The organism is Agrobacterium sp. 10MFCol1.1 (genome assembly GCF_000381165.1).
Lineage (GTDB): Bacteria > Pseudomonadota > Alphaproteobacteria > Rhizobiales > Rhizobiaceae > Agrobacterium > Agrobacterium tumefaciens.
Genome location: NZ_KB906075.1, coordinates 57,223 through 172,038, shown reverse-complemented (window position 1 = coordinate 172,038; position 114,816 = coordinate 57,223). Strand labels below are relative to the sequence as shown.

Below are 114,816 nucleotides of genomic sequence, written 5' to 3'. Positions count from 1 at the left end.
GACGAAGTAGTTGATGGGATGGGGCTTATAGTTTGCAAGCTTCTCCGAATAGGCGTCGAATACGGTCTCATGGATCAGGAAGACGGTGACGGCCTCCTCATACAGCTTCTTTGCCGCCTCGCCGTAAATTGCATACCGCTTGGCAGGTTCGGCCGTCGCATAGGCCGATTTGATCAGCTTGTCGGTGTCTTCGTTGCAATAATGCGAGATATTGTAGCTGCCGCCGCAGGTATAGTCGGCATTTAGGAAGCCGGCCGGTTCGGCAACATCTGTGGCATAACCGCGGGACAGGAGCGCCATGTCGAAATTACCGGACAGCAGATCTGGCTCGATTGCACTGTAATCGGCGACGCGAACATCAACCTTGATGCCGACTTCCTGCAACTGGGCCTGGATAATGGCCGCGACATCCTTCAGTTCCGTTTTTGCCGTATAGGCGAGGAGCGCGATCTTCAGACTGCCTGGCGCTACGCCTGCCTCTTTCAGCAGAGCCTTGGCTTTCTCGACATTATAGGCGGGCTCGACTTCCTTCGCGGCCCATGGCTCTCCCGCTGCGAACGGCAGGGTAGCACCCTTTACCGCGCCTTCATAAATGCTGTCGGCGATACCGGTGGTGTCGATGGCCGCCTGGATCGCCTGACGCACTTTCACATTATTGAAAGGCGCCTTCGCGTTGTTCAGCAGGAGTTCCGTAATGCGCGGCGAAGGAATTGGCGCGACCTTGACGCCGTCGGTGGATTCGATGGTCTTGACCGTCCATGGTGGCACGAGGCGCGAAATCTGCGCTTCGCCGGTTCGGACCTGGGTGGCGCGGGTGTCGGCATCGGGAACGAAGTTGACGCGGCCTCCGGAAAGCTTCGGCATGCCGCCCCAATAATCGTGGTTGGCGGAAAGAAGCATATACTGGCTGGGGTCGACCTCCGTGATCTTGAAAGGTCCGGTGCAGGTCCCGACCGGATCGACTTTCCCGTCCTTATAAGCGGCGGGGGCAAGGATTGACGTGGCAGGGCTCGCCATTTGCGCCGGTAGCATCACCGATGGTTCGATGGTGGTTATCTTCACGCTGTCGTCGCCGCTCGCTTCGACTGAAGCAATCAACTTCGGCGAAAAGGCGCGGGCTGGAACCGGCGCCTTCAGAAGATTGGTCAGCGCATTGACTGCGGTTGCGGCATTGAGCGGCTCGCCATTCTGGAACTTCACACCCTTGCGCAGCTTGAATTCCCAGACCTTAGGGTCCGTCTGCTTCCAGCTTTCGGCAAGACTGGCCTCCAGTTTCATGTCGTAGCCGACCCGCACGAAGCTTTCGAAACAACCCGCGCGTGAGCCGAGATAGGCGTCGTCCGACGCCATTTGCCAACCGGTCTTGACACCGAAATTGTCGTCATAGGTAATCGTATCGGCCTTGGCCGTTTGAACTGAAAACGAAACCACAATGGCGCTTGTCGCCAAAAGTACGTGCTTTATCATTGAATATTCCCCTTTTATTTTTGATGACACCGCTCAAAAGTCAGTCGTCTCAGGAGATTTAAGATTGTCATAAAATAAATCTCGCAAGACATAAGAATATCCTTCGGACGCTCCACGAACATCCGCTTGAATATCACTCATTTTATGTTTTTATACTCGGAATTTAATTCCGATATTAATTCACAAACGCACAATTCATCTGTTTTTACAGAACTAGAAGACTGTAACTGCGCTGCTTCTCAACCCCATTCGCGCCAGTGATGGCAACGAGCGAAATGCTCCCCGGCGACGTCTTCCAGAACCGGTTCCTGTTCGCTGCAAATCTGCGTCGCATATTTGCAGCGGGTGTGAAACTTGCAGCCACTTGGAGGATTGAGCGGGCTTGGCAGATCACCATCCAGAAGCATTTCCGGTGCATATAGTCCGGTTTCATCCAGCATGGACGAGGCAATAAGAGCCTTCGTATAGGGATGCTTAGGCGCCCGGAAAAGCTCCTCCCGGTCGGCGATTTCAACGATCCGCCCGAGATACATAACCGCGATACGGTCGCAGAGATAACGCACCACGCGCAGGTCATGGGAAATCATCAGCACCGTCAAACCGTGACGGCGCTTCATATCCATCAGCAGGTTCAGGATCTGCGTGCGCATGGAGGCGTCGAGCGCCGATGTCGGTTCGTCGCACACAAGAAAACTTGGATTGAGAAGAAGCGCGCGGCCTATGACCACGCGTTGCAACTGCCCGCCGGAGCACTGGCTCGGATAACGGTCATAATACGAGGCATCGAGGCCGACCTCCTCCAGCATCTTGAACACGCGCGCGATGCGTTCTTCGCGCGTGCCGATGCCGTGCTGGGCAAGCGGCGCTTCCATGCTTTGCCCTATGCGCATGCGCGGGTCGAGCGCGGAATAGGGATCCTGGAACACCAGTTGCACGACACGGCGCATGCGCCGCAGCGTCTCGCCCTGCATGTGCAGAATATCGTGGTCTCCGATGCTGACCTCGCCTTTCGTCGCGTTGGTCAACCGCGTTATCAGCCCGGCGACAGTGCTTTTGCCGCAGCCGGATTCGCCAACGAGACCAAGGACCTCACCCTCGCCGATCGTGAGAGAAACATCGTCGACGGATTTGACCACGCGATTGCCGAAACCCGATATCGGATAATATTTGCACAGGTTGTTTGCGACCACATAGGGCTTGATCTTGCCATCCGCCTGAGGCTGGTTCGGTGTTTTCACTGTCGATAGCATCGCAACCCTCCTTCAGCAGACTGTGTGACTGGCATGGCTGCCGGCATGGTCGTCGTCGACCGCCCAGCACCGCGCCTTGCGGCCTTCCGGCAAGGCATTCAGATCCGGCTCCGTTGCCATGCAACGGCCGCCCATGCCGGCCGACTGTGCAAGCGCGCAGCGGGGATGGAAACGGCAACCGCAGGACATGTCATGGGCCTGCGAGCTGGAGCCGGGGATCGTCAGCAGCTGCCCCTCGCTGTCGGTCGTCAGAAGCGAGCAGCTGATGAGCGCCTTGGTATAGGGATGTTGCGGCGCCTTGAGGATTGCCTGCGTCGGCCCCTCCTCGACAATGCGCCCAGCATACATCACCGCAATCCGGTCCGCGAAAGCGGCAACGACCGAGAGGTCATGGGTGATGAGCAGCGTGGCGAGCCGCCGCTTCCGACGCTCATCGTCGAGCAGGCGCAATATTTGTGCCTGGACGGTGACATCGAGTGCCGTCGTCGGTTCATCGGCGATCAGCAGTTGCGGATTGCCGGAGAGTGCCGCAGCAATCATGACGCGCTGCGCCATGCCGCCGGAGAGTTCATGTGCGAAGCATTGCGCCCGCGCCGACGGATCGGGAATTCCAACATCCGAGAGCATGCCGACAACCCGGCCTAGTGCCGCATGCCGGCTCATCTTGCGGTGGACCCACAGTGGCTCGGCGACCTGCGTCCTCACCCGGCTGGTCGGATCGAGCATGGCCTGCGGTTGCTGAAAAAGCATTCCGATATCGGCGCCGCGCAACGCATCAAGCTCGGAGGGCGAGAGCGCGAGAATGTCGCGCCCGGCAAAGGAAATGCGGCCGGAGTTGATTTCCGCGCCGTGCGGCAACAGCCGCATCAGCGACAGAGCCGTCATGCTCTTGCCGGATCCGGATTCGCCGACCAGTGCAACGACCTCTCCGGCATCGACGGAGAGCGTCAGACCGGAGATGACAAACTTGCGGCCATTTGCAGACGGCACCGAAACGTGCAGATCCTCGATTTCCAGAAGCGGTGTCCGTTCCGGGGCGATGGCCGTATTGGCATGCGTGTGTCCTTCGATATTCATAAGAGTTCCCCTTATTATTATTGCATCGGAGGCATGGGCGTATTTTCAGGCGGCTTCAGACGATAATACTCTCCTTGGGGCTATCGTGCCCTGTGTATGTTTGATCGGCGCGGGCGCCGGTCATTGCTCTAACCGCAGGCGTCAATGGCCGTTCGGTTTCCTGGTATCCATGTTCAGGCCGTGGCCGATCCATGTCACGCTCAACGCCGACAGGAAAATCGCCAGACCTGGTGCGATCACGAGAATGGGCATACGTTCCGCATAGGCCTGCGCATCGGCCAACATCAGCGCCCAGTCTGCGGCAGGCGGCTGCACGCCGAGGCCGAGAAACGACAGTCCGCCCACCGTGATCAGCTTGTGGCCGAAGCGCAGGAAGGCAACTGCTGCGATCGGCCAGATCGTGTTGGGAATGACATGCCGGAAAATAATGAAGCGGCGTGTGCATCCAAGCACCTCGGCGGCACGCATATATTCTCGGGAATTGATCGAAAGCGTCAGCCCGCGTGCCAGTCGCGCAAAAGGTGTCCAACCGACGATCGTCAGCGACGCGATCAACGTTCCATATCCCGGGCCGAAGATGGCGACGAGGAAAATGGCGATCACCACGTCAGGGATGGCGATGAGCAGATCCACCACCCGCATCAGGACTTCATCGACAACGCCGCGGCTGCGACCGCTGATGATGCCGATGAATGTTCCAATGGCGACCGACAGAATGACGGTGATGGCGGCAATCGTGACCGTGAAGCGTCCGCCGATAAGCAGCCGGCTCAAGACATCACGCCCGAGATGGTCAGTGCCCAGCCAGTAGGCGGCGCTTGGCGCGTTCAACCGCAGGCGAAGGCTTTGCTGCGCGGGATTATAGGGCGAAATCCACGGCGCGATGACGAGCAGCACGATGATGACGAGAAAAATCGCCGAACCCGCGTAGAACGTCCAGTGCCGCCGGCGGATGAAATCCGTGAACCGGAAAAGTGTCGACGGGCGCTTGGGCAAGGTCATTGGCATGGCGGCTACCGGCGCGCTCGGGAAGTGACTAATGGTCATGTTGACCTCGCATTGCTGGATTGATCAGGACATAGAGGCCATCGGCCAGGGTATTGATCAGGATGGAAAGGGCGACGATGCAGATGAAACCGCCCTGCAGCATGGGGATGTCCCGATTGACCACGGCGTCGTAAAGAAGCCGGCCCATTCCGGGGATGGCGAATATCACCTCCACGACCACCGATCCGCCAAGCAGGCCCGCAAGCCACAGGGCAAAGAAGGTGACGATCGGAAGCGAACCGTTGCGAATGCCGTGGCGCATGACCGTGCCATGCATGCCGAGACCGCGGCTGCGGGCCGCCGTGATGTAAGGCGCGCGCAGAACCTCAGCCATGGCGGCGCGCGTCACCTGCGTGAAATAGGCCAGTGGGCGCAGCGTCAACGTCAAAGCGGGAAGCACCAGCGAGCGCCAGCTATCCCAGCCCGCGGACGGCAACCAGCCGAGATAAAGCGAAAAGACGAGCGCCGACATCGGCGCAAACCAGTATTCCGGCGTGGCAACGAAGGTCTGGATCATCAGCGTTGCGAAATTGTCCAGCCGGCCACCCGGACGCATCGCCGCCAATGTGCCGAGCGGCAGGGCGACGGCGACCGCAATCGCCAGCGCGGTCAGTGCCAATGTCACGGACACGCCGAGAGAGCGCAAAAGCTCACCCGCCACGGGCTGGCTGCTGGTGAAGGAAAAGCCCAGATCACCGCGCAGCGCGCCCGACAGCCATGCGAAATATTGGACGTAAAGCGGCCGGTCGAGCCCGAGGCTTAACCGAAGGGCCTCGACTGCATGCGGATCGAGCGCCGTATCGCGCATGCGCGAAAACAGAATGGTGCGGGCAGGATCGCCACCGGCCATGTAGGGCAAAAGAAACGCGATGACGGAGACGATCATCAGCATAAGGCACAGAATAAGGAAGCGTTGTATTATCTGTATCCACATTGCCTGTTCTCCTTCGCCGAAAATGGCCATTGCACTGCAATTGATGATCGGTCCCCGCCGGGGAAATGCGGTTTATTTCATGAGGCGCGGCAAATCCGTCACCACACCGGACGTGCCCTTCAGCATGCCGGAACGCTTGGGCAGGATCGCCACCGGCGTAAAATCGGGGTCTTCAGATTGGGCAAGATCCTGAATGATCGGGCAATCCGGTTCACCATTGTCAGGGCAATAGGTCGCGATATTTCGCAGCGTGTCGGCCATCTCCCGAAGAGCATGCATCTTGGCCTCGAGATCTACGACATGTTCCATGACGATGCGCTTGACGTCGCAGGATGCACCGCCGGGATCGCGCCACAGGGTCATGAGCTGCCTGATCTTTTCGATCGAGAAACCGAGGTCGCGGCCGCGGCGGATGAAACGCAGCGTCTCCAGATCGTTGGTCGTATAGACCCGATAACCGGATTCCGTGCGGTTTGCGGATTTGATCAGCCCGATCGTCTCGTAGTGGCGGATCATCTTTGCGGAAACACCGGATGCGGTGGCGGCTGTACCAATGTTCATCGATCCTGCTCCTATCTTTCCGGGGTGAAAAACACGTCTGCATGAATGTCGGCGGTGCGGATGCCCCTTGCCAGGAGCTGCGGCACCGTTGCCTCGATCATCGCCGGCGGTCCGGCCAGATAGGCTTTCCAGCCATCGAGATCGTCGAAGTCGTCCGCCACGGCGGAACCGACATAACCGCGGCGCATCTGCGCATGGTATTCATTCGAGAGAACCGGAACGAAGCTCAGATTGCCGTGGCTTACGGCAAGTTCTTCGAAACGGTCGACCATATAGAGGTCACGCTCGGCGCGGGCGCCGAAATAGACATGGATCGGGCGTTGCCGGCCCGTGGTCCGATCAGTGGCGAGCGCTGCCTCTACCACCGCCTTCACCGGCGCCAGCCCCGAACCGCCGGCAATGCCAAGGATCGGTCCGCAATGCTTTTCCCGCAGGTACGAAGACCCGAAGGGACCGACCAGCACGACAGGGTCACCCGCCTTGGCGTTCGCGAAAATATGGCCACTCGTGACGCCGCCTGGGACATGCCGGATATGGAATTCGATCAGGTCCTCATCGATGCGGCTGGCAATGGAATAGTCACGCGGCGAACAGTCCGGATAAAGCAGGCGCACATATTGGCCGGCCTTGAAGGTAAACAGTTCGCGATCGTCGAGCCTGATGCGGATGAGCTTGATATCATGCGTCGCATCCACCGCTTCCGCGATGACGCCATCGAAGCGGCCGGCCGGAATATCGGCAAACTCATCCTCACCGTCGAGCCAGCCGATCGTCACGTCGCTCAACGGCACGGCGCGGCACGCGAGTGTCAGTCCTTCCGCCTTTTCCTCTTCTGTCAACGAAAAGGGCGTATGCTTGAGAAGGTCGATCTCGCCTGAGACGAGGTGCGATTTGCACGCCCCGCACCGGCCCATGCGACAGCCGTGCGGATAGGAAATTCCGGCGGCAAGGGCGGCCTGAAGGACGGTCTCGCCCTGCGCTGCCACAATGCTGCGTCCGATACGTGGCAAATAGACTGTGTTTTCAGGCGTCATAACATCCGCCCCCTATTCTGCCGCTGCGAGTTGCATGCCGGACGATCTGTCAAGCAGCGGCGGGCGGAAGCTTTTGAGACGCAGCGCGTTGGTCAAGACAAACACGCTGGAAAGCGCCATGGCTCCGGCAGCAAGGACAGGCGACAGCAGAACACCGTTGGCAGGATACAATATTCCGGCCGCCACGGGAACGAGCGCGGCATTATAGGCAAAGGCCCAGAACAGGTTCTGGCGGATGTTGCGGATCGTCGCCTTGGACAACGCAATGGCATTCGCGACACCGCGCAAATCGCCAGACATCAACACCACATCGGCGCTTTCTATGGCGACGTCCGTACCCGTGCCGATTGCGAGACCGACATCGGCCGCCGCAAGGGCCGGCGCATCGTTGATGCCATCACCGACGAAGGCCACCCGACGGCCATCGGCCGCAAGTCTTTTAACGGCCTCGACCTTGCCGTCAGGCAGTACTTCCGCCACCACTTCGTCGATACCAAGACGGCGGGCAATGGCTTCGGCCGTGCGGCGGTTATCGCCTGTTATCATCGTGACCTTGAGACCAAGCGCATGCAGCGCTGCTATCGCCTCCGGGGTCGTCGGCTTGATCGGATCGGCAACCGCGATGATGGCGGCCAGCCGGCCATCGACAGCGGCATAAAGCGGCGACTGCCCTTCCCTGCCCAGCCGGTCGGCCTCGTCGGCGAACTTCGCAATGTCGTAACCGAGCTTCACCATGAAGCGGTCGGCGCCCGCCTCGACCTTGCGGCCGTCAACCGTTGCCGCAACGCCGAAACCGGGGGTCGCCTCAAAGCCGGCCGCGTCGGCAAGCGTCAGGCCACCATGTTTTGCCGCCTCGACGATCGCTTCGGCTATGGGATGTTCGGAACGGCTTTCAAGCGAGGCGACAAGGCGCAACACCTCATCCTGATCGAAGCCTTCGGTCGTGGTGAAATGCACCAGTGTCGGCTTGCCGAGCGTCAGCGTGCCGGTCTTGTCGACGGCGATGACATCGGCATCACGCAAAGTCTGGAGAGCATCGCCGCGCCGGAATAGCACACCCATTTCGGCGGCGCGTCCGGTACCGACCATGATCGAGGTCGGGGTGGCAAGACCCATGGCGCAGGGGCAAGCGATGATGAGGACAGCGACGGCGTTAACCAGCGCAAAGGTCAAGGCCGGGTCCGGCCCGAGAATGAACCAGACGATGAAGGTGGCGAGTGCAGCGAGCATGACTGCAGGCACGAACCAGTTGGTCACCTTGTCCACCAGCGCCTGTATCGGCAGTTTGTCGGCCTGCGCTTCCTCGACCATGCGGATGATCTGCGCGATCAGCGTGTCGGCGCCGACCTTCGTGGCGCGGAACGTGAAGGAGCCGTTTCTGTTGACCGTACCGCCCACGACTTCGGACCCAGCCGTCTTGGTCACCGGCACCGGCTCGCCTGTAATCATCGATTCGTCGACATAGGAAGAACCATCAAGCACCAGACCATCGACTGGCACTTTCTCGCCGGGACGGACGACGATGACATCGCCAGTCGCAACATCCTGAAGCGGCACATCGATGGTTTCACCATTGCGCATCACACGGGCCGACTTGGCCTGCAGGCCGACGAGCCGCTTTATCGCCTCGCTGGTGCGGCCCTTGGCGCGCGCCTCGAGGAAACGGCCGAGCAGGATAAGCGTGACGATCACCGCTGCGGCCTCATAATAGACATTGGCCGTGCCTCTCGGCAGGATCTCGGGCACGAAGGTGGCGACGACCGAGAACCCCCAGGCGGCGGCGGTGCCCAGCACCACCAGCGAATTCATATCTGGCGCCAGCCGCAGAAGTGCGGGGATGCCTTTTTTGAAGAACCGCAGGCCCGGCCCGAAGAGGACAAGCGTGGTCAGCGCGAATTGCAGATACCAGCTTTCCCGCATGCCGACGGTTTCCATCACGAAATCATGGATGGCGGGCACCAGATGCGAGCCCATCTCCAGAATGAAGACCGGCAGCGTCAGGGCAACAGCGGTGGCCAGGCTGACTTTCAAACCGCGCAATTCGGCTTCGCGCCGGTCCGGCTCGTCAACCTTGGCCTTGTCAGCGACGATCTCGTTTGCCTTGTAACCGGCTTGGCTGATTGCTTCGGCCAACCTGGCGGCAGAGACGGCATTGCCGGCGACGCGGACGGTGGCCCGCTCTGTTGCGAGATTGACACTCGCGTCGGAGACACCGGAAACGGCCTTCAGCGCCTTTTCGACACGGCCGACGCAGGACGCGCAAGTCATGCCTTCGATATCGAGTTCGATGGTTTTCTCGTCGACGCTATAGCCTGCATTTCGCACGGCATCGACAACGGCCGAAACGTTGGGCGCTCCTGAAAAAGCAATATCGGCGCGCTCCGTCGCAAGATTGACCGAAGCCTTGACGACCCCCGGCACCTTGGCAATAGCCTTCTCGACACGACCGACGCAGGAGGCACATGTCATTCCCTCGATGGCTATCGAATGGTTCGCCTGTATCTGGATTTGTGACATGCGCATGACCTCTTTTTCTCTTTACAAAAAAAAGATAGGGCTTCCCATCGTGGCAAGGTCAATAGGCTCTTTTGGATGATTTTCACGGAGAAATGCCGCGAGCGTGAACAAGCCCATTTTTTAGGCTGACTCATGCATCATGATGCAATCGATTGCCCGGATATCGACTATCCCGGCGCAGAATCCATCCTGAATGCCCGCATGTCGCAGGAAAACGGCAGAGAAATCTTTTAATTGGAGATGGAAATGGTGCGGACGGCGGGACTTGAACCCGCAAGACCAATGGTCGGCAGATTTTAAGTCTGCTGCGTCTACCGATTTCGCCACGTCCGCATTGTCGCACCGCGTGCCATCAGGCCCCGGCGCTACAAAATTGCCTTGTCATTCCTCAGGCGCAGGATCGAACGAGACCCTGACCCCAAGCACCGACAGCGCCACATCTACACAGGCCGCACCGTTTCGGTCAACCGGGCCTTAGCCACACCAGGACTGATTTTTTGCCGAGACCGGATGAGCCAGGCCTTCCCGCACGAGTTGATCGGCAAAGGATACGCCCGAACGTGAAATCCGTTTGCGTTCCATGGCTTGCCCGCCGGCTGTTGCCGACGACGCCACATCGAATGCGCCGGCATTCAGCATATCCCGCAACCGCACCTTGGCAATGAAACCGCGCTGACGCTCTTCCATGCATCGCGCCCGGTCGATCTGCGGGACCTCGATGCCGGCGAGCTGCATTTTCACGCCCTTCATCCAGAAGGTATTGCCATCGGCCACGCAATTGGTGAGACCTGAGCGACCACAAAAGGCAAAGGCGCCGCTTTTTTCTCCCAGCGAGACTTTTTCGACCGAAGGGCGTGTTTCCGGCAGGATAGCGGCAACCTGGCTCTGCTGTGCCGCAGGCGGCATGGCAATCGAGCGTGGCGGCACCGGACCATTGATCGGTGAAACCGGCGATGCGGGGCGGATGGCCGCCACCTTCTCCGGTGCGGCCGTCTCGCGTTTGGCGGCTACGGCGATCTTGGGGGAATTTGTCGTCGTGGATGTTGCCTTCGCGACATGCCGCTGCGGCATAAGACTGTCGCGATGTTCGTAAGCCTGAATGCCACCAGCCACGACGCCCAGCATCAGCACCCAGGGCCAAACGCTGCCGCCGGCCGATTTCTTCGCCGTACGGCGTCGCGTTGTCGGTTTTCGATTGCTCACGATCAGACTCCTTTTTACGGAGCCGCATTATCGGTCAAGAGAGTTTCTGAAAGGTTGGCATTCCAGAGCGCCTTCGCTTTTTCTGAAAATGCTCGAATAGAGTTGTGGATAAACGATCAGCGAACCTGATCAAGCAGCCGCTTGCATTCGAGAAGATCGAACAGCGCCTCCTGCAACAGCGCTTGGTCATCCTTGCCGATGCCAGATTTGCCAACCGATATCTCGGTATCGCTGTTACCGCCACCGAAGCCGAAAAATCGGCCGCTCGGCTTGGCTTTCGGGCGGCCGACGACCTCGTCTCCGTCTGGATCCAGCACGCGCGGTTCGGCAACTTCCTTTTCGCCGCTCGCTGCCATGATGGCTTCCATGGTAGCAAGATCGCCTGACGCGATTGCCGCCACGAAACGGTTTCCGTTGGTTTTCAGAAGTTTCTGCACGCCTTTGATGGTGTAGCCGTGGTCATAAAGAAGATGACGAATGCCCTTGAGGAGATCGATATCATCAGGGCGGTAATAACGGCGGCCCCCACCCCGTTTCATCGGCTTGATCTGCGGAAAGCGCGTTTCCCAGAAACGCAGCACGTGCTGCGGCAGGTTCAGCTCATCCGCCACTTCACTGATCGTCCGAAACGCGTCGGGGCTTTTGTCCAAACTTCCACTCCCATCCGGACCTTGAGCGCCATGCACCCACCCGGACACTGAACAAGAACGCTTTTCACCAGCCGATACCGTGCATCATGTATTGCGAAAAATCGAACCCGATCCTCGCACCGATGCCCGTGGCGGCAAGATACCATTTATCTAAAATTGATTATGATGTGAGTCGACCAGATTTCAACGGCTTGCACGTCGAAATTCAAGCATGTTCACAAGAAGAATGGGGATAAAGGCTTGCCATGCGGCAAAAAACCCGCGTTACAGCCGGCTTACGCCCCGGCTTTCTGACCCTTTTGCTTGGTCTTGCGAGCCGTATGCGCCTTCAGGATTCGCTGTTTCAGCACGTTTGACGCCTTGAAGGTCATGACGCGGCGTGGCGAAATCGGAACTTCCTCACCCGTTTTCGGGTTGCGGCCGATACGCTCGTTCTTTTCCCTGATCTGAAATGTCGCGAAGGACGAGAGCTTGACGACCTCGCCGCGCGTGATCGCATTACAAATCTCGTCGATGATCGTTTCGACCAGTTCGGCGGATTCGGTGCGGGACAGCCCGACTTTACGAAACACAGATTCTGCAAGATCTGCGCGTGTCACTGTCTTCCCGGCCATTTTTCCCCACAAACCGTGTCTGAATTTTTCTCTAGGAGCCGCCGAGATTATTTCCCTTGTGGCGACCGGTCAAGGGATTGTTCCAGATTCATTTGAGGCTTTCGGCAATCAGTGCAATGGCTTAGAGCGACTGACGCGGTTTTGCCGCACGCGGGGGTCGCTTCAGCGCGTTTGAACGGGGTACTGCCGCAAAAATCACAACCGATTTTGTGCCAGCACCCCGGTAAACGCTAAAATTTGCCGTTACCAGCGCAGCAGCACTGCGCCCCAGGTGAAACCGCCGCCCATGGCTTCCAGCATGACCAGATCGCCTTTCTTGATGCGTCCGTCACTGGCCGCAACGGCAAGCGCCAGCGGAATGGATGCGGCCGACGTATTGCCGTGTTTATCGACGGTGATGACGACTTTTTCCGGATCGATATTGAGCTTTTTTGCCGATCCGTCGATGATGCGCTTGTTGGCCTGATGCGGGACGAGCCAGTCGAGATCATCAGCCGTCGTGCCTGTCGCCTCGAAAGCCTGTTCGATGACGTCGGTGATCATGCCGACAGCGTGCTTGAACACTTCCCGGCCTTCCATGCGCAGATGGCCGACCGTGCCGGTCGTGGAAGGTCCACCATCGACGTAAAGCTTGTCCTTGTGCGAACCGTCGGAGCGCAGCTGCGAGGTGAGGATGCCACGATCGCTGGAAGTACCTTCGCCTTCGCCTGCCTCGATTACGAGTGCGCCTGCACCATCACCGAACAGAACGCAAGTGGTGCGGTCCTTCCAGTCGAGAATGCGCGAGAATGTTTCGGCGCCGATCACCAGCACGCGCTTTGCCATGCCGCCGCGAATGTAAAGATCGGCGGTGGCCACGGCATAGACGAAGCCGGAGCAGACGGCCTGCATGTCGAAGGCGAAACCGTGGGTCATGCCGAGACGGTTCTGGATGTTTACCGCCGTTGCCGGAAATGTATTGTCCGGTGTCGAGGTTGCCAGAATGATGAGGTCGATGTCATCGGGCGTCAGGCCGGCATTGTCGAGCGCCGCACGCGCCGCAGCCTCGCCGAGCGAAGCGGTGGTCTCACCTTCTCCCGCTATGTAGCGCTGACGAATGCCCGTGCGCTGCACGATCCATTCATCGGAAGTCTCCACGACCCCTTCGATTTCACTATTGGTCATGACACGCTTCGGAAGCGCTGCCCCGAAACCACGTACGATAGAGCGGATCATTCCCTTATTCCTCGTCAGCCACGAGAGCTTCGGGCGCCGGGGGCGGAAGCCGTCTTGCGTGGTAAATCTTCAGATCGTTTTCAATTTTTGCCGTAAGACCGTTATGGACCATGTCGTAGCCGACATCGACCGCGGAGGCAAAACCGATGGCGTCCGTGCCGCCATGGCTTTTGATGACAATGCCGTTCAGGCCGAGAAACACGCCGCCATTGACCTTGCGCGGGTCCATTTTTTCTCGCAGCACATCGAAAGCGCTTTTCGCGAGAATATAACCGATCTTGGCAAAGAAGCTGCGGGAGATCGCCTCACGCAGAAGCGTGGTGATCTGGCGCGCCGTGCCTTCGGCGGCTTTGAGCGCAATGTTGCCGGTGAAACCTTCGGTCACCACCACATCCACCGTGCCCTTGCCAATGTCGTCACCCTCGACGAAACCGCGGTAATCGATGGTGCCTAGATCGGCCTCGCGGATCAGCCGTCCGGCTTCACGGACCTCTTCCTGACCCTTCACCTCCTCGACGCCGACATTCAGCAAACCGACGGTCGGACGGTCGATATCGAAAAGCGCACGCGCCATGGCGCCGCCCATCAGGGCAAAATCGAGCAATTGCTGGGAATCGGCGCCAATCGTGGCACCAACATCGAGCACGATGCTTTCGCCTTTCAGCGTCGGCCATATGCCGGCGATGGCCGGGCGTTCCACCCGCGCCATGGTGCGCAAACAGAATTTGGCCATGGCCATCAGCGCGCCGGTATTGCCGGCGGATACGACGACGTCCGCTTCACCGAGCTTCACGGCCTCGATGGCGCGCCACATGCTGGAGACATAGCGGCCACGACGAAGCGCCTGACTTGGCTTTTCGTCCATGGCGACCGAGATTTCACAATCGTGAAAGACCGATTTTTCCCGAAGTGCGGGATATTGTGCCAGAATGGGGTCGCACTTGCTTTTCTGCCCGTAGAGCAGAAAAGTCACATCGTTGTGCCGTTCAAGCGCCTTGGCGGCACCGGGTATGGCAACATCAGGGCCGAAATCGCCACCCATGACGTCAATCGCTATTCTGATCACTCGTCCCTTATCCTTTTTGCCGCCACTCAAGCGGATTTTGCGCGAAAATACCTGTTCCGGCCTGTGTTACAATAAAATTATTTCAGCCCGGCGGCGCATTCAGTCTTTTTTCCAGTCTTTCAACACGGCGAAAGGCGACGGACGCTTTTCTTCTTCAGGCTCATTTTCGGTCGTATCGGTAAATTCGATATCCGATTTGCGCGGATAGGGATCGATCGCAAGGGCTGCGAATTCCGCAACAGTCGCGCCAACATCAATGCTGTCGCCGGTGAACTGGTCGGGAATGTCAGGGCCATTGGGATCGAGTACGATCTCCCCTTCCTCATTGGTGACCATCCTCGCCAGCTTCGATCCTTCCGGAACGAAAATATGCTCGACGCTCTCGTCGATCTTGCTGGAAACCGGCTCCAGCGTCACGACGCAAGACTGGGTCACGGCCGCATGCACCTCGCCCTTGATCTTCACGCCATCCCTCTTCCAGCGGGTAACCTGCAGTTCCGCCTTCAGATATTCGACGGAAACCACATCCCAGAATTTCGCCAGCGCCTTCAGTTCCTCGGCATTGGCTTCAAGACCAATCCTCACCGGATTGGCGGAAATATGGCCTACCTTTACGGGGTAGGAAAAAGGCAGATCGTCATTTGCGGCGTGTCGCGCGTTCATCGTAAACCTCATAGTCCAGGCAAAGGCAGCTTCAGGCTTCCGGTTGCTATCGTTTCTTCGGAGCCTGCGGAAAGGGTGGAAGACGCCTCCATCATCCAGTCCGCAAGCCCGTCCAGTTCCGGTGCCTTCTCATCTGTCTGGGGGTATATATTGCGCCGGAGCGCTGCGGCAAGGGCAACGGGGTCGGATGCATCCAGCGCCGCCGCATAGGATTCGAGCCGCCCGTAGAACATACCGGCAAATTTCTTCATGCGCTTCGGCACGCCCTGGTCGCCAATGCCGAGCTCACGGATGGAATGGTCGATATCCTGAAAAAAGGCGTCGACGATCTCCTGGGCGATTTCCTGCCCGCTCACACCGGAGGATTTGGTGCGGCGGAAATAGAGAATCATGATGATCGACAGCATCTCGAAGCGGCCCATCACCGTGTCCGGAACGCCGAGATCAAGATAAAAAGCGGGCGTGCGGGCCGCAGCCGTCAGGATCGCATATTGCCGGTCTACTATGGCGCGGTTGTTGTTTTTCTGTCTGAACAGCCCGAATATCATCGTTTTTTTCCGAACGGGGCTGGTGAATTCGCTCACCCGCCTATCGCACTTGTTGCATGATCGCCAAAGCTGGTTTACCGAAGCATCCACGAATTGCAATGCTGTCGCGGTCACGTTCGTCTTTCGGCTGAAACAGTCTAAGAGACCGGAAGAGTTTCCAAAGGCCGTGAAAGCGTTGAATTTGGGGGGTGATCGGGATTTTCCGTCCCCGGATTGACACAATCATGTGCACAGACACTGTGCACCACGCAATGCCGGAAGGTGCCATTCATGATCGCAGTCGGGGAAAAGCAGTTGAGCAAGCAGAAATCCGCAAGTCACGGCAAAATTCTGGGCAAGACCGCCATCGCAATCGTCGTCGCGTCCACCCTGCTTTCCGCCTGCACCAGCACCACCGATGTGTTCCACAACGGCTACGTCATGGACGAGCAGTCGCTTCAGCTGATCCCGGAAGGTTCCAGCCGCGAGCAGGTTCTGCTGACCATGGGCACGCCCTCCACCACGGCGACGTTCGGCAACGAGGTTTTCTATTACATCTCGCAGAAGCGTGTGCGCCGCGCCGCTTTCATGAAGCCGACGTTGGTCGAACAGAACATTCTCGCGATCTATTTCAACAAGGACGGCGTAATCGAGCGTAAGGCCAATTACGCGCTGCAGGACGGCAAGGTCTTCGACACGATTTCGCGTACCACCCCGACAGGCGGCAAGGATCTCACCTTCCTGCAGCAGCTGCTGTCCGGCGGCACCTCGGGCGCCAACATCGCCAAGAGCATTCTTGGCCAGGGCGGCAACACCCCCTGATCGTTGAAGAACGGCAAAATCAAAGGCCCGGGGATCGCTCCCCGGGCCTTTTTCATTCGTCGGAACCTCAGCCTTCAGTGGGCGAGAACCGCCAATAGCAGCAGCGCCACGATATTGGTGATCTTGATAGCCGGGTTGACGGCCGGACCGGCGGTATCCTTGTAGGGATCGCCCACCGTATCGCCCGTAACCGACGCCTTGTGGGCGTCCGAACCCTTGACGTGGCGCACGCCGTCCTTGTCAATGAAGCCATCCTCGAAGCTTTTCTTGGCGTTATCCCACGCACCACCACCGGAGGTCATGGAAATCGCCACGAACAGGCCGTTGATGATGACGCCAAGCAGCGATGCACCGAGTGCGGCAAAGGCAGAGGCCTTGGAACCTGAGATAAGCAGCACGCCGAAATAAACGACGAGCGGCGCCAGAACCGGCAACAGCGACGGAATGATCATCTCCTTGATCGCCGCCTTGGTCAAAAGATCGACCGCCCTGCCGTAGTCCGGTTTTTCCGTTCCTGCCATGATGCCAGGCTTTTCGCGGAACTGGCGGCGAACTTCCTCGACGATAGAGCTTGCCGCCTTGCCCACCGCCGTCATGGCGATGCCGCCAAAGAGATACGGAATGAGGCCGCCGAACAGCAGACCGGCAACGACGTAGGGATTGGCAAGGCTGAAGGATATTTCGCCGATATCCTTGAAGTAAGGATAGGTATCGCCATTGGCAGCGAAATAGGACAGGTCGTTGGAATAGGCGGCAAACAGCACCAGCGCGCCGAGACCGGCAGAACCGATGGCATAGCCCTTCGTGACGGCCTTGGTGGTGTTGCCGACGGCATCCAGCGCGTCGGTCGCCTTACGTACATCCGGGTCGAGACCGGCCATTTCGGCAATGCCGCCGGCATTGTCAGTCACCGGACCGAAGGCGTCGAGCGCCACGATCATGCCCGCCAGACCAAGCATGGCGGTGACCGCGATGCCGGTACCGAAAAGGCCACCGAGCTGGTAGGTGCCAATGATGCCGCCGACGATGACAAGCGCCGGCAGCGCCGTAGATTCCAGCGAGACTGCAAGACCCTGGATGACGTTGGTGCCGTGGCCCGTGACCGAAGCCTGCGCGATGGAATTGACCGGGCGTTTGTTGGTGCCGGTATAATATTCGGTGATGACGACGATCAGCGCTGTTACCACAAGGCCGACCAGCCCGCACAGGAAGAGGTTTGTGCCGGTAATTTCCATTCCGGCAACCGTGCCGATGGTACCCCAGCCCACGGTCGCGTAAGTTGCCACGGCAAGCCCCGCAATCGAGAAGACGCCGGTGGCAATCAGCCCCTTATAGAGCGCACCCATGATGGAGTTGTTGGTGCCGAGCTTGACGAAGAAGGTGCCGGCAATCGAGGTCAGGATGCAGGCGCCGCAAATGGCCAGCGGATAGACCATCGCGCTTTCCAGTATCGGCGTTCCGGCAAAGAAGATCGCCGCAAGCACCATGGTTGCGACCACCGAGACGACATAGGTCTCGAAAAGGTCGGCCGCCATTCCGGCGCAATCGCCGACATTGTCGCCGACATTATCTGCGATGGTTGCAGGGTTGCGGGGGTCGTCCTCGGGAATGCCTGCTTCGACCTTGCCGACGAGATCGCCACCGACATCTGCACCCTTGGTGAAGATGCCACCGCCGAGACGGGCGAAGATGGAGATAAGCGAAGCGCCGAAACCGAGCGACACCAGCGCGTCAATCACCTCACGCGATCCGGGCGCATGGCCGAGCACCGAGGTGAGGATGAAATAATAGATGGACACGCCAAGCAGCGCGAGGCCCGCTACCAGCATACCGGTGATGGCGCCCGACTTGAACGCGATGTCGAGACCGGCGGCAAGGCTGTGGGATGCGGCTTGTGCGGTGCGCAGATTGGCACGGACGGAGACATGCATGCCGATGAAACCGGCAGCACCCGAAAGCACGGCGCCGATGATGAACCCGATGGCCGCGAGAGCCGACAGCAGATACCAGGCGAGAACGGCGACGATCAATCCGACGATGGCGATGGTGAGATATTGACGGGTGAGATAAGCCTGCGCACCTTCACGGATAAAACCTGCTATTTCACGCATACGCTCGTTGCCCTGATCGGCAGCGAGAACGCTCCTGGTCGTCCATGCCGCGTAAACCACGGACAGGACCCCACATAAAATCACTATGGGTATTACGGTCATGCGCACTTACCTCCCAAAAGGCCGGGTCTCACTCCCTCCCCGGCGTGGCGAACCATGTGCAAGGACAGGAGCGATCAAATGCGCGGCCTGTCCTGTCGTGGCCATTCTTCCCCTCCCAAGGAAAAATGACCTGCGCGGCAAGATTGCGTTGGCGAAAGGCGTGGCGTCAAGCCCACAAATTTGCCTGAAACATGAAAGGGGTAGAGATCGAAGGCGATCTTACGCGGCGTTTCTGCGCGGGGTCAGCAACAGCGACGCCACCAGCACGAGGCATAGGCCCGCAACCGGCCAGATAACGAGGTTCATGACCGACCAGCCCCAGGCCGTAAACACCTTGCCGGAAGAGAAGGACGACAGCGCTACCGTGCCGAACAGCACGATATCGTGAAAGCCCTGTACCTTGTCGGCCTCATGCGGGCGGTAGCTGGAGGTGATGATGGCGGTGGCGCCGATGAAGCCGAAGTTCCAGCCGAGACCGAGGAGAATGAGCGCCGCCCAGAAGTTCCACAATTCGATGCCCATATGGGCGACGATGGCGCAGGCCATCAGCACGACGAGACCGGCTGCAACGATTTTTTCCGCGCCGAATCGCGCGATCAACATACCGGTGAAGAAACTTGGGCCGAACATGGCGAGAACGTGCCACTGGATGCCGAGCGTCGCAAGTTCGGTGGGAAACCCGCAGCCGACCACCATGGCGAGCGGCGCGCCGGTCATCATGAAGGTCATCAACGCATAGGAACCGATGCCGCAGACCATGCCGGTGACAAACCGGTGCGTACGCACGATTTCCGACAAAGGCCGTGCCGCCTGCGCGTGGATAGAGGCGGCCTTCGGGTCCGGCAATTTCAGGAATGCCAGAATGGCAATCGCGATGATGCCGAGCGGCACCAGCGCGATGAAAGCACCCGCGAAGGTGACCGGTGCGAAGACATCCTTGCCGAAAATGGCAAGCTGCGGCCCGATGATCGCCGAGACGATGCCACCCGCCAATATCCAGGAAATGGCTTTCGGCTTGTAGAAAGAGGGGGATGCGTCGGCAGCAGCGAAGCGGATTTTCTGCGTGAAGCCGCCGGAAATGCCGATCAGCAGCAGGCCGATCGCAAACAGCCAGAAGTCGGAGCGCAAGAGTGCCACGGCAGCAATGCCGCCGCCGATGGAGCACATCAGCGCGCCGACCATGAAGCCCGCCTTGCGGCCGAGAAAACGCGATGCTGCGGCAACGCAGATGGCGCCCAGCGCCACGCCGATGTTGAAACCGGTAAGCGGCGCCGTTGCCAGCGACTTGTCAGCCCCGAGCAACTGGTAACCGGCAAGCGCGCCGACCGAGAAGCTCATAGGTGCTGCCGAGCCCATAATCGCCTGTGCGGCGGTCAGAAGGAAGACGTTGCGCTTCGCCTCGTCCAGTTGAACTTCAAGTCCGGGGACGGAAACGGCGCTCATATCTTCCTCACCTAACGTATTTTAGCGTTTTGCCTCGCCGCGTACCTGCTTGGCAATGCGGTCCAGAACCGCGTTCACCAGCTTCGGCTCGTCGTGCTCGAAGAAAGCACGGGCGATTTCGACATATTCCGTAACGATGACGGCGACCGGCACGTCCTTGCGCTCCAGAATCTCAAAAGCGCCGGCACGCAAGATAGCGCGAACGGTGGCATCAAGACGCGACAGCGGCCAGTCTTCCAGAAGTGCGGAGCGCACCAGTGGGTCGATCTTTGTCTGATCGCGGACGACGCCGGACACGATGGAACGGAACCAGGAAGGATCGGCCTTCAGATAGGTATCGCCATCGACTTCCTGACCGAGACGATGTGCCTCGTATTCCGCCACGACTTCCATCACGCCGGTGCCGCCGACATCCATCTGATAAAGTGCCTGCACGGCCGCGAGGCGCGCAGCGCCACGCTGGTTGGCGGGCTTTACCGAAGGCTGGCGCGGTTCGCCGCCATTTTCAACATCCGACATGCGTTCAGCCACCCAGTTTTTTCTTGAGCTCGATCATCGTCAACGCCGCGCGGGCCGCAAAACCGCCCTTATCCTTGTCAGAGCGGCGAACACGTGCCCATGCCTGATCGTCGTTTTCGACGGTGAGGATGCCGTTGCCGATGGCCAGCGATTCGCTGACGGCGAGATCCATCAGGGCGCGGGAGGATTCGTTGGAAACGATGTCGAAGTGGTAGGTCTCGCCACGAATGACCATGCCGAGCGCTACGAAACCATCATATTCAGTGCCTTCGTTGTCGCCGCCATCCAGCGCCATGGCAATGGCAGCGGGGATTTCGAGCGCGCCGGGAACGGTGATGACGTCATAGGTTGCGCCAGCCTCATCCAGCGCGAACTTCGCACCTTCGAGAAGAGCGTCTGCCATATCGTCGTAAAAGCGTGCTTCCACGATAAGAAGATGGGGTTTGGACATGGGATTTTCCTGAAAAGGTTCGGGCCGGATCATACCGGCTTTTGCGGCGGTCAAACCACGGCTGGCCGTTTTTGGCAAGTAATTTCATGTGTCACCCGCGCAAGAGGCCCCGTTTACCAGACAATTGCGCAGGTTTTCGCCTTATCCGGCGAGGCTTACGAAAATCAGGTTTTCTGGAAAGCCAGATGCACGCCAAGCCCCATCAGCACCGTTCCCGCAGTGCGACGGGCAAGCACCTGCACCCTGCTGGAGCGCTTGAGCCGCCCGACCATCGCGCCCGCCAGAAGCACGCCAACGAGATCGGCGGAGGAAAAGATGAAATTGACGGCAATACCGAGGATCAGCAATTGCAGCCAGATCGGAAAGGCCGCCGCCGGATCAACGAATTGCGGCAGAAACGCCAGAAAGAACAGCGCCGTCTTCGGATTGAGCACGTCGACGATGATGCTGTCGATGAAGGCACGCCTTGCCGATTTCGGTTCGATGGTCAGATTGACGGTCTCACCTTCAAGCTTGCTGCGCAGCATCGAGAAGCCGAGCCAGATGAGATACAGCGCGCCACACAGCTTCACGGCCAGATAAAGCCACGGCACCGCCTGGAACAGCACCGAAAGCCCCGCCGCAGAGGCGACGATATGGAAATAGCAGCCGACATGGATGCCAAGCACCGCCATCAGCCCGGCAAAACGGCCGCGCGCCATGGTCTGCGCCGCCGCATAAAGCATGGCCGGGCCGGGAATATAGGCAAACAGGGCGGTGGTGATGAAAAAGGCTGTCAGCAGTTCGAAAGACGGCATGTCGTAATCCCCCTACCCCGTTTGGGCCTAAAGACGTCTTTATAGTGTTTGCGCGTCAATCGAAAGCGGAGTGCGGGACAACAACTGATCTGTCGCGATGGCGGAGGACTGTAAAGTCTATCCGGCATTCTGGCCTTGAGAGGTAATCCAGTCAACGCGCGTCTGCGCGACGGCAAGAGTCTTTTCAGCCCAAGGATTTGGGCTGGCTGGATACCGGCTCAAGGCCGGGAGTGTATTTCAGCACAATAGATGCCGAACGGTGTTACGCCGAGGGGAACTCCGCAAGCCTTGCGGCATATCGCGCCATGGTGTCGACTTCGAAATTGACGAAATCACCCGGTTGGCGCTCACCCCATGTGGTGACTGTGAGCGTATGGCGGATCAGGAGCACGTCGAAATCCGTTCCGTCGACCGCATTGACGGTCAGAGAAGTGCCATCGAGTGCAATGGAACCCTTGGGCGCCACGAATTTCGCCAGATGGTCGGGCGCGCGCAGGCGGATACGGACCGCCTCACCTTCCGGCTCGACAGACAGAATCTCCGCCTTGCCATCGACATGGCCGGAAACGATGTGACCGCCAAGCTCGTCGCCAATCTTCAGGGCGCGCTCCAGATTGACGTGCGTGCCCTTCTGCCAGCCCGCAATCGTCGTCAGGCGCAATGCCTCTTCCCAGGCTTCGACCTCGTACCAGCGCTCGTTGCTGCCGTCTTCGGGCAGTTTGGTCACCGTCAGGCAGACGCCGCCATGGGAGATCGATGCGCCCATATCGATGGTCTTGGGATCGTAATTGGTCGCCACCCGCAGACGAATGCCTTCCGCCAGAGCTTCCAGCTCGGACACGGTTCCAACATCGGTAACAATTCCGGTAAACATCAAAGCGGCCTTTCATAATCGAAGCAGCGATCCGGCCCGTAGGCGGTTTCGCTGACCAAAACATAATCGCCCGGAATATCGGCACGGCTGAGCGGCGTTTCAATCCCGCCTTCACCAACCACGACCGGGCTTTCAAACAGCATGATACGGTCCACGAGATCGGCTTCAAGGAACGATTTTGCGGCAAAAGCGCCGCCTTCGACCAGAAGTTCCGACATGCCGCGTTCAGCGAGAATGTGAAGGAGGTTCTCGAGGGTTGGTGCTTCAAGGATTTCGACGCCTGCGTCGGTCAGTTGTTGGCGGCGGTGGTCGGGGCTAACCCCCTCTGCCCTGCCGGGCACCTCCCCCTCACGAGGGGAGATCGATAGGGCAGCATTTTTTCCGACACCAAAGGTGGGCGAATGAGTAACGGATTCAAGATCTGAACGAGTCGGTCGCGGCGAGTCGATCTCCCCCCTTGAGGGGGAGATGCCCGGCAGGGCAGAGGGGGGTAGCGCAGCAACGACAACCGGCAAGCCCCTCGCCGTCTTCACCAGCTTAGACGTCAACGGTAGTTCAAACTTGCGATCAAGCACGATTCGGACCGGAGAACGATCTTCGAGACCTGCAATTCGAACGGTCAGTTCCGGATCGTCCGCTATCGCGGTGCGGATGCCCACGAGGATGCAATCGCAGCGCGCTCTCAGTTCATGCACGGCGTGCCTGGCCTGCGGACCGGTGATCGCTACCTGCCCCTCCCCTTGTCTGCCGATCATGCCATCGGCAGAAATGGCAAGCTTCAGAATCACATGTGGGCGTTTTTTAACCTGGCGTGTGAGGTAACCCGCAAGCGCTCTCTTACCCTCATCCCGCAACAGGCCGGTTTCCACGACAATGCCGGCATCCCGTAAAATCGTATAGCCGCGCCCCGAAACACGCTCATCGGGATCGTCGACGGCAACCACCACGCGGGCGACGCCGAATTCCACCAGCGCATTGGCGCAGGGCGGCGTATTGCCCCAGTGCGAGCAGGGTTCGAGGGTGACATAGGCTGTTGCGCCGCGCGCCGCTTCGCCGGCGATTTCCAGCGCCTGGCGTTCGGCATGGGGGCGGCCGCCAATGGCCGTCACCGCTTCGGCGATGATTTTTCCGTCCTTGACGAGAACGCAACCGACGGATGGATTGGTCTCGGTTTGACCCTGATGGCGCAGGGAAACCTCGATTGCCCGGGCCATGAATTTTTCGTCATCGGCGCGGCTCGTCACGTCTATGCTCCGGCGTCTGTATCTCGGGCGATCTTGGCGTTGATTTCGGCAATCACGTTCTCGAAATCCTCGGCATGGCTGAAATCGCGATAGACCGAGGCGTAGCGCACGAACGCCACGTCATCGAGGCTCTTCAGCGCTTCAAGCACCTGGAGGCCGATTTCTTCCGAGGGGATTTCCGTCTCGCCGGAACTTTCCAGACGGCGGGCGATGCCGGATACGGCCCGCTCGATCCGGTCCCGGTCAACCGGGCGTTTGCGTAGCGCGATCTCGAAGGATCGCACCAGCTTTTCCCGGTCGAAGGGCAGCTTGCGGCCGCTTTTCTTGATGACCATCAGCTCGCGCAGTTGCACGCGCTCATAGGTCGTGAAGCGGCCGCCGCAATCGGGGCAGATGCGCCGCCGGCGGATGGAGGTGTTATCCTCCGCCGGACGCGAGTCCTTGACCTGTGTGTCTTCGGAACCGCAAAATGGGCAGCGCATCTCTCTACGTCCTTACATGTACGGATACATCGGGAAACGGTCAGTCAGGCCGACAACCTTTTCGCGCACCGCAGCTTCAACGGCAGCGTTGCCCTCATCCGAATTGGCGACCTTCAGACCATCGAGAACCTCGACGATCAGCTTGCCGATTTCGCGGAATTCCGCTTCCTTGAAACCGCGCGTCGTGCCGGCCGGCGTGCCGAGACGCACACCCGAGGTGACGAAAGGCTTTTCCGGATCGAAAGGAATGCCGTTCTTGTTGCAGGTGACGTAGGCGCGACCGAGAGCTGCTTCAGCACGCTTGCCGGTGGCGTTCTTCTTGCGAAGGTCAACCAGCATCAGGTGGTTGTCGGTGCCGCCGGAGACGACATCAAGACCACCTTCGATCAGCGTTTCGGCAAGCGCCTTGGCGTTCTTGACGACCTGTGCGGCGTAATCCTTGAATTCCGGCTGCAAAGCTTCACCGAAGGCAACTGCCTTTGCGGCGATGACGTGCATCAGCGGACCGCCCTGCAGGCCGGGGAAAACGGCGGAGTTGAACTTCTTGGCCAGATCCTCGTCATTGGTGAGGATCATGCCGCCACGCGGGCCGCGCAGCGACTTGTGCGTCGTCGTGGTGGCAACGTGGCAATGCGGGAACGGCGACGGATGCTGGCCACCGGCAACAAGACCAGCGATGTGGGCCATATCGACCATCAGATAGGCGCCGACTTCATCGGCGATCTCGCGGAAGCGCTTCCAGTCCCAGATACGGGAATAGGCGGTGCCGCCGGCAAGGATAAGCTTCGGCCGGGTTTCCTTGGCCTTGCGCTCTACCTCGTCCATGTCGAGCAGGTTGTCGCCTTCGCGCACACCGTAAGACACGACGTTGAACCACTTGCCGGACATGTTGACCGGCGAACCGTGCGTCAGATGGCCTCCGGAGTTCAGGTCGAGACCCATGAAGGTGTCGCCCGGCTGGAGCAGCGCGAGGAACACGGCCTGGTTCATCTGCGAACCGGAATTTGGCTGGACGTTGGCGAAGTTGACGCCGAACAGCTTCTTGGCGCGCTCGATTGCAAGCTCTTCAGCAATGTCTACGAACTGGCAGCCGCCGTAATAACGCTTGCCCGGATAACCTTCGGCATATTTGTTGGTCATGATCGAACCCTGCGCTTCAAGCACAGCGCGGGAAACGATGTTTTCCGAGGCGATCAGTTCGATCTCGTGGCGCTGGCGACCCAGTTCCTTCTCGATCGCGCCGAAAATATCCGGATCGACTTCGGCAAGCGGACGGGAGAAGAAAGCATCTTTGTTCGACATGGTGAAGGCTCCTGAAACAGTAATGCGATGGCGTCTTAGCGCCCTGCCCGAACAAGAGCAATACGGGCAGCGAGATTTGCCCGTCAAACTGCGACGTTGCGACAAAAAACGGCAGCTGTTTTTTCAAAACCAGCAGCGAAAATGAAAAAAGCCACACCCGACGGGGTGCGGCCTTTCACTTAAATATAAAAACCTGATGGCAGCGCCGGATCAGTTGCGCGGCAACAGGTCGTCGTCGACAGGTCCAGCCGGCTGTTCGATGCCGGTGGTGGTGTTGAGCGCCAGTTCGGCGTTGCCGTCCTTTTCATAGATGTCGTCGCGGAACTGCACCACGCCGTCCTTCGCCGACCATGCGGTGATGTAGACGAAATAGACAGGCACTTCCTGCGCCAGCTTGATCGGTGTGTTGACGCGGGTGGCGATGACGCGTTCCATTTCCTGACGCGACCAGCCGGGCGTGTCGCGCAGCAGCCAGCTTGTGAGGTCGCGCACGTTCTGTACGCGCACGCAGCCGGACGATTCGAACCGCATCAGCTTGTTGAACAGACCCTGCTGCGGCGTGTCGTGCATATATTCGTTGTTCGGATTGTGGAAGTTGATCTTCGTCGAGGACATGGCGTTGATCTTGCCGGGGTCCTGGCGGAACATCAGGTTCGGTGCCTTTGGCGCAAACCAGTCGACCGCCGTCGGCGAAACTTCCTGCCCCTTGCCGTCGATGAGGCGGATGTTGTTCCGCTCCAGATAGGTCGGGTCCCTCTGCATCAGCGGCACGATGTCCTTTTCGACGATCGAGCGCGGCGCTGTCCAGTAAGGGTTGAGGATGACTTCGTAAATCTTGGAATTGATGACGTGCGTCGGGCGGCTGGCGCGACCGACGACGGCGGTGTTGCGCAGGACGACGCGCTCATTCTCAACCGCCTCGATGGCAGCGGCCGGAATGTTCACCATCAGGTGACGCTGGCCGAGATCGCCGGACATGGACTGAATGCGCACGAGGTTGGTCTGCAACTGGGCCAGACGGATCTGGGCCGAAACATTGAGCGCCTTGGTCGTGTATTCGCCGCTGACACCATCGGCGGGAAGGCCGTGGCGGGCCTGGAAGCGCTTCAACGCACCATCGACGTAAGAGTCGAAGGCGCTGGAAATGCCAGCTTCGCGCGGCAGGTCGCCGGAGACCATCAGTCGCTGGCGAAGCGCCTGAACGGAAGGATCGGAAACGCCGATCTGGAGACGCTGCTGGGTGACGGGCACGTCCGGCCAGCCGCCATTCTGCACGATCTGCTGATATTGCATGATCGCCTGCTGCATGTAGACAGGCGCTTCCCGTCCGAGAACCGGGTTGTTGGAAACGACACCAACGGCGGAACGCGACGAATTCGCGTCGAACTGGTCATCCCAGTTGCCGCGGCGCGATGAGCCCATGAGATCGTTGAGCGCATTCTGCGCCAGGGCGGGCGCGGCAAGCGCGGCAACACCAACGGAAACAGCCGAGCGCAGAAGCGCACGGCGCGATACGGATTCGGAAACGGATTTTTTTGTCATTCTACCTACCAGCCACTCTCTTCGGCATTCTCAACAATGCCTAAATCAATATGATTAACAAACACGTACAACGTGTCTGCCGGCCGGTAATGCTCAATACCCATGGTCTGGGCGCTATTGTCTGGCAGAACAGTCGGGACTTGCCACGACAGCAGGAGAAACCGCCGGCTCCTTCACCTTTGCGGGTCCCATATCAATATGGCCAATTCGTGTCACGGACCTTTTCTCACGAAGCTGTGTATGCCTGCAAAACAGGGCGAAAGCGCACCTGAGAGACCGGGCTTGACACGCACAGGTGAACGGCGCCTCCAACACGAATCCGCAAGCCGGAGGCAAACCGATGCCCCCGGCGCTAACAGTGAAACCGCCGCGGAATTAGAGACGATAAGCGATCGAGTCGTTCCAGAAGCGATCGAGGCGCTGCAGCAGCTTGTTCATTTCGGAGAACTCGCCGGTGCCGATGCCGCCGACCTTTTCGATCGAGCCGACGTGGCGCTCGTAGAGGTGAGCAACCGTTTCGGCGATTTCCTGGCCTTTTTCAGTCAGGCTGATGCGGACCGAGCGGCGGTCGACACGCGAGCGCTGGTGGTTGATGAGACCGAGGTCTACCAGCTTCTTGACGTTGTAGGAGACGTTCGATCCGAGGTAATAACCACGCGAACGAAGCTCGCCGGCCGTCAGTTCGGAATTGCCGATGTTGAACAGAAGGAGCGCCTGAACGGCGTTGACATCATCGCGACCCTGACGATCGAACTCGTCCTTGATGACATCGAGGAGGCGGCGGTGGAGACGTTCCACCAGGTGCAGCGACTCCATGTAGAGCGAACGGATGGTATCTTCATGTGCGTCGGCAACAACGGCCTGCGGCTTTGCTTTGCTATTGATCATGACTGCCTCACTGTTTTGTTTGGCGGTGTGTTTGTTTGTCTCCCGCCTTGAGTGAGAACCTAATCAATGCGCATAAAATTCTACTTAAAAGCTACGATTAACAAATGCTTACCTGCATTTTCCCAAGTGGGTCAAACTTGTGGCGAAGCGGGACTGGCTTATAACCATGCATTATAAATCAAAGACTTAGCAATAAAATTCGACCGAAAACCAGGCTGAATTGCTTTATTCTTATGGTAAATCAATTCTTGCGCGCTCTTCATTCTGGCGCTGATCGAGCCAAAAAGCGACCAGGAATAGTATATAAATGGTTGCCACGAGACCGTGCATGACGGGTACAAGCGTGTTGGCGCCGAAGATATATGGCCACACCTTATACATGGCGATCTGGGTGCCGGCACCCAAGACCCACATGACCGCCCCCCAGGAGGCGCCGAGCCAGAGACCAAGCGCTGCCACCGGGAAAATCACCGCAAGCGCACTACCCGCCACTCGCCATGGCAGGTTAAGCATATCGAACCGCCCATGCCCGCCGAGAGAATATCCCGTCAGCATCGCCCAATATTGCAGGCCGAACCAGAAACAGGAAACCGCGACCAGCCTCATGAAGACCAGAAAGAGGATTTCCGTCAGCGGACGTTTCGGCAGAGGTTGAGAATCAGGTTCCATGGCCGGAAGATACGGTTTCGACGGGCGGGCGACCAGCCCATATTGAATTCGGCGGCTTGCCTTGTCAAAGCACCCTCGCCCACCGGGGAAGTCCAGGGGGAAACATTGTCGCATTCGCACGGCGCTTGCTTCGTGTTATGCAGCTTTCCTGACTTGGGTGGGATACGAAGGACATTCTTACATGCAGGACAAAACGCATCTGGTCGACGCGATCACCGGCCATCGCCGCATGCGCCGCAATCGCAAGGCCGACTGGACTCGCCGTCTGGTTCAGGAAAGCCGCCTGACCGTCGATGATCTCATCTGGCCGGTCTTCATCGTACCGGGCAGCAATATCCTCGATCCCATACCGGCGATGCCCGGCGTAAACCGCATGAGCGTCGACAAGCTGGTCGAAGCGGCGAAGGAAGCCGCCGATCTCGGCATTCCGGCGATTGCGACCTTCCCGAATATCGAGATGGACTTGCGCGACGAGACCGGCTCGAATGCGCTCGAGGCCAACAACCTCATCAATCAGGCGACCATCGCGGTCAAAAAAGCGGTTCCGAATATCGGCATGATCACCGATGTTGCGCTCGATCCCTTCACCAGCCATGGGCATGACGGCATTCTGCGCGGCGATGAAATCGTCAATGACGAGACCGTGGATCAGGTCGTTCGTGCTGCAATCCTTCAGGCCGATGCCGGTTCGGACATTATTTCTCCGTCCGAGATGATGGATGGCCGCATTGGCGCCATCCGCCGCGGCCTGGATGCGGCCGGGCACCAGAACGTCGGCATCATGGCCTATGCCACAAAATTCTCCTCCGGCTATTACGGTCCGTATCGCGAGGCCATTTCGACGGCCGGACTGCTGAAGGGGGACAAGAACAGCTATTACATCAGCCCCGCCAACGGCATGGAGGCAATCCGCGACGCAGCGCTTGACGTGGAAGAAGGTGCTGACATGCTGATGGTCAAACCAGGCTTGCCCTATCTCGACATCTGTTGGCGGCTGAAAGAGAATTTCGGGCTGCCCACATTCGCCTATCAGGTGTCCGGTGAATATACCCAGATCAAGGCAGCGGCCATGCATGGCTGGATCGACGGCGAGCGCGTGATGATGGAAACGCTTCTCTGTTTCAAGCGTGCGGGCTGCGATGGCATTCTGAGCTATTTCGCAGTGGAAGCCGCACGCAAACTCGCGAAGGGCTGACAGCCGACGCTTATTGTATTCGGTCGTTTTCTTCCCATATTGTTTGCTGACACGGAATGCTGCCTGACGAAAAGCGCGTTTCGAGCTGTCATGTCTTCTCAGGAGAAAACGACCGATGAACCTCGACCAGAACCCTACCTATGTCGCACCGGACGACTGGCGCGCCTATAGCGGCGTCCTGAGCCGACGCATCTTCGCTTTCCTGATCGATTACGCGATCGTTCTCCTGCTGTGCATTCCAGCCGCCGTGATCGTCTTCTTTCTCGGCGTGATTACGCTGGGTCTCGGCTTCTTCCTCTATCCGGCCTTGTTCGTCATCGTCGCGGTGCTTTATTTCGGCGTAACGCTCAGCGGCCCGTCGCAGGCCTCACCCGGCATGCGGGCGATGGGCATCGCAATGGCGCGCATGGACGGACGACGAATCGATTTCCTTTTGGCCACCGTGCACATTGCGCTTTTCTGGATCATCAACTCGGTTTTGACGCCGCTTATCCTGCTTGCAGGCCTGTTTACGGAGCGCTCTCGCCTCGTTCACGACTTCCTGCTCGGCACCGTCATGGTCAGAACCTACTGATATAAGGGAAAGCCACGAAAACGTGGCTTGCATATCAGGCAAATAGCGCATGGTGCAGTTGACGTTTTCCGTCATTTTGCCATTCTGTGACATTATGCATGTCGCTTGAAGCGTCGCCGCACCCCGTGAAATCGCGGCGCGCTTTCACAACAGACGCAGGAGGCGATCACGGTTCGATGAACACGCAGGCGACGCCCTCTCCCCAATTCTATCTTACGGCACCGGCCACCTGCCCCTACTTGCCGAACCAGATGGAGCGGAAGGTTTTCACGCATCTGGTCGGCCCGCGTGCGTCGGAAATGAACGACCTTCTGACCCAGGGCGGCTTCAGGCGTTCACAGAACATCGCCTATCGCCCGGCGTGCGAAACCTGTCGAGCTTGCGTTTCCGTGCGCATCCTTGCCGAACAGTTCCAGCCGACGAAATCGATGCGGCGCGTTCTCTCCATCAACAAGGATGTCGTCGCCACCGTTCATGCCGCTGAGCCATCCACCGAACAGTTCTCACTGTTTCGCCGCTATCTCGACCATCGGCACCAGTCAGGCGGCATGTCCGACATGTCGGCGCTCGACTATGCTATCATGATCGAAGACACGCACGTGAACACCCGCATCATCGAATACCGTGTGCGAGAGCCCGGCTCCGGCATCGATTCCAGCAAACGAGGTGAACTTCTCGCCGTAGCGCTGAGCGATGTGATGAGCGACGGGCTGTCGATGGTCTATTCCTTCTTCAACCCCGATCTAGAAAAGCGCTCGCTCGGCACTTTCATGATCATGGATCACATCACCCGCACACGCGCGCTCGGCCTGCCGCACGTCTATCTTGGCTACTGGGTCGATGGTTCTGAAAAGATGGGCTACAAGACGCGCTACCACCCGCAGGAGCACCTGACACCGCGTGGGTGGGAGGTTTATGTGCCTGCGGTAGAAGAATAGTTCGCCAGGTCCTGAAACAGTGACCATGGAAGACGTCCCGATTAATCGCTCGGGGCGTCGACGTCTTTTAGCTTTTACCCGCCAAATTTCCCGCTACGCGGAAAGCCCTTCGGTACGGTGCGGCCAACGGTGGCGCGGTCTGCCAGCCATTCGCGCAATTCCTCACCGACCTTGCTGAAGAGGCGCCCGGCCGTGTCGGACCAGCTCAAGCCGTCTGCGAGCGCGAAACATTTCACATCAACGACGCCGCCGTCCTTGTAGCGTTGCAGGCGCACGCCCTTGCCGCGTGACATTTCCGGCACCTGCGACAGCGGGAAGGCAAGCAGCTTGCGGTTTTCGCCAACGACGGCGACATGGTCGCCCGTAACAGGTACGGCGAGCTTGGCTTCGTCAGGCATGGCGACATTCATGATCTGCTTGCCCTTGCGGGTATTTGCGACCATTTCGCTTTCGGCCACGATGAAGCCGTTGCCGCCAGTCGAGACGAGCAGAAGCTTGCGCGACGGATCGTGAACGAAGGCCGTCAGGATGTCCTGATCGTTCTCCATATCGACCATGATGCGGATCGGCTCGCCGTGACCACGCCCGCCGGGCAGCTTGTCGGCGCCGAGCGTGTAGGCCTTGCCACCGGTGGTCAGCAGAAGCAACTTGTCGGTCGTCTGCGCCGGGAAGGCGAGCTTCGGGCCATCGCCCTCCTTGAAGGTCAGAGCCGACGTATCGGACATATGCCCCTTCAGTGCCCTGATCCACCCCTTCTGCGAGATGACGATGGTGACCGGTTCCTTCTCGATCATCGCCTGCTGGATGGCCTCGATGTCGGCATCCGGCGCATCCGCAAACTGCGTGCGGCGACGGCCGATCTCCGTTGCCTTGGCATATTTCTTTTTGACCTCGCCGATTTCCCAGGCGACGGTCTGCCACTGCTTTTCATCGGAGGCAAGCAGCCCCTCGATTTCAGCCTTCTCGCTGCTGAGTTCGTCGAACTCCTTGCGGATTTCGAATTCCTCAAGCTTGCGCAGATTGCGCAGACGCATGTTGAGGATGGCTTCGGCCTGATTATCGGTGAGCGACCACTTGGCCATCATCACCTGTTTCGGCTCGTCCTCCTCGCGGATAATACGGATCACCTCATCGAGATTGAGATAGGCGACCAGCAGGCCGCCCAGAATCTCGAGCCTGCGATCGATGGCCGCGAGACGATGGCGGGAACGGCGGACCAGCACGTCCTTGCGGTGTGCCAGCCATTCGCTCAGCACCTCGTTCAGCGCCATGACCTTCGGCACCCTGCCAAGCGACAGTACGTTCATGTTGAGCGGCAGGCGGCTTTCAAGGTCGGACAGACGGAACAGCGATTCCATCAGCAGCGTCGCGTCGACAGTGCGGTTTTTCGGAACCAGCACGATACGCACGTCTTCGGCCGATTCGTCGCGAACATCCTCAAGCAGCGGCAGTTTGCGGGCGAGCAGCAGCTCGGCGATCTTTTCGATCAGCCGCGATTTCTGCACCTGGAACGGGATTTCGGTGATGACGATCTGATAGCCGCCACGTCCGAGGTCTTCCGTTTCCCATTTGGCGCGCACGCGGAAACCACCGCGCCCGGTCTTATAGGCTTCGAGAATATTCTCGCGGCTTTCGATGATCACGCCGCCGGTCGGCAGGTCGGGGCCGGGAATGAATTCCACCAGCTTTTCAACCGTCGCATCCGGATGCTTGATGAGATGCAGAGCTGCGTCGCACAGTTCATGGGCGTTATGCGGCGGGATGGACGTCGCCATGCCGACGGCAATGCCGGAGGCACCGTTGGCAAGCAGATTGGGGAACGCGCCCGGGAGGACGACCGGCTCCTCATCTTCCTCATTATAGGTAGCACGGAAGTCAACCGCGTCCTCGCCGATGCCTTCGAGCAGCAGCGCTGCCACATCGGTCATGCGTGCTTCGGTATAACGATAGGCGGCGGCGCCGTCGCCATCGATATTGCCGAAATTGCCCTGCCCGTCCACGATCGGATAACGCTGCGAGAAATCCTGCGCGAGACGGACCAGCGCATCATAGACCGACTGGTCGCCATGCGGATGGAACTTACCGATAACGTCACCGACGATACGGGCGCATTTCTTGAAAGCCGAGTTGGGGCGGATGCCCATTTCGCTCATGGCGTGGATGATGCGGCGGTGAACCGGCTTCAGTCCATCGCGCACATCCGGCAGCGCACGATGCATGATCGTGGACAAGGCGTAAGCGAGGTAGCGCTCTTCAAGCGCCGCCTTCAAATCGACCGGATGAATGTTATCGTCTCCGCCTGACGGAGGTACAAGATTTTTTCCCATGGTGCTTGACTAGCGGAAATGCCGATTCCCGGCAAGGAATTCGGGGGTCTCGGCTGTGGACGAAACGACGCCTTTTGTGAGGATTTTTATTAACTGCGTTGCGAATGCCGCAATGCCGCCGTCATACGAATCGATCTAAATCCTGTAGACCTTTGAATAATCGCGAATATAAATGTCACCATTCACATTTAGAACACGGTGCACATCCGCACATTGAGGGAAGAAACACTATGAGACTGAAATCCACCCGGCAGATTCTTTTCGCAAGTGCCGCGCTTCTCGCGCTTTCCGCACCGGCATTCGCACTGGATGGCAACGACGTTCTGAAAAAGATCAATGCCGCCTACGCCGCGCAAGGCGGTGAAATTGCCGCCGGATCCGTCGCCGTCAACGGCGACACGGTGACGCTAAACGGCGTGACCTTTAATGCGGCTGCCGATCCGGCCAAAAAAATTCCGGTCGGCAACGTCACCCTTGAAGGCGTCGAGGAAAACAACGGCGGCTACAAGATCAAGAACGCGCGTTTCGACAATGTCGATTACAAGCAGGAAAACGTGGAGATCAAGGCCAACGACATCTACATGTCGGGTCTCACCATCCCTGCCGATGCGACGACGGGCACGATTGATGCGCTGATGTTCTACGACGAGGCGCATAGCGGTCCGATTTCCGTTTCCATCGACGGCAAGCAGGCTTTCTCGCTCGAGGAAAGCAGCGCAACGATGTCCGTCAGCGACGACAAGGCCTCGATCGGCTTCGATCTCGACGCATCCGGCTTCAAGGCCGATCTCAGCGAAGTCAACGATCCGGCCACGAAGGACGCAATTGAAAAGCTCAATCTGCAGGCCCTTTCCGGCAACATGACCATGAGCGGAAGCTGGGAAGTCGCCTCCGGCACCGTAGACGTCGAGGAATATGCCATCGACCTCGACAAGGTCGGCCGTCTCAACATGTCGTTCGGTTTTTCCGGTTACACACTCGCCTTCATCAAATCGATGCAGGAGACGGTGAAGGCGCAGGCTGCAAATCCGAACAAGGAACAGGCGGAACAGGCAGCGGGCCTTGCCATGCTCGGCCTGATGCAGCAGCTTTCCTTCGTTAATGCCGAAATCAGCTTCGAAGATGCCAGCATCACCAAGCGCGCCATCGACTACGCTGCAAGCCAGCAGGGTATGACCAGCGATCAGCTTTCCCAGACCATCAAGGGCATGGCGCCCATCATGATGGCTTCGCTCAACGTTCCGGAATTGCAGAACATGGTGTCGGCTGCGATCAACGCCTATATCGATAATCCGAAGAGCTTCTCTATCTCGGCCGAACCGGAAAAGCCGGTTCCCTTCCCGATGATCATGGGCGCCGCCATGGGCGCGCCGAACACCCTGCCGACAATGCTCGGCGTCACGGTGACGGCAAACGAATAGCACAACAAAAAGCCCCGGTTCCGCCGGGGCTTTTTACTTCTGGTCAGTGGATTGAGGCTGTCGCTCCACCCTGCTTGTCGTGCAGGGCGAAACGGTCGATCATATGGGCGCTCGCTTCGTTGACGCCGATCACCTCGACCGTCTTGCCGGTCTTGCGGAATTTCAGCACGACCTTGTCCAGCGCACCGACAGCCGAAATATCCCACAGATGCGCCTGTGTGACGTCGATGGTGACCGTTTCCACGTCTTCGGCAAAATCGAAGGCGGCAATGAAGCTTTCCGTCGAGGCGAAGAAAATCTGCCCATCGACGCGGTAGATGCGGTGCCGACCATCCGCGACAAGCTCTGGACGAACGTGGAAGAGTTTTGAAACCTTCCCAGCGAAAAACACGCCGGAGAGAAGCACACCTGCGAGCACGCCTTTTGCGAGATCATGGGTCGCCAGCACGGTCCCGACCGTTACCAGCATGACGATGCTGGAAGACGGTGGATTGCGGCTGAGATCGAGAATCGAACGCCACGAGAAGGTGCCGATCGAAACCATGATCATGACAGCCACAAGAGCGGCCATTGGAATGATGCGGACAAGATCATCCAGCACCAGAATGAGGAACAGCAGGAAGGCGCCCGCCACAAAGGTGGAGAGCCTGCCCCTGCCGCCGGATCTGACGTTGATGACCGACTGGCCGATCATGGCGCAGCCGCCCATGCCGCCGATCAGCGCGGAGGCGATGTTGCCTGTCCCCTGGCCGATGCATTCCCGGCTCTTGTTGCTGCCGGTATCTGTCATGTCGTCGACGATCTGTGCCGTCAGCAGGGATTCCAGGAGACCGACGGCAGCCAGCGCTGCGGAATACGGAAAGATGATCTGCAGCGTTTCGAAAGTCAGCGGCACCTGTGGCAGGGCGAAGACCGGCAGCGTCGAGGGCAGCTCGCCGAGATTGCCGACGGTGCGGATATCCATGCCGAAAAACACCGCCACGCAGGTCAAAACGACGATGGCGACCAGCGGCGACGGGATGATTTTCGTGACCAGCGGGAAGAGATAGATGATCGCAAGACCAGCCGCGATCATGACGTAGGTTGCGATAGGCACGCCTATCAGCTCGGGCAATTGCGCCATGAAGATCAGGATCGCCAGTGCATTGACGAAGCCGGTCATGACTGAGCGAGAGACGAAGCGCATCACCCGCCCGAGCTTTGCAAAGCCCGCAGCGATCTGCAGCACACCCATGAGGATGGTCGCAGCAAAGAGATATTGCAGGCCGTGTTCCTTCACCAGCGTCACCATCAGGACGGCTGTGGCGGCGGTTGCCGCGGAAATCATGCCCGGACGGCCACCGGTGAAGGCGCAGACGCAGGCAATGGCGAAAGAAGCAAACAACCCCACCTTCGGATCGACGCCGGCGATGACGGAAAAGCCGATTGCTTCGGGAATGAGCGCGAGTGCGACGACGATGCCGGAAAGCACATCGCCGCGAATATTGGAAAACCACTCACGTCTGTAAGTCTGAAATCTGTTCATTTGATTTTTTCGCAAAGTATGACGCACCGGCCGGAAACATGTCCGGTAGATTGAAAAAGAATGTCGGTGCTTTGCGTTGTCTGGCGGATCGGCGGCCAGAAGAGCCACCCGGAATTTCACCGGGTCCGTGGTGAATGCTCCACCTATAGACGGCAAAAAAGCGGGCAGCAAGTTACCTGCCCGCCTTTCGATGCTGGCGATGCGCCTTACGAGGCTTCGCTGCGACCAATATTGGTGTTGTGCTGGGTTGGGCCGGTTCCCGACCAGTCGACCCTGCGGGTTGCGAACATGGTGGCAGCAATGGCGATGAAAGATATCAACGCGCCGGCCAGTAGCGCATATTCATCCTCATTCAGAACCAGATACATGACCCCATAAGCCACCGCCAGAACCGTAAACAGGGCTATCCCGTTCTGACGGCTATCGGTTGCGCTTCCGAGATAGGAGGAGATCAGGAGCGCTGTCAGAAGCGACGCCGCAGCGTAGGCGATGGTGAAGCCCGTATGTTCCGCAAGTGCGAGCAGCAGCACGTAGAAAACGATCAGCGCCAGCCCCGTCAGCACGTACTGGATCCAGTGCACGCTGCTGCCGCCCCTCAGTTCGACGATGAAGACGGCCAGGAACACCAGAGAGATGAAGCCTATCGAATATTTGAGTGTCCGGGCGATGATCTGGTAGAATTTCACGGGCTCGACGAGGTTGATCCTCATCAGGCTGTCGGTCAGCGGCAGGCGCGAACTCTCGACCACGCGGTCTATGCCCCTTGCGAGATAGGGGATTGTCCAGTTGGCCGTGAAATCCGAGGCTGTGACGGTCTTTTCCTCCGGCAGGAACAGGCCTTCAAAGCCGGGATGCGGCCAGTTGGCCTTGGCCGCCAAACTGGTGGTCTGGCCGGCGGGCGCGACGGCAAAGCTGCCGGAACCATTCAGGGAGAAGGCTATATCGAAATCGAAGCCTTTCTCGACAAGGCCTCTTTCGATCGATCTGTGCACGCCGGCATCGGACCTGATGGACATGTCCTGCGCACCCGTGCGGGGCGCTATGACAGAGATATCACGCATGCCGGGATCGAACGGCAATACGGAACCGCCATCGATCCTGACACCGGCGCTCGAGCGAATGCCGGTCATATCCTGTATGCTGAGAACGAGAATGGCGCTGTCGAGGCGGGGCGTGCCGGAGAAGCGGGCGATATCCTGAAGGATGCCGGCACCGAACCGGCCTTTGAGGACAAGGTCGCCATTATAGACCGGCAGGCTGTAGATCGACAGCCGCTTCTCCTCGGTCTTCAGATCGGCCGTGACATCAAGCGTTTCCGGCATGACCAGCGCCCATTCGGTCGTGCGATCGACGATGCTCTGGCCGTTCACCTCGCGGCGTCTTTCCACTTCGAAAGGCACGGCGAGATAAGGGCCGTTTACCACCTGATCGCCACCCCAGCCGCTGGCGATACGGCCCGAAACATCCTCGGCCCGCGAGGCGCGCTCTTCCGTCAGCGCCCAGACGAGAAGCAGCGGTACGAGCAGAACCATCGATATGAAACCGATCATCAGAAACTTGGCGCCCGGTGAGCGCAGGCTGACGGCGAAGCCGTTGCGAGGCGGGGCTGGCGGCATCTGCCCACCGGCCGGGGCGAGGTCTTTTTCCGATTCATGTGCCATTCTGAAATCCTTATAAATATGATCGCGCCGCAACCCCAAGCGAAGTTCGGCCGGCGCTGCCCCAAGTTTAAAATCCCCGATAGTCTTTGCGTCCCCAAAATGAGCGCAAAACTATACTGGGATCGGATTCCGGCTGATTACGTTCGGAATTCCGTTAAACTCGCGGTAAAATTGTGACTTTCCCACGTTCGTTGCAGAAACAGAAAGGGCCGGCGTCGCCGCCAGCCCTTTTGTTCAAAACCCGTGGCGGTTGAGATCAGTCCTTCTTGGACGGAACCACGCGCAGCGCCAGCTCGCGAAGCTGGGTCGGCGTTGCCGGGGACGGCGCGTTCATCAGCAGGTCCTGTGCCTGCTGGTTCATCGGGAACAGCGTGATTTCGCGCAGGTTCTTCGCACCAACCAGAAGCATGACCACGCGGTCGATACCGAAGGCGCAACCGCCATGCGGAGGCGCACCGTACTGGAAGGCGCGGTAGAGACCGCCGAAGCGCTCTTCCACGTCGCTCTGCGACAGGCCGACCTTTTCGAAAGCCTTGACCATCAGCTCGGGCGACTGGTTACGGATAGAGCCGGAGGCGATTTCGAAGCCGTTGCAGACCGCGTCATACTGGAAAGCCTTGATGGAGAGCGGATCCTGTCCTTCCAGCGCTTCCATGCCACCCTGCGGCATGGAGAATGGGTTGTGGGCGAAATCGATCTTCTTTTCTTCGTCGTTGTATTCGAAGAAGGGGAAATCGACGATCCAGCACATTTCGAAACGGTCGCGGTCAATCAGGTTCAGCTCGTCGGCGGCACGGGTGCGCGCCTCGCCGGCAAACTTGTAGAACTTGGCGGGATCGCCCGCGACGAAGAAGCAGGCGTCGCCCGCCTCAAGGCCAAGCTGCTGGCGCAGCGCCTCGGTGCGTTCCTCGCCGATGTTCTTGGCAAGCGGACCGGAGCCGGCAACCTTGCCTTCTTCTTCCTTCCAGAAGATGTAGCCGAGGCCCGGCTGGCCCTGGCTCTGCGCCCAGGCGTTCATGCGATCGCAGAATGCACGCGACCCACCGGTCTTGGCCGGGATAGCCCAAACCTGCACCTTGGGGTTGGAGGCGATCATGTTAGCGAAAACCTTGAAGCCCGAGCCATCGAAATGTTCGGTCACGGCTTCCATGACAATCGGGTTGCGCAGGTCCGGCTTGTCGGAGCCGTATTTACGGATCGATTCGTCATAGGGAATGCGCGGCCATTCTTTCGTCACCGGCTTGCCTTCGGCAAACTGTTCGAAAACGGCCGTCATCATCGGCTCCATCGTGGTCCAGACGTCTTCCTGGGTCACGAAGCTCATTTCGACGTCGAGCTGGTAGAATTCGCCCGGCAGACGGTCTGCACGCGGGTCTTCATCGCGGAAGCATGGAGCGATCTGGAAGTAGCGGTCGAAACCGGCCACCATCAGAAGCTGCTTGTACTGCTGCGGGGCCTGCGGCAGCGCGAAGAACTGGCCTTCGTGGATGCGCGAGGGAACGAGGAAGTCGCGCGCGCCTTCCGGCGAGGATGCGGTGAGGATCGGCGTCGTATATTCGGCAAAGCCCAGATCGCCCATACCCTTGCGCATGGAGGAGATGATCTGCGTGCGCTTGACGATGTTCTTGTGCAGGGTTTCGCGGCGCAGGTCGAGGAAGCGATACTTCAGGCGAACATCTTCGGGATATTCAGGCTCACCGAAGACCGGCAGCGGCAGTTCCTTGGCAACGCCCAGAACCTCGATCTCCTGCGCATAAAGCTCGATCTCGCCAGTGGCCATGCCCTTGTTGATGGTGTCTTCGGACCGCGCCTTGACGAGACCGTCAATGCGGATCACCCATTCACCGCGCACCGTCTCGGCAACCTTGAAGGCCGGGCTATCGGGGTCGGCCACGACCTGGGTAATGCCGTAGTGGTCGCGAAGGTCGATAAAGAGAACGCCGCCATGATCTCGCACGCGATGAACCCAACCGGAAAGGCGAACGGTTTCGCCGACGTCGGACTTGCGGAGAGCGGCACAGGTGTGGCTGCGGTAACGATGCATTTTAATATCCTGGAGCGTGTCGTGGGCCAGATGGGCGGCACTGTCGAAATTTGCCGGAAAAGCGCATGACCAGCCCGATTTGTCAAGGCAAAGCACAACAATGTCGCGTTCAGCCTGTCCTTTCGCGCACCTTCGCTTTAGATAGTGCTTATTCAGCCCGCCAAACCGAGTCGGCCCGCAATGAGCCAGATCAGACCTCTTATCCCGCTTCTCGTCACCGCCGGCATTCTGATTGGCGGCAACGGTCTGCAGGGAACCTATATCGCGCTGCGGGGCCTGTCCGAAGGGTTTTCGGCCAGCACCATCGGCCTCATCAGCGCCGCCTACAGCATCGGATTCGCGCTCGGCTGCATTTCGGTGACGCGCCTTCTGCGCAAGATTGGCCATATCCGCACCTTCGCCACCATGGCGGCGGTCGCATCGGCCGCCTCGATCGCCATGCCGCTTGTCCTTCATCCCTTGTTCTGGATGTTGATGCGCTTCGTCATCGGTATTGCGGTCGCCTGCCTTTTCGCCGCGATCGAAAGCTGGATCAATGCGCAGGTGACGAATTCCAACCGTGCGCGCACGCTGTCCATCTATCGTTTCGTCGATCTCGGTTCCGTGACGCTCGCCCAATATATCATTCCCGTCGCCGGCATTGACGGGCCTGTGGTGTTTTCGCTGATCGCCATGGCGCTCACGCTGTCGCTGGTGCCGATCTCGATTGCCGACAAATCCAACCCCGCGCCGCCGAAACAGATCCCGTTCAATCTTTTCGCGGTGTGGCGCATCTCACCGCTTGCCGTCGTCGGCTGCGTGGCTGTCGGCCTCAGCATGGCGGCGTTTCGCAACATCGGGCCAATCTATGCCGAACAGATCGGCCTTTCCGTCACCGCCATCGCCACCTTCATGAGTGCGGGCATCATCGGCGGCGTGGTCTTGCAATATCCGCTCGGCGTCTATTCAGACCGTTACGACCGCCGCATCATCATTCTCGCCACCACGGCGTGCTCCGTGATTGTCGGTCTGTTTCTCGCCCTGTTCGCCGGCTCGGACGAATGGAGCAACATCATCGGCGTCTTCGTGTTCGGCGCCTTTGCCCTGCCGCTCTATTCACTGAGTTCCGCCCATGGCAACGACCATGCCAAAGAGGGCGAACATGCGATGGTGTCTGCCGGGCTGCTGTTCTTCTGGTCGGTGGGTGCAACCGTCGGGCCGCTGCTCGCCTCCGTCCTGATCGACCAGTTCGGTCCGAAAGCGCTGTTCAGCTACACGGCCGCGATCCAGATCGTTTTCATCGCCTACACCATATACCGGCTACGGGTGCGCGAGGGAGTACCCGTTGAGGAGCGGAACTGGCGGTTCCGCCCGCTTTTGCGCACCTCGGCCTATTTTCAGAAGCTGGCCGCCCCTGCACCACCCAAAAACGACGGGCCGACGCCAAAACCACCTGAGAAAAACGATCCTTGAGCCTTCAAAAGCGGGCTTTGTATTGACATGCGCCCGGCAAAGGGAAAGTAAGACGGATAATTTTCACGAGTGGCCATTTGCAATGATTGAAACGACTGCCGCCCTCGCCGAAGCCTGCACGGAACTGGCGAAATCGGAATTCATTACCATCGACACCGAGTTTCTGCGTGAGACGACCTTCTGGCCCGAGCTTTGTCTCGTGCAGATGGCGAGCCCTACCCTTGAGGTACTGGTCGACCCGCTCGCCAAGGGTCTCGACCTTACGCCGCTGTTCGAACTCATGGCCAATCCCGATGTCGTGAAGGTTTTCCATGCGGCGCGTCAGGATATCGAAATCATCTATCATCTTGGCGGGCTTATTCCGCACCCGATCTTCGATACGCAGGTCGCGGCCATGGTCTGCGGTTTCGGCGATTCGATCTCTTACGACCAGCTGGTCCAGAGGATCAAGAATGTGCAGATCGACAAATCCTCACGCTTCACGGACTGGAGCCGCCGCCCGCTGACGGAAAAGCAGCTGGATTATGCGCTGGCCGACGTCACCCATCTGCGCGATGTCTATCTGGCGCTCAAGGCGCAGCTGGAGCGTGAAGGCCGCTCGCTTTGGCTGACCGAAGAGATGGACATTCTGGAATCGCGCGAAACCTATGACATGCATCCCGACGATGCCTGGCTGCGGTTGAAATCGCGCCTGCGCAAGCCGACTGAACTCGCCATCCTCAAATTTGTCGCCGCATGGCGTGAACGTGAGGCGCGGTCGCGCAACGTGCCGCGCTCACGCGTGCTGAAAGACGATGCGATCTTCGAAATTGCCCAACAGCAGCCGAAGGACACCGAGGCGCTGTCGCGGCTTCGCACCATCCCGAAGGGCTGGGAGCGCTCTTCCTCCGGCACGGCCATCATCGAGACCGTGAATGCGGCGCTGGCACTTCCGAAAGAGGAAATGCCGAAGGCGCCCCGTCACAGCCACGCACCGGAAGGCTCCGGCGCTGCCGTGGAGCTGTTGAAAGTTCTCCTGAAGCTGACGGCAGACAAGCACGGCGTCGCAGCAAAGGTCATCGCCAACAGCGAAGATCTGGACAAGATCGCTTCCGAGGGCGAGGCTGCCACCGTGGCAGCGCTGACCGGCTGGCGGCGCGAACTGTTTGGCGATGTGGCGCTGAAGCTCATCAATGGCGAAGTAGCATTGCGTTTCGCCGGCAAGAAGGTCGAGGCGGTTGATGTGGCGGTGAGCGAGGCCTGATCGCCCGCGCCTCGCGCAGTTTTGCACATTGTCCGGACGCGAAAGCGCTTCTGCTTTTACCGGACCTGCGCCAACCCAAATTTTGCCCGCATCGCGGTCCATCTCTTTGCAAATGGTCTCGCTTTGAGGGTATTTCCATGAAACCTGCCCGTGCTCTGCTGTTGGCCGCATCTATCGCGGCCGCAGGCATTTTCCCTACTCTTTCATCCACGTCAGCGCGCGCCGATGACGGCAAGGTCGATCTTCAGGGCGAATGGACGACCGATTGCCTTGAGATCGGCAAGAACGACCGTCACGGCATCGTCACGCGCATCACCATACGCGGTGGCCGCATGCATGCTGTCTCACAGATTTACGCCCGCAGCAGCTGCCAGCAGCCCACGGTGCAGGTGCGTTACGAAGGCACGCTGGATGGTGGCCTGAAGGACAACGACAGCATGCTCTTTGCCCATACCGTCATCTCGATCGCCATGACACCCAACGACCCCGAGGTTGTCGAGCATTATAATGGTGACCCGAAGGGTACCGGCTGCGGGTTGACTGGCTGGAAAGAGAATATTCCCTTCGATGTCGATGGCCGGACCTGCGCGGCCATCACCTTTGCCGCAAAGGGAGAAACCCTGTTCGACCGGGCATGGATAGACGGCAACCGGCTGCGTTTTGCCGCCTTCCCCGTCACATGGTCGAACCGCTCGCCGGACGACCGTCCGCAATCGCCGCTTGAAACGGTCTATTACAGAACCTCCTATTAAGTAGTAGAGCCGGGTGCACAGCCCTTTTGCGGCAACGGGGCAACAGCCTTTCCAATCCTTCATGTGACCTTACCGAATGGTCACTTTTTGCAGCGCATTTTCCACATTAATGTCGCATATGACTTGAACAGAAGCTTCGCCTGACGGGGGCACGACGCTTCCCTTCCCCGAGATCAAGAACCGACATGAGAAAATTGCTGCCCATTCTGGATTACGTGGTGCTCTTCGTTGCCGTGGCCGGCAGCGGCGTGGCCTACGCGTTTCTGGAATATGGCGGCGGCGCGCTCATTGGCGCCACCTATGCGCTGTTCGCCTGTGCGCCCATCCTCGCCTTCGAGCGTGGTTACGTGCTGCCCGGTCTGTCGCGGCAGGTTAGCGCATTGCCGACACCGGCCTATATTGCCGTCGGCCTCATCATCTATGCCGTCCTCGTCTTCTGTGGCTTCGGGCTTGGCGGTACCATTCTGTGGGTTAGCGGCATATTTCCCGGCACTTGGAAACGGGCGGTGCATGCCGAGGTGCAGACACTGATCTTCACCCTCATCGTCTGCGGCATCATCGTTTTCATCATGCGCGTGCGCGAACTGCTGGGCCGTGACATCTTCATCGATCTCATCCTTGGGCGCTATCGCCGTCCAGTCAGCGAAGACCGCGTCTTCATCTTCATCGACCTCGTCGGCTCCACTTCGTTTGCCGAAACCCATGGCGACCTCAAGGCGCAGGAGTTTCTGGGCGAAATCTTCGCGAGCTACGCAGCCCCCGTCAGAAGACATGGCGGCGTCATTGACGACTACATCGGCGACGCGGCCATCATCACCTGGCCCTATCACATGGCGATAAGGCGGGCAGCCTGCGTGCGCTGTGTTTTCGATATCCAGGCGACCATCGAGGACAAGCGCGACATGTGGCTCGCCCGTTTCGGCGAAGTGCCGCGCCTTCGCTTTGCGATTCATGGCGGGCCGGTCATAACAGCCGAAATCGGCGTCGATCACCACAAGATCACCTATTTTGGCGACACGGTGAACACCACTTCGCGGCTCGAATCACTGAGCAAGATGCTCGGCCATCCCGTGCTGATTTCTGCCGATCTCGCCCATCAGCTGGTGCTACCCAAAGGTGTGCGCAGCGAATATCTCGGCGAACATGCTGTCAAGGGACGTGGGCAGACGCTCGGCGTGTGTACGCTCAGCCAATATCAGGCCCCAGCCGCCTGAAAAAACCCTGAAAACAAACGGGTGGCTTCGTTTTCCGAGGCCGCCCGTCATCAAAATTCATCAAAGCTTCAAACTGCAATCACCTGCCTGTCATGTGGCGCCCCTATCGCCTCAGTCCTGTCTTCAACAGGCATTGAGGGGTCTCCACCATGAAGCATATTCTTTTCGCACCTTTCGCCGTTCTTGCGCTCGCAACCGCATCCCATGCAGAGCAGGAGTTTCCGGCAAAGCTGGTCTCGCACGCCATTCTGCCCGCCAACACCATCATCGCAGCACCTGCCGATGCGCCGGAATACCTCAAGACATCCGCCAAGTTCACGACGGCCGACCGCAAGCGCGCCGAGGGTCTCGGCACCGTGCCCGGCAAGGATGGCGTTCGCCCGACCGGCCTCTCCATGCCGTTTAACGGCCAGGCCATGCAGGGCTTTTCCGGCATCAAGGCCATGGCGGACGGCAGCTTCTGGAGCCTTTCCGACAATGGTTTCGGCTCGAAGCTCAACTCCAGCGACGCCATGCTGATGCTCCACCACATCAAATTCGACTGGGATGCCGGCAAGGTCAACGCGCTGGAGACGGTGTTCCTTTCCGACCCGGACAAGAAAGCTCCCTTCCCCATCGTCATGGAAGGTTCGACCAAACGTTACCTGACGGGCGCCGACTTCGACGTCGAATCCATTCAGCCCGTTGCCGACGGCTTCTGGGTAGGCGAAGAGTTCGGTCCCTACATCCTGAAATTCACCCGCGACGGCAAGCTGACCGACGTCATCGCCACCAAGGCCGGCGATATCGAGGTGAAGTCCCCGGATCATCCGACCCTGGCACTACCCGGCAACCCCACGCAGAAAATGCCCGCTTTCAACCTGAAACGATCAGGTGGTTATGAAGGCATGGCGCTCTCCAAGGACGGCTCGAAGCTCTACGGCCTTCTCGAAGGCCCGCTATACACCGCCGAAGGTCAGGTCGAAAAGACCGAAGACGGCTCAACCGCCCTTCGCATCATCGAGCTCGATACCGCCAAGAAGGAATGGACAGGCCGCACCTGGCTCTACCCGCTGGCGCAAGGTGGCGAAGCCATCGGCGATTTCAACGTGCTGGACGAGAGCACCGCGCTGGTCATCGAGCGTGACAATGGCGCCGGCACCGCCGACAAAGCCTGCGCCGACCCGAAAAAGCCGGACGTAAACTGCTTTGCCGTACCTTCCAAGGTCAAGCGCATCTACAAGATCGAATTCAACGACGCCAATGCCGGCAAGGCGGCGCGCAAGATCGGCTATATCGATCTGCTGAAGATCTCCGATCCTGATAACAGGAAGCGTCAGGGCGGCGGCAACGGTTTCTACGACATGCCGTTCGTGACCATCGAGAATGTCGACCGTGTCGACGCCACCCATATTATCGTCGGCAACGACAACAACCTGCCCTTCTCGGCCGGTCGTGCGCTGGACAAGGCCGACGACAACGAGTTCGCCCTGCTGGAAGTCAAGGACCTTCTCGACGCGAAGTGAGGAAAGGGGTGCCGGAATACGTTCCGGCACCGTCAGCGCATCGGCGCAATCTCAACTGAACGGAGCGTTCCTGCGGCCTGAAAAAGGAAGCGAGGCGCTCCGTTACTGTACCGACCCAACCTGACCCGGAACCCGATTCCGAAACAGGAAAGACCCGTCATGCAGGACAATGCCGAACGACTGTATTACGCCCTGAGGAAAAGCTGGTCACTCGAAACCAGCAGCCTGTGGTCGAGAGAAAACCCAGCCAGGGGGCAAGGCGGCGTTACAGCTCTTGTGGTGCAGGATATTTTCGGTGGCGACCTCGCCAAAACCGTCGTTAGCGGCGCCGACCATTTCTACAATATCGTCAACGGCACCCGCTGGGATTTCACCTTCACCCAGTTCGATATTCCGGTCGGTTACGAGGACAGGCCCGCCACCCGCACGGAGGCGATGGCAAGGGCCACGCCCCTGCAATATGCCTATCTCAGCGCCTGTATCAGGAAGGCGCTGGGGCACGGTTGAATAATAACGGCTTGTAGCGAGGCGACCGGTTTGTCTCGTCGACAAACCGATTTCGGTCTGTCGTGTTTTTCGTTTGCGGTTTAAAATCCACAACTTCAGCTTCTCCTCTCAAAGCAGACACAATCCATGGCATAGTACCGCAGGTAAACGAGGTGTGCCGAGAGAAGAGTTGTGCGATGAGTGAGAGCTGCCCGGTCCTGACGCCCGCCGAACGGCAGGTTCAGGATATATTGCAACGGACAGAATCGGCGATGGTGTCCACTATTTTCGCAGCGCTTGAGCGTGCAAGCAAACAAGCTGCTGACGAACTCCAGTCAATCGGGTCTGAAATACAGCCACCGCCTCATGACTATTTTGCCGCTGTCGCACACCAGCAGCTTTTCCTGCTGCTATGCGGAGCCGACCTGGAAACATTCGAGGGCGGAGATCCCGAAGTCGCGCGTCACATCATTCAGAATGCCCAAAACATATCCGACCATTACTGGAAGTAAAAAAGCTGCGACTGCGGATGGTTCCGGCGGCTGACGGCGCTGTGTGAAGCCAGATTTCGTTCCACGCAAAGCGCGCACACGATCAGCATTTCAAAGGGATATCTGGCCTAATCGGCTTGCCTTCGCAATTTCACGTCATATGCCCTTCATAGTCGCCGGTTACGCAGGCCGAAATCCGGAGACAGGCATGCACTCAACCGCACAACTCAATCGCCCCAAGCTCGCAGAGACAGTTATCCATTCGACGGCAAGCATAAGGGACTCGAACATAGGTAGCTGCTGCGAAATTTTGGCCGATACCTCTCTGCACAACGTCGAACTCGGGAATTACTCCTACCTCGGACCCCGTTGTATTGTCGGTGATGCGACAATCGGGAAATTCTGCGCTATTGCCGCGGACGTCAGGATTGGCGCACCGAACCATCCAATGGACCGACCGTCCATGCACCGTTTCAGCTACTGCCCGGAATATTACGCTACAGAGGCGGTGCGCGACGACGCTTTTTTCGATCGCCGCAAGGAGGATCGCGCCGTCATCGGTCACGATGTCTGGATCGGTCACGGGGTCATCGTGCTGCCGGGCGTGAAGGTTGGAGACGGCGCCGTGCTCGCAGCAGGCGCGGTCGTCACCAAGGACGTGCCGCCCTACACCATCGTCGGCGGTGTTCCCGCGAAGATCATTCGCGAGCGGTTTTCGCAAACCGTGGCGGGGAAGCTTGCCAAAATCGCCTGGTGGGACTGGCCCTTCGAGACGATCATGGCGCGGCTAGCCGACTTTCAATCAAGCGATATCGACGCCTTTTGTCAGCGCTGGTCATAGTATAGCTCCACAACTGTCTGCGGTGCCAAATGGCCGGCGTCTGCCCGTTACTCGAACACAAACGCCAACCGCTTGCCCGTCAGTTTCGCCAGTTGCTGCAGGCGTCCGTCCAGACGCTCGCCGGCAAAATCGCAATAGGCGTGTGGTACGACGAATTCCAGATCCAGATCCGGATTGGTGGATTTGCGGAATTTCAGGTGATCGACGACACCGGGCATGGAGGCTGAGAAGAGGTAAACGACGCGCAGCAGGCCGCCGAGCAACTTGCCGAGTTCCAGCAAGCGGTCACCCGCCATGGCGGCGAGCGGCTGTGTGGTGCCGTTGTCGTTCAACCCTTCGAAGCGGTAATAATTGGCAAGCGCAATATAGGCGCGGCCCGGATGGGTGATCGCCACGAAGGAGGAGTGGGCGATGATGTTGAGCGCCTGCAGACCGCGATAGTCCGGATGTGCACGCCAGCTGATGTCTGCCAGAAGGCAGGCCGCCTGCCGGTAACGGCTTTCCTCTTCCGTCTCCTCGATGCCGAAGACCGGAAAGGTGCGGCCGCTCCAGTCGGCCAGTTCGCGCGCATGTTCGGGCGAACGGGCACGCAGAATGGCAAGCTCGTCGGCCGTGACCAGCAGCGGGTCGGTATCCCGCTCCGCTTCCGTCAGCAGCGAATAAAGATAACCTTCGCGCACGCCCTGCGCCGAGAAGGCGATCGTTGCCGGCTTCATCGCCTTTAGAACTTCACGCATGGCGATGGCGCCGAACGGCAGAAGCGAACGGCGGTTCTTGGAGACCGCCTGCCAGGCCGGGTCCTTGCTGTCCCTGGAGACGATGACTTCTTCCAGAAAATTCAGCATTTCCGCCAGCGGCAATTCATATCCCTGCATCATGTGCAGCGGATAACCTGTGATCTCCATGTGCAGCTTGGCGATGTTTCGCCACGTGCCGCCCACGGCATAAAAGGTACGCCCCTCGCCGGCCGCCAGCAGCTTTGCGAAGGATTTGACGTGCTTGCGGGCAATGGTCGTCGCCTTCTCCAGCGAGCCATCCGATTGCTCCGACAACCGAAGGCCGCCGAGCGGCAGGGTGATGCCCTCGCCGCAGTTCTTGCCCTTGATGTCGATGAGTTCCAGCGAACCGCCGCCCAGGTCGCCTGCAATGCCATCCGGGTCGTGGAAACCGCTGATCACGCCATAGGCGGAATAAAGCGCTTCCTTTTCGCCGGACAGGACCTCGATCTCGCAACCAAGTATGGCTTCGGCTTCGCGGATGAAATCCGGGCCGTTTTCCGCTTCACGCGCTGCCGCTGTCGCCAGCACGTAGAGTTGCTGCGCCTGCGCCTGTTCGGAAAGCGCATGGAAGCGACGCAGTGCCATCAAAGCCCGGCTAACGCCTTCCTCATGCATCCGGCCCGTGAGGGCCAGTCCCTTGCCGAGACCGCAAAGGACCTTTTCGTTGAACAGCACGGCGGGCGCGCGGGAAAGACCTTCATATACGACGAGACGAACGGAGTTCGAACCAATATCTATGACGGAAACGGGGGCAAGGCCGGTCAGCCGCCCCTGTGCTTCTGATCGAGTCATTCAGCCTGTTTCTTGCGGGAAGAAATCAACCCGGCAATCAATTTGGGCGCACTTGATTTCAGGGCTTCACCACGTCCGGAAAGGCTGGGATTGGTCATGAAATAGTGCTGCGCGTTGAACGGTTCTTCGCCTTTACGCACCTCGATGCGCCTCGACGTTCCGTCCGCAAGTATCTCGTAGCTCTGCTGGTTGTCAATGAGATTGCCCAGCATAATCTGTGAAAGAACCTGCTCGTGCACGGTAGGGTTGGTGAGCGGCACCAGCGTTTCAACGCGGCGATCAAGGTTGCGCGGCATCATGTCGGCGGAGCCGATATAGACCAGCGCCTTGTCGGACGGCAGGCCGAAACCATTGCCGAAGCAGAAGATTCGGCTGTGCTCGAGGAAGCGGCCGACAATCGATTTGACGCGGATATTGTCCGACAGACCCGCAACCTGTGGGCGCAGGCAGCAGATGCCGCGCACGACGAGATCGATCTCCACGCCAGCCGCACTGGCGCGGTAAAGCGTATCGATAATCTCGGGATCGACCAGCGAGTTCATCTTCATCCAGATCGCCGCCGGCGCACCGCGCTTGGCGTGCTCGATCTCTTCGTTGATGTGCTTCACGATGCGCGCACGCAGCGTATAGGGCGAAATGGCGAGCTTCATGCCCTCTTCCGGTTCGCCGTAACCCGTGATGAAGTTGAAGATATTCGCCATGTCGTGGGCGATCTTCGGGTTGCAGGTGAAGAAGGACAGGTCGGTATAGATCTTGGCCGTGATCGGGTGGTAGTTGCCGGTGCCGAGGTGGCAATAGGTTCTGAGCTTGCCGTCCTCGCGGCGCACCACCATCGACATCTTGGCATGCGTCTTGAGTTCGATGAAGCCGAACACCACCTGCACGCCGGCCCGCTCCAGATCGCGCGCCCAGCGGATGTTCGCCTCTTCGTCGAAACGCGCCTTCAATTCGACCAGCGCGGTAACGGATTTGCCGGCTTCCGCCGCGTCGATCAGCGCGCGAACGATCGGGCTGTCGTTGGAGGTGCGGTAAAGCGTCTGCTTGATGGCGAGCACTTCGGGGTCGCGCGCAGCCTGCAACAGGAACTGCACAACCACGTCAAAGCTTTCATAGGGGTGGTGAACCACCATATCCTTTTCGCGGATGGCGGCAAGGCAATCGCCGGCATGTTCACGCACGCGCTCGGGGAAACGGGCGTTGTAAGGCTCGAACTTCAAGTCGTCGCGCGGTGCGCGCACGATTTCCGAGATGGTGTTGAGCGCGAGCAAGCCGGGCAGAACGGCAACGCGATTATCAGGCACGCCAAGCTCGTGCACCACGAACTGGCGGAGCGACTGCGGCATTTCGCTGTCGGTCTCAATGCGGATAACCGAACCGCGGCGGCGGCGCTTCAGCGCGCTTTCGAAGAAGCGGACCAGATCTTCCGCCTCTTCCTCCACCTCGATATCGCTGTCACGGATGATGCGGAACGTGCCGAATCCACGGACTGTATAGCCCGGATAAAGACGGTGAATGAACAGGCCGACCACATCTTCTAGCGTGATGTAGCGGATGGCGTTTTTCTCATCCGGCAAACGAACGAAGCGGTCGAGCGCCGTCGGAAGACGCAACAGCGCTGTCATCGGCTCGCGGCCGTTGACGCTGTCGAGCTGCAGGCCCATCGAGAAACCGAGGTTCGGAATGAAGGGGAACGGGTGCGCAGGGTCGATGGACAGCGGCGTCAGCACCGGGAAAATACGTTCCTCGAACTCGGTGCCCAGCCAGGTACGATCCGCTTCGGAAAGTGCGGCAGGCCGCACGATGAAGATTTCTTCCTTGGCGAGATATTGCTGCAGAACCGCAAGCGAAGCCTGCTGCTCCATCTGCAGGTTGTCGATTTCCTTCAAAATGTCTTCCAGCTGCTCGGCCGGTGTCTTGCCGTCAGGTGTCTTGACCGTAATCTTCTGGCGCACCTGGCCTTCGAGGCCGGCGACGCGGACCATGAAGAATTCATCGAGGTTGGCGGCGGAGATGGACAGAAAACGCAGCCGCTCCAACAGCGGATGATCCGTGTTCAGCGTTTCTTCCAGAACACGCCGATTGAACTGGAGCCAGGAGAATTCGCGGTTGATGAAGCGCGCGGGGCTGTCCCAGAGGTTCTCGCCCTCGGTCATCGGCTGAACCTTGTTGAAGTCGTCCTGCACAATAGCGTCCATGTCCTGTACCATCCCCTGACTTTCCGTCCCGTGATCCTGCTGCATCCCGCGATCGTCCCTCTTGCCCGTATAACAGTTTGACGACGGAACTGTGACAGTCAATCGACCTCCAGCCCGCTACCCCTTGTCCCTTCGCCCATCGCGTTGAGGACTTCCGCCGCCAAGGGACGGGTTATCCTTGTTCCACGCGAGAGCGCCAGCCTGTCGATACGGTCCACAATCGTCTGCGCCGTATCGAGTGAACGCTCCATTCTGTTGACGATGTAGCCTATGAGTTTGTCATCCATATAAAGCTGCCGGTCGGCGAAGAGTTTCACCAGAACCTGTGCCAGAAGACCCTCGTCGGGCTCGCCTGTCTCCACCACAGTCACGGCTTTCAGGCGTGAGCGCAGGTCCGGCAAGGTCACCGGCCATGCGGCCGGCCATTGCCGGCTGGTCATCAAAAGCGTGGTGCCATGCTGGCGCACGCTATTGATGACATGGAAAAGTTCGGTGTCGTCAAAACCGCGGCGATCGGCATCCTCGAACAGAACCGCTCCGGTTTCGGCAAGACGCGCAGCGCCAACACCGGCTTGCGGGTGAATATCCTGCGCGCTGCTGATATTTTTCCAGATATTGGCGAGATGCGATTTTCCCGAACCCGGAGGCCCGGCCAGCACCACCACGGGCGAAGGCCAGTTCGGCCATTCATCCACAAGGCTGACGGCAGCCTTGAGCGAGTCGGACACGAGAAGATCGTCCCTTCCGGAAGCGGACTGGTGTGAGAATGCGAGCGGCAGCTGCTCGGCCTTCGACCGGGCGTTGTCGTTTTTGATTTGGTCAGTCATCGTTAGCCCTGAGAGTCAACCTTGCCGGAGGACGTTTCCTGTTCTTCCCAGGGAAGGTTGGCGGCGTGCCCATGGTAAAGATCGCTTTCAAGATATCGCGACAATGCAAAGCGGACAAGCACGCCAACGGCTGCCGCCGCCGGCACGGCGACCAGAAGGCCGACGAAACCGAAAAGCGCACCGAAGGCGAACAATGCGAACATCAGCCATACCGGATGCAGGCCGACGCTGCTGCCGACGAGCTTCGGCTGCAGGATGTTGCCTTCGATGAACTGGCCGGAAAAGAACACGGCAAGTGTCAGAAATACATAGATATAATCAGGCCAGAACTGCACGATGGCGACGCCGACGGCAAGGATGAGGCCGACCATCGAACCAATATAGGGAATGAAGCTGATAAGGCCGGAGAAAAGGCCGATCAGCAGGCCGAAATTCAGGCCCACCAACGACAGGCCGACAGCGTAATAAACGCCAAGGATGAGGCAGAGCGACCCCTGCCCGCGCACGAAGCCGGCAATCGTCCTGTCCATGTCGCGTGCGATCTGGCGGACCGTATGCACGTAGTCGCGCGGTATCCAGCTATCGACCTTGTCTATCATCCGGTCCCAGTCAAGCAGCAGGTAGAAGGCGACGACGGGTGTGACGACCAGCAGCGACATGACATCGACCAGCGATTTGCCGGAATTCCAGATCTGCGTCAGCAGGGTGCCGATGAAGCCCGCGCCTTCGGTCAGCAGCTTGGAAAAATTCTCCTTCACTGCATTGATCTGGTTGCTCACCCAGTCAGGCAGCAGATTGGCGTCCGCACCGGCGATCAACTGCTGCAGGGACGAGATATATTGCGGGATGCGCGTGATGAATTCGGATGCCTGGGCGGCAATCAGCGGAATGATGATAATGAGCGACAGCGCGAAAATCAGCACGAAGGTGACGAGGATAACGACGGTGGCCATCAACCGGCTCAGGCCTCGGCGCTCCAGCCAGTCGGCAACCGGATCGAGAAAATAGGCAAGTGCCATGCCCGCCACGAAAGGCAGGAGGATGGAGCTGAAGACCATCAGGAAAAAGATAAAGACGGCAAGCACGCCAATCCAGAAAAAAACCTGCCGGCGCAGGCTCGTACCGCTCACATGGGGTTGCATCCGTTCATCCTCTTGTCGCCGTGCCGTCATTGCCCATGATGGAGATAGGATGCGCATATGCACATGGTCAAGGCCGGTGGTCCGGCAGCGATAGACACGGCGGTTGCCAGGTCTGTGCAACGACGACGGGTTTTCAAGTCTGCGCTGCGCATATCGCCGTCGAGAGGCCCGAGGCACACAAAACGTCAAACCGTCGCAAAGCCGTTAAAAACCGGAGCTTTTGCCACTCAAACCCTTGCATCAGGCCCCGTCCCGTGCGAATGGCGACGCCAAAGGAACCAGCGGAGACGAGAGCGATGAGCCAGTCGGGCAAGAACGGTCTTACCTATAGTGACGCAGGTGTGGATATCGACGCCGGCAACCTGATGGTCGAAAAGATCAAACCGGCGGTGCGCTCGACGCGGCGTCCCGGCGCGGATGGCGAAATCGGCGGCTTCGGCGGCCTGTTCGATCTGAAGGCCGCAGGCTTTAACGATCCGGTTCTGGTGGCCGCCAATGACGGCGTCGGCACCAAGTTGAAGATCGCCATCGACGCGAATTTCCATGACACCGTCGGCATCGATCTCGTTGCCATGTGCGTCAACGATCTCGTCGTGCAGGGCGCAGAACCACTGTTCTTCCTCGACTATTTCGCGACCGGCAAGCTCGACCCGGATCAGGGCGCTGCCATCGTTTCCGGCATTGCAGCCGGCTGCCGCGAATCCGGCTGTGCGCTGATCGGTGGTGAAACCGCTGAAATGCCCGGCATGTATTCCGATGGCGACTACGATCTCGCGGGCTTTGCCGTGGGTGCTGCCGAACGTGGCCAGCTTCTGCCCGCCGGCGATATTTCCGAAGGCGACGTCATTCTCGGGCTTTCGTCCTCCGGCGTTCATTCCAACGGTTTTTCGCTGGTGCGCAAGATCGTTTCGATCTCCGGCCTTGACTGGGACGCCCCGGCACCCTTCGCAGATGGCAAGAAGCTTGGCGAAGCGCTGCTGACGCCGACGCGCATCTATGTAAAGCCGCTTTTGAAGGCAATCCGCGAGACCGGCGCGCTGAAGGCGCTGGCGCATATTACCGGCGGCGGCTTCCCGGAAAATATTCCGCGCGTTCTGCCCAAGCATCTCGCCGCCGAGATCGATCTCGACGCGATCGAGGTTCCGGCTGTGTTCTCGTGGCTTGCAAAAACCGGTGGCGTTGAAGCCAAAGAAATGCTGCGCACGTTCAACTGCGGTGTCGGCATGATCGCGGTCGTTTCGGCTGAAAATGCCGCCAAGGTCACCGATGCTCTGACGGCGGAAGGCGAGACCGTGTTCCCGCTCGGCCGCATGGTCGCCCGCGAAGAGGGTGCGCACGGCACGATCTACAAGGGCGCCCTCAGCCTATGATGAGTGCCGCCTCTCGATCTGGCCGCGCACGTGTCGTCGTTTTCATTTCCGGCAGCGGCTCCAACATGGTGTCGCTTGCCAAGGCCTGTCAGGAGACGGATTTTCCGGCTGAGATCGCCTGTGTAATTTCGGACAAGGCGTCGGCAGGCGGGCTGGAAAAGGCACAGGCGTTCGGTATTCCCACGCTCGTTTTCGAGCGCAAGACCTATGCCAGCAAAGCCGAGCATGAGGGCGCCATTCTGGCCGCACTTGGCGAGATTGCGCCTGATATCATCTGTCTTGCCGGTTACATGCGGCTGATCTCCGGGGATTTCATCGCCCCCTATGAAGGCCGCATTATCAATATCCACCCTTCCCTGCTGCCGCTTTTCCCCGGCCTGCACACCCACCAGCGCGCCATCGACAGCGGCATGAAGATTTCCGGCTGCACCGTACACTTTGTAACCGAAGGCATGGACGAAGGCCCGACGATCGCGCAGGGCGCGGTGCCGGTTCTTTCCGACGACACGGCCGAGACGCTGGCGGCGCGGATACTCACCGTCGAGCATCAGCTTTATCCACTTGCCCTGAAGCAGCTTGCGGAAGGCAAGGTGCGGATGGAAGGTGGGAAAGCCATTTCCAGCGGCGACGCAAGTAAATCTGAGTATTACAGCCTGATTTCTGCTTACTGATAAATATTTCACTAAAGTACAAAGATACTTAAAGTGGTATTTCCTCTAAAATAAACCGAACGTTTACCATAATCACCTTTAATGCCCGCAACGGTCCCGCATTTTGGAGCCCTCCGGTCATTCAGGAGCGATTATGCTAATTTCGAAGTTTTCCCTGCCGCTTTCGGCCGTTTTACTGGTGGGTACGAGCCTGCCGCTCGCCGCCGAGCAAAGCGGCATCACCGCTTCGCTCGATGCCGGTGTTCTAAACATCAAGGCCACAGAGACCTTTTACAACGGAAGCCACAAAAACAGTCAACTCGACTGGAAAACAACAAATGCCATGGCCTTGCGCGGATCGCTCGGACTTGAGCTGTCACCCGAGTGGCGCATAAAAACGGAAGGTCGAATCGGCTTTGCTGGCGATGGCTACATGACCGACTACGATTGGCTGCCTCCTTATTACAGGGATACATCGAAAACTGGATGGAGCGACCGCTCACAGCACGGCGACACTCGCCTCGACCACTACCTGACCGGAAGCATCGAACTCAACAGAACACTGCTGGAAGACCCGCTGCATCACCTCAGTGCCGGTATCGGCTTTCGCTATACCGACGTGCAGTGGTCCGCCTATGGCGGTGACTACATCTACAGTTGGAGAGGATTTCGCAATAATGTCGGTGAGTTCAACAATAGCGAAAAAGCCATCACCTACCGGCAGCAAATCCCCGTATTTTACGGCAATGTGACCGGTGGGCGCAAATTCGGGAACTGGTCGCTGAATGCCGGCCTCGAAGGCGGCGCAATGATCTATGCGAAAGCCACGGACGATCACTGGATGCGTTCGATCCGCTTCACCGACAAATTCCATGTTGGCGGCATGTTCGGAGCAAAAGCTGGCATCGCCTTTGCCCTGACTGAGAATGCCTCCCTCTACTTGGATGGCGCATACGAATATACGAGCTTCGGTCGCGGTGACAAAACCCTCACACCGACTGGCGGAACTACCGGCCTGTTTTATAAAGATACGGCGGGCGGCGATATGCAGTCGCTTTTCGTTGGGGCCGGCGTAAAGGGCAGATTCTGAGTTGACGGTTTCCGGTTGAGGCGGGAGAAGATGTTATTATCGCACGCAGAACGAAGCTGTGGCATGCCTCGTAAAAGCGAGCGATCCTCAATCTCGTCGACAGCTCATCTCTGCGATGCGGACAAAACGGTCGCAACGAAAAAAGACAACTCCGGATGAGGTCAAGGCGTGGAAAGAAGAAGGCCGCAAGTAATGGCCTTTGTCGTTGACGGCTCGGTAGTCGCGGCTTAGTTCCTGCCTGACGAGGACGGCACAATCGCCGATCACGTCTCTATCATCCGCCTGGCACAAAACATGCGCTTCCCGCCTATGATGCTGCCTACCTCTCGCTTGCGATTTCGCACAATGTGCCTTTAGCAACACATGACAGGAAGCTTGCGGCTGCGGCAAAGCTGGAAAACGTTGCGCTCGCTTAAGGTTTGCGTAGAGCCGCGCGGTTCAACATCGCCCACTGCAACAAAATAATCGTCTTGGAATCGGTGATTTCGCCGGACGCGATCATCGCGAAGGCTTCGTCGAGGCCGTAGGTCAGAACCTCCAGATCCTCGCCTTCGGTTTCCAGACCACCGCCGCTGCCAGCCTGCACGTCGAGATCGATGCGGGCGACGAACAGGCTGACTTTTTCGGTGAGCGTTCCCGGGCTGGCATACATGTCGAACAGGTATTCGACCTTTTCCACCCCGTAGCCAGATTCTTCCATCGCCTCGCGGCGAATGGCGTCGGCGGCGTTGTCGTCATCGAGGAGCCCCGCTGGCACTTCGATCATGAAGCTTGGATCGCCGTTCACGAAGACGGCAGGGCGGAACTGGCGCACCATCACCACGCTGTCGCGTTTGGCATCGTATAGAAGGATGGCGGCGGCGCTGCCGTGATCGTGGACTTCCCTGATGATGCGGATTGTCTTGCCATCCGGCATGCGCTGGTCGAAAATGAGCTTCTGCATATGCACGAAGCCCTTCCACACCGTTTCCTTTTCCACCAGCCGGACCCTGCCGGAATCAGTGTCGGCCGGAACGTTTTTCGCTTGCGTCTGTGTCACCGGATATTCCCTTGCCTGTCGCGGAAGTGTTCAGCTTGGCCCTGTTGCGGTGCAATATCAAGCCTTTCAGGCTTCCTCGTCGCGGTGGAGCCACACCTTATTGTCGTGGAAAGCCGCGCCGCCATAGGGGGCGACGGCATCGGCGCCCGTCAGAACATTGATACCCTCGCCGTCCAGATGCGCCTTGTTGGGCCACAACCCTTCGGCAACCAGAACGCCGGGCCTCGCACCCTCCACGATTTTCGCGTGAAGACGCACTTCGCCGCGGCCATTGCCGATACGCACGATGTCGCCATCGGCTATACCGTTGCGGGTGGCGTCCTCGGAACAGATCATCACTTCCGGACGGCCTTCCTTCTGCACGGAGGTTTTCGTTTCCGCGAAGGTGGAGTTGAGGAAGTTGCGCGCTGGCGATGTCGCCAGTCGGAAAGGATGCTCTCCGTCGGCGGTTTCGATGACATCTACCTGATCCGGGAATTTCGGAAATTGCGCAACCGGCCCCATCACGCCGATGTTTTTCGGCGGTTTGTTTGGAGACGGCCCTGTCGCCCATTCGGGGCTGAAACGGAATTTTCCGTCACCATAACCAAAGCCCTCGAGATAATGCGCCACCTCGAAAGAGGGCTGCGCATCGATCCATTTTTCTTCCGCCAACGTATCGAAATCGCCCCAGCCGCTGACTTTCAGCATATGATCGACATGGTCGCGGGCTGAAAGACCGAAGCCCGGCATATGGTCAATACCAAGACGTTTCGCCAGTTCTTCAATGACGAAGAGATTGGTGCGCACGGTTTCCGGCGGCTCCACCAGCTTGGGGCCAAGCAGAATGTGGTTCTGGCCACCGGCGCGGTAGATGTCGTCATGTTCAAGGAACATGGTGGCCGGCAGCACGATATCGGCCAACTCGGCCGTCTCCGTCATGAATTGCTCATGCACGGCAACAAAAAGATCGTCGCGCAGGAAACCCTGTTTCACCAGCCGTTGTTCGGGTGCGACATTGACGGGGTTGGTGTTCTGGATGAGCAGCGCCGTCACCGGGCCACCATGTCGCAGCGCTTCCGCATCCCCCGTCAGCACGCGGCCGATCTGCGACTGGTCGAGCTGGCGCACGTTGGGGTCGGCATAGGCTGTGCCCATCAGTTCCGCCTTGTTGAGCCGGAAGATATCGCCGTTATTGTGGAAGGCGCCGCCGCCTTCATATTGCCAGGAGCCAAGAACGGTGGCGATAGAAAGAGCCGCGTGCATGGCGACCGCGCCGTTGCGCTGGCGGGCGAAACCATAACCGAGCCGGAAGAACGTCTTTTTCGTCGTGCCCACGAGCCTTGCGAAATCCTCGATTTCCTCCACGGAAAGACCGGTGATTTCGGACGCCCATTGCGGCGTCTTCGATTTCAGATGCTCTTCAAGTCCCGCCGGATCGTCAGCGAAGCGCGCCATGTAATCGCGGTCGGCATAACCATCGCGGAAGGCAATGTGCATGATGGCGCAGGCCAGCGCCGCATCGGTGCCGGGACGCAGGACGATGCGCATATCGGCCTGTTTCATGGTCGGATTGTCATAGATATCGACGACGACGATCTTCGCGCCACGTTCCTTGCGGGCTTTTACCGCATGGGTCATGACGTTGACCTGCGTGGCGACAGCATTCGTGCCCCAGATGACAACGACATCGGCCTTGCCGATTTCGCGCGGATCGGGCCCGCGCAGCGCGCCTGTACCCATCACATAACCCGTCCAGGCCATGTTGGTGCAGATCGATCCGAAAAAGCCGGAATATTTCTTGGCGTGACGCAGGCGCTCGATGGAATCGCGCTGAACCTGTCCCATGGTTCCGGCATAGAAATAAGGCCAGATGGCTTCGGCGCCGTGCTTTGCCTCGGCTTTGACGAAGGCGTCAGCAACCTCGTCCAGTGCCGCTTCCCAGGATATCTCCTGCCAGTCGCCGGCACCCTTCGCACCCTTGCGGCGCTTCGGGGTCAAAAGACGGCCGGGATGATAGATACGCTCTGAGTAACGCGCCACCTTGGCGCAGATTACGCCGGCAGTATATGTATTGGTATTGGCGCCGCGGACGCGGCCGATGCGGCCATCGGCATTGATGTCCACTTCCAGCGCGCAGGCGCTCGGACAGTCGTGCGGACAGACCGTGTGGCCGATGCGCGTGGCACTTTCGGCTTTCGGGGCGGCGTTTTTAGCGGAAATCGGGGTCGCAAGGTTCATGTCTTTTCTATATTGCATCAGCGACGCGGCAAAAAGGCCGAAGTGACGTCCATCAAGAATATTCATCATCCCCATCGGGAAGCGAGACACATCCCATGAACTATCGCCACATCTACCACGCCGGCAATTTCGCGGATGTTCTCAAACACGCCGTTCTCGCCCGTCTCGTCCGTTACCTGCAGAACAAGGACAAGGCGTTTCGGGTGCTGGATACTCATGCCGGCATCGGCCTCTACGATCTGTCATCGGAAGAGGCGCAGAAGACAGGCGAATGGCAGACCGGCATCGGCAAGCTGATGGACGCCGATCTGCCGGCCCCTGTCGCCGAATTGCTGGAACCCTATCTTTCCACCGTGAGAGAGCTTAACCCCGAAGGCGGCATGCAGTTCTACCCCGGCTCGCCGAAGCTCGCGCGCATGCTGTTCCGCCCGCAGGACAGGCTTTCGGCCATGGAACTGCACCCGGACGACGCACGCGCGCTGGCGCGTCTGTTCGAGGGAGATTATCAAGTTCGGGTGACGGAGCTCGATGGCTGGCTGTCGCTTGGCGCGCATCTGCCGCCGAAGGAAAAACGCGGCCTCATCCTCGTCGATCCGCCTTTCGAGCTTGAAAATGAATATCAGCGGCTGGCGGATGGGTTGAACAAGGCATATCGGCGTTTCTCCACCGGCACCTATTGCCTGTGGTATCCGCTCAAAAAAGGCGCACCGATCAAGGATTTCCACGAGCGGCTGCAATCCTTCGACATACCGAAGATGCTGTGCGCGGAACTTTCCGTGAAAAGCGACCGGCTGGAAGGCTTGAGCGGCTCAGGCCTCATCGTCGTCAACCCGCCCTACACGCTGAAGGACGAGCTGCACACGCTGCTGCCATTCCTGAAGACGGTGATGGCGCAGGACAGATACGCCTCGCACCGCGCCTTCTGGCTGCGCGGCGAGGAAAAGCCGGAAGAGGATTGAGGGCTTACCTCACCCCTTCCGCGCCTGTGCAAGCTGCGATCGCTCAAAGAACAGGATCACGAAAAGCGCCATGATGAACGGGATGATGAGGTAGAACAGCCGGAACACCAGCAGCGCCGCAATCACGTCAGCCGGGTTCATATCAGGCAGGCCGGTGACGAACACCAGCTCCAGCACGCCAAGCCCGCCCGGCGCGTGCGAGATGAGCGCCGCTGAAAAGGAAATCAGGAAAATCCCGAGAATGATCATGAAACCGGGATTTCCGGCTTCCGGCAGCGCGAAATAGATGATGCCTGCGGCTCCGATCAGTTCGATCGGACCGATGACAAGCTGTTGCGCCACCAGTTTCGGCACGGGATATGGCAGAAAAAACGAACCGATTTTCAGCGGCCGCAACTTCAAAAGACTGCCGAGCACATAAAGTGCGACGATGGCGAGCAGCAGGACGCCGGTTGTCGTTGATGCTTCCACGGGCAGGATCCCGGTAAATCGCTCGGTAATGTCCGGTTCGTAGACCAGCACCAGACCGATGAGCATGATCGTTCCGATGATGAAAGTGAAGGAACAAAGGCCGACAAGAATGCCGACTTCGGCAGCGCTCAACCCTTTGGACGTATAGGCCCGGTATCGGACGACGGCACCGGAAAACACGGATGCCCCGACATTGTGGGAAAGCGCGTAGGTGGTGAAGGAGGTGAGCGTGATGAAGAACCAGTTTACCTTCCGGCCGAGGTGCTGGAGAGCGATGCGGTCGTAACCTGCAAGGGCGGCATAGGCGACAAGCGTCGACAGGCCGGAGCACACCCAGTCCCGCGCGCGAATGGCCGTGAGGCTTTCCCATAGATCATCGAGTGAAAGACCGCGCAGCTCGTGATAGAGCAGCCAGGCCGAAAAACCGATCGTTGCCAGACCAATGACGGGCCAGATGTATTTCTTCAATGTCATGCGGTCATGCCCGCCTATTTCCCCCAGCTTCACCCCAACCCGATTTCCGCACTCCGCAGAAGATTCGTTCGACTCTATTCGTTATGCGGCGAAGCTTTCAACCTTTTTGCCCGTTTGCCTCGTTCACAAATTTATGTAAGACCGCTTTGTCGTCTGCGGGCGATACGAGGTCGTCCATTTTCCGGAGAACGTGCACGAAATGAAGCGTTATGCCGGTTTCATCGCCCTCGGTCTTCTGTCGCTTGCGGCCCTTTGGTTTTCGCGGGAAAACCCGGCCCCGACCGGTTCTGCAAGCAACCGGCAGACCCAATCCCAAACGCAGCCCGCCGGCAATTCCAGGCCCGAAACATCCCAGCCGGAAATTGCCCGACGAGACACGGGCAAAAACCCTGTGCCCGCCGGAACAGGCTTCGATTTTTATGTGCTTTCGCTCTCCTGGTCGCCGGCGTTCTGCGCCAGCTCCGAAGGTTCCGGCAATCGCCAGCAATGCGGCAGCAACAGGCGGTACGGTTTCGTCGTACACGGGCTTTGGCCGCAAAACGAAACCGGATACCCCGAATTCTGCACGAGCAGCGAGCCGGACCGTGTGCCCGACGCAATCGGCCGCACGATGTTCGACATCATGCCCTCCATGGGCCTGATCGGCCACCAGTGGCGCAAGCACGGCGCCTGCTCCGGCCTTTCGCAAAAGGATTATTTTTCGGCAACACGAACCGCCTTCGAGGCGGTCAAGCTGCCGGAGACGATTGCCTCGGGCGCTAAAGGCGCCACCCTTTCCGCCGAAGCCATCGAAACCGCCTTCACCGACGCCAACCCCGGCATGTCGAAACGCGGCGTCTCGATCAGCTGCGACGGGAAACGCCTTGAGGAAGTCCGTATCTGCCTCAACAAGGACATGACATTCCGCGATTGCCCTGAGCTTGACCGCAAGGGCTGCCGCGTCAGCGCTACCGAAATCGTCCCCATTCGCTAATACCCACACATCAACATACGTCAGGACCCGGCTATGGAACTGCTTTACTCCGTCACTTCCCCCTACTCCGCCAAGGTGCGCATGGCCGCCCGCCATCTAGGCATCGACATTACCAACGTCGCCGTCGACACCAATGCCGAGCCCGCGACGCTGGTTGACAACAATCCGCTCGGCAAAATTCCGGTCCTGCTTCTGGACGATGGCGGCTCGGTCTATGACAGCGTCGCGATCATGCACTATCTAGACCGCCTTTCGGGCGGCAAGCTCTACCCGAAAAAGAACGGCAAGCGCACCGAAGCGGAAATTCTGGAAGCGCTCTGCGACGGCATCATGGATTGCCTGCTGGCCATCGTTTACGAGCGCCGTTCCCGCCCGGAGGACAGAGTTCACCAGCCATGGATCGACAAGCAGTGGAAAAAGGCGGTGAAGGGTCTGGATCATCTCAACGCCAACCTGCCGAAAACCGGCAAGAAGCTGCATGGCGGACATTTCGCCCTTGCGGCGTTGATCGGTTATCTCGATCTGCGTTTTGCAGGTGAATGGGCAGAAGGGCACGAGGCGCTGGCGCAATGGCCGGAAACATTCGGCAAGCGTTTCGAAGCCTATAAGGACATGAGGGCTGCCGCCTGACGCCAATGTGAGCGCCATGCCTGGCCTGATCGCCGGGCATGGATGCTGTAGCTGATGGCAAAAACGAAAAAGCCGGGGCGTAAACCCCGGCTTTTCTTTACCGATCCTTGAAGGATCAGAACTTGACGCCGATACCGGCCTTGACGGAGTGGTCGTCGAAGCCGCGCGAGAACGCGCCGGAGTCCAGGCTGTAGTCCTTCTTCTGGTAGTCGCTGTAGCGATATTCCAGACGGGCAGTGATGTTGTCCGTAACCATGGCTTCAACGCCGGCGCCAACGGTGTAGCCGAGGGCGGTTGCGCTGTCCTTGGAGGTCGCGTCACGTACCTTGTTGTCGGAGGCTGCGAGACCAGCCGTACCGTACAGCAGGAACGGGTTCATGTCGTAACCGACGCGAGCACGCAGCGAGCCGTTGACGCCCTGCTTGCCTTCGACGGCGTTGCCACCAACCGTACCAGCGGAACCGCGCTCGCGGCCGAGGTTAACGTCTGCTTCGGCACCGTAAACGATCTGGCCGTTCTGCATGTTGTAACCGCCGTAGATGCCGCCGCCGGCACCCTTGGCGTCACGGCCGTCGTTGCTGGAGCTGAAACGGCCCCAATCGTAGTTGGCGGTACCACCGAGGTAAGCGCCGGTCCAGTTCTTGACGGGAGCGGGCTGGTCGTAGGCTACCGGTGCCTGCGGCACGTCGTTTACGGCGTCAGCGGCGTGAGCAGCCGAGAAACCGGCGGCTGCAATGGTCGAAGCCATAATGGTTGCTACGAAAATACGCATGTTATTCTCCTTTCAGGACCGCGCCGTACTCAAAACATTGTTTTTAGACGCGGTAAATTCGTCGGGTTAATCGCCCCTCTGAAAATTGAATTTGATGGGAGAATGCGGAGATCAAAGAGCCAAAATGTGAATTGTTTGGGGCAGACACGTGACTAGAATTAGACGTTGCCTAATTGCCACAAGGGTTTTATTAACCCTACCGGAAACTTAATTTCCAATATATCGAATTTAAACTTAGTTATATTCAAATTAAATTTAAATTACATTACCAATAAAAATCCACACAATTCTTTTACGGCCCACGGACAGCTTGCGATTTGCGATTATATCCAGCAAATAGGGCGTGTATGAGCAAATGCAGGTCCGCTGTGAAAGAAAATATACCGAAGACAGTCTTGATAACGGGTGCCGCCCGGCGGCTCGGGCGGGCGATCGCCACGGATTTGGCCTCGCATGGCTTTGCGATTGCCGTCCACGCCAATGCCTCTATGGGGCAAGCCGAGGAATTCGCTAACGAAATAAGGCAAAAAGGCGGCAAGGCCGTTGCCGTTCAGGCGGATCTGACACAATCATCGCCAACAATGGCGCTTGTCGAACAGGCATCTTCGGCGCTCGGCCCGATAGGCGTCGTCGTCAACAATGCATCCATTTTTCTGGACGATTCGGCAGAAACGCCCGATCCGGCAATCTTCGACGCGCATTTTTCCGTGCATGTGCGGGCGCCTTCCCTCATCGCGGCCGCCTTCGTTCAGCAATTGCCTCAGGATAAATCCGGACTGATCGTCAACATCATCGATCAGCGCGTACTTGCGCTTACGCCGCGTTTTTACTCCTATACGCTTTCGAAATCGGCCCTTTGGACAGCCACACGGACGATGGCGCAGAGTTTTGCGCCGCGGGTGCGCGTCAACGCCATCGGGCCGGGTCCCTCCTTCAAAAGCGAAAGACAGGCGCCGGAGGACTTTCAGGCGCAGATCGACGGCCTTATATTAAAGCGCGGTCCGGAACCCGACGAGTTCGGGCGGACGATTCGCTTTCTTTTTGATACGCCGTCGATCACCGGACAAATGATCGCGCTCGATGGCGGCCAGCATCTTGGCTGGGAAACCCCTGATGTGGCGGAGATACCTGAATGAACGGAAAGAAGCTGCCTGACGGCGGTATTCTCTTCGATGAAACCGATGACGAAGACGACGATGCAAACCTTGCCGCGACAGACGCGGCCGAGGCACCGCGCGACGTTGCCGGCATGGACTGGAATGCCGGCTGGAAAAACGAATCCGGCCTGAAGGGCATGGATCTGATCGGCGAATTCGTCAAACACCTGCCGAACTCGCCGGGTGTCTACCGCATGTTCAACGAGGCGAACGACGTTCTTTACGTCGGCAAGGCGCGCTCGCTGAAGAAGCGCGTCGGCAACTATGCCCAGGGTCGCGTGCATTCCAACCGCATTGCGCAAATGGTGCGGCTGACCGCCCATATGGAATTCGTGACCACCCGCACGGAAACCGAGGCGCTTCTCCTGGAAGCTAACCTCATCAAACGCTTGCGGCCGCGCTTTAACGTGCTTTTGCGCGACGACAAGTCATTTCCCTATATCCTGATCACAGCCGACAATCGTGCACCGGCGATTTTCAAGCACCGGGGTGCGCGGGCGCGTAAGGGCGACTACTTCGGACCCTTCGCCTCTGCCGGAGCCGTTGGACGCACGATCAATTCACTGCAACGCGCGTTCTTGATCCGCACCTGCACCGACAGCGTTTTCGAAACCCGCACGCGTCCCTGTCTTCTTTACCAGATCAAGCGCTGTTCCGGCCCCTGCACACATGAGGTGAGCGATGAGGGGTATGCGGAACTCGTCAAGGAAGCCAAGGATTTCCTGTCCGGCAAGAGCCAGAGCGTCAAGACCGCGATTGCCCGGCAGATGAACGAGGCGGCCGAGGATCTCGACTTCGAGCGCGCCGCCGTCTATCGCGACCGGCTGGCAGCGCTCTCGCACGTCCAGAGCCATCAGGGCATCAATCCGGCCGGCATCGAGGAGGCGGATGTTTTCGCCATCCATCACGAGGGCGGCATATCCTGCATCCAGGTGTTCTTTTTCCGCACCGGCCAGAACTGGGGCAACCGCGCTTATTTCCCGAAGGCCGACCCGTCCCTGCCCGGCTCGGAAATCCTCAATGCGTTCCTGGCGCAATTTTACGACGACAAGCCGGTGCCGAAACAGATCCTGCTTTCCGAAACGGTAGAGGAACAGGAATTGCTGGCCGCTGCTCTTGGCGAAAAAGCCGGACACAAGGTCACGATCAGCGTGCCGCAGCGCGGCGAGAAGAAGGACATCACCGACCATGTTCTTGCCAATGCCCGCGAGGCGCATGGCCGCAAGCTGGCGGAAACCTCGTCTCAGGCGCGGTTGTTGAAGGGGTTCGCGGAAACCTTCAACCTTCCTTACGTGCCGCGCCGGATCGAGATTTACGACAACTCGCACATCATGGGCACCAATGCCGTGGGCGGCATGGTGGTGGCGGGGCCGGAAGGCTTCGTGAAAAACCAGTATCGCAAGTTCAACATCAAATCGACCGATATCACTCCCGGTGACGACTTCGGCATGATGCGTGAGGTCATGACCCGCCGCTTCTCGCGCCTGTTGAAGGAAGAGGGCAAGCCCGACCGCGCGCAGACGCTGACGCCCACACCCGAGGAAGCCGCGGACATGCCCTTCCCCGCCTGGCCGGACGTTATCCTGATCGATGGTGGTCAGGGACAGATGACGGCGGTGCGTGCCATCCTCGATGAGCTCGACATTCGCGACAGCGTGATTGCCATCGGCGTCGCCAAGGGTGTGGACCGCGAGGCGGGCCGCGAGCGCTTCTTTGCGGATGGCCGCAGCGATTTTTCCCTGCCGCCGCGCGATCCCGTGCTTTACTTCATCCAGCGCATGCGCGACGAGGCCCACCGTTTTGCCATCGGCTCACACCGGGCGCGACGCAAGAAGGAAATGGTGCGCAATCCGCTGGACGAAATTTCGGGGATCGGCCCAGGACGCAAGCGCTCGCTGTTGCAGCATTTCGGTACGGCCAAGGCGGTTTCACGCGCAGGCCTCAACGATCTGATGAATGTCACCGGCATTTCAGAAGCCGTAGCGCGGCAAATCTACAATCACTTCCATGAGAGCAGTGGCGATTGAAGGCGCACTGTCGCAACGAACTGCTAAAAAAACATAATAACGTGTTGACCCTATGCGTCAGGGGCGGCATCAAGGCAGCTTATCCAGACTGACAGGTTTCCCATGGCTTCGCGCGCATACAGCATTCCCAACCTCCTCACCTATGCCCGCATTCTGGCGGTTCCCGTCATCGTTTTGTGTTTTTACATCGAAGGAAAGCTGGAAAGCTCGGATTTTGCGCGCTGGACGGCACTTTGGCTGTTCATCGTCGCCTCGTTGACCGATTTTCTGGATGGTTATCTGGCGCGTATCTGGAATCAGACCTCCAATATCGGCCGCATGCTGGACCCGATCGCCGACAAGCTGCTGGTCGCCTCGGTGCTGCTTTTGATGGCAGCGGACGGCACGATTGCCGGCTGGTCGCTGTGGGCCGCTATCACCATTCTCTGCCGCGAAATTCTGGTCTCGGGCCTGCGTGAATATCTGGCGGCGCTGAAGGTCAGCGTTCCCGTCACCCGCATCGCGAAGTGGAAGACCACCATCCAGATGGTGGCCATCGCCTTTCTTCTTGCCGGTCCCGCGGGAGACAAGGTTCTGCCCTACACGACCGAGATGGGAATTACGCTTCTCTGGCTTGCAGCAGCGCTCACCATGTACACCGGCTACGACTACTTCAAGGCGGGTCTCAAGCACATCGTGGACGAAGAATGATGGCGCGGATCGTTTATTTCGCCTGGGTTCGCGAAAAGATCGGCACGGCGGAGGAGGAGCTGGATATCCCCTCCTCCGTTACCACGGCCGGTGAGCTGATCGCCTATCTCTCAACCCTTGGTGAAAACTACGAAGCCGCCTTCGAATTTCCGGATGTGATCCGCGTTGCGGTCAATCAGGAACATGTCGAACATGACGAAAGCATTGCGGGTGCGCGCGAGATCGGCATTTTCCCACCCATGACGGGGGGATAACCGGATGCAGCCGACGGTCCGCGTGCAGGCACAGGATTTCGACGCTGCGGAAGAAACCCGCAGGCTGACGGAAGGCGACAAGAGCATCGGCGCGGTGGTGGCCTTCACCGGGCTTTGTCGCGATGATGGCGGCACGCTCGCGGCGCTGGAACTCGAGCATTATCCCGGCATGGCCGAAGCGGAAATGACCCGTATCGCGCAACTCGCCATCGAACGCTTCGACCTCCTCGGCCTCACCGCCATTCATCGCCATGGCAAGATCGCCACCGGCGAGAATATCGTCCTCGTCATTGCCGCTTCCCGGCACCGGCAGGCCGCTTTTGACGGTGCAAATTTCGTGATGGACTACCTCAAGACGTCCGCCCCGTTCTGGAAAAAGGAACATGGCAAGGATGGCACGAAGGGCGACTGGGTTGCCGCAAAGACGACCGACGACACGGCCAAGGACAAATGGCGGTAACGCTTTGTGTTTTCCCGCACTTCCGGACGGAAACCGGACGCCACCCCTCCTGGAAATGCTCTAGGGCGCTTCCACCCTGCTGCGCATGACGATCAGCCAGCCCACCAGAAGTGCCAGAACCGCCGCATCCCGCCAGACAACCGGGCCGTAACCGACCCATAGCGTTTCCGCGAACCCGACGGCAGCAGCCCCGAGCGCGCAGACGAGCGGGCTTGCATAACCGCCCGCTGCCGAAATCAGCACGACCTTCAGGCCGAACACCAGACCGGCACCGAAATCCATGGTGCCGTAATAAAACGTGGCGAGGACGCCGGCGATGGCGGCAAGCAGACCCGCTGCACAGTAGGACAGCAGGAACACCCTGCCTGCATTTACCCCGCACAGTGACGCGGCGAAAGCATCGTCCGACACCGCCTTCCAGCGTCTGCCAAAGCCGGAACGCTGGAGGTAGAAAGTGCCTGTGAGAACGAGCAGGCAGAAGACAGCCGTGTTCAGCATCTGCATCGACGTCAGGGTGACGGCGAAGCTTCCATCGGCCCAGAATCGCACCGGTTCCGACAAAAGCGGCGGTAGCCATAATTGCCGCGTGCCGGCGGCAAGTCTGGCACTTTCGGTGAGCGCGATCAGCACGCCAATGGAGGCGACCGTCACCGCATTGGGGGAGGCTTTCGCCAGGGGCCGCATCACCGCCCTGCCGATGAAAGCCGCCGCCCACAGACCGCCAAAAAGACCGGCCCCTGCCCCAAGCGCTAGTGTTGCAGGCAAGATCAGCCACAGCCGGTTCCAGCCAAAATCGGCAAACAGCAGACAGGTCTGACCGGCGAAAGCGAAAATCGCGCCATAGGTGACATCGGCCCGTTTCGTGACCGAAAAGGCGATCGCATAGCCGAACGCCAGAACCGCATAAAGCGAGGCGACCGGTACGGCATTCAGCAATTGTTGCAGGAAATAAGCCAATCCGTCCTCCCCATCGCATTATAACTGTTAAAATCCATTTTGATAGTTATAATGTCGCCATGACATTTCGCTGGACAGAACATCGTTTCGCAGGCGGCGCATTGGCCCTCGATGTCGCCAATAGCGTCATCCTGCGCGCGGACGCGGCAAAATCGGTCGACCGTTTTGCCGCCCCCGAACAGATCGCCACTTTTGCCGAGGCGTCGACTCGACTCGGAGCGGAGCGCGACAGGTTTCCCGCACTCATCGCGCCCGAAGCGGACATGAGGCAGGTATTTCTCGATCTTCGCGAGGCGATCGACGATTATTTCCGCTCTTCGATAACGAATGGCGACGATGACGACGGCCGGCTGGCAGGGCTTCTCTTCGCTTGCGGCACGGCACTAAGGTTGTTTCCTCTGCGAGAGAGCCTTGCCAATGCGACCGCCCATTCAGCTCTGTCGCTGCTTGCGGCGGAGACGCGGAAACGGCTGCGGATTTGCGGCAATTGCGGTTGGCTTTTCATCGACCGCAGCAAGAACAGAAGCCGCATCTGGTGCGACATGACGGTGTGCGGCAACCGGCAGAAAGCCAGCCGGCATTATCACCGCAAGAAGGAAGCGCAGGCATGAAAGGAATAACCATTCCGTTGCTGGCGATCACTATGGTGCTCGGTCTTTCCGGTTGTCAGCGGGACGAGCCGCGCGATGTCGCGAAGGTTTCCGGCCGCATGTTCGTCTTCAACTACCGTGTGGCGATTGCCACCTACCTCGTGACCTTGCAGCGCATCGCCCCCATCCGCGACGGCAGCACACTGGAAGCGACCTTCGAAAATCCCCGCGGCGGCACCGAGCTGACGACCAGGGAGAAGATTTTCCCGGCAGATGAAAAGATCGCCGTTCAAAGTCCGCCGGTCGAATGCGTCAAGCAGGACCGCCCCTACAAGGTCACGATCCGCATCAAAGGGCCGGAAGGCGATGTACTGCAGACGATAGAGACCACCATCCGCTCCGACACCGACCAGTCGCTCCTTCCCGCCAAACCGCTGACGGTAGGGCCGCTCTACACACCCAATCCGGACGTGTTCAAAGCGGACGGCACGACGGATATGCGTCCTGTCGAGGGGTGTCCGGCGTCGTGACGATCGTCGGAGGAGACGAAGCGAAAATTGAACCTCCCCTCATTCCTGTGCTTGTCACAGGAATCTAGCCAGCACACGTCCTTGGGCTGGACAGACTCTTTCGCCGCGCGGACGCGCGTCGGCTGGATTCCTGTGACAAGCACAGGAATGAGGGGGGCGGATGCTCGGCACAGGAAACAATCTACCTGCAAATAATACAAAAAAACGGAGCCTTTCGGCTCCGTTTCATCGAGTCTTTTCAGCGGCTTCATGCCATCGCCTGAGATGGCGATTCAAGCCGTTGATATTTTGAATCAGCCGACGATTTCGGTTTCGGCGAACCAGTAGGCGATTTCCTGTGCGGCGGTTTCAGGAGCGTCCGAACCGTGAACAGAGTTTTCGCCGATGGAAAGCGCGAAGCTCTTGCGGATGGTGCCTTCAGCAGCCTGGGCCGGGTTGGTTGCGCCCATGATTTCGCGGTTCTTGAGGATAGCGTTTTCGCCTTCCAGAACCTGAACGATGGTCGGGCCGGAGGTCATGCCTTCAACCAGTTCGCCGAAGAAGGGACGCTCTTTGTGAACGGCGTAGAAGCCTTCGGCTTCGCGCTTGCTCATCCAGACGCGCTTGGAGGCGACGATGCGCAGACCGTTGTCTTCAAATACCTTGGTGATCGCGCCAGTCAGGTTACGCTTGGTTGCGTCCGGCTTGATCATCGAAAATGTGCGTTCAATCGCCATGTGTCCGTTTCCTTTTCCTATAGAGAAAGTGGGCGGTCTTTACCCGCCCAAAGGCCCGAAAACAAGGGGGATCAACCACATTGCGACGATGGCTGCAGACATTTCACGCCGCTGTCACACTGCGGCCTCTGGCGTCGTGGAGGTCTAGGCAGCCTTCGAACCAGTCACGGACGGGGTCGTTTTCGGAAAACAGATCCGCTCCGGTGGTAATCCTTGCCCATTGCAGCGCACCGAAAACAATGTAATCCGCAAACAGCGGCGATGAGCCGCCGATGAAAGGCTGGAAGCCCAGCATGCGGCGGATCGGCGCCAGGAGCGCTGGGAAGGCCGCGATTTCCACCTCACGGTTCGCCACCACATCCTCGAGCGTCCGGCCGAGCGCCTTCGTCCTGCTGTCGCGGAAATAAAGGCGGTCAGGCTCATCAAGCATATTGTGGATATCGAGCACGGCAATGCGGGTGATGGCCGGGTGCAGCACCGTCTGCGACCAGCTTTCAACGAAACGCGCCATCGCCTTGCCGCCTTCCCCGTTAAACAGCGACGGCCGCTCCGGATAGGCCTCATCCAGATAAAGGGCGATCTCGAAACTGTCGCTCACCAGCTGGTCGCCATCACGAAGGATCGGCACGGTCCTCGAAAAACCGTCCTCCACCGTCGGGATGACCGTGAAGGGCAAGGGACGCTCCTCGAACTCCAGCCCCTTATGCGCCAGCGAAAGCACGGTTTTCCAGCAATGGGGAGAGAACGGCCGTGCGCTATCGCTTCCGCAAAGTGAATATAAGGTTCTGGAGGTCGTCATAGGCTGCACCCTCTTCTGCTACATCGATGATGCGATATAAAAACGACCGCCGCCTGAAATCAAATCAGGATTTGTCATACTACTGATCAAAAACCGCATCCGGCGCTCAACCGTCCCCTCCACGAGAATTGGGGTCTCACCGCAATGAAAACCTCGTCAGGTTTAGCCTATTTTAAACCGTTGCTTGTAAGAATAATCGTGTTCAACAATCGGTTATCACCGGTGCATTCATAATTTATTGGTATTGGGGCTGTCAGTGACGTCAACGGCGGGCGATAAAAAACGCGAGAAGGCAAGGAACGGTCTCGTCTTTACAAAAATCGCTCAGTTCATCGACAAGATGAATATTGCACCGCTGCCGCGAAACTACGAACTGATCTACGAAATATTGTCGGGGCATAACCCGGCGATGGGACGTGATATTCTCGCCCTTGGCAACGCGCCGCAACAGCATGAAATCGATATTGTCGGCCAGAGACACAATCTGCCGGGTTTTTCGAAGATCGAGGCCGAGCAGATGGCAGCGACGGCCTTCGAGACGCTGAAGCAGATTTCCGCGCGGCTGGAAGCCGGCCTGCAACGCACCGAAACATTCATTGCCAGTCTTTCCGGGCAAGATCACTCCGAGCTGCCTGCAACGGAGCGGCTTGCGCAATTGATGGGCGATATTCACGAGGAACAAACGAGTCTCCGGCATTTCGTTTCCATGGGGCTGATGAAAATCCGCGAGGTTGAGAAAAGCAGGACCGATCTTCAGGCGAATTCCCTGCGTGATGCCTTGACGGCGCTTCCCAACCGGGCGGCTTTCCTCGAGAAGCTCGGCGACCTGTTTTCGGGCGCTCAGGTGGCATCAGCCACATCGCTTGTGCTGCTCAACATCGACCATTTCCGCGAAATCAACGGCAAATACGGCCCCACCGCCGGCAACAAGGCGCTGCGCCGGCTGGCAGCGCTTTTCCGCAAGACGATCAAGAAGGACGATTTCGTAGCCCGCATCGGCGGAAACGAGTTCGCTTTTCTGTTCGCCGACGTCTCGCAAAATACAGCTGAAGCAATTGCAGAGCGGTTGCGGCAGAACGTCGAGGCGCTGCGTTTCGTCACCAGTGAGGGCGACGGCGAGCATCTGACCGTCTCGATCGGCGTTGCGGCAGTGGACTGCACCGCGACATCAGCCGAATTTTTCAGCCATGCCGAGCTCGCCCTGCTGTCCGCACGCTGCGGCACGCGCAATTGCGTCATAGGCTACTCCCGGGACGTGGCTCAACGCAGCCGCAGCAGCTATCTGGCGCAGCTCGGCTGTTGAAGCTGCATATCTGATCTGGTGTGGCGCGCGCGCTCTTGCCTTGGCCACGCAGTTCGGCCAAAACGGCGCCATGATTACGATTACCGATCTCTCCGCCCGCATCGCCGGGCGCCTGCTTCTCGACCACGCCAGCGTGACGCTTCCGGCTGGAGTGAAGGTGGGCCTCGTTGGCCGCAACGGCGCCGGCAAATCCACTCTTTTCCGGGTCATCACCGGTGACTTTTCAGCGGAAAGCGGTTCGGTAACGATCCCGAAACTGGCGCGCATCGGCCAGGTTGCGCAGGAAGCGCCGGGAACGGAAGAATCGCTGATTTCCATCGTGCTTTCCGCCGACAAGGAGCGCAGCGCGCTGCTGGCCGAGGCGGAAACCGCAACAGACCCGCACCGGATCGCGGAAATTCAGGTGCGGTTGGTCGATATCGACGCGCATTCGGCCGAAGCCCGTGCGTCCAGCATTCTTGCCGGTCTTGGCTTCGATCACGAGGCGCAGCTTCGCCCCGCCTCTTCGTTCTCCGGCGGCTGGCGCATGCGCGTGGCGCTCGCGTCCGTGCTGTTTGCCGAACCCGACCTCCTGCTGCTCGACGAGCCGACCAACTATCTCGACCTTGAAGGCACGCTCTGGCTGGAAGACTATATCCGGCGTTATCCGCATACCGTCATCATCATCAGCCACGACCGCGATCTGCTGAACAATGCCGTCAATTCCATCGTGCATCTGGACCAGAAGAAACTGACCTTCTATCGCGGCGGATACGACCAGTTCGAGCGCCAGAAAGCCGAAGCAGACGAATTGCAGATGAAGGCGAAGGTGAAAAACGACGCCGCGCGCAAACATCTGCAAAGCTTCATCGACCGTTTTCGCGCCAAGGCCACCAAGGCGCGCCAGGCGCAAAGCCGTATCAAGGCGCTGGAGCGCATGGGCACCGTCGCCGCCGTGATCGAGGACCACGTCCAGCCGATCACGTTCCCGGAGCCGGAAAAGCAGCCCGCCTCACCCATCGTCGCCATCAATGGCGGTGCCGTGGGTTACGAGCCGGGCAAATCCATCCTGAAGCAGCTCAATCTCCGCATCGATAATGACGACCGCATCGCTCTGCTCGGTTCCAACGGCAACGGCAAATCGACCTTTGCGAAATTCATCTCCGGCAGGCTTGCGCCGCAAGCGGGCGATCTTCGCATCGCCCCCGGCCTGAAGATCGGCTTCTTTGCGCAGCATCAGCTGGACGATCTCGTGCCGGACCAGACACCGGTCGAACATGTGCGCAAGCTGATGCCGCTGGCGTCTGAAGCGCAGGTGCGGGCGCGGGTTGCGCAGATGGGACTTGCGACGGAGAAGATGGCGACGGCGGCGAAAGACCTGTCCGGCGGTGAAAAGGCCCGGCTGCTGATGGGACTTGCGGCCTTCCATGCGCCAAATCTGCTCATCCTCGACGAACCGACCAACCATCTCGACATCGACAGTCGCCGGGCGCTTATCGAGGCGCTGAACGACTATAACGGCGCAGTCATCCTCATCTCGCACGATCGGCATCTCATCGAGGCAACTGTCGACCGCCTGTGGCTGGTGGCCGACGGCACGGTGAAGACCTTTGAAGGTGACATGGAGGAATATCGCGACCTCGTCGTCTCTTCCGGAAAAAAGAAGGAAGAGAAGACAGAAGCCGCCGCCGACCAGACATCGAAAGCCGACCAGCGCAAGGCCAACGCCGAAAAACGCGCCCAGCTTGCGCCGCTGAAAAAAAAGATCAATGAAATCGAATCTTTGACGGCGAAGCTTGAGAAAGTGATTCAGTCGCTCGACAAGGAACTGGCGGACCCTGCTTTGTACGAAAAGGCACCTGCCAAGGCCGCGCAGAAAGTCAAAGAGCGTGGCGAAGCCGCGAGCAAGCTTTCAGACGCCGAGGAGCAGTGGCTGATGCTTTCGAGCGAATATGAGGATGCAATGACGCAGTGATGCGTCATGATGCTGGTGCGAAAATCTAAGCGCACTCCCTGCGAGGCTGTAGCCGCTCGAGCGGCACGGCCGGCGAATAAAGATAGCCCTGACCGAAACGGATTCCCATCTGCATGAGCAGCCTGCTCTGCTCTTCCGTTTCTATACCTTCCGTCACCAGCGTGGCGCCGTAACGTTCGGCGCTTTCGAAGGCGAGCGCGATGGCCTCCCGGAACCGCGACTGTTCAAGCCGGGACGTCATCCAGTGATCGATCTTGACCTCCTCGAAGGGGAACCGCGCAAGCAGGGTGAGTGCCGCATAACCGGTGCCAAAATCATCGAGCGCCAGCCGCACGCCCGCTTCGCTCAGCCTGTCGAAATTCTGCTGCACGATGTCGATGGCCGGTATCCTGCTCATCTCCGTCACTTCGATCGACAGACGGTGCGCCGGGACCCCCATCTCGTTCAAAAAGGCCACAACCCGCTCTCCGAAGCCCGCAGTGGCAAAAGACGATGCGGAAATGTTCACCGCCAGATGAAAGTCCGGGTCGAGGCCCCGCAGGTCGATGAGGTCGCGGACGACGGCTTCGATCGTCGACCATTCAAACTCCACCAGCAGCCGGTGACGCTCGGCAATCTCCAGTACATAATAGGGCGAAAGCGGCTGTCCGCACGCATCCACCGCCCGTAAAAGAGCCTCCGCGCCAATCATGCGGCGATTGTGCATTTCGAATTTCGGCTGATAAAATATCGGCGGCTTGCCGGATCTGATCCAGTTGACCAGCATCTGGCGCACCCCCTCGTCGCGCGTGGCTTTATCGGCAAAGGAGAAGGGGAATATCTGAACCGGATTTTCGCTTCCTCGCAGCGCAAGACTAAGCTGCCGGAGGAAGGAAGCCACGTTCTGCCGGGAAAGCTTATCCAGATTAGCGGCACCGATTTTCAGATGCGGCACCGGTTCTGGATCCGCAGACCGTGAAAATGTACTTAACCCGTCGTGGAGACGCATTATCAGCCTTGTGCTTTCCGACTTCTCGAGCGAAATCCCCGACATGACGACTGCAAGCGTGGTATCGCCGAACATGAAGCTGCGCGGTGCATTGGAACTCGACAGCAGACCGTTGTCATCGTTGCAGATTTCCTGTGCCAGCCTCGGCCAGAAAAGATCGCCCCAATCCTCGCCCTGGCAGGCGGCGACATCGGCCATATTGACGGTTTCTATGAGAAGGAGAGCGTGCGGAACGGCCGGCTCCTGCCGCATCACGGCTTCGATATGGTCTTTGAGGGCGCGCCTGTTTGGAAGGCCCGTCAACGAATCCGTCCGCGCCGCAGCATCGCGTTTCCTTGCCTCTTCACGCGCCCGCGCCTCGCTGCGCAGCAACAGAAACAGACAGGCGATCATCGGCAACCCAACCAACGAGCCGAAGATGCGCCGTCCGACGTTACTGAGAAAAACGTCCTGATTTATCATGCTGAGACTATAGGTCACGCAAACAGCGAACAACGCCGCGAAAATCCTGACCGCGAATACGCCGAAGACCTCGCGGACGCCGAGTTCAGTGAGACTGCGCCTGCGCATCCAGCCATACATTGCCATCCCGAAAGCCGAGATGATGCTCATATCCAGAAAAGCGGCCCCAAAGAGTGCCGGACCACCAAACAAAAATCGCCCTGCGGAGACGAGTGCCAGGCTTATCAAGCCGCCTTGCCAGGACCCCAACACGCCAGCCAGGAACAGCAGGTCAGAGCGGATATAGGGCTTGGAAGGCAGCTTGATGAACTCGGATACCAGTAGCGTCAGCAAGAAACCGGTAACCCCGAAGATGATGCCGTAGTAGATCTTATAACGAGCGTCATCGAGAGCGATGTTTCGCTGCAGAAGGATCAGCACCGACACCATGCCGACAAGGGCCGCAGCCTGGAGCAGCAGAAACGGCAACTCGGCGGCTGACGCGGCCGCCTGGGCGGCGATCAATTCCATCATCTCTGCATGTCCCCCGGTCATTACTATTCTTTTGCCGTGGTTCCGGCGTTTGACCTTCACAAATCCCGCGTTTATGCAGGAAAATCAGTACATATAGCCAATCGCTCCACACGACCTGTCGCTCCACCGCGGGCTGCCCCCGGCCAAATCGCCGGACAGGTGCCAACAGCAAGCGACTGACAAGACACGAGTTCGAGTACCTCCTCACCGCCGGCGTCGCACAATGCCGAGCAGGAAAATCAAGAAACGAAGCGAAGCGCCAACCAACAACCAAACGAAAAAACCATCGAGACAGTCTAACTAACGAATTTTATGTCGACACTAAAGAACTTAGCGTAGATAAATACGCAAAAATTACGCTGTACTTATTTAGCTGACAATTGCCTTCATTTAAATAATTACAAAATCCATATAAATATGTATTTTAAATACTGACTATAATACATTTAATAATGAAATTGAAATTGATTTGCATATAAAATATACATTAATATTTCGGAACTTAACTTCGAGTTCGAATTTTAAAAGCATTAAGTTATAAAAATCAATACTTTTAAATTTGAAACAATATTTTCGCATTTCAAATATTAGGCAACATAAAATATGCATACCGATTTTTGCCATGCCGTTACGCACCGAAAAAAGACGAGACCTGCAAGGACGATCGCCTTGCTCCTTTGATCGTTTCTGTTAAAAAACTCGTAAAGTCACACTTTATCCCACGCATCATACAAATGGGTCCCACTTCATGTCAGCCACCAAGCTTGCCATCGTCGGCGTCGGCAAAATCGTTCGCGACCAGCACCTTCCCGCCATCGCAGGCAATCCGGATTTTGAATTGATCTGCACGGCCAGCCGCCACGGTACCGTGGATGGCGTCGCTTCTTACGGCACCATCGAGACCATGCTGGAGGCCGTCGAGGATATCGAGGCCGTATCGCTCTGCATGCCGCCGCAGTACCGTTACGAGGCTGCATATGCGGCGCTGAATGCCGGCAAGCACGTTTTCCTCGAAAAGCCGCCGGGCGCAACGCTTTCGGAAGTTCAGGATCTCGTTCGTCTTGCGGATTCGAAGGGTCTTTCGCTATTTGCAAGCTGGCACTCGCGTTATGCGCCGGGCGTTGAAGCTGCAAAGGCGTTTCTCGCCTCGACAAAAATCGACAGCGTGCATGTCATCTGGAAAGAGGATGTGCGCCACTGGCACCCCAATCAGGCATGGATCTGGCAGGCGGGCGGTCTCGGTGTGTTCGATCCCGGCATCAATGCGCTGTCGATCATCACCCACATCCTGCCCCGCGCGCTGTTCCTGACCAAGGCAACGCTTGAGTTCCCGGAAAACCGCGACGCGCCCATCGCTGCCGAGCTGCATTTTTCCGATGTTACGAAAATGCCCGTGCGCGCCGAGTTCGACTGGCGCCAGACCGGCAAACAGAGCTGGGATATCGTTGCCGAAACGGCGGCCGGGCAGATGGTGCTTTCGGAAGGCGGCGCGAAGCTCTCCATCAATGGCGAGCAGGCGGTGTCGGAACCTGAGCGGGAATATCCGGCGCTCTACGAGCGTTTTGCAGAAATCATCAAGGCCGGACGCTCTGATGTCGATCTTGCGCCATTGACTCATGTGGCCGATGCCTTCCTGCTCGGCCGCCACAAATTCGTGGATTCCTTCTACGACTGAGGAGCCGAAAGGCTTTTGGAAGCCTTCCGGAAGACAGGTGCATCAAAGGGCGCGGCTGACGAAACGGTCGCGCCCTGACTTTTTTGCCTGATACAGTGCCTCGTCAACGCTGCGCAAAAGCGTGGCGCGGTCAGCACCGGCCTGAGGGGCGATGGCGCCGCCAATGCTGAGACGCGCACCGACCGCCTGCCCGTCAACATCAAAGGGTTCACGGAAGGCTGCCAGAAGCCTGTCTGCCAGTCCGTTCATCACCTCAGACCTGCTGGGACGGGGTATGAAAATGGCGAATTCGTCGCCCCCCATGCGCACCACCGTATCTTCGCTGCGGATCGAATTGCGAATGCGGTCGGCGGCGGCGGTCAGTACCCGGTCACCCGCCGGGTGACCGAACGTGTCATTGATCGCCTTGAAACCGTCCAGATCGAGATAGAGCACGCCGAAGGCCTCGTTCTCACGCAGAGCCGCGCCAAGCTGGCCATCGACAATCGCCTCCAGCGCCTTGCGATTGTAAAAGCCGGTCAACGGATCAGTCATCACCGCATCCCGCAAGTCACGCTCCGCCAGACTCATTGTGAAATTGGCCTTCTGTAGACGCAGGAGTGCGGCCGCCAGCAGCGCAAAGTGCTTCAGATTGTCAATTTCGCTTTGAGAGAATTTTCTCGGCACCGTATCGACAAGGCAAAAGGCGCCGACCACAAGACCCGGTTCCAGCTCGATCGGCGCGCCAGCATAGGAACGCAATCCGGGACCGCCCTTCACATAGGACATGAAGCGGAAATCCGGATGCTGGGTCAGATCGGAAATGACCACGACATCCTGACTGGCAATTACTCGGTTGCAGATCGACAGATCGCGCGGGCATTCCGAAAGTTGCATTCCCGCCTGTTCGGCAATATGGAGCCAGTCCTCGTCGACGATATGGACGGCCGCACGCGGGACGTCAAAGACGCCCTGCCCCAATCGAGACAGCACTTCCAGTTCCGGCATCTCGGCATTCTTGACGGACATGATTGACCGCACCGCGACCAGACGCTCTATTTCCCCGTCGGGCCGTGAAATCGCCTGTCCCATGATGATGTCCTTCTGCTGTTTCGTCTGTGGCAGCCGCCACCGTCCGTCACCTGTCGGCCGGATCAGACAGCTGTGTCTGATTCGGCTCATAATGCGAAAACCGGCAGGCAGCGCCACATGCGAATTTTTGCCAGTCTTTTTGTGTGGGAAACTGTGATCAGGCCTTCTTCTGCCAGCGGCCTTCCGGCGATTGCTGCCAATAGGTCAGCGCATGACCTTCGGTCTTCAGCCTTTTCCAGTGGTTCCGCGCCATTTCCAGCTGGTAGGCATCATATCCGTCGAACATGAACACTATCCGCTCATAGCCCTCCACCGCCGGCGGTTCGGCACCGTCGACGAGAAACCGCACACTCGCCTCGTTACCGTTCGCATTCGACGCCGTCAAAAGAATTGGCTGGTTTTGCGGCGCGGCAGAGCTATCCGTTGCGTGCGGCAGAAAACTGTCGTCACGAAAGGTCCACAGATGCGTGTCGAGGAAATCGCGGCGCTCCTCGTCCACCGTCTGGATCGCGACCTTCCAGCCGCGTTCCAGCGATTTTTCGAGCAAGGGCGGCAATGCATCCTCCAGCTTCGATTCCGTCAGATGGTAGAACAGGATTTCAGTCATCTGCGGACTTGCAGCTCCGGTCGCATCAATCTTCGTAGTGGGCGCGAACGAGTTCGTTCAGCAACCGCACACCGTAGCCGGATCCCCAGGACTGGTTGATCTCGGTCAACGGCGAACCCATGGCGGTGCCGGCGATATCGAGATGCGCCCAGGGTGTTTCGCCCACGAAACGCTTCAGGAACTGAGCGGCGGTGACAGAGCCCGCCAGACGGCCGGAGCTGTTCTTCATGTCGGCGAATTTGGAATCAATAATCTTGTCGTAATCCTTGCCCAGCGGCATGCGCCACAGCTTTTCCGCCGTAACATCGCCCGCCTGCGAAAGACGTGCAGCCAACTCGTCATCATTCGAGAAAAGGCCAGCCTGAAGATTGCCGAGTGCAACCGTGATCGCTCCCGTCAAGGTGGCGAGGTTGATCATGAATTTCGGGTTGAAACGCTCCTTGGTGTACCAAAGCGCATCGGCGAGAACCAGCCGGCCTTCGGCGTCGGTATTGATAATCTCGATGGTCTGGCCGGACATGGAGGCGACGATATCGCCGGGACGCTGGGCGTTACCATCAGGCATGTTCTCCACCAGACCGATGACGCCGATCACATTGGCTTTCGCCTTGCGGGCCGCGAGCGTGTGCATGAGGCCGGTCACGGCGGCAGCGCCACCCATGTCGCCCTTCATGTCTTCCATGTTAAGGCCGGGCTTCAGCGAGATACCGCCGGTATCGAACACAACGCCCTTGCCGACGAAGGCGATAGGCTCATCCTTCTTGGAGCCCCCGTTCCACTGCATGACCGCAAGCCGGGGCGGACGCGCCGAACCCTGCGCCACACCGAGAAGCGCGTTCATGCCAAGCTTCTTCAGCTCCTTCTCGCCGAGAATTTCGACCTCGACACCGAGCTTCTTTAACTCTTCCGCCTTTTCAGCGAACTCGACAGGACCAAGAACATTCGGCGGCAGGTTGACGAGATCACGCGCCAGGACAACGCCGCCCGCGACGGCCTCCGACACGGCAAAGGCCTTTTCCGCCTCCTCATGGACTGCCGTCACGATGACGATTTCTACTTTCTTCGGCGACTTCTCATCATCGGATTTCTTCTTGGTCTTATAGGCATCGAAGCTATAGGCACGCAGCAGCAGGCCAAGCGCAAAATCCGCAGCCGCCTGCGCACCGACATCGACGCCCGGGGCATCTAGATAGACGGCAACCTTGTCCGCCTTCCTGAAATTGGCGGCAGCGGTGCCGCCGGCACGCAACCAGTCATGGGCGACAAGTTTCGCCGGCTTGCCGAGGCCAATGACGAGAAGCCGGTCGGCGCCCGAACCCTGCGGCGCAATCACGTCGAGTGTCGTCATCGACTTTGCGGAAAAGCCTGAAATCTTTGCCGCCCGTTCAAGCACGCCGCCCGGATCGGCTTCCGATGCGCCGGCAGCTGCCTGCGCCTCACCCGAGGCTTGCAGCACAACGGCAAGGGTATTTTCAAGCGAGGCGGAATTGGCGAAAGAAATATCGAATTTGGCGGACATGTTTTCCTGCTCTTCGTGGATAACTTGCGTGTGCGCCCGATCATGGCCTTTTCGGCCCCCGGCGCAACCCTGCATTTTTAAAGGCTCACATTCTTTAAAGGCCGACATTCGCTAAAGGAAAGGCATTTTTGTGGAATGGCCGATCGCGTCATGAAACCGACAGCTTGTTCCACAAAAAGACACAGGCGGTGGAAAAATCATCGTGCAAAACATATTTGTGAGCGTGCCGGAATAGCCAATTGCAAACGATGCGATTAGATAGGCGGAAATCCGGCGAGCGATCGCGCAGAAAAACAATGTCGACAAGGGCAGTATGAAGCTTCTCGAGAACTATATCCTGCGACGGACAACGCAGATGTTTCTGGTCGCGCTGCTGCCGGTGCTGGCCATCATCTGGACCATCCAGGTTCTCCAGAGAATCAACCTCGTCACCGATACCGGCCAGTCGATGGGCTCCTTCATGGCGCTGGCGACGATGATCCTGCCGACGCTGATTCCCGTCGTGTTGCCTTTCGCCCTCGTCATCGGCATCACCCAGACGTTCACGGCGATGAACAACGATTCCGAGCTCGCCATCATCGATGCGGCCGGATCGTCGCGCTCTGTGATGTTTCGCCCGGTTATCATTCTGGCTGCCGTTCTAAGTGCGCTTTCCTTCACCATCACCAACTTCATCGAGCCGCCTGCCCGAAATTCGGCCAGGCAGATGGTGGCGGCTGCCTATGCCGACCTCCTCTCGTCGGTGATCGAGGAAAAGACCTTCCGCGCTGTTCAGGACGGCCTCTATGTGCAGATCGCCCAGCGTCAGGGCCGTATCCTCAAGGGCCTGTTCGTCGCCGACCGCCGCGATCCGAATTTCGATCTTATCTATTACGCCAAGGAAGGCATGATCGATGAAAGCGGCACGTCGCTGACGATGCGCGACGGCGAAGTCCAGCAGAAAACACCTGATGGCAAGGTCTCCATCGTCAAGTTCCTGTCCTATGCCTTTGACCTTTCGACCATGTCGGAAAAGCAGACTTCCGAACCGTCGCTTTCTCCGGGCGATGCGAGCCTCGGTTTCCTTCTCTCGCCAGACGAGGACAACGCGAGTTACAAGCGGTCTCCCGAAAGCTTCCGCAGTGAGTTGCACAAGCGCCTGTCGGACTGGATGTTCGCCTTCGCCTTCGCACTGATATCGCTGGTCATAGCCGCTGATGCGCGCTCGCATCGTGAAGCGCGGATGCATCCGATGGTCGCTGCGCTGGTGACGGCCTTCATGCTGCGCTGGCTCGGTTTTTACGTCACCAACCAGGTCAAGCAGAGCGCGGCCTTCATTCCGCTGGTCTATGCCGTGCCGGGCCTCAGCGGCGCCGCCGCCGCCTTTATTCTCATCACGGGTCGCAAGCCGAGAATGCCGAAGATCATCGCGGATACGGCCAGCCGTCTGCGCCGTCTTTTCTCCAGCCGGCTGGCGCGAAGCTCGGGGAGCGGTAACGCATGATTTTCAGCACCCTCGCCCGGTATTTCCTCAAACGGTATCTGATCACGGCCATCTGGTTCCTGCTCGGCGTATCGGCAATTATCTATCTTGCCGATTTCAGCGAAACGGCGCGGCGCATGTCCAGCGTGCCAGGCTATTCTGTTCCAGGCGCACTTGGCCTCACCGCGCTTCGCCTGCCGCTGATCCTGCAGCAGACTATTCCCTTCATCGCGCTCTTCGTCGGCATGACGACGCTGATCTCGCTCAACCGGCGTTACGAGCTCGTCGTCACGCGTGCGGCAGGCGTCTCCGCCTGGCAATTCATCCTTCCTTTTGTCCTTGGTGCGGTCTTTCTTGGAATCCTGTCCGTCCTCGTCCTCAACCCTATCGCCGCCTGGGGGCAAAACCAGTCGCTGTCGATGGAAGCGGGCTGGCGTAACGAAGGCAGCGGCGGCCGCCAGCAGGACATCATTCCCTGGATGCGCCAGTCGAGCGGCGGCCAGGATACGATCATCGGCGCCAAGAGCTTCGAAGACAACGGGACCATGCTTCTCGACGTGGTTCTGATACACCTCGACAAGGCCGGCAACATCGTCTCCCGGCAGGACGCGAAGTCGGCAAAGTTGGAAGATGGTTACTGGCTTCTTAACGGCGTCGCGGAAACCCGTGCGGGACATGTGCCAGTTCGGCAAGAGAGTACGCGGATCAGTACCAATCTGAGACGGGAATTCGTTCAGGAACGTATGACGCAGACGGAAACCGTTGCTTTCTTTGATCTTTCTCACAAGATCGAAGTTGCAAAGTCTTTTGGACTGTCGTCGAAAGCGCTTGAGACGCAGTATCATTTCCTGCTATCGACGCCCCTGCTTCTGGTTGCGATGACCTTGATCGCCGCGACAGTTTCATTAAAGTTCAGCCGCTTCGCCCAGTCGCGCTCCGTGATTCTGGGTGGAATCGTTTCCGGCTTCGTGCTTTATGTAGTAACCGTGCTCGTAAGGGCATTCGGGAGTGGTGGCGTTGTCCCTCCCACCGTCGCGGTCTGGGTTCCAGTCATCGTGGCGTTGGCTTTGGGGGCAACCATTCTGCTTCATCAGGAGGACGGCTAGTGGCGGTATATGACCGCGGGAATATCAGGCGGCTTTGGACGGCCCTTCTGACAGGTGCCGCTGTGTGCGCATATTTGGCATCCAGCCCGGTCGCTTTCGGCCAGGGTGGTTTGCTTGCGCCCGGAAGCCAAGACGATTCGAAACTCCTGCTTACGGCAAATGAACTGACTTATAATCGCGATTCCCAGCGTGTCATCGCAAAGGGTGTGGTTCGTATGCATTATTCGGGCTACCGTATGGTGGCCCAGCAAGTGGAATATAATCAGCAGACGGGCCGCGTGATTGCGCACGGCAACATCGAGCTGATCGAGCCCGGCGGCAACAAGATCTATGCCGACGAGATGGATGTCACTGACGATTTCGGTCAGGGCTTCGTCAATGCGCTTCGCGTCGAGACCCCGGACAATACCCGCATCGCGGGTGAAAGTGCCGAACGGCTCGAAGGCGACCGCATGGTCCTCAATAACGGCGTCTATACCGCCTGTTTGCCCTGCGCCGAACGGCCCGAAAAGGCGCCGCTGTGGCAGGTCAAGGCTGAACGTGTCATTCAGGACGGCAAGACGCATACGATCCGGCTGGAAAAAGCCCGCTTGCAGCTTTTCGGCCATTCAATCGCCTATGTGCCGTTCCTGACGGTTCCGGACAATACGGTGAAGCGGAAGTCGGGTTTCCTCTTCCCGCAAATGAGCATTACCGACAACCTCGGTTTCGGCATCGGCGTGCCCTATTTCCAGGTTCTGTCCGACACCTCGGATGTGACCGTTACCCCGACCTATTACACGACGCAGGGTCTGCTTCTGCAGGCGGAACTGCGCCAGCGTTTCGAAACCGGCATGCACACCGTGACCGTCGCCGGCATCAGCCAGCTGAAGTCCGATACATTTACTGCCGGAACCAGTGACGCCCTCAACGATAATCGCGGCATGATTGCCAGCAAGGGTAACTTCTCCATCAATCCGCGCTGGGCGTTCGGTTGGGATGCCATGGTGCAGACCGACAACAACTTTTCGCGTACCTATGGGCTGAAGGGTTACAAGAACGACGTCCAGACCAATCAGATCTATTTGGCTGGCGCTGGCGAGCGGAACAGCTTCGATGCCCGCGGCTATTATTTCAACGTTCAGGATACGGACAACAACGAATCCAACGAACGCAAGCAGGCCATCGTTCATCCGGTTGTCGACTACCGTTATTTCGTACCGGATCCGATCTATGGCGGCGAACTTTCGCTGACCACCAACCTGACCAGCATCACCCGCCAGAAACAGGATGCCTACGCGCTTGGAGGCTATTCGCGGTTCAACGGGCTTGAAGGAAACTACACGCGTCTTTCCACCGAAGCCGAATGGAAGCGCACCTTCACGATGGATAGCGGCCTGCAGATCACGCCGATCCTTGCCGCCCGTGGCGATGCGCTGTGGACGGATATGTCGGCGGCAAGCTTTACATCGGGTGGCACGTCCTATGCCTATCAGGGCATGATGCAGGACGATGCGGCGTTGCGAGGCATGGTAACTGGCGGTCTGGAAGTGCGTTACCCCTGGCTGTTCACGGCGCTTAACAGCAACCATGTGATCGAGCCTATTGCGCAGATTTTTGTGCGTCCGAACGAACAATATGCCGGCCGCTTCCCCAACGAAGATTCGCAGGCTTTCGTGTTCGACGCGACCAACCTGTTCGAACGTGACAAGTTCTCCGGTTTCGACCGGATCGAGGGCGGCACGCGCGCAAACATCGGTCTGCGCTACAACGGCACATTCGACAATGGCTACGGCATTCGCGCCATTGCCGGCCAGTCTTTCCATCTGGCGGGTGACAATTCTTTCGCCTCCTACGATCTCGTCAATGTCGGCGCGAATTCCGGTCTCGAATCCGACCGCTCGGACTACGTCGCCATGGCAGCCTTCGATGCGCCGATCGGCCTATCGCTGTCGTCGAGCCTGCGCTTCGACAAGGACAATCTCGAGATCAACCGTTCCGAGACAGGCGTCAGCTATTCGGACCGCCGCCTCACCGGCAAACTCAGCTATACGCAGGTCAAGGCGCAGCCGCAGTACGGCTACAATGAAGACCGCGATATTGTTCAGGCGTCCGGTACACTGCGCATGGACGACAACTGGTCGCTGTTCGGCTCGATCAACTACGATCTGAACGGAAAATTTGCCGCCGAGCGCCGTATTGGCATCGCCTATCAGGATGAATGCACGATCTTGACGGTCAGCTACTCCGACGAGGGCAATATCAATTCCAGCCGGCAGGCCGCCAATGACTGGTCGATCAATGCCCGTCTGGCATTCCGCACGCTCGGCGATGTCAGCATCGGTTCCGCAAACGAGGACTGGGCCGATATGGATATCGGCTGGAAACCGAACAATTACTGAGTTTAAAGGCAGGCCATACAGCATCGTGGCCTGCCTTTTTGCCATCCAGCCAGTAAAAGTCACGGTTTTGCCGCAACAACGCGCCAGGGTTCGTCCGGTATAGAACCATCGGGTTTCTTTCAACAAACCGACACATTGCCGTCTTGCAGATCGCGATGATATATACGTGGCAAATTCGCGGTGCGGATGCACAGGTGCAGATCTGAGAAGCCGGGGTAAGGAATATTCCCCATTGGCAGACAGAACAGATTGGCGGGACGGGGAAACAGACCCCCGCCCGACGAAAGGGAGAAGGATATGATGAATTTCGGAAAGACGGCTTTGCGTGGCGCTGCTTTCGCCTTTGCGATATTCGCCGTTCCCATGGCCGTTGCGCCCTTTGCCAGCCAGGCCTTCGCCGACAGCACGGTCAAGATCGTCGTCAACAAGACCCCCATTACCAATGATGATATTGCCAAGCGCGTCGCCTTTCTGAAGTTGCAGCGTCAATCTGGCAATCTCGCCGAAAAAGCGCGCGAGCAGCTAGTTGATGAGGCGCTGAAGCGCGAAGAAATCGGCCGGGTGAAAATGTCCGTCAGCACCCAAGAAGTCGATGCGGCTTTTGCGCGCTTTGCTGCAAACAACAAGATGAACCCGCAACAGCTGACGCAGATCCTCTCCAAGGCCGGTGTCGGTGCGGACCACTTCAAATCCTTCATCGCCGTGCAGATGAGCTGGCCGCGCCTTGTGAACGCCCGTTATGGTGCGCGTGGCAAGATGTCTAACCAGGACCTCGTCACCCGCCTGAGGGAACGCGGCGACAAGCCGGTAACGACGGAATATTTCCTGCAACAGGTGATCTTTGTCATTCCGGAATCGAAGCGCAATGCCATCACCGGCAAGCGCAAGGCCGAGGCTGAAGCCTCGCGCAAGCGTTATCCCGGCTGCGACCAGGCCATGACTTTCGCGGCCACCATGCGGGACGTGGCGATCAAGGATCTTGGACGGATTCTGGCGCCCGAACTGCCGGAAGAGTGGAAGCCTCTCGTGGAAAAGACCAAGGAAGGCGGCACCACAGGAACACGTGTGACCGAAAAGGGCGTCGAATATCTGGCAATCTGCAAGCAGCGTCAGGTTTCCGACGATTACGCAGCGGAAATGGTGTTCAAGTCCGAAGACCTGATGAAGGCCAAGGGTGGCGAAAACCCGAACGAGAAGAAATATATGGATGAGCTGCGCAAGAAGGCGCAGATCGTCAACACCTGATACGAGAGCCGGCCTTTCCGTGACACATGCATCCCTGCCGCTTGCCCTGACTCAGGGAGATCCAGCCGGTATCGGCCCTGATATCGCCATTGCCGCCTGGGCCAACCGCCGGGAGAACAGCGTGGCGCCCTTCATCTTCGTCGGCGATCCCGATGTGGTGGCGAGCCGTGCGGCGCTGCTTGGCATACCGGTCAATATCGAGACTTGCGAAGCGGCGGATGCCGTCGGCGTGTTCGACCGTGCTTTTCCCGTTCTTCCTCTTCCCGTCGGTTTCGAGGTTCAGGCCGGCCAGCCGCATGTCGGAGCCGCTCATGCGACGATCAAGGCGATCGAGCTCGCCGTTGCCTTGACGGTCGAGGGCAAGGCTTCCGCCGTCGTCACCAATCCGATTGCGAAATCCGTGCTTTACGAAGCAGGCTTCGGTTTTCCCGGTCACACGGAATTTCTCGCCGATCTGGCTTTGCGCCTGACCGGCAAACAGGTGATGCCGGTGATGATGATTGCCGGACCCAAGGTCCGCGTCGTGCCGGTAACGATCCATATCCCAGTAAAAGACGTGCCTTCAGCGCTGACGGAAGAGCTGATCGTTACGACCTGCCGCATTATCGATGCTGATCTGCGGCAGAAATTCGGCATCGAGGCACCACGACTGGCGGTCGCCGGTCTCAATCCGCACGCGGGTGAAGAAGGGGCATTGGGCACGGAGGACCGCGATGTGGTTCACCCTGCGACCATACGGTTGCGGAAAGATGGGATCGACGCTTTCGGCCCCCTGCCCGCCGATACGATGTTCCACGATGCTGCCCGCAGGCGCTATGATGTCGCCGTCTGCATGTATCACGATCAGGCCCTTATCCCGGCCAAGGCGCTTGGCTTTGACGATTCCGTCAATGTCACGCTCGGCCTGCCCTTCATCCGGACCTCGCCCGACCACGGCACCGCCTTCGGCATCGCCGGCCAGGGCATTGCCAGCGAAACGAGCCTTGTCGCAGCGCTGAAGATGGCGGCGGAGATTTCTCTTCGCAGCCGGGTCGGCGCATAATGGCCGCGATTGACGGATTGCCGCCACTACGCGATGTCATTCAGCGCCATGGGCTAGACGCTAAGAAGTCGCTCGGGCAGAACTTCCTGTTCGATCTCAACCTCACCCAGAAGATCGCCCGAACCGCTGGGCCGCTTGACGGCGTTACTGTCATCGAGGTTGGCCCCGGGCCTGGTGGCCTCACCCGCGCCATTCTATCGCTCGGTGCCAAAAAGGTTATCGCCATTGAGCGGGACAGCCGCTGCCTGCCGGCACTTGCGGAGATCGAAGCGCATTATCCCGGACGTCTTGAGGTCATCGAGGGTGATGCGCTGAAGACCGATTTCGAGGCTTTGGTTCCCGCTGGCGAACCGGTGCGGATCGTTGCCAACCTGCCTTACAATGTCGGCACGCAATTGCTGGTCAACTGGCTGCTGCCGAAAGAATGGCCGCCTTTCTGGCTTTCCATGACGCTGATGTTCCAGAAGGAAGTCGGCCAGCGCATCGTGGCAGAAGAAGGCGACAACCATTACGGCCGCCTTGGCGTTCTCGCCGGCTGGCGCACGGTTTCGGAAATGGCCTTCGACGTCCCGCCGCAGGCCTTCAGCCCACCTCCTAAGGTTACCTCGACGGTCGTGCATCTGCTGCCAAAGGAAAAGCCGCTGCCCTGCGATGTCGCGAAGCTCGAAAAGGTAACGGAAGCCGCCTTCGGCCAACGCCGCAAGATGCTGCGCCAGAGCGTGAAAAGCCTTGGCGGTGAAGTTCTGCTGGAAAAGGCAGGCATTGACGCGACACGACGGGCTGAAACGCTGTCGGTCGAGGAATTTGTGACGCTGGCGAACTGCCTGTAATTGAAGGCGACGTTTCGGCACTTCTAACGCGGGTGACAGAATTAGGGGACAAGCGCGTGGAGAGTGCCGGTTTTCACTACAAGCTCCACATGCCCGTCGGATCGCCTGATTGCGCGGTCGTGTTGCTACACGGTTCGGGAAGAACGGAGGAAGATCTCGCTTCGTTTGGCCGTGCCGTTTTTCCCAACGGCATTCTGTATGCTCCGAGAGGCATTGTGCCATGGGAAAATGGCTTTGCGTTTTTTCGCAGAAAGCCCGACAGACAACTCGATATCGACGACCTGAAACATCAAGCCGCCGGGCTTTGCCGGTTTATCGAATTCGTATTTCAGCAGACGGGGCAAAGACCCTTTCTCGCGGGATATTCAAACGGTGCGATCATCGCGGCTGAAACAATCTGCCAGAATCGTCATCTGTCGAGGGGTGCAATTCTGCTTCGACCACTATCCCCACGCAATAACGAGCATTTTCCGAAGCTCACCGGATATCCTGCGCTCCTGCTGGCAGGTGCACATGATGAGCGGCGGCATCGCGATGATGCGCCCCATTTGGCCGATCAATTTTCGACTGCGGGCGCGGATGTGGTACTGGAGACACTCGACACAGGCCACGGCTGGGCAACAGACGCGGCAGACGAGCGCCTGTCCCGGCAATGGCTACGTCAGCATTAGAGATAACACGCCGCTTTAACTGCCAAATCAGAGCTGCGGTTCTTCCGCAAGCAGTCCGCGCACGAAATCGAACATGCCGTGGCGGCGGTCGCGGCGCACACGTTCGGCCTTGACTATCGCTTCTACGGCCTCGAAGGCCGCCTGCAGGTCGTCGTTGAGGATGACGTAGTCGTAATCGCGCCAGTGCTCGATCTCGGCGCGGGAATTGAGAAGCCGGGTCTGGATCACCGCTTCGGTGTCCTCGGCGCGGCGGTGCAGGCGCGATTGCAGCTCGGTCATGGTTGGCGGCAGGATGAAGATCGACACGACGTCGGCCTTCATCTTGTCCTGAAGCTGTTCGGCGCCCTGCCAGTCGATGTCGAACAGCATGTCGCGTCCGGCCGCCATCGCCACTTCCACCGGCTCGCGCGGCGTGCCGTAAAAATTGCCGTGAACCTCGGCCCATTCCAGAAGCTCATCGCTGTCACGCAGGCGCTCGAAGTCGCGCTTGGAGATGAAGTGGTAGTGGATGCCTTCAATCTCGCTCTGGCGGCGCGGGCGCGTCGTCACGCTGACGGACAGGCTGATGTTCTTGTCCTTGTCGAGCAGGTTGCGCGCTATCGTGGATTTACCAGCGCCCGATGGCGATGAAATCACCAGCATCAGCCCTCTGCGGGCAATCGTAACAGGGGAATTGTTCACCGGAACCATGGGTCTACTCCAGATTTTGGACCTGCTCGCGGAACTGGTCGATAACCACTTTCAGCTCTATGCCTGCTGCGGTTACCGCACTGGCGTTCGATTTGGAACAGATTGTATTCGACTCGCGGTTAAATTCCTGTGCAAGAAAATCGAGCTTGCGGCCAACTGGCCCGCCATGAGCCAAAAGTTCGCGCGATGCCTGGACATGTGCGTGTAGCCGGTCGACCTCTTCGCGCAGATCCGCCTTGGTAGCGATCAGTGCGGCCTCGGCGTGCAGACGGTCGCGATCGAGCCCGTGCATGCCATCGCCAATAAGGGCAATCTGCTGGGCAAGCCTTGCAGCGATCTGTTCCGGCTGGCGGGAAGGATCGTTTTCGATGAGGTTCACGAGTTGCTCGATCCTGTCGATCTGCCCGGACAGGATGGCAAACAGAGACGCCCCTTCCCGCTCGCGCATGTCCTTCAGCTTCTCGACGGCGGCGGCAAAGCCCGCAAGCACGTCGGCGTTGCGCGCGGCCTGCGCCTCGGCGTCATCTTCCGCCTCGCGAAAATCGACGAGCCCGCGCAGCGACAGTAGCGTATCGAAGCTCAGCGGCTTGTCGTCGACGACGTCGCCCAGTTCTTCCTTGAGAGCGAGAACTGCGGCAAGAGCATCACGGTTGATCACTGCCTCCAGCCGGTTTTCCGCAATCGCCAGCGTCAATCCCGCCTGAATATTGCCACGGGAAAGATGCTGTGCCGCGCTTTCCCGCAGGCCCGTTTCCAGCGCTTCCAGACCGTTTGGCAGGCGCAGGCGCACATCGAGCCCCTTGCCGTTCACCGAGCGCAATTCCCACGCCCAGCGGTAACGGCCGGAGGTTCCTTCGCTGCGCGCGAACCCGGTCATCGATTGCAATGTCATATTCAGAAAGCCCCCATCATGCCGTGCAAAAAACCGGGCCTTGTGATGACAAGGCCCGGTCAGAACTATCAGTTATTGGCCGGTTTTTCCGCCTCGGTGCCGCCGGGCTGACCATCCACGACAACATCGGGATTGGCGCCGGAAGCCGCTTTTTCGGCCTCGATCTTGCGCCAGCGGCGCACATTGGCGTTATGTTCGTCCAGCGTCTTTGCAAACACATGGCCGCCGGTGCCATCGGCAACAAAGTAGATGTCATCGGTGCGCCACGGGTTGGCAACCGCCTCGAGTGCGGCCCGGCCCGGATTGGCGATGGGAGACGGTGGCAGGCCCTTGATGACATAGGTGTTGAACGGCGTCTGCTTTTGCAGGTCCGACTGGTAGATCGGACGGTCGGACGGTTTGCCGTCGCCGCCGAAGAGACCGTAGATGATCGTCGGGTCGGATTGCAGGCGCATGCCCTTCTTCAGCCGGTTGTAGAACACCGAAGCGACATGGGCGCGCTCGTCGTCCTTGCCGGTTTCCTTCTCCACGATCGAGGCGAGCGTCACGAATTCTTCGACCGTCTTGATCGGCAGGTCTGGGTCACGACGTTCCCAGATCATGTCGATCAGCTTCTCCTGCGCCGCGCTCATCTGGTTGATGATTTCCTCACGCTTCGTACCACGGGTAAAGCGATAGGTATCAGGGCGAAGGCTGCCTTCTGGCGGCAGGATGGCGGGCAATTCGCCATCCAGCACCTCGTCGGCGGCAAGCCGCGCGAACATCTGCTTGACGGTCAGACCTTCCGGCAACGATACGGAATAAAGGATCGATTTGCCCGACTCCAAGAGCATCATGATATCCTTCATCGATGCGCCGGCCTTGATTTCGTATTCGCCCGCCTTCAGCGTCTGGTCCTTTTGCAGGTAGCTGCCCGTCATCAGGCGGAAGACACGGGCATTGGATACGACGTCATTGCGCTCTAGATTATTGGCGATCTCGATGAGGCCTGCGCCGTTGCGCACCGTGAAATGTGTGTTCGTCTGAAGCGGACCGGGCTCCTGGAACGCATTGATCATGTAATAGAAGGCTGCGACAGCAAGCACACAGACGGCAACCGCAAGCGTCATCAGAAAATTCAGGAAGATCACCAGCTGGCCATGGGCCTTGCGGGAGCGCTTCGGTGGAGCCGGCACTTTTTCCGGCCGAAGCGCTTCGGTCGGGGATTTCGGGATGATCGGGCCGCGATTGCCCTCACCCGCGCCGTCTCGTCCGTATGGTCCCTGGCTGTTCTGGTTCGTGTCGCTCACCGTCGGTCCTTTTCAGTTCGGCGTTGTCAGCGCTTTTTGCGCAGGTAATGCGGCAAAAACAGGTTCGGAATGCCTTCCTGCACCACATAGAGACATCGTGAAGACCTCATTGTCCTCCTTCACGAATCGTCGTTTCCGGCAAAGCCGGTCAAGGAAAGCCATCTGCGGCGGGAAATTCACCCGCAGCAGGAAATCATTCCGAAACCGGCAAACCGTCTTCCGTAAACGACTACAATATCGGCGCGAAAATCGAAATGGCTTTCGCAAGCCGCAATGCGTTCTTCAAAGAAGAGCGCTCTCAGGCACCCAGCGGGAGGGAGCCGCACCGCTTTAGGCGGTTTGCGGCGCCGGGTTTTCGTCGTGATTTATGCTTCGTAGCGACGCAGTACGAGGGAGGCGTTGGTGCCGCCAAACCCGAAGGAGTTCGACAAGGCGACGTTGACCTGCCTCTTGCGCGCCTTGTGCGGCACCAGATCGATCTTCGTCTCCACGTCGGGATTGTCGAGGTTCAGCGTCGGCGGAACGATGTTGTCGCGGATCGCAAGCGTGGCGAAAATCGCCTCGATAGCGCCAGCTGCTCCGAGAAGATGGCCGGTGGCCGACTTTGTGGAAGACATGGAAATCTTCGACGCCGCGTCACCAACCAGCCGCTCGACCGCACCAAGCTCGATCGTATCGGCCATGGTGGAGGTGCCGTGGGCGTTGATGTAGTCGATATCGTCAGGCGTGAGGCCGGCGCGCTTCAGCGCCATCGCCATGCAGCGGTAGGCGCCATCGCCATCTTCAGACGGTGCGGTGATGTGGTAGGCATCACCGGAAAGGCCGTAACCGACGACTTCGGCATAAATCTTTGCGCCGCGCGCCTTCGCATGTTCCAGCTCTTCCAGAACGACGATGCCGGCACCTTCGCCCATGACGAAACCGTCACGGTCGCGGTCATAGGGACGGGATGCCTTCTGCGGATCGTCGTTATGCTGGGTGGAAAGCGCCTTGCAGGCGGCAAAGCCGGCAAGCGCGATGCGGCAGACCGGCGATTCGGCGCCACCTGCGACCATGACCTCGGCATCGCCGAACGCAATCATCCGGGCAGCATCGCCGATGGCATGCGCACCGGTCGAGCAAGCCGTCACTACGGCGTGGTTCGGACCGCGCAGCTTGTGACGGATTGAGACGTGGCCGGAAACCAGGTTGATCAGACGGCCGGGAATGAAAAATGGAGAAATGCGGCGGGGGCCCTTGTCGCGCAGCGTATAACCCGCCTCGACAATACCTTCCAGACCGCCGATGCCGGAGCCGATCAGAACGCCCGTGGCGATCTGGTCCTCGTCCGTTTCGGGATGCCAGCCGGCGTCCGCAAGCGCCATGTCGGCAGCGGCCACACCGAAAAGGATGAACGGATCGATCTTGCGCTGCTCTTTGAGTTCCATCCAGTCATCGGCATTGAACGTGCCGTTGGAGCCATCGCCGACGGGAATGCGACAGGCAATCTTTGCGGGCAAGTCTTCGACTTCGAACTCAGTCACGAGACGGGCACCGTTCTGGCCGGCAAGCAGCCGTTCCCAGGTGATTTCCGTTCCGCATCCAAGAGGAGATACCATGCCGGTACCGGTGATAACGACACGCCTCATCGCCAACGCTCCGCCCTTATCCAAATCATCGGTCTTTTTGCAACGCCACACACCATGAAACGGCGGGAACAGGCGCTGCACCACTTTGAATGTCCGCATAATCTTCCGTAGGCCAGAGCCGGTTCGGAAACTTATGCATTCGTCAGGACGCACGTCTTTCGGGCGCGTTCTGTTTCACGATAAAATATTGGCCCGGACAAGCCGGGCCAAGACGGGAGGTTGTTACACCTCCCCAATACAGGTCGATCAGGCCTGGGCCTTCTCGATGAACTTGACAGCGTCGCCAACAGTCAGGATCGAGTCAGCTGCGTCGTCGGGGATCTCGACGCCGAATTCTTCTTCGAAAGCCATGACCAGTTCAACGGTATCGAGCGAATCAGCGCCCAGATCGTCAATGAAGCTTGCGCCTTCAACAACTTTGTCGGCGTCGACGCCCAGATGATCAATTACAATTTTCTTTACGCGTTCTGCGATATCGCTCATGTCGGTTTCCTCGACCTTTATTTTGAAGGGAATGCCTTACGGCACCCTGCCCTGTTAGAAGCCCTCATGCGCCGTTCAAATCCGGCACTGCTGGCAAACCCGTTCAACCCGGTCCAAGCTAGACATCGTCGCGCAAAATCGCAACGGCTTCCTGTCTCTCCGGGACGACTGTTCACAGTCTTGGCCCGATTAACACGGTTTCAACCGGTCGAAAAGCCTGAAAACGCGCTAAGCACAACGTATGACAGGCAATTTCGCCGGAAACCGGCATGGAGGGTCTTGCGGCGCCCGACACCAAACAAGGTGCAGAAACAGCGCCGCAATCGTTTCAAGACGCCTTTCAGGTGGCGTCAGATCATCGCCATGCCGCCATTGACGTGCAAGGTCTGGCCGGTCATGTAGGCAGCTTCATTGGAAGCCAGATAAAGTACGGCCGAAGCGACTTCGGCGCCCGTCCCCATGCGCTTCATGGGAATGGCACCCATGATGGCGTCTTTCTGCTTGTCGTTCAGCTTGCCGGTCATCGCGCTTTCGATGAAGCCGGGCGCCACGCAGTTGACGGTGACGTTGCGGGTGGCGATTTCCTGTGCCAGCGACTTCGAAAAACCGATCATGCCGGCCTTGGAGGCGCAGTAGTTCGCCTGGCCGGGATTGCCGGTGACGCCGACGATGGAGGTGATGTTGATAATGCGGCCGAAACGGCGGCGCATCATCGGATGCGTCAGTTCACGCGTCAGGCGGAACATCGCGGTCAGGTTCACCTCGATGACGTTGTCCCAGTCCTCGTCGCTCATTCGCACGAACAAGCCGTCCTTGGTAATCCCGGCATTGTTGACGAGAATGTCGACGCCTTCCAGCTCGGCCTCGGCCTTTTCGCCCAGCGCCTTGACCTCGGCACGATCGGCAAGGTTGGCCGGGAAAATCTTGACGCGGTCGCCAAGTTCCGCCGCCAGGGCTTCGAGCTTTTCAACGCGCGTGCCGTGCAGGCCGACGGTTGCGCCCTGGCTGTGCAGAAGGCGGGCGATTTCCTCGCCAATGCCGCCGGTCGCGCCGGTTACGAGAGCCTTGCGGCCTGTCAGATCAAACATGTTCCGTTCCTTCTTTAGAGCAATTCCGCAAAAGCCTTTTAGCGGAATTGCATCGGGAATTACCGTAAAACAAAAAGCCGATGCGGGGCGAAGCCCGTCTCAGCCGATAAGAGTGGCGAGAAGCTGGTCGATATCGGCAGCGCCGTTGACGGCAACGCCGTTCACCGTCTTGTCGATGCGACGGGCAAGACCCGTCAGCACCTTGCCCGAGCCGATCTCGTAAAGCTGCGTCACATTGTTGGCGGCGAACCATTCCACCGTCTCGCGCCAGCGCACCTGGCCCGTCACCTGCTCGACCAGCAAAGCGGCGATCTCATTGGCGTCGGAAACGGGGGCGGCACGCACATTGGCGATAACAGGCACGACCGGGTTATTCTTTTCGACAGCCGCCAGCGCCTCGCGCATGGCTTCCGCCGCCGGCGCCATCAGCGCGGAGTGGAAGGGCGCGGAAACCGGCAGCATGATGGCGCGCTTGGCGCCCTTTTCGGAAGCGATCGCAGCCGCCTTCTCGACAGCCGCCTTGCCGCCGGAAATGACCAGCTGGCCGCCGCCATTGTCGTTGGCGATCTGGCAGACGCCGAGAATGGCAGCCTCTTCACAGATTGCCGAAACAGCATCGTGCTCCAGCCCGATGATCGCTGCCATCGCGCCCTCGCCCACCGGCACGGCAGCCTGCATGGCATTGCCGCGGATGCGGAGAAGCCGTGCGGTATCGGCAATCGAGAAGGTGCCGGCAGCACAGAGCGCGGAATATTCACCGAGCGAATGGCCAGCGACATAAGAAACGGCGTCGGAGAGCTTCAGACCCCGCGCTTCCAGAACCCGCATGACCGCCATGGACACCGCCATGAGCGCCGGTTGGGCGTTGGCCGTTAGCGTCAGCGTTTCTTCCGGGCCATTCCACATGATGTCGGAAAGCTTCTGGCCGAGCGCGTCATCGACCTCCTGGAACACAGCCCGTGCTTCCGGATAGGTATCGGCGAGTTCCTTGCCCATGCCGATGGCCTGGCTTCCCTGACCGGGAAATGTGAATGCAATACCCATGGGATGTGGTCCTTCTTGTCTGGCCTTGCCTTTATTCTTTTCGACTTCCATTCACATTCCGGCCTGCGGAGTCAAGGCTTGAAGCCCTTCGGCACCCCATCGACGCGGTTTTGCCGATCTATTTTCCCCTTTCTTTTCATCATATTTTTTCTTGCACTGCGGCAATTCCCCATTACTTTCATGCCACCTTTCAAAATATCTGGCCAAGCACCGGGACATTTCCATGAAACAGAGACTATTGGGCCGCACGGGCATTTCCGTGTCCGAAATTTGCCTTGGCACAATGACGTGGGGCACGCAGAACACTGAAGCCGAAGCGCATGCGCAGATGGATTACGCGCTGGAGAACGGCGTCAATTTCTTCGATACGGCCGAGCTTTACCCCACCACCCCCGTTTCCGCCGAAACGCAGGGACGGACGGAAGACTATATCGGCACATGGTTCGAAAAGACCGGCAAGCGCGACCAGGTCGTGCTCGCCACCAAGGTCGCCGGTTCCGGGCGTGACTATATTCGCGGCGGGCGCGATATTGATGCGAGCGCCATCCGCGAGGCAGTAGATACCAGCCTCACGCGCCTGAAAACGGATTACATCGACCTCTATCAGATCCACTGGCCGAACCGCGGCACCTATCACTTCCGCGGCGCCTGGAGCTTTGATGCTTCCGGTCAGGAAAAGGAGCGCACGCTTGCCGAAATCACCGAAAAGCTCGACACGCTCGGCGAGCTGGTAAAGGCCGGCAAGATCCGCGCTATCGGCCTTTCCAACGAAAGCGCATGGGGTACACAGAAATATATCGATATTGCCGAGGCCCGTGGCCTGCCGCGCGTCGCAACCATCCAGAACGAATATAACCTGCTCTATCGCAGCTTCGATCTCGACATGGCGGAAGTCGCGCATCACGAAGATGTCGGCCTGCTGGCCTACTCGCCGCTGGCGGCGGGGCTGCTCACGGGCAAGTATCAGAACGGCGCACGCCCTGCGGGCTCGCGCGGCACCATCAACAAGGACCTCGGCGGTCGCCTGCAGCCGCATCAGGAAGCGCCGGTCAAGGCCTATCTTGAGCTAGCCGCACAACACGGCATCGATCCGGCCCAGCTCGCCATCGCGTTCTGCCTGACACGCCCCTTCATGGCCTCCGCCATCATCGGCGCAACGACCATGGAGCAGCTGAAGGTGGATATCGCAGCAGCCGATGTCACCTTGTCCGACGACGTCCTGAAAGGCATCGCCGCGATCCATCGGCAATATCCGATGCCGATCTGACGACAGCGCAGCGCGCTTTTTCGCCTCCGGTCCTTGCATTCCGGGCAAAAATGGATATAAGCGCGCTGTTCACAACATCCGGTCCAATTGGCTGGTGGCTGAACGGAGGGCTGGTTTCGGTAACGAAACAGCAGGAACCATAAGGTTTTTCCGGCCTCCCGTGTCTCCGCTCTCGACCGTCTCGAACAACGCTTTTCTTGCTTTAAGGCTTCGCAGCCTAACCAGGAGCAGTCGTTGAGGCTTAGCGCCGTTGCCGGGTGAAGGACGAAACGCAAGAAAGGCAAAGCTTAAATGGCTCTTTACGAACACATCTTCCTTGCCCGGCAGGATATTTCTGCCCAGCAGGTCGACGCACTTGTCGAGCAGTACAAGGGCGTTATCGAATCGTTCGGCGGTAAAGTCGGACGCGTCGAGAACTGGGGTCTGAAGTCCCTCACCTACCGCATCAAGAAGAACCGCAAGGCTCACTACGCTCTCATGGACATCGACGCTCCGGCGCCTGCGATCCACGAAATCGAGCGCCAGATGCGCATCAACGAAGACGTTCTTCGCTACATGACCATCGCCGTCGAAGCCCACGAAGAAGGCCCGTCCGCGATGATGCAGAAGCGCGACCGTGACGACCGTCCGCGCCGCGATGGCGACCGTCCGGATCGTGGCCCACGTGAAGATCGTGGTCCCCGCGCACCGCGCGAAGGTGGCTTCGGCGACCGCGAAGACCGTCCGCGCCGTCCGCGCGAAGACCGTGCATAAGGAGAATTGACCAATGGCTGATACATCCTCTTCCCAGGCACGCCGCCCGTTCCACCGCCGTCGCAAGACGTGCCCCTTCTCCGGCGCAAACGCTCCGAAGATCGACTACAAGGACGTTCGTCTCCTGCAGCGCTACATTTCCGAGCGCGGCAAGATCGTTCCTTCCCGCATCACGGCCGTTTCCCAGAAGAAGCAGCGCGAACTCGCCCAGGCGATCAAGCGCGCCCGTTTCCTCGGCCTGCTGCCTTACGTCGTAGCGTAATGATTTGAAACGAGGCCGCGCTTTGGCGCGGCCTCGTCTTCCACGATGCAACTGACTTTTAATAAGTAGGTTGCGAGTTCAAATCCTTCCGCGTTGGGCGCGGATCGATACCATAAAACCCATGTTGGGGACGACGATCCTGATTGGACCGGTCCTCTAACTGCTCAAGTTTCCAGCAGGACAGCGAAGTGCAAAAGTTGAACCAGACAGTGCTGATCACCGGCGTTCTCGCCGGCATATGCGCCGCGTTTCTAACGCTTGGCGCAACGGCACAGTCGTCCTTTTCCTTCCTGCTTTACGCCGGTTCCGCCATGCCCATCTTCATCGCCGGCATGGGCTGGGGCAACCGCGCAGCCGTCGTTGCGATCATCACCACGGCTATCATCGGCGCGCTCGTCATATCGCCGCTTTTCTCGCTGACCATTGCGATCTTCACGCTGATCCCGGCGGGCTGGCTTTCGCATCTTGCCAATCTGGCGCGCCCGGCCTCGGAACTCGGCGGCCCGGATGACCTGCTTGCCTGGTATCCGCTGTCCGGCATCGTCCTGCATCTCTGCCTTCTGGTTTCGGTTGCCGTCGTCATTCTCGGCTGGATGATCGGTTACGGTCCCGATCTCGTCGCGCGCATGGTCGATCTGATGATGACCTCCGTGCAGAGCCGCGAACCGCTGTTCGAACCCAATGTCGAGGCACTGGCGCAGACGAAGTCGCTGCTGGTTCTGATGCTGCCGATCGTTCAGGGCGGCCTGTGGGTCATCCTTTTGTTTGCTGCCTATTATTTCGCGGCCCGGCTGGTCGGTTCCTTCGGCAAGGGTCTTCGCCCACGCGAGGACATTCCTTCCGCACTGCGCATGCACCGCAACGCCATCTTCGTTTTTCTCTGCGGCATCGTCGCCATGTTCTTCGGTGGCGTCGCCGCGATGGTCGGCGCAGTCGTCTGTGGCACCTTCGGCGCGGGCTTCCTGATGGCAGGTTACGCCTCGCTGCACAAACGCGCGCGTGGAAAGGACTGGCGTCTGCCGGTTCTCATCCTCGCCTATCTCTCGGCGGTCTTTGTCTTCCCGCTGCTTATCATTCTCGTTTTGGGATTGAGCGACGTGCGCAGCACGATCTCCCTCACCCCAACGCGGAAAACTGACAATACGAACGAAACCAACACATAGAAAGGATCAAGAAGATGGACGTTATTCTTCTCGAACGCATCAACAAGCTCGGCCAGATGGGCGAAACCGTAAAGGTTCGCGACGGTTACGCACGTAACTTCCTGCTGCCGCAGGGCAAGGCGCTGCGCGCCAACGCCGCCAACAAGACCCGTTTCGAAACCGAGCGCGCAACGCTTGAAGCCCGTAACCTCGAGCGCAAGTCGGAAGCCCAGAAGGTTGCCGAAGCACTCGAAGGCAAGTCCTTCATCGTCGTTCGCTCGGCTGGCGAAACCGGTCAGCTTTACGGTTCTGTTGCTGCTCGCGACGTCGTTGAAATCCTCGGCGCCGAAGGCTTCAACATCGGCCGCAACCAGGTTGAACTGAACACGCCGATCAAGACCATCGGCCTGCACAACGTTACCCTGCACCTGCACGCCGAAGTCGAGCTTCAGGTCGAGCTGAACGTTGCCCGTTCTGCCGAAGAAGCCGAGCGTCAGTCCAAGGGCGAAAGCCTCACCTCCGCCGACGCCATCTATGGCGTTGACGAAGACGCCCTGCGTCCGGAAGACTTCTTCGATCCGGAAGCTGACGGCAACGACGACGACGAATAAGATTTGGCCTTGTGGTCATAAGGAAAACCCCGGATGGCGACATCCGGGGTTTTTTTGGTTTTGTGACTGGAGTGTGTGGAGAGGTTACCCCCCTCTGCCCTGCCGGGCATCTCCCCCACAAGGAGGGAGATCAGCAGGGCGATCCCACATCGCTAATAGCCGCAACGTTGAGGTTGTCGAGCGCAAGCCACAACTCGATCTCCACCCTTGTGGGGGAGATTGTCCGGCAGGACAGAGGGGGCGCCTCTCGGCATACTCCAATAGCCAGACTACCTCGCCGCCGTCTCCGCCCCCTCCGGCGCCACGCTCTTGTCCACATGCACGACCACCGACATGCCCGGCGACAGATCCGCTGCCAGCGGCTGATCGGCGTCGATTGCGATGCGCACGCCGAGACGCTGGGCGATCTTCACGAAATTGCCGGTGGCATTGTCGGGCTTGATGACAGCGAATTCCGATCCCGTTGCGGGCGAGAACCGCTCGACGCGGCCGTTGAGCTTGCGGCGATGCAGGGCATCCACCGAGATCGTCACCGGCTGGCCGACCTGCATGCCCGCGAGCTGGGTTTCCTTGAAATTGGCGATGACCCAGACATCATGCGGCACAACCGCCATCAACTGCGTTCCGGCTGTCACATACTGACCGGTGCGCACGCCGATTTCGCCGAGCCTGCCGTCCACCGGCGCGTGAATTTCGGTATTGTCGAGATCGATCCTGGCGAGTTCGACCGCAGCCTCGGCATTGGCGACAGCGGCCTGCAGGGAACTGCGGTTAACGATGATCGTCTGCAAATCCTGCCGCGAGACCTCAAGTGCCGCTTTCGCCTGCGAGAGCGATGCCCTCGCCTTTTCAAGCGCGGCATGCGCCTCTTCCTGCAGGCTGGAGGTGCCGGCACCGCTTTTGATGAGGTTGTCCTGACGGTCTGATGCCAGTTGCGCCTGTTTCAGAGATGCCTGCGCGCTATCGACCGCCGCCTCGCTGGAACGGATATTGGCGTTGGCGGCGTTTTCCTGCTGGCGGGAATTGTCCAGTGCCGCTTTTTGCGTATCCAGCGCGGCTCCCGCCTGCGCCTGCTTCTGGCGGTAGATGCGGTCGTCAATCTTCGCCAGCAATGTGCCCTGTTTGACCTCCTGATAGTCCTTCACCGGCACATCCACGACATAACCGCTCACCTGCGGGCTCATCGTCGTCACGTAACCACGCACGAAGGCGTTGTCGGTCATTTCGACGGTGGAAAGGAATGGCGGCAGGCGCCATGCATAGAGCACCAGCGCGACGCCGGCGAGGCCACCGAGCAGAACGAGAATGGAAACGGGGGTAAAAATCTTCTTCAGCATATTATCACTCTTGGAGGTTCAAGACTGTGGCGCCGGCGCGGCATCGACATTGTCCCGGAAAAAGCGGGGACGGATGCGCAGCCATGCAAGGTGGAGCAAAAGCGCCATGAGCGCCAGCGCCGCAACGGTGGAAATCAACAGGAACGTATCGTTATAGGCGAGCACATAGGCTTCCTTGGTAACCTGCTGGCCAAGGAGGGAAAGCCCCTCGGCCTTCAGCAGCGCCGGATCGGTGATGACGTGGCTGTAGGCGCCGGAAAGCTGCGACACGCGCTGGGCGACCAATGGGTTGGTGAGCAGGATATTTTCCACCAGAATATTGGAATGGAATTTTTCGCGCAGCGTCACGAAACTGCCGAGCAGCCCGGTCATCAACATCGATCCGGTGATCTGGGTGAACAGGAAGATGGTGATGAAATTCACCAGATAGGGCGCTCCGCGCGCAAGTGCGGCAGCGAACCCCTTTGCCATAACGGGCGGCAGGAACATGGCCGCACCGAAGGCGATCATCATCTGGCTCAGATACATCTGCGCTGGCCGCGTCAGGTTGTTGGACTGGCTGTCCAGAAAAGCGCCGGCCGCAATCAGGGTAAGCGCAATCACATGAGCGGTATCGACATATTTCGTCAGCATCAGCCAGGCACAGGCGGCACCGCCGAGAACCGTCGCCAAAAGCACCAGAGCATAAAGCGTGATCGTCTGGTCGTTCAAAAGGCCAAGCTGCTGGTAGAAACTCACCGCCGTAGAGGATTGCTCGGAGGAAACTGCACGGTAGATGAGCAGGACCGCTATGACATGCAGGTTGGTTTTCGAAAAAATCCAGCGCAGGTCAAGCAGCGGGTTCTTGCGCGGCAACTCGATGACGACCATCAGCGTGAGAAGCGTGATCGACGTGGCCAGAAGCACGCCCAGCCACCATGTTTCGAACCACCAGTAAAACCGGCCAAGCGTGAGCATGACCGCAAGACAGCCAAGGCCACCCGCAAACAGAAGGTAGCTCAGAATATCCGTGCGCTCGATGACTTTCGCCCGCGGCGGCGGCGTGACTTTCAACAGGTAGATCAAGGCGAGCGAGATCAGCGCGAAGCCCATTTCCATCGTGTAGAGGGCATTCCAGCCGCCGATTTGCAGCAAGGAAGGCGAGACGATGCGCGCGAGCGGTGCAGACAGCAAGGTTCCGGTGAGCGCGATGCTGAAGCCCAGCGAGAATTTCCGCGCCGGCGGAAAGGCCTCCAGAATGTAGAGAAAGCCGAGCGAAGAAAGAGGTGCCGCCGCCATGCCGCTGAGGAAGCGGATGACGATCGCCGAATGCAAATCTGTCACGAACAGGTTGAGGCAGGAGGCAACCACGAAGACGATGATCGAAAGTTCGGCAAAGGGACGCAGGCCATATTGCGTTCGCACCTTGAACAGCGCGATGGAAAACGTAGCATAGGGGGCCATATAGGCGGCGGAGAGCCAGGCGACCTCGGCCACCGTGGCGGAAAATTCGCCCTGCAACTGGTATAGATTGGCCATGACGAGGTTCATGCCCAACCCTTGGGTGATGAAGAACGCCAGGCCCGCGAAGATGAAACACAGCCGCAGCCACACTGGCCGCTCCACCGGTTGCGGCGCGGCGGCCGCAGCAGCAGATTCCGGCGCGCTCGCCGGCTTTACCGTCACGTCGGCATTTTCAGAGGCGTTCTCGTCTGCCGTTTGCGGCACCACGGTACTCACGATTGCGCCCTCCCGCTTGCCAGATTTTGCAGATTGGCCGAAAGCCTGCGCATGACATCCAGCGCCATCGCCAGATCCTGCGAGGAAACATCGGCGGCGATTTCAGAACGGAGCGATTTTGCCACCGCCTGCACCGTTTCGGAGGTTTTCTCGCCCTCCTCCGTCATGTGGATGCGTTTGGCGCGGCGGTCGGTTTCGTCGGAGCGTCGCTCGATGAGGTTCTGTTTCTCCATGCCGTCAAGCACGCGCACCAGCGTCGGCGTTTCGATTTCCATTTCCTCTGCAAGCTCCGTCTGGGTCAGCGGCCCGCGTCGCGACAGCGCGAAAAGCGCACGCGCACGCGCCAAAGTCAGGCCGCTTTCCCCTACCCGCGCGTCAAAAAATGCGCGCAGCTTGCGGGTGAAGGCGGACACCTCGTCCAGAAGCTGTTCCTTGTCGGTTTCGCGGGACATGTCAGCAAGCCTTATAATTAGCACACTACTTATTTTCTGCCTATTTATTTGGAAGCCTGCCGATTTTCAAGTTTCTTTCACGTCGGGTCTGCCATGCGATAAACTCATGGCAGCGAATCACGTTGCCGGGAATTTCCCGCCCCTTGTCCCCACCCGCCTGTGGATTGCTGGGGACAACTGAAGATGTGATCCAGCTTCGCAGACAGGACGTCAGGCTGCCATAGAGTGTTGCAACAATATCATTGACTGCCATGGCCAAGGAAGCCAAACCCGAAGTGTAGTGGCAAGGCAAAGGGAGATCGTGCAAACCATGAACGACGCTGTGAGAAAGATCACCCCCGCGCAACCGGCGGAACCGCATTACCGCGAGGCGCCGAACAATATCGAGGCCGAACAGGCGCTGCTGGGCGCCATCCTCGTTAACAACGACGCCTATTACCGCGTGTCGGACTTCTTGAAGCCCGTGCACCTTTACGAACCGCTGCACCGCAAGATTTTCGAAGTGGCGGGCGACATCATCCGCATGGGCAAGACTGCCAATCCGGTGACCATCAAGACCTTCCTGCCCGCAGACGACAAGGTCGGCGACCTGACGGTGGCGCAATATCTGGCGCGTCTGGCGGCAGAAGCCGTTTCGATCATCAATGCGGAAGATTACGGCCGGGCGATTTACGATCTGGCGCTGCGCCGCGCGCTGATCCAGATCGGCGAGGATGTCGTCAACATCGCCTATGATGCGCCGCTGGACATGCCGCCGCAGGCGCAGATCGAAGACACCGAGCGCCGCCTGTTCGAACTGGCGGAAACCGGTCGCTACGATGGCGGCTTCCAGTCGTTCAACGACGCCGTGGCGCTGGCGATCGACATGGCGGGCGCCGCCTTCGAGCGTGACGGCAATCTTTCCGGCATTTCCACCGGCATCCATTCGCTCGACGCCCGCATGGGCGGCCTGCAGCGTTCCGACCTTATCGTACTTGCCGGTCGTCCGGGTATGGGCAAGACCTCGCTTGCCACCAACATCGCCTATAACATCGCGGCGACCTACGATCAGGAAGTTCAGCCTGATGGTTCGTTCAAGGCGAAAAACGGCGGCGTCGTCGGCTTCTACTCGCTCGAAATGTCGTCCGAACAGCTGGCAACCCGTATCATTTCAGAGCAAACGGAAGTGTCTTCCTCGAAGATCCGCCGCGGTGACATTACCGAGGCCGATTTCGAGAAGCTCGTCGCCTGCTCCCAGATGATGCAGAAGGTGCCGCTTTACATCGACCAGACCGGTGGTATCTCCATCGCCCAGCTTTCCGCACGTGCCCGTCGACTGAAGCGCCAGCGTGGTCTTGACGTTCTGGTGGTCGACTATATTCAGCTGATGACCGGCGCCGGCAAGAGCGGTGAGAACCGCGTGCAGGAAATCACCCAGATCACCACGGGCCTTAAGGCGCTCGGCAAGGAACTCAATGTTCCCATCATCGCGCTTTCGCAGCTCTCCCGTGCGGTGGAAAGCCGTGAAGACAAGCGCCCGCAGCTTTCCGACCTGCGTGAATCGGGCTCGATCGAGCAGGACGCCGACGTGGTGCTTTTCGTGTTCCGTGAAGAGTATTACGTCAAGAACATGGAGCCGCGCGATATTTCCGATCCGAAATATGCCGAGTGGGAAGCCCTGTTCGACAAGGTGAAAGGCACCGCCGACGTCATCATCGCCAAACAGCGTCATGGACCCACCGGCACGGTGAAACTCGCCTTCCAGTCCGAATTCACCCGCTTCGCGGATCTGGCCGACCCGAGCTTCAGCCAGTACGAAGAGCATTGATCTGAACCGAGGGCGGAACCGGGTCAGCGTTTCGCCCTGCCTGCTCTAAATCGAAACTGGGGAATCTTTTCAGAACTTTGGCGGGATTGCCTCACAATCCGATTCCGCGCAAAAGCGCCACGGTGACGACGCCGAGCGTTGCGGCTGGGAGCAGGCTGAGGCGAAGTGCCGCGAATGCCGTCACCGCGCAGGCGATTGTTTCCGCCATTCCGCTTGAGAATGCCGTTGGCGTCACCACAGCCATCAAGACGGCAGGCGGAACCACGCCGAGCGCTTTTTTCAGACGCGGCGTCAGGGTGAAATGGTTGACCAGCAGCAGACCCCCAAGACGCGTAGCAACGGTGGCCGCCATCATGGCGAGGATCGCCAGCAGGGTGTTCGTATCAAGCGTCATGCAGGCTGCTCCACCTCGTCCTCGCTGCCGAAGGCTGCGACGGAAAGCCCCGCAAGCGCACCGGCGGCTATGTACCAGGCGCCTGGGACCAGCGCGTGCGTGACAAAGGCGGCGGCAGCGCTTGCCAGCAGCACCAGGCCGGTTTCCCTGCCCTTCCAGAACCCCATCAGCAGCACGATGAACACGGCCGGAAAAGCGAAGTCCAGACCGATGACCGTCATGTCGCCCATCACCGAGCCTAAAAGCGCGCCCGTGAGCGTGGCGATGTTCCAGACGAGGTAGATTGGCAGCGCAGCGCCGGTGAAAAATGCGGCCGTCAGCCTACCGGCAACTGCCCTGAATTCCGATAGCGCCCAGGATTCGTCCGTCAGCACCAGCATGGCCGCATATTTTCGCCAGCCGGTAAAATCATCGAGCTTGCCAGCGATGGAAGCACTCATCAGCACATGGCGAAGATTGACCAGCAGCGCGGCAAAACCGAGCGCGCTCCAGCTTGCCGGATGCGTCCACAGATCCATGGCGACGAATTGTGAGCCACCTGCAAAGACGAGAATCGACATCAACGAGGCTTCCAGCGGCGACAATCCCTTGCCGACCGCGACCGCACCGAACACGGCGCCGATCGGCACCATGGCGACCAGCAGGGGTGCCGCAGCTCTCAGGCCTGCGCCAAGCTCTGCACGTTTTTCCAGTACGGACATTGCATTCTCCTTTTCAGAGACATGCGATTACGCCTGCAAGTTTTTCCAGTCTTGAATGAAAGTGACGTTGTGCTTCGGAATGGCCACCAAAATCACGCCGTCCGGAATTGTCCCGGCGTGACGCCGGTGCGCGCCTTGAAATGCCGCGTAAAATGCGCCTGATCGGCAAAACCGCACAGCGCAGCCACCTCGGCCGGCATTTCGCCGGAACGCAGAAGACGGCGCGCGCGCCTTATGCGCACATCCGTCAGATAGGCATGCGGGGTGATGTGGAACTCCTTGCGGAAGGCCCGGATGAGATGCGCGCGGCTGAGACCAGCGATGGACGCCAGTTCCTCAAGGCCGATATCGGTCTCGTAATTATCGGAGAGATAGTCGCGGGCGGTATGGACCGCCGTCTTCTCGCGGGTTTCAACGGCCAGTATAATGGCGCTGCCATGCCTGCCGAACAGTGCCGCCAGAACCGAGAACATGCCCTCATCTGCCTCAAGAGCGCCGGACTTGGCCTCCAGCCTGCGATGCGCCATCTGAAAAGCAGCGGCCATCTGCGGATCACGCGGCAAAAACCTTGGAAAGGACGGCATTCCGTGGAAAACCCTGCCCGTCACATCCTCGATAATATCACGCAGCAGCGCTGCGTCGGGATATATCATCCGATAACGATAACCGCCGCCACCCGGCGCACCATCGTGAATCTCGTCCGGATTGATGAGATAGAGATGCCCCGGCCCGGTCTGTTCCCTGGTGCCCTGAATGGTGGAAATCTGCGAGCCGCTTTCGATCGCGCCGATCGAGAAGGTATCATGCGCGTGCGGCGAATATTCATGTGTCAGGAACGTCGCGCTCAAACATTCCATGCCGCCAAAACGCGGGTCGCGCCAGAAACGCGTCGTTTCCGTCGCTGCAACCGGCATCACGTCTATGGCCTGTTCCTGCGAAACATTGTGCATAGAACGACTTTAAACCAATCGGTCATTACCGTCTTGAACAAAAGTGCTAGGGTCCGAACCGGTTCCAAAATCAACCGGACACATGGCATGACAGACGACTTCGAAGACACATTTCCCGAACACGAAACGGACGCTTTCGAACATGCGCCGCTGAGGCTGACCGTCGATCTCGGCGCGCTTGCCGACAATTGGCGCGACATGAAAAAGCGGTCCGGCAAGGCGCGGACGGCGGCTGTCGTGAAAGCAGATGCCTACGGGCTGGGTATCGAGGATTGCGGCGCGACGCTCTACCATGCAGGCGCGCGCGACTTCTTCGTGGCAACGGTGTCCGAAGGTGCGACCTTGCGATCCTATGCGCCGGAAGCGCGCATCTTCGTGCTGTCAGGCATCTGGCAGGGCCAGGAGCGTCAGGTCTTCGACAATGATCTCGTGCCGGTTCTGGCCTCGGAGGAACAGCTCTCCTTCTGGATGGCGACGGTTGCCGAACGCGGCGAACACCCCTGCGCGCTGCATGTGGATACCGGCTTCAACCGGCTTGGCCTGCCGCTGGACGACGCGCTGTTTCTGGCAGACGACGTGACCCGGCCTGCGAGTTTCGATCCGGTTCTGGTGCTCTCCCACCTCGCCTGCGCCGACACGCCGTCTTCGCCCATGAACAAGGTCCAGCTCGAATCATTCCGCAAGGTTAGCGCCGCTTTCGAAGGAATTGAATCAAGCCTTTCCGCTTCTGCCGGAATCTTTCTGGGGCCGGATTATCATTTCGATCTCACCCGCCCCGGCATTGCCCTTTACGGCGGCGAGGCAATCAACGATGTGGCAAACCCGATGCGGCCCGTCGCAAAGGCCGAAGCGCGGATCATCCAGATTCGCGAGGCCGGCGAAGGCCAGACCGTCAGCTATGGCGGCACCTATTTGCTGAAACGGGCGAGCCGCCTTGCCATCGCTTCCGTTGGTTACGCGGACGGATACCAGCGGTCGCTTTCCGGTTCCGGCATTCCATTGCGCGAAATGGGCCATGGCGGTGCTTACGGCATAGTCAACGGCTACAAGGCGCCGGTCGCCGGTCGTGTAACCATGGATCTCACCATTTTCGACATCACGGACATACCGGCAAACGCTGTCCGCACCGGCGATTATATCGAGCTTTTCGGCCCGAAAGTGCCGCTCGATGAGGTGGCGCGCGCCGCCGGCACCATCGGTTACGAAATGCTGACGGGGCTTGGTTTGCGCTACGAGCGGCAATATCTGATGGCTGACGACTGAACCACGTCTTTAGCTCTTGGAAAGCGGAAGCGACCTGTGCTAAAAGAGAACAAAAGGAGATCGAAATGCCCGAAATCCATTTGAGCGAGCAGGACGAAAGGTTCATCGAAGAGCAGGTGGCTGCGGGTGCCTATAGCGATGCGGACGCCGTTATTCATGCGAGCCTGCAATTGCTGAGCAGCGATGAAAAAAAAGAGTCGCGCTTAAATTGCTGATACAGGAGGGCATTGACGACGCTGAAGCCGGCCGGGTTCACCGCTATGCCTCACAAGACGAATTCCTGAGCGATATCAAACGCGTTTCCGTGCAGCAAAAAACGGGGACCGGTCATTAAAATCCGGACCCCAATCTGGACCACGCAGGCAAGGCGCGATCTTGCCGAAGACCATGGGCCGGGCTTCGCAGTATTGCCTATCGTGAGCGCGTCATCTTCTTTCGCGTTGACGAGGCCGATCTAACCGTTCTGCGCTTGCTGCACGGCCACCAGGACAATTCCGCCAAAGATTTCAAACAAGAAGAAAACTGACATAGATGGCCAAAGCCAAGACCCAATTCGTGTGCCAGAACTGCGGCACGGTTCATACCCGCTGGGCGGGAAAATGCGAAGGCTGCGGCGAGTGGAATACCATCGTCGAAGAAGATCCGATGGGCGGCATCGGCTCCGGCCCCGGCAAGACGCCGAAAAAGGGCCGGGCGGTCGCGCTCACGGCGCTTTCGGGCGAGATCGAGGAGGCGCCGCGCATTCCGACCGGCATCAGCGAACTGGACCGGGCAACCGGTGGCGGTTTCGTGCGCGGTTCGGCGGTGTTGATCGGCGGCGATCCCGGCATCGGCAAATCGACCCTGCTGATGCAGGCGGCAGCTGCCCTTTCGCGGCGCGGACATCGCGTCATCTATGTTTCTGGCGAAGAAGCGGTAGCGCAGGTGCGTCTGCGCGCCCAGCGGCTGGGTGCGGCGGAAACCGACGTGCTGCTGGCGGCAGAAACCAATGTCGAGGATATTCTGGCGACGATTTCCGAGGGCAAACGCCCCGATCTCGTCATCATCGATTCCATCCAGACGCTATGGAGTGACACAGCCGATTCCGCTCCCGGCACGGTGACGCAGGTGCGCACCGGCGTGCAGGCAATGATCCGTTACGCAAAGCAGACGGGCGCGACCATGGTGCTGGTGGGCCATGTGACCAAGGAAGGCCAGATCGCCGGTCCCCGCGTGGTGGAGCACATGGTCGACGCCGTGCTTTATTTCGAAGGCGACCGCGGCCACCATTACCGCATTCTGCGCACCGTCAAGAACCGCTTCGGGCCGACGGACGAGATCGGCGTATTTGAAATGTCCGATCGCGGATTGCGCGAGGTCTCCAACCCGTCCGAACTGTTCCTTGGCGAGCGCAACGAGAAATCTCCCGGTGCCGCGGTCTTTGCCGGCATGGAGGGCACCCGTCCCATTCTGGTCGAGGTGCAGGCGCTGGTCGCGGCCACCTCGCTCGGCACGCCGCGCCGCGCCGTGGTCGGCTGGGACAGTTCGCGGCTCGCCATGATCCTTGCCGTGCTGGAAGCCCATTGCGGCGTGAAGCTCGGTCAGCACGACGTTTATCTGAACGTCGCCGGCGGATACCGCATTTCCGAACCGGCTGCGGATATGGCGATAGCTTCTGCGCTGGTTTCCTCGTTTGCCGGTCTTGCCCTGCCCGCCGATTGCGTCTATTTCGGCGAGATCAGCCTGTCGGGCGCGGTACGGCCCGTCTCGCATACGGGCCAGCGTTTGAAAGAAGCTGAAAAACTCGGTTTCTCCGCCGCACTTCTGCCGTCTGCTTCGGCTGAATTGCCGAAAGCGGGCAAGGGGCGCTGGACGGAAATAGAAAGCCTGCCGGACCTCGTGGCGCGCATTGCCGGTTCCGGCAACCGGTTCAAACAGGTTGAGGACGACTAAGATTGATCCTTTCGCCAAGGGAAACAGTGGTGTAAGAGGATCGCACAATTGGCAAGGCAGCGCCTGACAGGGCGTCGCACCTCCGGAGTTGGTATATGCCCATTACAATTTTCGACGGCATCGTCATCGCCGTTGTTCTTTTCTCCGCCATTCTCGCGATGGTGCGCGGTTTTTCCCGCGAGATTCTGTCCATCGCGAGCTGGGCCGGTTCGGTCGCCGCCGCCTATTATCTTTTCCCGATCCTGCTGCCCTATGCACGCAACTATACCGATGACGACAAGATCGCCATCGCCGGTTCGGCTGGCGTCGTCTTCCTCATCTCCCTCGTCGTCATTTCCTTCATCACCTCGCGCATTGCCGATTTCATCATCGACAGCCGCATCGGTGCGCTGGATCGCACGCTGGGTTTCCTGTTCGGCGCAGCGCGCGGCATTCTCTTGCTGGTCGTCGCGGTTGCCTTCTGGAACTGGCTGGTGGATGTGAAGACGCAGCCGCAATGGGTAACCCAGGCCAAGTCCAAGCCTTTCCTCGACGGGCTGGTGGGCAAGCTGGAAGCGGTTCTGCCTGACGATATCGAGCCGCAGATCCGCGCCCGTATCCTCGGAAAACCGCAGGAACCGGCAGCCGTGCAGACGCCTGCGGAAGATGTACCGGCGACAAATCCGCCGGCAACGAATAATTGACACAGTGTCGCGCCTTGCAATGCATGCAAGGCGCGCTATTTGTGCTAAATATCAAGCACGACACAGACTGGCCGACCGGGAGACAAGCTCACCGGAGAGGTCTTTCGTTTTTCTCGGTAGAGAGCAAGGGCAAGCCGGATGATTGAGCCGCTTTCGCATTCCACTTTCAATGAAGAGATCGACGGCGACACGCTGCACGAAGAGTGCGGCGTGTTCGGCATTCTCGGCCACGCCGATGCCTCTGCCCTGACTGCACTGGGCCTGCATGCGCTTCAGCATCGCGGCCAGGAGGCAGCA

Annotated in this window: 106 protein-coding genes, 1 tRNA gene and 1 other annotated feature (2 of these 108 cut by a window edge); of the genes, 47 read left to right on the top strand and 60 right to left on the bottom strand. The window is 59.0% G+C overall.

Annotated elements, in window-relative coordinates; genetic code table 11:
• The 16 genes from F617_RS0112040 to F617_RS0111960 all read right to left on the bottom strand — a co-directional run.
• A protein-coding gene (locus F617_RS0112040) for an ABC transporter substrate-binding protein (RefSeq protein WP_019565437.1) crosses the window boundary here: on the bottom strand, positions 1–1,467 show its 5' portion. 27 nt of this gene lie to the left of the window's left edge; 1,467 of the gene's 1,494 nt are visible here — the first part of the coding sequence; the start codon lies at positions 1,465–1,467; its stop codon lies beyond the left edge, outside the window.
• 239 nt (positions 1,468–1,706) lie between these two features.
• Positions 1,707–2,717 (bottom strand): ABC transporter ATP-binding protein, encoded by a 1,011-nt coding sequence (locus F617_RS0112035; protein WP_019565436.1) that lies wholly within the window; start codon positions 2,715–2,717, stop codon positions 1,707–1,709.
• A 12-nt stretch (positions 2,718–2,729) separates the two neighbouring features.
• The gene (locus tag F617_RS0112030) at positions 2,730–3,794 is read right to left on the bottom strand and encodes an ABC transporter ATP-binding protein (protein ID WP_003512538.1); all 1,065 of its coding nucleotides are present in this window, start codon (positions 3,792–3,794) and stop codon (positions 2,730–2,732) included.
• 141 nt (positions 3,795–3,935) lie between these two features.
• Positions 3,936–4,841, bottom strand: a complete 906-nt coding sequence (locus F617_RS0112025; RefSeq protein WP_013635895.1) for an ABC transporter permease — start codon at positions 4,839–4,841, stop codon at positions 3,936–3,938.
• The gene (locus F617_RS0112020; RefSeq protein WP_013635894.1) at positions 4,831–5,775 is read right to left on the bottom strand and encodes an ABC transporter permease; all 945 of its coding nucleotides are present in this window, start codon (positions 5,773–5,775) and stop codon (positions 4,831–4,833) included. Before F617_RS0112020 ends, F617_RS0112025 begins: the two co-directional genes overlap by 11 nt.
• Before the next feature lie 72 nt (positions 5,776–5,847).
• Positions 5,848–6,336 carry a Cu(I)-responsive transcriptional regulator gene (gene cueR / locus F617_RS0112015; RefSeq protein WP_013635893.1) on the bottom strand — a complete coding sequence of 163 codons (489 nt, stop codon included), beginning with the start codon at positions 6,334–6,336 and terminating at the stop codon, positions 5,848–5,850.
• Positions 6,337–6,347: 11 nt separating this feature from the next.
• Complete coding sequence (locus tag F617_RS0112010) at positions 6,348–7,370, bottom strand: 2Fe-2S iron-sulfur cluster-binding protein (protein WP_019565435.1); 1,023 nt, start codon at positions 7,368–7,370, stop codon at positions 6,348–6,350.
• Between the two features lie 12 nt (positions 7,371–7,382).
• Positions 7,383–9,887: a heavy metal translocating P-type ATPase gene (locus F617_RS0112005; RefSeq protein ID WP_026330809.1), complete on the bottom strand. Its 2,505-nt coding sequence runs from the start codon at positions 9,885–9,887 to the stop codon at positions 7,383–7,385.
• Positions 9,888–10,134: 247 nt separating this feature from the next.
• Positions 10,135–10,220: transfer RNA gene (locus F617_RS0111995), tRNA-Leu, on the bottom strand.
• Between the two features lie 141 nt (positions 10,221–10,361).
• A complete protein-coding gene (locus F617_RS0111990; RefSeq protein WP_013635890.1) occupies positions 10,362–11,090 on the bottom strand; it encodes a hypothetical protein in 729 nt (242 codons plus the stop codon).
• 116 nt (positions 11,091–11,206) lie between these two features.
• Entirely contained in the window at positions 11,207–11,740 is a 534-nt protein-coding gene (locus F617_RS0111985; RefSeq protein WP_003512531.1) for a MerR family transcriptional regulator, read from the bottom strand.
• A 275-nt stretch (positions 11,741–12,015) separates the two neighbouring features.
• The gene (locus F617_RS0111980; protein ID WP_003512530.1) at positions 12,016–12,354 is read right to left on the bottom strand and encodes an integration host factor subunit alpha; all 339 of its coding nucleotides are present in this window, start codon (positions 12,352–12,354) and stop codon (positions 12,016–12,018) included.
• A 243-nt stretch (positions 12,355–12,597) separates the two neighbouring features.
• Positions 12,598–13,569: a beta-ketoacyl-ACP synthase III gene (locus F617_RS0111975; protein WP_003512529.1), complete on the bottom strand. Its 972-nt coding sequence runs from the start codon at positions 13,567–13,569 to the stop codon at positions 12,598–12,600.
• Positions 13,570–13,573: 4 nt separating this feature from the next.
• Complete coding sequence (plsX, locus tag F617_RS0111970; RefSeq protein WP_003512528.1) at positions 13,574–14,635, bottom strand: phosphate acyltransferase PlsX; 1,062 nt, start codon at positions 14,633–14,635, stop codon at positions 13,574–13,576.
• A gap of 99 nt (positions 14,636–14,734) precedes the next feature.
• Complete coding sequence (locus F617_RS0111965; RefSeq protein WP_003512527.1) at positions 14,735–15,298, bottom strand: DUF177 domain-containing protein; 564 nt, start codon at positions 15,296–15,298, stop codon at positions 14,735–14,737.
• Between the two features lie 8 nt (positions 15,299–15,306).
• Positions 15,307–15,846 carry a ubiquinol-cytochrome C chaperone family protein gene (locus F617_RS0111960; RefSeq protein WP_019565431.1) on the bottom strand — a complete coding sequence of 180 codons (540 nt, stop codon included), beginning with the start codon at positions 15,844–15,846 and terminating at the stop codon, positions 15,307–15,309.
• Positions 15,847–16,116: 270 nt separating this feature from the next.
• Here F617_RS0111960 and F617_RS0111955 point away from each other — a divergent pair, with 270 nt between their 5' ends.
• Positions 16,117–16,647: an outer membrane protein assembly factor BamE gene (locus F617_RS0111955; protein ID WP_003512524.1), complete on the top strand. Its 531-nt coding sequence runs from the start codon at positions 16,117–16,119 to the stop codon at positions 16,645–16,647.
• Positions 16,648–16,721: 74 nt separating this feature from the next.
• Here F617_RS0111955 and F617_RS0111950 read toward each other — a convergent pair whose 3' ends face one another.
• The 12 genes from F617_RS0111950 to F617_RS0111890 form a co-directional block, all read right to left on the bottom strand.
• Positions 16,722–18,860, bottom strand: coding sequence for a sodium-translocating pyrophosphatase (locus tag F617_RS0111950; protein WP_026330808.1), 2,139 nt, complete (start codon positions 18,858–18,860; stop codon positions 16,722–16,724).
• A 219-nt stretch (positions 18,861–19,079) separates the two neighbouring features.
• The gene (locus F617_RS0111945) at positions 19,080–20,303 is read right to left on the bottom strand and encodes an MFS transporter (protein ID WP_019565429.1); all 1,224 of its coding nucleotides are present in this window, start codon (positions 20,301–20,303) and stop codon (positions 19,080–19,082) included.
• A 21-nt stretch (positions 20,304–20,324) separates the two neighbouring features.
• Positions 20,325–20,822, bottom strand: coding sequence for a transcription antitermination factor NusB (nusB, locus tag F617_RS0111940; RefSeq protein ID WP_013635887.1), 498 nt, complete (start codon positions 20,820–20,822; stop codon positions 20,325–20,327).
• Between the two features lie 4 nt (positions 20,823–20,826).
• On the bottom strand, positions 20,827–21,273 hold the full coding sequence (gene ribH, locus F617_RS0111935; protein ID WP_025593086.1) for a 6,7-dimethyl-8-ribityllumazine synthase: 447 nt from the start codon (positions 21,271–21,273) through the stop codon (positions 20,827–20,829).
• 164 nt (positions 21,274–21,437) lie between these two features.
• Positions 21,438–22,070 carry a LysE family translocator gene (locus tag F617_RS0111930; protein ID WP_003512513.1) on the bottom strand — a complete coding sequence of 211 codons (633 nt, stop codon included), beginning with the start codon at positions 22,068–22,070 and terminating at the stop codon, positions 21,438–21,440.
• Between the two features lie 262 nt (positions 22,071–22,332).
• Positions 22,333–22,944, bottom strand: coding sequence for a riboflavin synthase (locus F617_RS0111925; protein ID WP_003512512.1), 612 nt, complete (start codon positions 22,942–22,944; stop codon positions 22,333–22,335).
• Complete coding sequence (ribD, locus tag F617_RS0111920; RefSeq protein WP_019565428.1) at positions 22,944–24,188, bottom strand: bifunctional diaminohydroxyphosphoribosylaminopyrimidine deaminase/5-amino-6-(5-phosphoribosylamino)uracil reductase RibD; 1,245 nt, start codon at positions 24,186–24,188, stop codon at positions 22,944–22,946. Before ribD ends, F617_RS0111925 begins: the two co-directional genes overlap by 1 nt.
• A gap of 2 nt (positions 24,189–24,190) precedes the next feature.
• On the bottom strand, positions 24,191–24,670 hold the full coding sequence (nrdR, locus tag F617_RS0111915) for a transcriptional regulator NrdR (RefSeq protein WP_003512508.1): 480 nt from the start codon (positions 24,668–24,670) through the stop codon (positions 24,191–24,193).
• Between the two features lie 12 nt (positions 24,671–24,682).
• Positions 24,683–25,972 (bottom strand): serine hydroxymethyltransferase, encoded by a 1,290-nt coding sequence (glyA, locus tag F617_RS0111910; protein ID WP_019565427.1) that lies wholly within the window; start codon positions 25,970–25,972, stop codon positions 24,683–24,685.
• Positions 25,973–26,182: 210 nt separating this feature from the next.
• Positions 26,183–27,514 carry a murein L,D-transpeptidase gene (locus F617_RS0111900; RefSeq protein ID WP_019565426.1) on the bottom strand — a complete coding sequence of 444 codons (1,332 nt, stop codon included), beginning with the start codon at positions 27,512–27,514 and terminating at the stop codon, positions 26,183–26,185.
• A gap of 375 nt (positions 27,515–27,889) precedes the next feature.
• Complete coding sequence (gene ldtR, locus F617_RS0111895) at positions 27,890–28,399, bottom strand: transcriptional regulator LdtR (protein ID WP_025593036.1); 510 nt, start codon at positions 28,397–28,399, stop codon at positions 27,890–27,892.
• Positions 28,400–28,633: 234 nt separating this feature from the next.
• Positions 28,634–29,071: a DUF6163 family protein gene (locus F617_RS0111890; RefSeq protein WP_003512497.1), complete on the bottom strand. Its 438-nt coding sequence runs from the start codon at positions 29,069–29,071 to the stop codon at positions 28,634–28,636.
• Positions 29,072–29,252: 181 nt separating this feature from the next.
• Here F617_RS0111890 and hemB point away from each other — a divergent pair, with 181 nt between their 5' ends.
• The 3 genes from hemB (at position 29,253) to F617_RS0111875 (ending at position 31,778) form a co-directional block, all read left to right on the top strand.
• On the top strand, positions 29,253–30,266 hold the full coding sequence (hemB, locus tag F617_RS0111885; protein ID WP_003512495.1) for a porphobilinogen synthase: 1,014 nt from the start codon (positions 29,253–29,255) through the stop codon (positions 30,264–30,266).
• Positions 30,267–30,381: 115 nt separating this feature from the next.
• Complete coding sequence (locus F617_RS0111880; RefSeq protein WP_003512493.1) at positions 30,382–30,840, top strand: RDD family protein; 459 nt, start codon at positions 30,382–30,384, stop codon at positions 30,838–30,840.
• A gap of 176 nt (positions 30,841–31,016) precedes the next feature.
• Positions 31,017–31,778 (top strand): arginyltransferase, encoded by a 762-nt coding sequence (locus F617_RS0111875; protein ID WP_026330807.1) that lies wholly within the window; start codon positions 31,017–31,019, stop codon positions 31,776–31,778.
• Between the two features lie 74 nt (positions 31,779–31,852).
• Here F617_RS0111875 and parC read toward each other — a convergent pair whose 3' ends face one another.
• Complete coding sequence (gene parC, locus F617_RS0111870; protein ID WP_019565424.1) at positions 31,853–34,105, bottom strand: DNA topoisomerase IV subunit A; 2,253 nt, start codon at positions 34,103–34,105, stop codon at positions 31,853–31,855.
• 230 nt (positions 34,106–34,335) lie between these two features.
• Between parC and F617_RS0111865 the strand changes: the two genes are divergently transcribed.
• Complete coding sequence (locus tag F617_RS0111865) at positions 34,336–35,526, top strand: hypothetical protein (RefSeq protein WP_003512485.1); 1,191 nt, start codon at positions 34,336–34,338, stop codon at positions 35,524–35,526.
• Between the two features lie 43 nt (positions 35,527–35,569).
• On the opposite strand, the gene F617_RS0111860 is transcribed toward F617_RS0111865, so the two are convergent.
• The 3 genes from F617_RS0111860 to aspS form a co-directional block, all read right to left on the bottom strand.
• Positions 35,570–37,051, bottom strand: a complete 1,482-nt coding sequence (locus F617_RS0111860) for a SulP family inorganic anion transporter (RefSeq protein WP_019565423.1) — start codon at positions 37,049–37,051, stop codon at positions 35,570–35,572.
• A gap of 74 nt (positions 37,052–37,125) precedes the next feature.
• Positions 37,126–37,181 (bottom strand) — a sequence feature (sul1 is cis-regulatory element that is thought to sense ions involved in sulfur or methionine metabolism; They are found in Alphaproteobacteria).
• A 76-nt stretch (positions 37,182–37,257) separates the two neighbouring features.
• Complete coding sequence (creD, locus tag F617_RS0111855; protein WP_026330806.1) at positions 37,258–38,712, bottom strand: cell envelope integrity protein CreD; 1,455 nt, start codon at positions 38,710–38,712, stop codon at positions 37,258–37,260.
• Positions 38,713–38,968: 256 nt separating this feature from the next.
• A complete protein-coding gene (gene aspS, locus F617_RS0111850) occupies positions 38,969–40,756 on the bottom strand; it encodes an aspartate--tRNA ligase (RefSeq protein WP_003512477.1) in 1,788 nt (595 codons plus the stop codon).
• 180 nt (positions 40,757–40,936) lie between these two features.
• On the opposite strand from aspS, the gene F617_RS0111845 reads away from it, so the two are divergent.
• The 8 genes from F617_RS0111845 to F617_RS0111810 all read left to right on the top strand — a co-directional run bounded on the left by F617_RS0111845 (position 40,937) and on the right by F617_RS0111810 (position 48,740).
• A complete protein-coding gene (locus F617_RS0111845) occupies positions 40,937–42,208 on the top strand; it encodes an MFS transporter (RefSeq protein WP_003512472.1) in 1,272 nt (423 codons plus the stop codon).
• A gap of 82 nt (positions 42,209–42,290) precedes the next feature.
• Positions 42,291–43,451: a ribonuclease D gene (rnd, locus tag F617_RS0111840; protein WP_003512471.1), complete on the top strand. Its 1,161-nt coding sequence runs from the start codon at positions 42,291–42,293 to the stop codon at positions 43,449–43,451.
• A 137-nt stretch (positions 43,452–43,588) separates the two neighbouring features.
• A complete protein-coding gene (locus F617_RS0111835; protein WP_019565421.1) occupies positions 43,589–44,203 on the top strand; it encodes a hypothetical protein in 615 nt (204 codons plus the stop codon).
• Between the two features lie 185 nt (positions 44,204–44,388).
• Positions 44,389–45,417, top strand: a complete 1,029-nt coding sequence (locus F617_RS0111830) for an adenylate/guanylate cyclase domain-containing protein (RefSeq protein ID WP_003512469.1) — start codon at positions 44,389–44,391, stop codon at positions 45,415–45,417.
• Between the two features lie 149 nt (positions 45,418–45,566).
• A complete protein-coding gene (locus F617_RS0111825; protein WP_019565420.1) occupies positions 45,567–46,922 on the top strand; it encodes an esterase-like activity of phytase family protein in 1,356 nt (451 codons plus the stop codon).
• 159 nt (positions 46,923–47,081) lie between these two features.
• Entirely contained in the window at positions 47,082–47,429 is a 348-nt protein-coding gene (locus tag F617_RS0111820) for a hypothetical protein (RefSeq protein WP_003512467.1), read from the top strand.
• Between the two features lie 176 nt (positions 47,430–47,605).
• Complete coding sequence (locus tag F617_RS0111815; protein WP_003512466.1) at positions 47,606–47,920, top strand: hypothetical protein; 315 nt, start codon at positions 47,606–47,608, stop codon at positions 47,918–47,920.
• A gap of 187 nt (positions 47,921–48,107) precedes the next feature.
• On the top strand, positions 48,108–48,740 hold the full coding sequence (locus tag F617_RS0111810) for a DapH/DapD/GlmU-related protein (RefSeq protein ID WP_013635872.1): 633 nt from the start codon (positions 48,108–48,110) through the stop codon (positions 48,738–48,740).
• A 47-nt stretch (positions 48,741–48,787) separates the two neighbouring features.
• Here the strand turns inward: F617_RS0111810 and ppx are convergent, their stop codons facing one another.
• From ppx to F617_RS0111790, 4 genes are all read right to left on the bottom strand, one after another.
• The gene (gene ppx, locus F617_RS0111805) at positions 48,788–50,311 is read right to left on the bottom strand and encodes an exopolyphosphatase (protein ID WP_003512464.1); all 1,524 of its coding nucleotides are present in this window, start codon (positions 50,309–50,311) and stop codon (positions 48,788–48,790) included.
• Positions 50,308–52,506, bottom strand: coding sequence for an RNA degradosome polyphosphate kinase (locus F617_RS0111800; RefSeq protein ID WP_075807550.1), 2,199 nt, complete (start codon positions 52,504–52,506; stop codon positions 50,308–50,310). Before F617_RS0111800 ends, ppx begins: the two co-directional genes overlap by 4 nt.
• 98 nt (positions 52,507–52,604) lie before the next feature.
• Complete coding sequence (gene hdaA / locus F617_RS0111795; RefSeq protein WP_003512460.1) at positions 52,605–53,333, bottom strand: DnaA regulatory inactivator HdaA; 729 nt, start codon at positions 53,331–53,333, stop codon at positions 52,605–52,607.
• A gap of 2 nt (positions 53,334–53,335) precedes the next feature.
• Complete coding sequence (locus tag F617_RS0111790) at positions 53,336–54,475, bottom strand: AI-2E family transporter (protein WP_013635868.1); 1,140 nt, start codon at positions 54,473–54,475, stop codon at positions 53,336–53,338.
• 296 nt (positions 54,476–54,771) lie between these two features.
• Between F617_RS0111790 and purM the strand changes: the two genes are divergently transcribed.
• The 3 genes from purM to F617_RS0111775 all read left to right on the top strand — a co-directional run bounded on the left by purM (position 54,772) and on the right by F617_RS0111775 (position 57,585).
• A complete protein-coding gene (gene purM, locus F617_RS0111785) occupies positions 54,772–55,845 on the top strand; it encodes a phosphoribosylformylglycinamidine cyclo-ligase (RefSeq protein WP_019565417.1) in 1,074 nt (357 codons plus the stop codon).
• Complete coding sequence (gene purN, locus F617_RS0111780; protein ID WP_026330805.1) at positions 55,842–56,516, top strand: phosphoribosylglycinamide formyltransferase; 675 nt, start codon at positions 55,842–55,844, stop codon at positions 56,514–56,516. The genes purM and purN overlap by 4 nt, the downstream gene beginning before the upstream one ends.
• A 133-nt stretch (positions 56,517–56,649) precedes the next feature.
• Positions 56,650–57,585, top strand: coding sequence for an omptin family outer membrane protease (locus F617_RS0111775; protein ID WP_019565415.1), 936 nt, complete (start codon positions 56,650–56,652; stop codon positions 57,583–57,585).
• Between the two features lie 412 nt (positions 57,586–57,997).
• Here the strand turns inward: F617_RS0111775 and F617_RS0111770 are convergent, their stop codons facing one another.
• Complete coding sequence (locus F617_RS0111770) at positions 57,998–58,624, bottom strand: NUDIX domain-containing protein (RefSeq protein ID WP_019565414.1); 627 nt, start codon at positions 58,622–58,624, stop codon at positions 57,998–58,000.
• A gap of 66 nt (positions 58,625–58,690) precedes the next feature.
• Positions 58,691–60,910, bottom strand: a complete 2,220-nt coding sequence (locus F617_RS0111765) for a molybdopterin-dependent oxidoreductase (protein ID WP_026330804.1) — start codon at positions 60,908–60,910, stop codon at positions 58,691–58,693.
• A gap of 29 nt (positions 60,911–60,939) precedes the next feature.
• Between F617_RS0111765 and F617_RS0111760 the strand changes: the two genes are divergently transcribed.
• Positions 60,940–61,803: a 23S rRNA (adenine(2030)-N(6))-methyltransferase RlmJ gene (locus F617_RS0111760; RefSeq protein ID WP_003512446.1), complete on the top strand. Its 864-nt coding sequence runs from the start codon at positions 60,940–60,942 to the stop codon at positions 61,801–61,803.
• Between the two features lie 9 nt (positions 61,804–61,812).
• On the opposite strand, the gene F617_RS0111755 is transcribed toward F617_RS0111760, so the two are convergent.
• A complete protein-coding gene (locus F617_RS0111755) occupies positions 61,813–62,748 on the bottom strand; it encodes a lysylphosphatidylglycerol synthase domain-containing protein (RefSeq protein ID WP_019565412.1) in 936 nt (311 codons plus the stop codon).
• A gap of 199 nt (positions 62,749–62,947) precedes the next feature.
• On the opposite strand from F617_RS0111755, the gene F617_RS0111750 reads away from it, so the two are divergent.
• On the top strand, positions 62,948–63,721 hold the full coding sequence (locus tag F617_RS0111750; RefSeq protein ID WP_019565411.1) for a ribonuclease: 774 nt from the start codon (positions 62,948–62,950) through the stop codon (positions 63,719–63,721).
• Positions 63,722–63,754: 33 nt separating this feature from the next.
• The gene (locus tag F617_RS0111745) at positions 63,755–64,351 is read left to right on the top strand and encodes a glutathione S-transferase (protein WP_003512441.1); all 597 of its coding nucleotides are present in this window, start codon (positions 63,755–63,757) and stop codon (positions 64,349–64,351) included.
• 115 nt (positions 64,352–64,466) lie between these two features.
• On the opposite strand, the gene F617_RS0111740 is transcribed toward F617_RS0111745, so the two are convergent.
• Complete coding sequence (locus F617_RS0111740; protein ID WP_003512439.1) at positions 64,467–65,123, bottom strand: outer membrane protein; 657 nt, start codon at positions 65,121–65,123, stop codon at positions 64,467–64,469.
• 347 nt (positions 65,124–65,470) lie between these two features.
• Between F617_RS0111740 and F617_RS0111735 the strand changes: the two genes are divergently transcribed.
• From F617_RS0111735 to F617_RS0111715, 5 genes are all read left to right on the top strand, one after another.
• Positions 65,471–66,259 carry an SDR family oxidoreductase gene (locus tag F617_RS0111735; protein WP_003512437.1) on the top strand — a complete coding sequence of 263 codons (789 nt, stop codon included), beginning with the start codon at positions 65,471–65,473 and terminating at the stop codon, positions 66,257–66,259.
• Positions 66,256–68,307, top strand: a complete 2,052-nt coding sequence (gene uvrC / locus F617_RS0111730) for an excinuclease ABC subunit UvrC (protein ID WP_013635857.1) — start codon at positions 66,256–66,258, stop codon at positions 68,305–68,307. The genes F617_RS0111735 and uvrC overlap by 4 nt, the downstream gene beginning before the upstream one ends.
• 102 nt (positions 68,308–68,409) lie before the next feature.
• Positions 68,410–68,997: a CDP-diacylglycerol--glycerol-3-phosphate 3-phosphatidyltransferase gene (gene pgsA / locus F617_RS0111725; RefSeq protein WP_003512433.1), complete on the top strand. Its 588-nt coding sequence runs from the start codon at positions 68,410–68,412 to the stop codon at positions 68,995–68,997.
• Positions 68,997–69,251 (top strand): molybdopterin converting factor subunit 1, encoded by a 255-nt coding sequence (gene moaD / locus F617_RS0111720; protein ID WP_019565410.1) that lies wholly within the window; start codon positions 68,997–68,999, stop codon positions 69,249–69,251. Before pgsA ends, moaD begins: the two co-directional genes overlap by 1 nt.
• A gap of 4 nt (positions 69,252–69,255) precedes the next feature.
• Entirely contained in the window at positions 69,256–69,711 is a 456-nt protein-coding gene (locus F617_RS0111715) for a molybdenum cofactor biosynthesis protein MoaE (protein WP_013635855.1), read from the top strand.
• A gap of 60 nt (positions 69,712–69,771) precedes the next feature.
• On the opposite strand, the gene F617_RS0111710 is transcribed toward F617_RS0111715, so the two are convergent.
• Positions 69,772–70,668, bottom strand: coding sequence for a branched-chain amino acid ABC transporter permease (locus tag F617_RS0111710; protein WP_019565409.1), 897 nt, complete (start codon positions 70,666–70,668; stop codon positions 69,772–69,774).
• Between the two features lie 59 nt (positions 70,669–70,727).
• Between F617_RS0111710 and F617_RS0111705 the strand changes: the two genes are divergently transcribed.
• Together F617_RS0111705 and F617_RS0111700 are read left to right on the top strand one after the other, a co-directional pair.
• Entirely contained in the window at positions 70,728–71,279 is a 552-nt protein-coding gene (locus F617_RS0111705) for a CGNR zinc finger domain-containing protein (protein WP_019565408.1), read from the top strand.
• Entirely contained in the window at positions 71,276–71,788 is a 513-nt protein-coding gene (locus F617_RS0111700) for a hypothetical protein (protein WP_013635853.1), read from the top strand. Before F617_RS0111705 ends, F617_RS0111700 begins: the two co-directional genes overlap by 4 nt.
• Positions 71,789–72,081: 293 nt before the next feature.
• Here the strand turns inward: F617_RS0111700 and ndk are convergent, their stop codons facing one another.
• A complete protein-coding gene (gene ndk / locus F617_RS0111695) occupies positions 72,082–72,504 on the bottom strand; it encodes a nucleoside-diphosphate kinase (RefSeq protein WP_003502118.1) in 423 nt (140 codons plus the stop codon).
• 103 nt (positions 72,505–72,607) lie between these two features.
• Positions 72,608–73,303, bottom strand: coding sequence for a glutathione S-transferase family protein (locus F617_RS0111690; protein ID WP_081308693.1), 696 nt, complete (start codon positions 73,301–73,303; stop codon positions 72,608–72,610).
• Between the two features lie 256 nt (positions 73,304–73,559).
• Here F617_RS0111690 and F617_RS0111685 point away from each other — a divergent pair, with 256 nt between their 5' ends.
• Together F617_RS0111685 and abc-f are read left to right on the top strand one after the other, a co-directional pair.
• Positions 73,560–74,606, top strand: a complete 1,047-nt coding sequence (locus F617_RS0111685) for a GGDEF domain-containing protein (protein ID WP_019565406.1) — start codon at positions 73,560–73,562, stop codon at positions 74,604–74,606.
• A 70-nt stretch (positions 74,607–74,676) separates the two neighbouring features.
• Positions 74,677–76,560 carry a ribosomal protection-like ABC-F family protein gene (gene abc-f / locus F617_RS0111680; RefSeq protein WP_019565405.1) on the top strand — a complete coding sequence of 628 codons (1,884 nt, stop codon included), beginning with the start codon at positions 74,677–74,679 and terminating at the stop codon, positions 76,558–76,560.
• Positions 76,561–76,585: 25 nt separating this feature from the next.
• Here the strand turns inward: abc-f and F617_RS0111675 are convergent, their stop codons facing one another.
• Positions 76,586–78,523 (bottom strand): GGDEF domain-containing phosphodiesterase, encoded by a 1,938-nt coding sequence (locus F617_RS0111675; protein ID WP_026330802.1) that lies wholly within the window; start codon positions 78,521–78,523, stop codon positions 76,586–76,588.
• Positions 78,524–79,271: 748 nt separating this feature from the next.
• Here F617_RS0111675 and F617_RS0111670 point away from each other — a divergent pair.
• Positions 79,272–80,198, top strand: coding sequence for a Gfo/Idh/MocA family protein (locus F617_RS0111670; RefSeq protein WP_003512408.1), 927 nt, complete (start codon positions 79,272–79,274; stop codon positions 80,196–80,198).
• A gap of 42 nt (positions 80,199–80,240) precedes the next feature.
• Here the strand turns inward: F617_RS0111670 and F617_RS0111665 are convergent, their stop codons facing one another.
• The 3 genes from F617_RS0111665 to F617_RS0111655 all read right to left on the bottom strand — a co-directional run bounded on the left by F617_RS0111665 (position 80,241) and on the right by F617_RS0111655 (position 83,395).
• Complete coding sequence (locus tag F617_RS0111665; protein WP_026330801.1) at positions 80,241–81,269, bottom strand: sensor domain-containing diguanylate cyclase; 1,029 nt, start codon at positions 81,267–81,269, stop codon at positions 80,241–80,243.
• A 157-nt stretch (positions 81,270–81,426) separates the two neighbouring features.
• Entirely contained in the window at positions 81,427–81,876 is a 450-nt protein-coding gene (locus tag F617_RS0111660; protein ID WP_003512404.1) for a DNA polymerase III subunit chi, read from the bottom strand.
• Between the two features lie 25 nt (positions 81,877–81,901).
• The gene (locus F617_RS0111655) at positions 81,902–83,395 is read right to left on the bottom strand and encodes a leucyl aminopeptidase (RefSeq protein WP_019565402.1); all 1,494 of its coding nucleotides are present in this window, start codon (positions 83,393–83,395) and stop codon (positions 81,902–81,904) included.
• Positions 83,396–83,708: 313 nt separating this feature from the next.
• Here F617_RS0111655 and F617_RS0111650 point away from each other — a divergent pair, with 313 nt between their 5' ends.
• The 7 genes from F617_RS0111650 to F617_RS0111620 all read left to right on the top strand — a co-directional run bounded on the left by F617_RS0111650 (position 83,709) and on the right by F617_RS0111620 (position 92,132).
• Complete coding sequence (locus tag F617_RS0111650) at positions 83,709–84,878, top strand: LptF/LptG family permease (protein WP_019565401.1); 1,170 nt, start codon at positions 83,709–83,711, stop codon at positions 84,876–84,878.
• Positions 84,875–85,963, top strand: a complete 1,089-nt coding sequence (gene lptG, locus F617_RS0111645) for an LPS export ABC transporter permease LptG (RefSeq protein ID WP_003512400.1) — start codon at positions 84,875–84,877, stop codon at positions 85,961–85,963. Before F617_RS0111650 ends, lptG begins: the two co-directional genes overlap by 4 nt.
• Positions 85,963–88,344: an LPS-assembly protein LptD gene (locus tag F617_RS0111640; protein WP_003512398.1), complete on the top strand. Its 2,382-nt coding sequence runs from the start codon at positions 85,963–85,965 to the stop codon at positions 88,342–88,344. Before lptG ends, F617_RS0111640 begins: the two co-directional genes overlap by 1 nt.
• A gap of 297 nt (positions 88,345–88,641) precedes the next feature.
• Positions 88,642–89,589: a SurA N-terminal domain-containing protein gene (locus F617_RS0111635; protein WP_019565400.1), complete on the top strand. Its 948-nt coding sequence runs from the start codon at positions 88,642–88,644 to the stop codon at positions 89,587–89,589.
• A 19-nt stretch (positions 89,590–89,608) separates the two neighbouring features.
• Entirely contained in the window at positions 89,609–90,631 is a 1,023-nt protein-coding gene (pdxA, locus tag F617_RS0111630; protein WP_019565399.1) for a 4-hydroxythreonine-4-phosphate dehydrogenase PdxA, read from the top strand.
• Positions 90,631–91,461, top strand: coding sequence for a 16S rRNA (adenine(1518)-N(6)/adenine(1519)-N(6))-dimethyltransferase RsmA (gene rsmA / locus F617_RS0111625; RefSeq protein WP_019565398.1), 831 nt, complete (start codon positions 90,631–90,633; stop codon positions 91,459–91,461). Before pdxA ends, rsmA begins: the two co-directional genes overlap by 1 nt.
• Before the next feature lie 56 nt (positions 91,462–91,517).
• Positions 91,518–92,132 (top strand): alpha/beta hydrolase, encoded by a 615-nt coding sequence (locus tag F617_RS0111620; RefSeq protein WP_026330800.1) that lies wholly within the window; start codon positions 91,518–91,520, stop codon positions 92,130–92,132.
• A 27-nt stretch (positions 92,133–92,159) separates the two neighbouring features.
• Here F617_RS0111620 and gmk read toward each other — a convergent pair whose 3' ends face one another.
• From gmk to fabD, 7 genes are all read right to left on the bottom strand, one after another.
• Positions 92,160–92,822 (bottom strand): guanylate kinase, encoded by a 663-nt coding sequence (gmk, locus tag F617_RS0111615; RefSeq protein ID WP_003512388.1) that lies wholly within the window; start codon positions 92,820–92,822, stop codon positions 92,160–92,162.
• Positions 92,823–92,826: 4 nt separating this feature from the next.
• A complete protein-coding gene (locus F617_RS0111610; RefSeq protein WP_026330799.1) occupies positions 92,827–93,714 on the bottom strand; it encodes a YicC/YloC family endoribonuclease in 888 nt (295 codons plus the stop codon).
• Positions 93,715–93,782: 68 nt separating this feature from the next.
• Positions 93,783–95,003, bottom strand: coding sequence for an endolytic transglycosylase MltG (gene mltG, locus F617_RS0111605; protein ID WP_019565394.1), 1,221 nt, complete (start codon positions 95,001–95,003; stop codon positions 93,783–93,785).
• 365 nt (positions 95,004–95,368) lie between these two features.
• Positions 95,369–96,631 (bottom strand): beta-ketoacyl-ACP synthase II, encoded by a 1,263-nt coding sequence (gene fabF, locus F617_RS0111600; RefSeq protein ID WP_026330798.1) that lies wholly within the window; start codon positions 96,629–96,631, stop codon positions 95,369–95,371.
• Positions 96,632–96,877: 246 nt separating this feature from the next.
• Positions 96,878–97,114: an acyl carrier protein gene (locus F617_RS0111595; protein WP_003502080.1), complete on the bottom strand. Its 237-nt coding sequence runs from the start codon at positions 97,112–97,114 to the stop codon at positions 96,878–96,880.
• Between the two features lie 350 nt (positions 97,115–97,464).
• Entirely contained in the window at positions 97,465–98,202 is a 738-nt protein-coding gene (fabG, locus tag F617_RS0111590; protein ID WP_003512379.1) for a 3-oxoacyl-[acyl-carrier-protein] reductase, read from the bottom strand.
• Between the two features lie 99 nt (positions 98,203–98,301).
• A complete protein-coding gene (gene fabD, locus F617_RS0111585; RefSeq protein ID WP_003512377.1) occupies positions 98,302–99,246 on the bottom strand; it encodes an ACP S-malonyltransferase in 945 nt (314 codons plus the stop codon).
• A gap of 223 nt (positions 99,247–99,469) precedes the next feature.
• Between fabD and F617_RS0111580 the strand changes: the two genes are divergently transcribed.
• From F617_RS0111580 to rplI, 5 genes are all read left to right on the top strand, one after another.
• Positions 99,470–100,513, top strand: a complete 1,044-nt coding sequence (locus F617_RS0111580) for an aldo/keto reductase (protein WP_026330797.1) — start codon at positions 99,470–99,472, stop codon at positions 100,511–100,513.
• 291 nt (positions 100,514–100,804) lie between these two features.
• Positions 100,805–101,266, top strand: coding sequence for a 30S ribosomal protein S6 (gene rpsF, locus F617_RS0111575; protein WP_003512373.1), 462 nt, complete (start codon positions 100,805–100,807; stop codon positions 101,264–101,266).
• Positions 101,267–101,279: 13 nt separating this feature from the next.
• Positions 101,280–101,528, top strand: coding sequence for a 30S ribosomal protein S18 (gene rpsR, locus F617_RS0111570; protein ID WP_003496832.1), 249 nt, complete (start codon positions 101,280–101,282; stop codon positions 101,526–101,528).
• 188 nt (positions 101,529–101,716) lie between these two features.
• Positions 101,717–102,691 carry a hypothetical protein gene (locus F617_RS0111565; protein ID WP_025592960.1) on the top strand — a complete coding sequence of 325 codons (975 nt, stop codon included), beginning with the start codon at positions 101,717–101,719 and terminating at the stop codon, positions 102,689–102,691.
• A 14-nt stretch (positions 102,692–102,705) separates the two neighbouring features.
• A complete protein-coding gene (gene rplI / locus F617_RS0111560) occupies positions 102,706–103,281 on the top strand; it encodes a 50S ribosomal protein L9 (protein ID WP_003512362.1) in 576 nt (191 codons plus the stop codon).
• Positions 103,282–103,550: 269 nt separating this feature from the next.
• Here the strand turns inward: rplI and F617_RS0111555 are convergent, their stop codons facing one another.
• The 3 genes from F617_RS0111555 to F617_RS0111545 are packed head-to-tail and all read right to left on the bottom strand — an operon-like array spanning position 103,551 to position 106,789.
• Positions 103,551–104,618, bottom strand: a complete 1,068-nt coding sequence (locus F617_RS0111555) for an HlyD family secretion protein (protein ID WP_003512361.1) — start codon at positions 104,616–104,618, stop codon at positions 103,551–103,553.
• 18 nt (positions 104,619–104,636) lie between these two features.
• On the bottom strand, positions 104,637–106,337 hold the full coding sequence (locus F617_RS0111550) for an MFS transporter (RefSeq protein ID WP_019565390.1): 1,701 nt from the start codon (positions 106,335–106,337) through the stop codon (positions 104,637–104,639).
• Entirely contained in the window at positions 106,334–106,789 is a 456-nt protein-coding gene (locus tag F617_RS0111545; RefSeq protein WP_003512359.1) for a MarR family winged helix-turn-helix transcriptional regulator, read from the bottom strand. The genes F617_RS0111550 and F617_RS0111545 overlap by 4 nt, the downstream gene beginning before the upstream one ends.
• A gap of 310 nt (positions 106,790–107,099) precedes the next feature.
• Between F617_RS0111545 and F617_RS0111540 the strand changes: the two genes are divergently transcribed.
• Positions 107,100–108,596, top strand: a complete 1,497-nt coding sequence (locus F617_RS0111540) for a replicative DNA helicase (RefSeq protein ID WP_003512358.1) — start codon at positions 107,100–107,102, stop codon at positions 108,594–108,596.
• Positions 108,597–108,687: 91 nt separating this feature from the next.
• On the opposite strand, the gene F617_RS0111535 is transcribed toward F617_RS0111540, so the two are convergent.
• From F617_RS0111535 to F617_RS0111525, 3 genes are all read right to left on the bottom strand, one after another.
• A complete protein-coding gene (locus tag F617_RS0111535; RefSeq protein WP_019565389.1) occupies positions 108,688–108,990 on the bottom strand; it encodes an AzlD family protein in 303 nt (100 codons plus the stop codon).
• Complete coding sequence (locus F617_RS0111530) at positions 108,987–109,691, bottom strand: AzlC family ABC transporter permease (protein WP_019565388.1); 705 nt, start codon at positions 109,689–109,691, stop codon at positions 108,987–108,989. The genes F617_RS0111535 and F617_RS0111530 overlap by 4 nt, the downstream gene beginning before the upstream one ends.
• Positions 109,692–109,783: 92 nt before the next feature.
• Positions 109,784–110,641: an AraC family transcriptional regulator gene (locus F617_RS0111525; RefSeq protein WP_019565387.1), complete on the bottom strand. Its 858-nt coding sequence runs from the start codon at positions 110,639–110,641 to the stop codon at positions 109,784–109,786.
• Positions 110,642–110,728: 87 nt separating this feature from the next.
• On the opposite strand from F617_RS0111525, the gene alr reads away from it, so the two are divergent.
• The 5 genes from alr to purF form a co-directional block, all read left to right on the top strand.
• Complete coding sequence (gene alr / locus F617_RS0111520; RefSeq protein ID WP_019565386.1) at positions 110,729–111,904, top strand: alanine racemase; 1,176 nt, start codon at positions 110,729–110,731, stop codon at positions 111,902–111,904.
• Positions 111,905–111,969: 65 nt separating this feature from the next.
• Positions 111,970–112,119: a type II toxin-antitoxin system ParD family antitoxin gene (locus F617_RS29145; RefSeq protein WP_019565385.1), complete on the top strand. Its 150-nt coding sequence runs from the start codon at positions 111,970–111,972 to the stop codon at positions 112,117–112,119.
• Between the two features lie 316 nt (positions 112,120–112,435).
• Complete coding sequence (gene radA / locus F617_RS0111510; protein ID WP_019565383.1) at positions 112,436–113,836, top strand: DNA repair protein RadA; 1,401 nt, start codon at positions 112,436–112,438, stop codon at positions 113,834–113,836.
• A gap of 95 nt (positions 113,837–113,931) precedes the next feature.
• Positions 113,932–114,519: a CvpA family protein gene (locus tag F617_RS0111505; protein WP_019565382.1), complete on the top strand. Its 588-nt coding sequence runs from the start codon at positions 113,932–113,934 to the stop codon at positions 114,517–114,519.
• Between the two features lie 138 nt (positions 114,520–114,657).
• A protein-coding gene (purF, locus tag F617_RS0111500; RefSeq protein ID WP_003512343.1) for an amidophosphoribosyltransferase crosses the window boundary here: on the top strand, positions 114,658–114,816 show its start. It continues 1,335 nt past the right edge of the window; only the first 159 of its 1,494 coding nucleotides appear in the window; its start codon is at positions 114,658–114,660; its stop codon lies beyond the right edge, outside the window.

What these genes read in the sequence shown, in the direction of transcription:
- F617_RS0112035 (WP_019565436.1), bottom strand. Translation starts at nt 2,717, where the DNA reads ATGCTATCGACAGTGAAAACACCGAACCAGCCTCAGGCGGATGGCAAG.
- F617_RS0112030 (WP_003512538.1), bottom strand. Translation starts at nt 3,794, where the DNA reads ATGAATATCGAAGGACACACGCATGCCAATACGGCCATCGCCCCGGAA.
- F617_RS0112025 (WP_013635895.1), bottom strand. Translation starts at nt 4,841, where the DNA reads ATGACCATTAGTCACTTCCCGAGCGCGCCGGTAGCCGCCATGCCAATG.
- F617_RS0112020 (WP_013635894.1), bottom strand. Translation starts at nt 5,775, where the DNA reads ATGTGGATACAGATAATACAACGCTTCCTTATTCTGTGCCTTATGCTG.
- cueR (WP_013635893.1), bottom strand. Translation starts at nt 6,336, where the DNA reads ATGAACATTGGTACAGCCGCCACCGCATCCGGTGTTTCCGCAAAGATG.
- F617_RS0112010 (WP_019565435.1), bottom strand. Translation starts at nt 7,370, where the DNA reads ATGACGCCTGAAAACACAGTCTATTTGCCACGTATCGGACGCAGCATT.
- F617_RS0112005 (WP_026330809.1), bottom strand. Translation starts at nt 9,887, where the DNA reads ATGTCACAAATCCAGATACAGGCGAACCATTCGATAGCCATCGAGGGA.
- F617_RS0111980 (WP_003512530.1), bottom strand. Translation starts at nt 12,354, where the DNA reads ATGGCCGGGAAGACAGTGACACGCGCAGATCTTGCAGAATCTGTGTTT.
- F617_RS0111975 (WP_003512529.1), bottom strand. Translation starts at nt 13,569, where the DNA reads ATGATCCGCTCTATCGTACGTGGTTTCGGGGCAGCGCTTCCGAAGCGT.
- F617_RS0111965 (WP_003512527.1), bottom strand. Translation starts at nt 15,298, where the DNA reads ATGAACGCGCGACACGCCGCAAATGACGATCTGCCTTTTTCCTACCCC.
- F617_RS0111960 (WP_019565431.1), bottom strand. Translation starts at nt 15,846, where the DNA reads ATGATATTCGGGCTGTTCAGACAGAAAAACAACAACCGCGCCATAGTA.
- F617_RS0111955 (WP_003512524.1), top strand. Translation starts at nt 16,117, where the DNA reads ATGATCGCAGTCGGGGAAAAGCAGTTGAGCAAGCAGAAATCCGCAAGT.
- F617_RS0111950 (WP_026330808.1), bottom strand. Translation starts at nt 18,860, where the DNA reads ATGACCGTAATACCCATAGTGATTTTATGTGGGGTCCTGTCCGTGGTT.
- F617_RS0111945 (WP_019565429.1), bottom strand. Translation starts at nt 20,303, where the DNA reads ATGAGCGCCGTTTCCGTCCCCGGACTTGAAGTTCAACTGGACGAGGCG.
- nusB (WP_013635887.1), bottom strand. Translation starts at nt 20,822, where the DNA reads ATGTCGGATGTTGAAAATGGCGGCGAACCGCGCCAGCCTTCGGTAAAG.
- ribH (WP_025593086.1), bottom strand. Translation starts at nt 21,273, where the DNA reads ATGTCCAAACCCCATCTTCTTATCGTGGAAGCACGCTTTTACGACGAT.
- F617_RS0111930 (WP_003512513.1), bottom strand. Translation starts at nt 22,070, where the DNA reads ATGCCGTCTTTCGAACTGCTGACAGCCTTTTTCATCACCACCGCCCTG.
- F617_RS0111925 (WP_003512512.1), bottom strand. Translation starts at nt 22,944, where the DNA reads ATGTTTACCGGAATTGTTACCGATGTTGGAACCGTGTCCGAGCTGGAA.
- nrdR (WP_003512508.1), bottom strand. Translation starts at nt 24,670, where the DNA reads ATGCGCTGCCCATTTTGCGGTTCCGAAGACACACAGGTCAAGGACTCG.
- glyA (WP_019565427.1), bottom strand. Translation starts at nt 25,972, where the DNA reads ATGTCGAACAAAGATGCTTTCTTCTCCCGTCCGCTTGCCGAAGTCGAT.
- F617_RS0111900 (WP_019565426.1), bottom strand. Translation starts at nt 27,514, where the DNA reads ATGACAAAAAAATCCGTTTCCGAATCCGTATCGCGCCGTGCGCTTCTG.
- F617_RS0111890 (WP_003512497.1), bottom strand. Translation starts at nt 29,071, where the DNA reads ATGGAACCTGATTCTCAACCTCTGCCGAAACGTCCGCTGACGGAAATC.
- hemB (WP_003512495.1), top strand. Translation starts at nt 29,253, where the DNA reads ATGCAGGACAAAACGCATCTGGTCGACGCGATCACCGGCCATCGCCGC.
- F617_RS0111880 (WP_003512493.1), top strand. Translation starts at nt 30,382, where the DNA reads ATGAACCTCGACCAGAACCCTACCTATGTCGCACCGGACGACTGGCGC.
- F617_RS0111875 (WP_026330807.1), top strand. Translation starts at nt 31,017, where the DNA reads ATGAACACGCAGGCGACGCCCTCTCCCCAATTCTATCTTACGGCACCG.
- parC (WP_019565424.1), bottom strand. Translation starts at nt 34,105, where the DNA reads ATGGGAAAAAATCTTGTACCTCCGTCAGGCGGAGACGATAACATTCAT.
- F617_RS0111865 (WP_003512485.1), top strand. Translation starts at nt 34,336, where the DNA reads ATGAGACTGAAATCCACCCGGCAGATTCTTTTCGCAAGTGCCGCGCTT.
- F617_RS0111860 (WP_019565423.1), bottom strand. Translation starts at nt 37,051, where the DNA reads ATGAACAGATTTCAGACTTACAGACGTGAGTGGTTTTCCAATATTCGC.
- creD (WP_026330806.1), bottom strand. Translation starts at nt 38,712, where the DNA reads ATGGCACATGAATCGGAAAAAGACCTCGCCCCGGCCGGTGGGCAGATG.
- aspS (WP_003512477.1), bottom strand. Translation starts at nt 40,756, where the DNA reads ATGCATCGTTACCGCAGCCACACCTGTGCCGCTCTCCGCAAGTCCGAC.
- F617_RS0111845 (WP_003512472.1), top strand. Translation starts at nt 40,937, where the DNA reads ATGAGCCAGATCAGACCTCTTATCCCGCTTCTCGTCACCGCCGGCATT.
- rnd (WP_003512471.1), top strand. Translation starts at nt 42,291, where the DNA reads ATGATTGAAACGACTGCCGCCCTCGCCGAAGCCTGCACGGAACTGGCG.
- F617_RS0111835 (WP_019565421.1), top strand. Translation starts at nt 43,589, where the DNA reads ATGAAACCTGCCCGTGCTCTGCTGTTGGCCGCATCTATCGCGGCCGCA.
- F617_RS0111830 (WP_003512469.1), top strand. Translation starts at nt 44,389, where the DNA reads ATGAGAAAATTGCTGCCCATTCTGGATTACGTGGTGCTCTTCGTTGCC.
- F617_RS0111825 (WP_019565420.1), top strand. Translation starts at nt 45,567, where the DNA reads ATGAAGCATATTCTTTTCGCACCTTTCGCCGTTCTTGCGCTCGCAACC.
- F617_RS0111820 (WP_003512467.1), top strand. Translation starts at nt 47,082, where the DNA reads ATGCAGGACAATGCCGAACGACTGTATTACGCCCTGAGGAAAAGCTGG.
- F617_RS0111815 (WP_003512466.1), top strand. Translation starts at nt 47,606, where the DNA reads ATGAGTGAGAGCTGCCCGGTCCTGACGCCCGCCGAACGGCAGGTTCAG.
- F617_RS0111810 (WP_013635872.1), top strand. Translation starts at nt 48,108, where the DNA reads ATGCACTCAACCGCACAACTCAATCGCCCCAAGCTCGCAGAGACAGTT.
- ppx (WP_003512464.1), bottom strand. Translation starts at nt 50,311, where the DNA reads ATGACTCGATCAGAAGCACAGGGGCGGCTGACCGGCCTTGCCCCCGTT.
- F617_RS0111800 (WP_075807550.1), bottom strand. Translation starts at nt 52,506, where the DNA reads ATGGACGCTATTGTGCAGGACGACTTCAACAAGGTTCAGCCGATGACC.
- hdaA (WP_003512460.1), bottom strand. Translation starts at nt 53,333, where the DNA reads ATGACTGACCAAATCAAAAACGACAACGCCCGGTCGAAGGCCGAGCAG.
- F617_RS0111790 (WP_013635868.1), bottom strand. Translation starts at nt 54,475, where the DNA reads ATGCAACCCCATGTGAGCGGTACGAGCCTGCGCCGGCAGGTTTTTTTC.
- purM (WP_019565417.1), top strand. Translation starts at nt 54,772, where the DNA reads ATGAGCCAGTCGGGCAAGAACGGTCTTACCTATAGTGACGCAGGTGTG.
- purN (WP_026330805.1), top strand. Translation starts at nt 55,842, where the DNA reads ATGATGAGTGCCGCCTCTCGATCTGGCCGCGCACGTGTCGTCGTTTTC.
- F617_RS0111775 (WP_019565415.1), top strand. Translation starts at nt 56,650, where the DNA reads ATGCTAATTTCGAAGTTTTCCCTGCCGCTTTCGGCCGTTTTACTGGTG.
- F617_RS0111765 (WP_026330804.1), bottom strand. Translation starts at nt 60,910, where the DNA reads ATGAATATTCTTGATGGACGTCACTTCGGCCTTTTTGCCGCGTCGCTG.
- F617_RS0111760 (WP_003512446.1), top strand. Translation starts at nt 60,940, where the DNA reads ATGAACTATCGCCACATCTACCACGCCGGCAATTTCGCGGATGTTCTC.
- F617_RS0111755 (WP_019565412.1), bottom strand. Translation starts at nt 62,748, where the DNA reads ATGACATTGAAGAAATACATCTGGCCCGTCATTGGTCTGGCAACGATC.
- F617_RS0111750 (WP_019565411.1), top strand. Translation starts at nt 62,948, where the DNA reads ATGAAGCGTTATGCCGGTTTCATCGCCCTCGGTCTTCTGTCGCTTGCG.
- F617_RS0111745 (WP_003512441.1), top strand. Translation starts at nt 63,755, where the DNA reads ATGGAACTGCTTTACTCCGTCACTTCCCCCTACTCCGCCAAGGTGCGC.
- F617_RS0111740 (WP_003512439.1), bottom strand. Translation starts at nt 65,123, where the DNA reads ATGCGTATTTTCGTAGCAACCATTATGGCTTCGACCATTGCAGCCGCC.
- F617_RS0111735 (WP_003512437.1), top strand. Translation starts at nt 65,471, where the DNA reads ATGAGCAAATGCAGGTCCGCTGTGAAAGAAAATATACCGAAGACAGTC.
- uvrC (WP_013635857.1), top strand. Translation starts at nt 66,256, where the DNA reads ATGAACGGAAAGAAGCTGCCTGACGGCGGTATTCTCTTCGATGAAACC.
- pgsA (WP_003512433.1), top strand. Translation starts at nt 68,410, where the DNA reads ATGGCTTCGCGCGCATACAGCATTCCCAACCTCCTCACCTATGCCCGC.
- moaD (WP_019565410.1), top strand. Translation starts at nt 68,997, where the DNA reads ATGGCGCGGATCGTTTATTTCGCCTGGGTTCGCGAAAAGATCGGCACG.
- F617_RS0111715 (WP_013635855.1), top strand. Translation starts at nt 69,256, where the DNA reads ATGCAGCCGACGGTCCGCGTGCAGGCACAGGATTTCGACGCTGCGGAA.
- F617_RS0111705 (WP_019565408.1), top strand. Translation starts at nt 70,728, where the DNA reads ATGACATTTCGCTGGACAGAACATCGTTTCGCAGGCGGCGCATTGGCC.
- F617_RS0111700 (WP_013635853.1), top strand. Translation starts at nt 71,276, where the DNA reads ATGAAAGGAATAACCATTCCGTTGCTGGCGATCACTATGGTGCTCGGT.
- ndk (WP_003502118.1), bottom strand. Translation starts at nt 72,504, where the DNA reads ATGGCGATTGAACGCACATTTTCGATGATCAAGCCGGACGCAACCAAG.
- F617_RS0111690 (WP_081308693.1), bottom strand. Translation starts at nt 73,303, where the DNA reads ATGACGACCTCCAGAACCTTATATTCACTTTGCGGAAGCGATAGCGCA.
- abc-f (WP_019565405.1), top strand. Translation starts at nt 74,677, where the DNA reads ATGATTACGATTACCGATCTCTCCGCCCGCATCGCCGGGCGCCTGCTT.
- F617_RS0111675 (WP_026330802.1), bottom strand. Translation starts at nt 78,523, where the DNA reads ATGATGGAATTGATCGCCGCCCAGGCGGCCGCGTCAGCCGCCGAGTTG.
- F617_RS0111670 (WP_003512408.1), top strand. Translation starts at nt 79,272, where the DNA reads ATGTCAGCCACCAAGCTTGCCATCGTCGGCGTCGGCAAAATCGTTCGC.
- F617_RS0111665 (WP_026330801.1), bottom strand. Translation starts at nt 81,269, where the DNA reads ATGGGACAGGCGATTTCACGGCCCGACGGGGAAATAGAGCGTCTGGTC.
- F617_RS0111660 (WP_003512404.1), bottom strand. Translation starts at nt 81,876, where the DNA reads ATGACTGAAATCCTGTTCTACCATCTGACGGAATCGAAGCTGGAGGAT.
- F617_RS0111655 (WP_019565402.1), bottom strand. Translation starts at nt 83,395, where the DNA reads ATGTCCGCCAAATTCGATATTTCTTTCGCCAATTCCGCCTCGCTTGAA.
- F617_RS0111650 (WP_019565401.1), top strand. Translation starts at nt 83,709, where the DNA reads ATGAAGCTTCTCGAGAACTATATCCTGCGACGGACAACGCAGATGTTT.
- lptG (WP_003512400.1), top strand. Translation starts at nt 84,875, where the DNA reads ATGATTTTCAGCACCCTCGCCCGGTATTTCCTCAAACGGTATCTGATC.
- F617_RS0111635 (WP_019565400.1), top strand. Translation starts at nt 88,642, where the DNA reads ATGATGAATTTCGGAAAGACGGCTTTGCGTGGCGCTGCTTTCGCCTTT.
- rsmA (WP_019565398.1), top strand. Translation starts at nt 90,631, where the DNA reads ATGGCCGCGATTGACGGATTGCCGCCACTACGCGATGTCATTCAGCGC.
- gmk (WP_003512388.1), bottom strand. Translation starts at nt 92,822, where the DNA reads ATGGTTCCGGTGAACAATTCCCCTGTTACGATTGCCCGCAGAGGGCTG.
- F617_RS0111610 (WP_026330799.1), bottom strand. Translation starts at nt 93,714, where the DNA reads ATGACATTGCAATCGATGACCGGGTTCGCGCGCAGCGAAGGAACCTCC.
- fabF (WP_026330798.1), bottom strand. Translation starts at nt 96,631, where the DNA reads ATGAGGCGTGTCGTTATCACCGGTACCGGCATGGTATCTCCTCTTGGA.
- F617_RS0111595 (WP_003502080.1), bottom strand. Translation starts at nt 97,114, where the DNA reads ATGAGCGATATCGCAGAACGCGTAAAGAAAATTGTAATTGATCATCTG.
- fabG (WP_003512379.1), bottom strand. Translation starts at nt 98,202, where the DNA reads ATGTTTGATCTGACAGGCCGCAAGGCTCTCGTAACCGGCGCGACCGGC.
- fabD (WP_003512377.1), bottom strand. Translation starts at nt 99,246, where the DNA reads ATGGGTATTGCATTCACATTTCCCGGTCAGGGAAGCCAGGCCATCGGC.
- F617_RS0111580 (WP_026330797.1), top strand. Translation starts at nt 99,470, where the DNA reads ATGAAACAGAGACTATTGGGCCGCACGGGCATTTCCGTGTCCGAAATT.
- rpsF (WP_003512373.1), top strand. Translation starts at nt 100,805, where the DNA reads ATGGCTCTTTACGAACACATCTTCCTTGCCCGGCAGGATATTTCTGCC.
- rpsR (WP_003496832.1), top strand. Translation starts at nt 101,280, where the DNA reads ATGGCTGATACATCCTCTTCCCAGGCACGCCGCCCGTTCCACCGCCGT.
- rplI (WP_003512362.1), top strand. Translation starts at nt 102,706, where the DNA reads ATGGACGTTATTCTTCTCGAACGCATCAACAAGCTCGGCCAGATGGGC.
- F617_RS0111555 (WP_003512361.1), bottom strand. Translation starts at nt 104,618, where the DNA reads ATGCTGAAGAAGATTTTTACCCCCGTTTCCATTCTCGTTCTGCTCGGT.
- F617_RS0111545 (WP_003512359.1), bottom strand. Translation starts at nt 106,789, where the DNA reads ATGTCCCGCGAAACCGACAAGGAACAGCTTCTGGACGAGGTGTCCGCC.
- F617_RS0111540 (WP_003512358.1), top strand. Translation starts at nt 107,100, where the DNA reads ATGAACGACGCTGTGAGAAAGATCACCCCCGCGCAACCGGCGGAACCG.
- F617_RS0111535 (WP_019565389.1), bottom strand. Translation starts at nt 108,990, where the DNA reads ATGACGCTTGATACGAACACCCTGCTGGCGATCCTCGCCATGATGGCG.
- F617_RS0111530 (WP_019565388.1), bottom strand. Translation starts at nt 109,691, where the DNA reads ATGTCCGTACTGGAAAAACGTGCAGAGCTTGGCGCAGGCCTGAGAGCT.
- F617_RS0111525 (WP_019565387.1), bottom strand. Translation starts at nt 110,641, where the DNA reads ATGCACAATGTTTCGCAGGAACAGGCCATAGACGTGATGCCGGTTGCA.
- alr (WP_019565386.1), top strand. Translation starts at nt 110,729, where the DNA reads ATGACAGACGACTTCGAAGACACATTTCCCGAACACGAAACGGACGCT.
- F617_RS29145 (WP_019565385.1), top strand. Translation starts at nt 111,970, where the DNA reads ATGCCCGAAATCCATTTGAGCGAGCAGGACGAAAGGTTCATCGAAGAG.
- radA (WP_019565383.1), top strand. Translation starts at nt 112,436, where the DNA reads ATGGCCAAAGCCAAGACCCAATTCGTGTGCCAGAACTGCGGCACGGTT.
- F617_RS0111505 (WP_019565382.1), top strand. Translation starts at nt 113,932, where the DNA reads ATGCCCATTACAATTTTCGACGGCATCGTCATCGCCGTTGTTCTTTTC.